Origin of the sequence: Pseudomonas sp. MRSN 12121, from assembly GCF_000931465.1 — a bacterium.
Classification (GTDB): Bacteria; Pseudomonadota; Gammaproteobacteria; order Pseudomonadales; family Pseudomonadaceae; genus Aquipseudomonas.
Map to the genome: position 1 here is coordinate 1020348 of NZ_CP010892.1, position 111647 is coordinate 1131994.

Consider the following 111647-nt stretch of genomic DNA (forward strand, 5'->3'; position numbering starts at 1 on the left):
CGATGCTGACAAGGGAGGAGATCGAGACTCCGGTGAGGTTGCGTTCCGCCTGGGACAGGAAGCTCGCGGTCAGGCCGGATTCGCTGGCAATCTGGCGCAGGGTTTTCTTGGCGGCGCGGCGATAGCGACGCAGGCGTTCGCCGATGCGATCTGCGGTCATTGGAGAGACTCTTATAGGAAAGGCGCAGTATACCCGGCGGACATCAATGACGTTCGCCGGGAGCAGTACCGAGGTCCGCGACTTTAGCCGTCACCGGCATGGTCGAACTCGCCTCCCCGGGCGGGCGCTCGGGGAAAGGGTGGCTAGCAAAAGCGCGGTAACCCGGTGGTGTGCTGGAGGTTACCGCCCTTTGGGGGAGAGGGAAAAGGTTACTGCATCAGTACTTCGATCGAGCCGTCGGCGGTCATGCTCACCTGGCTGGTGCCGGCTTCGACTTCCGGGGTCACCGGGGCGGCATCCATGGCGGCGGCTTTCATCATCGGTCCGCGCAGGTACGGCTGTGGATAACCGTTACTGTTGAGGTTCAGGTTGACGATCTTGTAGCCCTTGCCGCCCAGCGCCTCGGTGGTCAGCTGCGCACGCGCCTTGAAGGCCTCGACCGCTTCCTTGAGCAGTTTGTCTTCGCTGGCCTTGCGGGTCGGGTCGGCGATGGCGAAGTCCATGCCGCCCATTTTCAGGTCGGTCAGCAGTTCGCCGGTGAGTTTGGACAGCGCGGCGAAGTCCGAGCTTTCCAGGCGCAGTTCCGCGCGTTCACGCCAGCCGGTGATTTTCTGGCCCTTGGTGTCGTAGATCGGGTAGCTGTTGCGGCTGCCCTGGCGCAGGGTGATGTCCTTGACCTGGCGCGCCTGGCCCAGGGCCTTGTTCATGGTGCTGGTGATTTCCGCGGCGAGCTTGGCCGGGTCGGTGTTCTGCGATTCGCTGTAGAGGGTGACGATCATCAGGTCGCGAGCCACTTCCTGGCTGACTTCGGCGCGCAGGGAAACCTGGTTGTAATGCAGTTCATCGGCGGCCAGGGCCGGCAGGCTGGCGAGGGTGCCGAGGGCGAGAAGGGCGGCGCTGCGACTGAATGTATGCATGAAAACTCCTTGAGTACGATCCGCAGGTATTGGGTCCCAGCCTGCGTGAAACCATCAGACTCTAGCTTTTATTGTCTGGTTCGGCTCATTACAACTTCTATACATCTATCGGCCTGAGGCTCATCGCGGGCAAGCCTCGCTCCTACAGGTATGCGGATCTGTAGGAGCGAGGCTTGCCCGCGATTGGCCGTCGCAGAAAACTGTGGCGGTTTGCCGCAGTTTTGCCTGTGCGGGCCACTGCTTGGTTATACTCGTCGCGATCCGCCTGGAGCGCTCATCAGGAGAGCTCATGCTCGCCCCCGTACAACTGCTTTCCGCTACGCGTCAGAACCTCTGGCGCCTGACTTTCATCCGCATCCTGGTTCTGGCCGCGCAGGCCGGTTCGGTGGGGCTCGCCTACTGGCTCGAGCTGTTGCCGCTGCCCTGGCTGCAACTGTGGGTGACCCTCGGCCTGTCGCTGATTCTGTGCACCTTCACCGCCATCCGCCTGCGCACTTCGTGGCCGGTCACCGAGCTGGAATATGCCGTGCAGTTGGCCTGCGACCTGTTTATCCACAGTGCGCTGCTGTATTTCTCCGGCGGCTCGACCAACCCCTTCGTGTCCTATTACCTAGTGCCGCTGACGATCGCCGCGGTGACCCTGCCATGGCGCTACTCGGTGATCCTCTCCGGCATCGCGCTGACCATGTACACCCTGCTGCTGGCCCAGTTCTACCCGCTGCAGACCTTCCCCATCGCCCGGGAAAACCTGCAGATCTACGGGATGTGGCTGAGTTTCGCCCTCGCTGCGGCGGTGATCACCTTCTTCGCCGCGAGGATGGCCGAGGAGCTGCGGCGCCAGGAAGAACTGCGGGCGATCCGCCGTGAGGAGGGCTTGCGCGATCAGCAATTGCTGGCCGTCGCGACCCAGGCCGCAGGCGCCGCCCATGAACTGGGGACGCCGCTGGCGACCATGAGCGTGCTGCTCAAGGAAATGCGCCAGGATCACCTCGACCCGATGTTGCAGGACGATCTCGGGGTGCTCCAGGATCAGGTGAAACTGTGCAAGGAAACCTTGCAGCAGTTGGTGCGGGCCGCCGAAGCCAATCGGCGGATGGCGGTGGAGATGCAGGACGTCACCGTCTGGCTGGACGAAGCGCTGAACCGCTGGCACCTGATGCGTCCCGAAGCCAGCTACCGTTTCCAGTTGCTGGGCCAGGGCCCGATGCCACGGCTGGCGCCGCCGCCGGACCTGACCCAGGCCTTGCTCAACCTGCTGAACAATGCCGCCGACGCCTGTCCGGAAGGCCTGGAAGTCCAGCTGGACTGGGACGCCGAGACCCTGACCATCAGCATTCGCGACCACGGCGCGGGTGTGCCGCTGGCCATCGCCGAGCAGATCGGCAAGCCGTTTTTTACCACCAAGGGCAAAGGTTTCGGCCTGGGCCTGTTTTTGAGCAAAGCCAGCGTGACACGCGCCGGCGGCTCAGTGAAACTCTACAGTCATGAGGAAGGCGGCACGCTCACCGAGCTGCGCCTGCCCCACGGCGCCCGAGGAGACCAACATGAGTGACGAAATCCAAGTCGAAGGCGAAGAACTGCCGCATTTGTTGCTGGTAGATGACGACGCCACCTTCACCCGGGTCATGGCGCGGGCCATGAGCCGCCGCGGTTTTCGTGTCAGCACCGCGGGTTCCGCCGAGGAAGGCCTGGCGCTGGCCCAGCAGGACCTGCCGGACTTCGCCGCGCTGGACCTGAAAATGGACGGCGACTCCGGCCTGGTGCTGCTGCCCAAGCTGCTCGAACTCGATCCGGAAATGCGCGTGGTGATCCTCACCGGCTATTCGAGCATCGCCACCGCGGTCGAAGCGATCAAGCGCGGTGCCTGCAACTACCTGTGCAAGCCGGCCGATGCCGACGACGTACTGGCCGCGCTGCTGTCCGAGCATGCCGACCTCGACAGCCTGGTGCCGGAAAATCCGATGTCGGTGGACCGCCTGCAGTGGGAACACATCCAGCGGGTACTGACCGAACACGAAGGCAATATCTCCGCCACTGCCCGGGCCCTGGGCATGCACCGTCGAACGCTGCAGCGCAAGTTGCAGAAACGCCCGGTCCGTCGCTGAACCGCGACTGAACGAATGTCCTCGGGACCCGTGAAAAAACGAGCCGATCCTCTATGATCGGCTCGATGCTTGTCCCCATCCCAATCGAGCCTTGATGATGAATCAGAACGCTGAATATTCCGCGGTCAACGATACTGTGCGCGGGCAGTTTTTCCGTCGGGTCTGGGAAATGACCACGCCCTATTGGCGCAGCGAAGAGAAGGGCAAGGCCTGGTTGCTGCTGTTCGCAGTGGTGGCCCTGACCCTGTTCAGCGTGGCGATCTCGGTGTGGATCAACAGCTGGTACAAGGACTTCTACAACGCCCTGCAAAAGAAGGACGAAGCGGCGTTCTGGCAATTGATCCTGTATTTCTGCGGGATTGCCGCGGTGGCTATCCTGGCGGCGGTCTACCGGCTTTACCTGACCCAGATGCTGACCATCCGCTGGCGCGCCTGGCTCACGGAAAAACACTTCGCCCGCTGGCTGGGGCACAAGAATTACTACCAGCTGGAGCAGGGCGGCTACACCGATAACCCCGACCAGCGGATTTCCGAAGACCTCAACAGTTTCACCACCAACACCCTGGGGCTCGCCCTGGGCCTGCTGCGTACCATCGTCAGCCTGGTGTCGTTCTCGATCATCCTCTGGGGGGTATCGGGCAGCATCGAAGTCTTCGGCTACACCATTCCCGGCTACATGTTCTGGTGCGCACTGGTGTATGCCGCCGTCGGCAGCTGGCTCACGCACTTGATCGGGCGGCGCCTGATCGGCTTGAACAACAACCAGCAACGCTTCGAGGCGGACCTGCGTTTTTCCATGGTGCGGGTGCGTGAGAACGCCGAGAGCATTGCCCTCTACAACGGCGAACCGAACGAGAACAAGCGACTGAGCAGCCGTTTCGGCATGGTCTGGCACAACTTCTGGGACATCATGAAGGTGTCCAAGCGCCTGACCTTCTTCACTTCGGGCTATGGCCAGATCGCGATCATTTTCCCCTTCATCGTCGCCGCCCCGCGTTACCTCACGGGCAAGATCGAACTGGGCGAGCTGATGCAGATCAACTCGGCCTTCGGCAACGTGCAGGAGAACTTCAGCTGGTTCATCACGGCTTACTCCGACCTCGCGGCCTGGCGTGCCACTTGCGATCGTCTGTTGAGCTTTCGCCAGGCGATGAATGAAAACGAAGAGCGGCCGCCGGCCATCGACGTGCAAAACCAGGGCGAAACCCTGCAGGTGGAGGATCTTGGCCTGGACCTGCCGGATGGCCGGCATCTGCTGGCCGGTGCCCGGATGACCGTGAACCCGGGCGAGCGCCTGATGCTCAGCGGTCGTTCCGGCAGCGGCAAGAGCACCTTGCTGCGGGCGATGGGGCGGCTATGGCCGGCTGGCCACGGCAGCATCCGCATGCCCAACCAGCGATACCTGTTCCTGCCGCAGAAGCCTTACCTGCCCATTGGCAGCCTGCGCGAAGCCTTGAGTTATCCACAGTCGGGAGACACCTACCCGCAAGAGCGTTATGCACAGGTGCTGGAAACCTGTCGCCTGCCGCATCTGGTGGCGCGCCTGGACGAGAGCAACCACTGGCAGCGCATGCTGTCGCCGGGCGAGCAGCAGCGCCTGGCCTTTGCCCGGGCCCTGCTCTACGCGCCGCAATGGCTGTACATGGACGAGGCCACTTCGGCCATGGACGAAGAAGACGAGGCGACGCTCTACCAGGCCCTGATCGACCAGTTGCCGGGGCTGAGCATCGTCAGTGTCGGCCACCGCAGCAGCCTCAAGCGTTTCCACCCGCGGCATATCCGTATCGAGCGCGGGCACCTGGTCGACCAGGCGGTGACGGCATAGTCAACGGTGATCGTACAACTTGGCTGAGCTATGATGCGCGATCAGTTTTCGGAGAAAGACCTTCATCATGGACAACCAGAACACGGCGCCACGCCTTCCCCGCAAGCGCCGTAGCCTCGCCCAGGAGCTGGTGACCGTGCTGTCGGAGCAGATCCGCGATGGCCTGCTCAAGCGCGGCGACAAGTTGCCCACCGAGGCGGCGATCATGGAAGCCCATGGTGTCAGCCGCACCGTGGTGCGCGAAGCCATTTCCCGGTTGCAGGCCGCCGGCCAGGTGGAAACCCGCCATGGCATCGGCACTTTCGTGCTCGACACGCCAAGCCCCAGCGGTTTCAGGATCGATCCGGCGACGGTGGTGACCTTGCGCGATGTGCTGGCGATTCTCGAGTTGCGCATCAGCCTGGAAGTGGAGTCGGCCGGGCTGGCCGCGCAGCGGCGCAGCACCGAGCAATTGGCGGCGATGCGGGCGGCGCTGGACGCCCTCAACGAAAGCGCGGCCCATGACAGCGATGCGGTGGCCTCGGATTTCCAGTTCCACCTGCACATTGCCCTGGCCACGGGCAACCGCTATTTCACGGACATCATGACCCACCTGGGGACCAGCATCATTCCGCGCACCCGCCTGAACTCGGCGCGCCTGGCCCACGACGACCAGCAGCATTACATGGGCCGCCTGAGCCGCGAGCATGAAGAAATCTATGAAGCCATTGCCCGCCAGGACTCGGACGCGGCCCGGGCAGCGATGCGTCTGCACCTGACCAACAGTCGCGAACGGCTGCGCCATGCCCATGAAGAGGCAGAGGCACAGCGCGGGTAAAGGCAACAGGCGCCATGCCGGGGAGGCTTGGCGCCTGTGGTCGGGCTGTCGCGGGCAAGTCGGAATCGCCGTCCGCTCGCTCCTACAAAAAACACTGCGGTCTTCTGTAGAAGCGAAGCTTGCTCGCGATGCTTTAGCGGCCGTCGAGAATGGAACGGTCCACTCTCACGGCCAGTTGCCCGGCGCCGGGTTTCGCATCGAAAGCCACACGGCCTTGCTGGTCGACAGTCGCCCGGGCGATAGGCGTGCCGTTGCGCAGCAGTTCCAGTGGTGCCCCTTGCAGGGATTGGCCCGAGGCCAGTTGCACAGTCAGATTGATAGCCATGTCGGTGTCCTTGTCAGGCATTGCGGTCGATGTAGGTGGTGGCGGTCTTGTCGATCGAGGCGATCAATTCCGGCGAGCCGCCGCGGAACTGGCGGAAAATGTTGCGTCCGCTGGAACCGCTGCCGGTGTCTGTCGGTACGTTCAGCGTCGGCTGGAAACGCTCGCTCAGTTCGGCATAGGCGGACCACGGGCCGATGTACGACTCGTTCAAGCCATTGGTGTAGCTGAAGGCGTAGCGCACGGCATGGCCCGGCAGCCAGTTGGGCGCGCTGGGCGTCTGGCTCTGCCAGCCATCGGCCTGGAGGGTCGGGGCAAGCGTGGGTGCCTCCAGGTAACCCGCCGGTTTATTGGGTTTGTAATCCTTGAGCAGCAGGTAGGTGCTCCAGCCCCACCAGTTGTCGATGGTCTTGCTGTCGTTCAGGTTGTTCACGTCACTGCGCCGCAGCACCTTGTCGCCTTGCATGACGAACAGCGGGGAAAAGTTGCCGCTCTTGGCCGCTTCCAGGTCCGGCAGCAGCTTCAGCGCGGTGAAGTTGCCAGGCGCCGGCGCCGTGCCGCTGAGGTAGCTCTCGAAGATCTCGTCGGCCGAGCGCTGTACCGCCAGCTTGACCTGCTTGCGGTTGTGGCTGTCGACGGTGTCGAAATAGCGTTTGTCGCCATAGGCATGCCAGCGATCGCCCTGGGCATTGCTGACATTGAGGCCGAACTTGCTGTCTTCGTCGTGCATGAAGCGGGTAATCAACGAACCCAGGTCGCTCGGTGTGACTACCGCCGCCAGCTGCTTGCGCGGCACCCGCACATGGCCGGCGGAGAACAGGTCGGTGAGGAAGTGGTCGGCGAAGGCGTTCATGGCGTAGGCCAGTTCCAGCTGCTTTTCGTCCGCGCTCTTGTGGGCCTGTACTGCTTGCTGCAGGGCAGCGGTGTGCCCGGCGATGTAGGCCAGCAGCGCCCACTCGCCGAAATGGTCGGCGTTGTTGGCGGCCAGTTTCAGGTAGCGGCCCAGGGGGAACAGGGCCGAGACGAAGCTGCCGCCGCCGGTGATCTTGTTCCACTCCTCGGACAACGTATCTCCGAGCGCGTCATAGGCTTCGTGGGGTTGCCGGCCTTCCTTGATCGCCTGGTTGGCCGCGACGATTTCCTTCTGCATGACCGCGAGGATCTGCTTCGCCTCGTCCCGGGCCGCTGGCAATACGGCGAGCGAGTTGAACGCGGCGGTAAAACGCTGCAGGCGATCCGCTGGCGTGGCACCTTCGCAGATCGGCTGGTCGGGAATGCCGTAGAAATCGCCGCCCAGGGCCACCACCTGACCGTAGGTCAGGGCCAGGCCGTTGGGCAGGTGCAATTCGACCTGCCAGGCGGGAATGGCCGGGGCATCCTTGACGAAGCGCAGCAGGGTGGCATCGCCGATAGCGGTGTGCTCGCCACCTTCGAAACGCAGCTGGGGCAAGGCTTTAGGGTTTTTGCCCGGGGCCGTCGGGAGAATCCCGGGCTTGTGGTACTTGAGGGTGTGATGGCCGTCGGCGATCAGCAGCAGATGGTCGCCGTCTCCTGAAATGGCGATGCCACGCTCAGTGAAAAGGCTGTCCAGGTCGGCGACGATCTGGCCTTTGGTGTGCAGCTGTTCCCGCTGCGGAGTGGGTAGACCTGACATTTCTAGCTCCTTGATATGTCATGGGTGTTTCGAGAATTTAACTGTATGGATGTACAGCTAAATTCGAGAATAAAGCAAAATCCCGACTCGTCAAGCAGGGGTTTTTTGCAGGGCATTTTCCCGGCGGGGGACGAATTGCGATTGACGATTGTCATTTTAGTTGTACGATGACCTACAACTTCGGCCAGGGCTGAGGTGTCTTTCCATCACAAACGTGTGTCCAGGGTGTTCGAAGAATGAATCCACAAGAACTGAAGTCCATCCTTTCCTCCGGCCTGCTGTCTTTCCCGGTGACCGATTTCGATGCCCGGGGCGATTTTCATCGCGCGGGCTACATCAAGCGCCTGGAATGGCTGGCCCCGTACGGTGCCTCGGCGCTGTTCGCGGCAGGCGGCACCGGTGAGTTTTTCTCCCTGGCGGCCAGCGAATATTCGGAAATCATCAAGACCGCGGTCGACACTTGCGCCACCAGCGTGCCGATCCTGGCCGGCGTCGGCGGCGCCACCCGCCAGGCCATCGAGTACGCCCAGGAAGCCGAGCGCCTGGGCGCCAAGGGGTTGTTGCTGCTGCCGCACTACCTGACCGAGGCCAGCCAGGATGGCGTTGCCGCCCACGTGGAGGCGGTGTGCAAGTCGGTGAAGATCGGCGTGGTGGTCTACAACCGCAACGTCTGCCGCCTGACCGCGCCGTTGCTGGAGCGCCTGGCCGAGCGTTGCCCGAACCTGATCGGCTACAAGGACGGCCTGGGCGATATCGAGTTGATGGTGTCGATCCGCCGGCGCCTGGGCGACCGCTTCAGCTACCTCGGCGGCCTGCCGACCGCCGAAGTCTATGCCGCGGCCTACAAGGCCCTCGGGGTGCCGGTGTATTCGTCGGCGGTATTCAACTTCATCCCGAAAACCGCGATGGACTTCTACCGCGCCATTGCCCGGGAAGACCACGCCACGGTCGGCAAGATCATCGACGACTTCTTCCTGCCGTACCTGGACATCCGCAACCGCAAGGCCGGTTACGCCGTGAGCATCGTCAAGGCCGGGGCGCGCATCGTCGGCCATGACGCCGGCCCGGTGCGGGCGCCGCTGACCGATCTGCTGCCGGAGGAATATGAAGCGCTGGCGGCGTTGATCGACGCCCAGGGCGCGCAGTGATCGATTCCCGAGGCCGCTGAGCGATCAGCGGCCTTTTGCCAAGGTTTTTCTGTAAGGAGAGGGCGCGTGGCACAGCAGAAACGTTTCGATAACTATATCGGCGGCCAATGGGTCGCCGGTGCCGACTATTCGACCAATATCAACCCATCCGAGTTGTCCGATGTCATCGGCGAATACGCCAAGGCCGACCTGGCCCAGGTACATGCCGCCATCGACGCCGCCCGCGCGGCGTTCGCGGCCTGGTCGACCTCCGGTATCCAGGCGCGCAGCGATGCGCTGGACAAGGTGGGCAGCGAGATCCTCGCCCGCCGCGAAGAGCTCGGCACCCTGCTGGCCCGGGAAGAGGGCAAGACCCTGCCCGAAGCCATTGGCGAGGTGACCCGCGCCGGCAATATCTTCAAGTTCTTCGCCGGCGAATGCCTGCGCCTGTCGGGGGATTACCTGCCGTCGGTGCGGCCGGGGGTCAATGTCGAGGTGACTCGCGAAGCCCTGGGCGTGGTCGGCCTGATCACCCCGTGGAACTTCCCGATCGCGATCCCGGCGTGGAAGATCGCCCCGGCCCTGGCCTACGGCAACTGCGTGGTGCTCAAGCCCGCCGAGCTGGTGCCGGGCTGCGCCTGGGCCCTGGCGGAAATCATCTCCCGCGCCGGCTTCCCGGCCGGGGTGTTCAACCTGGTGATGGGCAGCGGCCGGCTGGTCGGCGATGCCCTGGTCAACAGCCCGAAAGTCGACGGCATCAGCTTCACAGGTTCAGTGGGCGTGGGCCGGCAGATCGCCGTCAGTTGCGTGTCGCGCCAGGCCAAGGTGCAGCTGGAGATGGGTGGCAAGAACCCGCAGGTGATCCTCGACGATGCCGACCTCAAACAGGCGGTGGAGCTGGCGGCGCAGAGCGCCTTCTATTCCACCGGGCAGCGCTGCACCGCCTCCAGCCGCTTGATCGTCACCGCGGGCATCCACGACCGCTTCGTCGAGGCGCTGGCCGAGCGCATGCGCTCGATCAAGGTGGGCCATGCGCTGAGGAGCGGTATCGATATCGGTCCGGTGGTGTCCCAGGCGCAATTGGAACAGGACTTGAAATACATCGATATCGGCCAGGCCGAAGGCGCGCGGCTGGTCAGCGGTGGTGGCCTGGTGACCTGTGACACCGAAGGCTATTTCCTGGCGCCCACGCTGTTCGCGGACAGCGAGGCCTCGATGCGCATCAGCCGCGAGGAGATTTTCGGCCCGGTGGCCAACGTGGTGCGGGTGGCGGACTACGAGGCGGCGCTGGCCATGGCCAATGACACCGAGTTCGGCCTGTCGGCAGGGATCGCCACCACCTCGCTGAAGTACGCCAACCACTTCAAGCGCCATTCCCAGGCGGGGATGGTCATGGTCAACCTGCCGACGGCCGGCGTCGATTACCACGTACCTTTTGGCGGGCGCAAAGGTTCATCCTATGGATCCCGCGAGCAGGGTCGCTACGCGCAGGAGTTCTACACCGTGGTGAAGACCTCCTACATCGGATCGTAAGCCCGCTGTACCCCCGCCGGCCTTTGCCCGAGGCCCGGCGGGGTCGGTGAAAACCCATGTTTTACCCGCATAAAAATAACTAGTGGGAGTACATCCAAATGCAAGCGACCCAGCCGACTCGCGTCCGCTACCTGATCCTGCTCATGCTGTTCCTGGTGACCACGATCAACTACGCCGACCGGGCGACCATCGCCATCGCGGGCTCCAGCCTGCAAAAAGACCTCGGCATCGACGCCGTCACCCTCGGTTACATCTTTTCCGCGTTCGGTTGGGCCTATGTGGCGGGGCAAATCCCCGGCGGATGGCTGCTCGACCGTTTCGGCTCGAAGAAAATCTACGCCCTGAGCATTTTCACCTGGTCGCTGTTCACCGTGCTGCAAGGTTATGTCGGTGAGTTCGGCGTCTCCACCGCGGTGGTGGCGCTGTTCATGCTGCGCTTCCTGGTGGGCCTGGCCGAAGCGCCGTCCTTTCCCGGCAACGCGCGCATCGTCGCGGCCTGGTTCCCGACCACCGAGCGCGGCACGGCCTCGGCGATCTTCAATTCGGCGCAGTACTTCGCCACGGTGCTGTTCGCGCCGCTGATGGGCTGGATCGTCTATCGCTTCGGCTGGCAGCACGTGTTCATCGTGATGGGTGTCATCGGTATCGTCTTTTCGCTGATCTGGCTGAAGGTTATCCACAGCCCGCGCCAGCACCCGTTGATCAACGAGGCCGAGTTCAAGCACATCGCCGACAACGGCGGCATGGTCGACATGGACCAGGAGGTCCAGGGCAAACGCAGCGACGGCCCGAAATGGGACTACCTGCGCCAGCTGCTGACCAACCGCATGATGCTCGGCGTCTACCTGGGCCAGTACTGCATCAACGGCATCACCTACTTCTTCCTGACCTGGTTCCCGGTGTACCTGGTGCAGGAGCGCGGCATGACGATTCTCAAGGCGGGGTTCATCGCCTCGTTACCGGCCATCTGCGGTTTTATCGGTGGGGTGCTCGGTGGGGTGATTTCCGACTATCTGTTGCGCAAGGGCCATTCCCTGACCTTCGCGCGCAAGGCGCCGATCATCGCCGGACTGTTGGTCTCCAGCAGCATCGTGGCCTGCAACTATGTGCAGATCGAGTGGATGGTGGTGGGCTTCATGGCGCTGGCGTTTTTCGGCAAAGGCGTTGGGGCGCTCGGCTGGGCGGTGGTTTCCGATACCTCGCCCAAGCAGATCGCCGGCCTCAGCGGTGGCCTGTTCAACACCTTCGGCAACCTGGCCTCGATCACCACGCCGATCGTCATCGGCTACATCATCAGTTCCACCGGTTCGTTCAAGTGGGCGCTGGTGTTCGTCGGCTGCAACGCCCTGCTGGCGGTGTTCAGCTACCTGGTGATTGTCGGCCCGATCAAGCGCGTGGTGCTCAAGGAGCCACCGAGCAACGGTCCCGAGCTGAGCCAACTTTCCCAAGCGCATTCCTGAAGGGGCGGCGACATGCAGTTGATTGAACATGCCGATTCACCGCGCTACATCCGCTTGCACGAGCGGGATAACGTGGTGGTCGTGGTGAATGACCAGGGTGTGCCGGCGGGTACGGCGTTCGCCGACGGGCTGGTGACCGTGGAGTTCGTGCCGCAGAGCCACAAGGTGTTGCTGGAGGATCTGGCCGCCGGCGAGCCGGTGATCCGCTATGGCCAGGTCATCGGCTATGCCTTGCAGCCGATCCGGCGCGGCAGTTGGGTCAAGGAAGACCTGCTGCGCATGCCGAGTGCGCCGGCGCTGGACAGCCTGCCGCTGTCCACCGAGGTGCCGGCCGTGCAGGCGCCCCTGCAAGGTTTCACCTTCGAGGGCTATCGCAATGCCGACGGCACGGTGGGTACGCGCAATATCCTGGGGATCACCACCACGGTGCAGTGCGTGGCCGGGGTGCTCGATCACGCGGTCAAGCGGATCAAGGATGAACTCTTGCCGCGCTATCCCCATGTCGACGACGTGGTGGCGCTGACCCACAGCTATGGCTGCGGGGTGGCGATCACTGCCACCGATGCCTATATCCCGATCCGCACCGTGCGCAACCTGGCGCGCAACCCGAACCTGGGAGGCGAGGCGCTGGTGATCAGCCTGGGCTGCGAGAAATTGCAGGCCGGGCAGGTGATGCACGAGGACGACCCTTCGGTGGACCTCGGCGAACCCTGGCTGTATCGCTTGCAGGACGCCAGCCACGGCTTTGGCGAGATGATCGAGCAGATCATGGAGCTGGCCGAGGTGCGGCTGAAGAAACTCGACCAGCGTCGCCGGGAAACCGTGCCGGCCTCGGAACTGGTGCTCGGCATGCAGTGCGGCGGCAGCGATGCCTTTTCCGGGATCACCGCCAACCCGGCCTTGGGCTATGCCTCGGACCTGTTGTTGCGGGCTGGCGCGACGGTGATGTTTTCCGAGGTCACCGAAGTGCGCGATGCCATCTATCTGTTGACCTCGCGCGCCGAAACCCCGGAGGTGGCCCGGGAGCTGGTGCGCGAAATGGACTGGTACGACCGCTACCTGGCCAAGGGCGAGGCCGATCGCAGCGCCAACACCACTCCGGGCAACAAGAAGGGCGGGTTGTCGAACATCGTCGAGAAGTCCCTGGGGTCGATCGTCAAGTCCGGCAGCAGCGCGATCAATGGTGTGCTGGGGCCGGGCGAACGTTTCAGCCGCAAGGGCCTGATCTTCTGCGCGACCCCGGCCAGCGATTTCGTCTGCGGCACCCTGCAACTGGCGGCCGGGATGAACCTGCATGTGTTCACCACTGGGCGCGGCACCCCTTACGGCCTGGCGATGGCGCCGGTGGTCAAGGTCTCGACCCGTTCCGAGCTGGCCCGGCGCTGGCCGGACCTGATCGACATCGATGCCGGGCGTATCGCCACGGGGCGGGCGAGCATCGAGGAACTGGGCTGGGAGCTGTTCCACTTCTATCTGGACGTGGCCAGCGGCAAGCGGCAGACCTGGGCCGAGCGGCACAAGCTGCACAACGACATCACCCTGTTCAATCCGGCGCCCATCACCTGACCCGGGGCGCTGCCGCGGGCTACGATCCGACTGCGAAGTGGGCGCCGTGCTTGAGAGGGCCGAGGTCCTGCGGACCTATCGCAGCCTCGCCAGGGCTCGGCAGCGGCTACATCGAGTGTGTCTGCCGAGCGTGTGGCGTACACCCTGTAGCCGCAGCCGAGCCGCGTGTGGCTGCGATCGGCGCGCAGCGCGGGCGTGGCTTTTGAGCGCGGCGCGCTTATCATTGGGCGCCTGACGACAGGCTCAAGGTTGACCCGGCATGCTGGCCATTTTTCTCGAAACGCTGAATATCACCGCGCCGGTCTTCGCCATGCTGTTCCTCGGGCTGCTGCTCAAGCGCATCGCCTGGATCAACGACGGTTTTATCCACACCGCGTCGGCCCTGGTGTTCAACGTCACCATGCCGGCGCTGTTGTTTCTCGGCATCCTCCACGCCGACTTGCATTCGGCGCTCAAGCCAGGGCTGCTGATCTACTTCACCGTGGCCACCCTGGCCAGTTTTGCCTTCGCCTGGGGCTGGGCGATCTGGCGCTGCCCGCGGGAAGACCGGGGCATCTATACCCAGGGCGCGTTTCGCGGCAACAACGGAATCATCGGCCTGGCGCTGGCGGCCAGCATGTATGGCGACTACGGGATCTCCCTCGGGGCGGTCCTCGCGGCGCTGGTGATCCTGTTCTACAACACCCTGTCGACCATCGTCCTGGCGGTGTACAGCCCGGTGATCAAGTCAGATCCATGGAGCATCTGCAAAAGCGTGATCAGCAACCCGCTGATCATCAGCGTCCTGGCGGCCACGCCCTTTGCCATGTTCCAGATCGGCCTGCCGGCCTGGCTGGAGACCTCGGGCCAGTACCTGGCGCAGATGACCCTGCCGCTGGCGTTGATCTGCATCGGCGGCACCTTGTCCCTGGCGGCGCTGCGCCAGAGCGGCGACCTGGCGTTGAGTTCGAGCCTGATGAAGATGGTCGGCCTGCCGCTCATGGCCACCTTCGGCGCCTGGCTCTGCGGGTTCCGCGGGGCGGAGCTGGGGATCCTGTTCCTGTATTTCGGCAGCCCCACCGCCGCGGCGAGCTTTGTCATGGCCCGGGCGGCCAATGGCAATCATGAACTGGCGGCGGCGATCATCGTCATCACCACACTGATGGCGGCGGTGACCACCAATATCGGGATCTTCCTGCTGCAGTGGGGCGGGTGGATCTGACCCGGTACATGTAGGAGCGAGGCTTGCCCGCGATAGCGTTTTGTCTGACACACCGCTATCGCGGGCAAGCCTCGCTCCTACAGGGAAATCATTCTGCCTTCTGGTAGCTGTCGATCACTTCCTGGGCAGCACGGAACGCGTCGATCGCCGCCGGTACGCCGGCGTACACCGCGCAATGCAACAGCGCCTCGCGGATCTCTTCCACCGTGCAGCCGTTGTTCAGCGCGCCGCGAACGTGGCCCTTGAGTTCCTGCGGGCACTTGAGCGCGGTCAGGGCGGCGAGGGTGATCAGGCTGCGGGTCTTCAGCGGCAGGCCTTCGCGATTCCAGACACTGCCCCAGGCATGCTCGTTGACGAAGTCCTGCAGCGGCTGGCTGAACGCGGTGGCGTTGCCCAGGGCGCGATCGACGAAGGCGTCGCCCATCACTTGGCGGCGTACTTCCACGCCCGGCTTTTTGTTCTCGGTCATTGCGCTTCCCCTTTCTTGTGTTGGCGGCGCCAGGCTCGCAGCGAACTGAACAGCAGGAACGCCACCAGCACTGGCAGGACGAAAAACAGCATCAAGTCTTCCAGCTTGCCGGCCAGCGGCATGCCGGTGGTGAAAGACACCACATGCAGCCCGTAGGCCAGGTACAGGCCGAGAAACAGCAGGCCTTCGGCCCGGGTGACCCGATAGCCCGAATAAAACACCGGCAGGCACAGCACGGCGACACCGAGCATCACCGGCAGGTCGAAGTCCACGGCGTTGGGCGATACCGACAGGGGCGTCGGCGCCACCAGGGCGGTAAAGCCCAGGACCCCGAGCAGGTTGAACAGGTTGCTGCCGATGATGTTGCCCACGGCGATGTCGCGCTGGCCGCGCAGCGCGGCGATCAGCGAGGTGGCCAGGGCCGGCAGGGAAGTGCCGACGGCGACTATGGTCAGGCCGATGATGCGCTCGGACAGCCCCAGGTCGGTGGCGACCTCCACCGCCGCCTCGACCAGCAGATGCCCGGCGAGCACCAGCAGGAGCAGGCCGGCGATCATCCACAGCAGGCTGCTCAGCCAGTGGCGGCGGGGCGTATCGGTTGGCGCGTGGGCATGCGGGCGCACCGAGTGCCGCGACTGGCGCAGCAGCAGGCCCAGGTACAGGACCAGGGCGCCCAGCAGCACCAGGCCGTCGACGGGAGTCAGCTCTTCGTTATAGGCCAGGACGAACACCAGCAGGCTGGCGAGGATCATCAACGGGATGTCCAGGCGCACCAGCTGGCGCGAGACCCGCAGGGGAATGATCAGGGCGGACAGCCCGAGGGTCACCAGGATGTTGAAGATGCTGCTGCCGATCACGCTGCCGACGGCGATGTCGGTGTTTTCGGCCAGGGTCGCCTGCAGGCTGACCGCCATCTGCGGCGCGCTGCTGCCGAAGGCGACGATGCTCAGGCCAATGATCAGCGCACGCACATGCAGGCGTGCGGCGAGGCGCACCGCACCGCGCACCAGCAGTTCGGCGCCGGCCACCAGCAGGAGCAGGCCACTGAACAACTGCAGGACGCTGAACAGCGGTAAATCGGCTAGTCCGAAAATGGTCAGGGCTCCGTGGGTCAGTCGCTGAGGGCTTGCACGCGCACCTTCGCGGTGCCGCTGCGGATCATACCCAACTGCTGCGCGGCGGCACGCGACAAATCGATCAGCCGGCCGCGGGTATGCGGGCCGCGGTCGTTGATCCGGACCACGACGCTCTTGTCGTTATTGAGGTTGGTGACCTTGACGCGGGTGCCGAAGGGCAGTTCGCGATGGGCGGCGGTCATGCCGTGCTGGTTGAAGGGTTCGCCACTGGCGGTACGTTTGCCGTGGTGCTTGGCGCCGTAAAAGGACGCGGTGCCGGTCTGGTCGTAGCCGCGCGGGTCGATGACATGGCTGGCGCAGCCGGCCAGGAATGAAAAGAGGACCAGACAGCCCAGTAAGCGTTTCATCGATCGGGACCCCGAAAACAAATGTAGGAGCGAGCTTGCTCGCGATGGCGTTTTGTCTGAGACAACGCGATCGCGAACAAGCTCGCTCCTACAGGGGCGGAATTTGCAAACTCCGCCATCAACACTGCAGTCAGCCTTCGAGCTTGCTTTTCAGCAGTTCGTTCACTTGCTGCGGGTTGGCCTTGCCTTTGGAGGCCTTCATCGCCTGGCCGACGAAGAAGCCGAACATCTTGCCGCGCTTGGCTTCATCGGCCGCGCGGTACTGCTCGACCTGCTCGGCGTTGGCCGCGAGCATTTCGTCCAGTACGGCGGAGATGGCGCCGGTATCGGTGACCTGCTTGAGGCCGCGCTTGTCGATGATCTCGTCGGCGCTGCCTTCGCCGTTGGCCATGGCCTCGAACACCGTCTTGGCGATCTTGCCGGAGATGGTGTTGTCCTTGATGCGCAGCAGCATGCCGCCCAGTTGCTCGGCCGAGACCGGCGCCTCGTCGATGTCCAGGCCCTGCTTGTTCAGCAGGCTGCCCAGTTCGACCATCACCCAGTTGGCCGCCAGCTTGGCGTCGCCGGCGATGCGCGCGACCTGCTCGAAGTAGTCCGCCTGTTCGCGGCTCGAGGCCAGCACGCTGGCGTCGTAGACCGACAGGCCGAACTGCTCCTGGAAGCGCTCGCGTTTCTGTGGCGGCAGTTCCGGCAGGGTGGCGCGCACCTGGTCGAGGAACGAGTCCTCGATGACCACCGGCAGCAGGTCCGGGTCGGGGAAGTAACGATAGTCGTTGGCTTCTTCCTTGCTGCGCATCGGACGGGTCTCGTCCTTGTTCGGATCGTACAGGCGGGTCTGCTGGATCACCTTGCCGCCGTCTTCGATCAGGTCGATCTGGCGCTGGATTTCCGAGTTGATGGCTTTTTCGATGAAGCGGAACGAGTTGACGTTCTTGATCTCGCAGCGCGTGCCGAACTCGGCCTGGCCTTTCGGGCGGACCGACACGTTGCAGTCGCAACGCAGGGAGCCTTCGGCCATGTTGCCGTCGCAGATCCCCAGGTAGCGCACCAGGGCGTGGATCGACTTGACGTAGGCCACGGCTTCCTTGGCGCTGCGCATGTCCGGCTCGGAGACGATTTCCAGCAGCGGGGTGCCGGCGCGGTTCAGGTCGATGCCGCTGGCGCCGCTGAATTCTTCGTGCAGGCTCTTGCCGGCGTCCTCTTCAAGGTGCGCGCGGGTGATGCCGACCCGCTTGACCGTGCCGTCTTCCAGCGGGATGTCCAGGTGGCCCTTGCCGACGATCGGCAGTTCCATCTGGCTGATCTGGTAGCCCTTGGGCAGGTCCGGGTAGAAGTAGTTCTTGCGGGCGAACACGTTGTGCTGGCCGATCTCGGCGTCGATGGCCAGGCCGAACATGACCGCCATGCGCACCGCTTCCTGGTTCAGCACCGGCAGTACGCCGGGCATGCCCAGGTCCACCAGGCTGGCCTGGGTGTTGGGCTCGGCGCCGAACGCGTTGGCGCTACCGGAGAAAATCTTCGATTTGGTGGTGAGCTGGGTGTGAATCTCCAGCCCGATCACGACTTCCCATTGCATGTGTTTCTCCTCAGAAGCCGGTTGGTGTGCGGGTGTGCCAGTCAGTGTTCAACTGATACTGGTGGGCAACGTTCAACAGACGGCCTTCCTGGAAATACGGGGCGAGCAGTTGCACGCCGACCGGCAAGCCATCGACGAAGCCCGCGGGCATGGACAAGCCCGGCAGGCCCGCGAGGTTGGCGGTGATGGTGTAGACGTCTTCCAGATACGCAGCGACCGGGTCGCTGCTCTTGTCGCCGATTTTCCAGGCCGGGTTCGGCGTGGTCGGGCCAAGGATGATGTCGACTTCATTAAAGGCAGCCATGAAGTCGTTCTTGATCAGGCGACGGATCTTCTGCGCCTTCAGGTAGTAGGCGTCGTAGTAGCCGGCCGACAGCGCATAGGCGCCGACCATGATCCGGCGCTGCACTTCAGTGCCGAAGCCCTCGCCACGGGAACGCTTGTACAGGTCGGTGAGGTTCTTCGGCTCTTCGCAGCGATAGCCAAAACGCACGCCATCGAAACGCGACAGGTTGGAGGAAGCCTCCGCCGGTGCGATCACGTAGTACGCCGGGATGGCGTGCTGCATGTTCGGCAGGCTGATTTCCTTGATCACGGCGCCGAGCTTTTCCAGCTCCTTGACGCTGTTGTGGATCAGCTCGGCGATACGCGGGTCGAGGCCGGCGCCGAAGTATTCCTTGGGCACGCCGATGCGCAGGCCCTGCAGCGAGCCGTTGAGGCTGGCGCTATAGTCCGGCACGGGCTCGTCGATGCTGGTGGAGTCGTTCGGGTCGAAACCGGCCATGCCTTGCAGCAGCAGCGCGCAGTCTTCGGCGGTGCGGGCCAGCGGGCCGCCCTGGTCGAGGCTGGAGGCGTAGGCGATCATGCCCCAGCGCGAAACGCGACCGTAGGTCGGTTTCAGGCCGGTGAGGTTGGTCAGCGCCGCCGGCTGGCGGATCGAGCCGCCGGTGTCGGTGCCGGTGGCGGCAGGCAGCAGGCGCGCGGCGACCGCGGCCGCGGAACCGCCGGACGAGCCGCCCGGAACGCGTTCCAGGTTCCAGGGGTTCTTCGCCGCGCCGTAGTAACTGGTCTCGTTGCCCGAGCCCATGGCGAATTCGTCCATGTTGGTCTTGCCCAGGGTCACGGTGCCGGCTGCGGCCAGCTTGGCGACCACGGTGGCGTCGTAGGGCGCCTTGAAGTTGTCGAGCATCTTCGAGCCGCAGCTGGTGCGGATGCCCTGGGTGCAGAACAGGTCCTTGTGGGCGATCGGCGCGCCGAGCAGGGCACCGTTCTCACCGTTCGCGCGCCGCTCGTCAGCGGCCTTGGCCTGCTGCAGCGCGAGATCTTCGGTGAGGCTGATGAAGCTGTTGAGCTGCGGGTCGAGCTGGGTGATGCGCGCCAGCAGGGTCTTGGTCAGTTCTTCGGAGGAAAACTTCTTGTCGGCGAGTCCGCGGGCGATCTCGGCCAGAGTCATATGATGCATTGCAGGCTCTTTCCCTATTAGTCGATGACTTTCGGAACCAGGTACAGGCCGTTCTCGACCGCCGGTGCGATGGACTGGTAGGCCTCGCGATGATTGGACTCGGTCACAACGTCTGCGCGCAGGCGCTGGCTGGCTTCCAGGGGGTGGGCCAGGGGCTCGATACCGTCGGTATCGACTGCCTGCATTTCATCCACCAGCCCGAGAATGCTGTTCAGGGCGGAGGTGATGTGTGGAAGATCGGCATCATTGAGGCCAAGGCTGGCCAGATGAGCGATTTTTTCCACGTCGGAGCGTTCAAGCGCCATGGGATTCTCCAGTGGAAAACAGAACGGACCTTGTCCGTGTGTTGGATTGTCGGAACACTACCGCCTTTCTACGGTCACATAGGCCGCGATCGTGGGGATTGGTGCACAGAAAAGCGGCCAATTTAACATATTGGCGCCTTGCCCAAAATCCCTGTCGTTGTTAGAGTTTGCCGCACTTTTTTACCCACGCGTTGCCTAGGGTCCCTTTCCCATGTTCAAGAAACTGCGTGGCATGTTTTCCAGCGATCTTTCCATTGACCTGGGCACTGCCAACACCCTTATTTACGTGCGCGAGCGCGGTATTGTCCTGAATGAGCCATCGGTCGTGGCCATCCGGACCCACGGTAATCAGAAAAGTGTCGTGGCTGTCGGTACCGAAGCCAAGCGCATGCTCGGTCGTACTCCGGGCAATATTGCTGCCATTCGTCCGATGAAAGACGGCGTGATCGCCGATTTCAGCGTCTGTGAAAAGATGCTGCAGTACTTCATCAACAAGGTTCACGAAAACAGTTTCCTGCAGCCCAGCCCTCGTGTGCTGATCTGCGTTCCATGCAAGTCCACCCAGGTCGAGCGTCGTGCCATCCGTGAATCGGCCCTCGGTGCCGGTGCCCGTGAAGTGTTCCTGATCGAAGAGCCGATGGCGGCTGCAATCGGTGCCGGCCTGCCGGTCGAGGAAGCCCGCGGCTCGATGGTCGTGGATATCGGTGGCGGTACCACCGAGATCGCCCTGATTTCCCTGAATGGCGTGGTGTATGCCGAGTCCGTGCGGGTTGGCGGCGACCGTTTCGACGAAGCCATCATTACCTACGTGCGTCGCAACTACGGCAGCCTGATCGGCGAATCCACCGCCGAGCGCATCAAGCAGGAAATCGGTACGGCCTACCCGGGCGGCGAAGTCCGTGAAGTCGACGTTCGTGGCCGCAACCTGGCCGAAGGCGTGCCGCGCGCATTCACCCTGAACTCCAATGAAGTGCTGGAAGCTCTGCAAGAGTCGCTGGCGACCATCGTTCAGGCGGTGAAAAGCGCGCTGGAGCAATCGCCTCCGGAACTGGCCTCGGACATCGCCGAGCGCGGTCTGGTGCTGACCGGCGGTGGCGCCCTGCTGCGTGACCTGGACAAGCTGCTGGCCCAGGAAACCGGTCTGCCGGTGATCGTCGCCGAGGACCCGCTGACCTGCGTAGCGCGTGGCGGTGGCCGTGCATTGGAAATGATGGACAAACACACCATGGATCTGCTCTCCAGCGAATAATCGCGCCGGATGCATCCATGTGTTCCGCTCGCAGGCAGCACTTTGCAGTGCTGCCTGTTGGCGTTTATCTTCTGTCATTCTGCTCCAGGCCGGTTTGAAGCCGTATGAATAAAGAGAACATTTGCCTGGGAGGAGCGGCTTATTAAACCGCTTTTCGCCAAAGGCCCCTCATTGGGCGTGCGCCTGTTGGTGCTGGTCGTGCTTTCGGTCGCGCTGATGGTCGTCGATGCCCGCTTCACACTGCTCAAGCCAGTGCGTAGCCAGATGTCGCTGGTGCTGATGCAGTCCTACTGGATCACCGACCTGCCGCAGCGGCTATGGCAGGGTGTGGTCAGCCAGTTCGGCAGCCTGACCGAGCTGGCCGCCGAGAACGAAAAACTCCAGACCGAAAACCTGTTGCTCCAGGGACGCCTGCAGAAGCTGGCCGCCCTGACCGAGCAGAACGTGCGCCTGCGCGAGTTGCTCAACTCTTCCGCGCTGGTCAACGAGAAGGTCGAAGTCGCCGAGCTGATCGGCATGGACCCCAACCCCTTCACCCATCGCATCATCATCAACAAGGGCGAGCGCGACGGCGTGGTGCTCGGGCAACCGGTGCTCGATGCCCGCGGCCTGATGGGGCAGGTGGTCGAACTGATGCCCTACACCTCGCGTGTGCTGCTGCTCACCGACACCACCCACAGCATTCCTGTGCAGGTCAATCGCAACGGCCTGCGGGCGATCGCCAGCGGCACCGGCAATCCGGAGCGCCTGGAGCTGCGGCATGTGGCCGATACCGCGGATATCAAGGAAGGCGACCTGCTGGTCAGCTCCGGCCTGGGCCAGCGTTTCCCGGCGGGTTACCCGGTGGCGACGGTGAAAGAAGTGATCCATGACTCCGGCCAGCCATTCGCCGTGGTGCGCGCGGTGCCGACGGCGGCCCTGAACCGTAGCCGTTATCTGTTGCTGGTGTTCAGCGATAACCGTACCGCCGAAGAACGCGCCAACGACGCCGCCCAGGCGCAAGAGGCCCAGGATCGACAGGGCGGTGCCGCCGCTCCGGTGGTGCCGGCGACCGTGCCCAAGCCTGCCGTGCCCGCCGCGGCCGCTCCCGTGACTTCTGCTCCCGCCGCGGCTCCAGCGGTTCCCGCTGCGCCGGCCGCCGCCACTCCGGCCAAGCCCGTGGCCCATCCGGCCCCGGTCAAGCCGGCGGCCACCAGACCCGCTGCGCCCAAGCCGCCCGCCGCGGCCCCGGCCTCCACGGGAGGAAGAGAATAATGTCCCGAAACGGCTGGATGGTCTGGTTGACCTTCATCATCGGCATGCTGCTCAGCGTGTCGCCGTTGCCGCAATTCATGGAAATCCTGCGCCCGCTCTGGCTGGCCCTGTTGCTGGCGTTCTGGGCCCTGGCCCTGCCGCACAAGGTCGGCATGGTCACGGCCTGGTGCCTGGGGCTGGCCGAGGACGTGCTGTACGGCACGCTGCTCGGTCAGAACGCGCTGATCCTGACCCTGATCACCTTCCTGGTGCTGTCGCTGCAGCAGCGCTTGCGCATGTTCCCGATGTGGCAGCAGAGCCTGGTGATCCTGGTGATATTCGGCCTGGCGCAACTGGTGCAACTGTGGCTCAGCGCCTTGACCGGCAACCGGCAACCGACGCTTGCCCTGGTCCTGCCGGCCCTGGTCAGTGCCTTGCTCTGGCCTTGGGTCAGCTTCGCTTTGCGCGGGTTGCGCCGACGTTTCAAAATCAACTGATTCGGTCAGGCATTTGCCCGTACCTCGACAGGGAGATGTCTTGATGAAACCGCTTTACCTCGCCTCAGGCTCGCCGCGTCGTCGTGAACTGCTCACGCAGATCGGCGTGCCTTTTACCGCCATCAGCGCGGATATCGATGAAACCCCGCTTGCCGATGAAAGCCCCGCCGCCTATGTCGAACGCCTGGCGCGCGGCAAGGCGGCGGCCGGGCGTGCGCTGCTCGGCAGCGACCAGGCGCAGGCCGCGGCCTGCGTGCTGGGGGCCGACACCGCCGTGGTCCTGGATGGGCGGGTCCTGGGCAAACCCACGGACCAGGCCGATGCGCGGTCGATGCTGATGGCCCTCGCGGGCCGCGAGCATGAAGTGCTGACGGCCATCGCCGTGCTCGACGGCCAGCGCTGCGAGTCGCGGGTGGTGCGCAGCCTCGTGCGCTTCCGGGCGATCGGCGAGGACGAGGCCGCGCGCTACTGGGCCAGCGGCGAGCCGCGGGACAAGGCCGGCGGTTATGGCATCCAGGGACTTGCGGCGGTATTCGTGGCAGGGCTCAATGGCAGTTACTCCGCCGTCGTCGGCTTGCCGGTCTGCGAAACCGCAGAACTGCTCGGCCATTTCGGCATACCCTGTTGGCAAAACCTTGCAGTGCGCTGAGCGCCGTCCCTGACCGATGCGGCCATCCCTAGTGAATATGCCTGAACGAGACCCAGCCATGAGTGAAGAGATTCTGATCAACATCACGCCGATGGAGTCGCGCGTGGCGGTGGTCGAAAACGGTGTGCTGCAAGAAGTCCATGTCGAGCGGACCCAGCGTCGCGGCATCGTCGGCAATATCTATAAAGGCAAGGTGGTGCGGGTCTTGCCGGGCATGCAGGCGGCATTCGTCGATATCGGCCTGGATCGTGCTGCGTTCATTCATGCTTCGGAAATCTCCCTGCGCGAAGGGCCGGCGGTGGAGAGCATCGGTGCCCTGGTCCATGAGGGGCAGAGCCTGGTGGTGCAGGTGACCAAGGACCCGATCGGCTCCAAGGGCGCGCGCCTGACCACCCAGCTGTCGATTCCTTCGCGTTACCTGGTGTACATGCCGCGTACCGCCCATGTCGGCATTTCCCTGAAGATCGAGGACGAAGCCGAGCGCGAGCGCCTCAAGCAGGTGGTCAGCGATTGCGTGGCCCAGGAAGGGATCAAGGAAGCCGGCGGATTCATCCTGCGCACCGCCGCCGAGGGCGCGGGCGCCGACGAAATCATGATGGACATCCGTTACCTGCGACGCCTGTGGGACCAGATCGGCGCGCAGATCAAGACCATCGGCGCGCCCAGCGTGATTTACGAAGACCTCGGCCTGGCCCTGCGCACCCTGCGTGACCTGGTCAGCCCGAAGATCGAGAAGATCCGCATCGACTCCCGGGAAACCTTCCAGAAAACCACGCAGTTCGTCGCCGAGCTGATGCCGGAAATCGCCGATCGCCTGGAGCATTACCCGGGCGAGCGGCCGATTTTCGACCTGTATGGCGTCGAGGATGAAATCCAGAAAGCCCTGGAGCGCAAGGTGCCGCTCAAGTCCGGGGGCTACCTGGTGGTCGACCCGGCGGAAGCCATGAGCACCATCGACGTCAACACCGGGGCGTTCGTCGGACACCGCAACCTCGAAGAAACCATTTTCAAGACCAATCTCGAGGCGGCGACCGCCATCGCTCGCCAGCTGCGCCTGCGCAACCTGGGCGGGATCATCATCATCGACTTCATCGACATGGAAGACGAGGAGCACCAGCGCCAGGTACTGCGGACCCTGGAAAAACAGCTGGAACGCGATCACGCCAAGACCAACATCATCGGCATCACCGAGCTGGGCCTGGTGCAGATGACCCGCAAGCGCACCCGGGAAAGCCTGGAACAGGTGTTGTGCGAACCCTGCAGCAGCTGCCAGGGACGGGGCAAGCTGAAAACCCCGGAAACCATTTGCTACGAAATCTTTCGCGAAATCCTGCGCGAGGCGCGGGCCTACCAGGCCGAGGGCTATCGCGTCCTGGCGAACCAGAAGGTCGTCGACCGGCTGCTCGACGAGGAGTCGGGCAACGTCGCGGAACTGGAGGCCTTTATCGGCCGGACCATACGTTTCCAGGTCGAAACCATGTATTCCCAGGAACAATACGACGTGGTGCTGCTCTGAGTCCGCGTACCCTACATTTACCGGATGCAGCTGGCCCGGGCCTGTGCATGACTGTTGCCACGGGAGCCAGCTGACATGGAGCGTCTGATGCGTTTTCTCGCTGCCCTGACCCGTTGGGGGCTGGGGCTTTGTGCGTTGTTGCTGGTGCTGACGGCGCTGTACGTCAGCCTGGGACGGGAGTTGACCCCGCTGGTGGCGGAATACCGGGCCGAGGTCCAGGACAAGGCCCGGGAAGCCTTGAGCATGCCGGTGCAGATCGGCCGCCTGGAAGGCAGCTGGAGCGGCTTCTCGCCCATTCTGCTGGCCCACGATGTGACCGTCGGCGAGGGCGCCAATGCCCTGCGCCTGGATCAGGTGCGCGTGGCGCCGGACCTGCCGGGCAGTGCGCTGGCGCGCCAGCTGCGGATCGGCCACCTGGAGTTCAGCGGCCTCAACCTGAGCCTCAAGGAAGGCGCGGACGGGCGCTGGGCGCTTGAAGGCCTGCCGGTGCAGGACGACCAGCCGCTGGACCCCGAACAGTTGCTCAACCGCCTGCAGATGGTCAGCGAACTCTCGCTGCTCGATAGCCAGGTGACGCTGCAGCCGCTTGATCATGCCGCGATTGCCTTGACCTACGTCGGCCTGAACCTGCGCACCGGCCCCGGCCAGCAGCGCCTCGACGCACGCCTGACGCTGCCGGACGGGCAGCCGCTGGCGTTCAGCCTGCGGGCCCGGATCCGCGCCAGCGCCTGGCGCGAAGGGCGGGCCGACGCTTACCTGAGCCTGCCGCAAAGCGACTGGGCGAAATGGTTGCCGGCGCGCCTGACCCAGCAATGGACTTTCTCCGAGCTCAAGGCCGGCGGCGAATTCTGGCTGAGCTGGGGCGACGGCGAGTTGCAGAACCTGGTGGCGCGCCTGAATGCGCCGCAGCTCAAGGGCGCCTATGACGGACGCAAGCCGATCACCGTGAAGAACCTGGCGCTCAATGCCTACTTCCAGCGCAGCGAAGAGGGTTTCAGCGTGCTCTTCGATTCGCTGGCGATGAACCTCGGCGAGACGCGCTGGGAATCGCATCTGCAACTGCAACAGAGCGGTGCCGTCAACAGCGCCGAGGAGCTCTGGCACCTGCAGGCCGACCGTCTCGACCTGACGCCGCTCACCCCGCTCCTGGAGGCCTGGGCGCCGCTGCCGGAAAACGTCGCGACCGTCGTCGACCACCTCAAGGTCACCGGCGCCTTGCGCAATGTCCTGTTCGACTTTCGACCGCAGGCCAGCGGCGATCAGCGCCTGAGCTTCGCCGCCAACCTGGAGCGGGTCGGGTTCGACGCCTATCACGGCGCCCCTGCCGCGCGTAACGTCAGCGGCAGCATCAGCGGTGACCTCGGGCAGGGCGAATTGCGCATGGACAGCAAGGACTTTTCCTTGCACCTGGACCCGATCTTCGCCAAGCCCTGGCAGTACCTGCAGGCCAATGCCCGGTTGACCTGGAAGCTCGACGAGCAGGGCTTCACCCTGATCGCGCCGTACCTCAAGGTGCTGGGCGAGGAGGGCAAGATCGCCGGCGATTTCCTGATCCGCCTGCATTTCGACCATAACCAGGAAGACTACATGGACCTGCGCGTCGGCCTGGTCGACGGCGACGGACGCTATACCGCCAAGTACCTGCCCGAAGTGCTCAGCCCGGCGCTGGACGAGTGGCTGCGCACGGCGATCCTCAAGGGGGCGGTGGACGAAGGCTTCTTCCAGTATCAGGGCTCGCTGAGCCACGGCGCGGCCGACGAGGCGCGCAGCATCAGCCTGTTCTTCAAGGTCCACGACGCCGAGCTGGCTTTCCAGCCGGGCTGGCCGCACATCGGCAAGGTCGACGGCGATGTGTTCATCGAGGACAGCGGGGTGCGCATCCTGGCCAGCCAGGGCCAGTTGCTCGACACCCGGGTGAAGGATGTCTACGTCAATATTCCCCACGTGCCCGCCGGGCAAAGCACGCACATGTTCATCGACGGCGCGTTCGCCGGTGGCCTGGGCGATGGCCTGAAGATCCTGCAAGAGGCACCGATCGGCACCGGCTCGACCTTTGCCGGCTGGCAGGGCGAGGGCGACCTGCAGGGCAGCCTGAAACTGGATATCCCGCTGGTCAAGGGCGAGGAGCCGAAGGTCCTGGTGGATTTCAAGACCAGCAAGGCGCGGCTCAAGTTGAGCGAGCCGGAACTGGAACTGAGCCAGCTCAAGGGCGATTTCCGCTTCGACAGCAGCAAGGGGCTGAGCGGCCAGGGCATCAGCGCCCAGGCCTTCGAGCGTCCGGTGACCGCGCAGATCTTCGCCGACGGCCGTCCCGGCAAGCTCGATACGCGGGTAGTCGCCAAGGGCCAGGTGTCGGTCAACAACCTCACGCAATGGCTGAAATACAACCAGCCGCTGCCGGTTTCCGGGGACATTCCCTACCAGTTGCAGCTCAACCTCGATGGCGCGGACAGCCAGTTGATGGTCAGCTCCAGTCTCAAGGGGGTCGCCGTCGACTTGCCCGCGCCTTTCGGCCTGACCGCCAGCCAGGGGCGTGACAGCGTATTTCGCATGACCTTGCAGGGCGCCGAGCGCCGTTACTGGTTCGACTATGGCGACCTGGCCAACTTCACCTTCGCTGCGCCGAGCGGCAACTTTGCCGATGGCCGTGGTGAGTTGTTCCTCGGCGAGGGCGATGCGCTGCTGCCGGGGGCCAAGGGCCTGCGTGTGCGTGGCGTGCTGTCGGAGCTGGATGTGGAACCGTGGAAGGCGTTGGTCGATCGTTATGCCGGGCAGGATGCCGGTGGCAGCGCCAAGCAGTTGCTCAGCGGTGCCGACTTCAGGGTCGGCAAGCTCAGCGGTTTCGGCACGACCCTGGACCAAGCCCGTGTGCAATTGACGCGCAAGCCGTCTGCCTGGGCCCTGCAACTCGACAGCCAGCAGGCCAGGGGCGATGTGGCGATCCCCGATGCCAAGGCGGCGCCGATGGCGATCGATCTGCAGTACGTGCGCCTGCCGGCCGCGGACCCGACGGTCCAGGCCGACGAGAATGCGCCGGATCCGCTGGCCTCGGTGGACCCGAAGAAAGTCCCGGCGCTGGATCTTTCGATCAAGCAGCTGTTCCAGGGCGACGATCTGATCGGCGCCTGGTCGCTGAAAGTCCGGCCGACCGCCAAGGGCATGGCTTTCAACAGTCTCGACCTGGGGCTCAAGGGCATGCTCCTGCAAGGTGCCGGCGGCTGGGAAGGCGAACCGGGCGCCAGCAGCAGTTGGTACAAGGGGCGCCTGGGGGGCAAGAACCTGGCCGACGTGCTCAAGGGCTGGGGGTTTGCGCCGACCGTGACCAGCGAAGAATTCCATATGGACGTGGACGGGCGCTGGCCCGGTTCGCCGGCCTGGGTCGGGCCCAAGCGCTTCTCGGGCAGCCTGGACGCGACCCTGCGCAAAGGCCAGTTCGTGGAGGTCGAGGGTGGGGCCCAGGCCCTGCGGGTCTTCGGCCTGCTGAACTTCAACTCCATTGGCCGGCGCCTGCGCCTGGACTTTTCCGACCTGTTCGGCAAAGGCCTGAGCTATGACCGGGTCAAGGGGCTGCTGGTGGCCAGCAACGGGGTCTACGTGACCCGCGAGCCCATCGCCCTGACCGGGCCTTCGAGCAATCTGGAGCTCAACGGCACCCTGGACCTGGTGGCCGACCAGGTCGATGCGAAGCTGCAAGTGACCCTGCCGGTGACCAACAACCTGCCGATCGCCGCCTTGATCGTCGGCGCTCCGGCTGTCGGTGGGGCGCTGTTCTTGATCGACAAGCTGATCGGTGACCGGGTCTCGCGTTTCGCCAGCGTCAACTACAACATCAAGGGGCCGTGGAAGGACCCGAAAATGACCTTCGACAAGCCTTTTTGAAGCAACCCGATCCAGGCCCATGGAGTAGCATGGCCCTCTATCCCACTTCGGAGTGCGCCATGTCTCTTGCGGTGATTCAAATGGTCAGCCAGAGCGACGTGCTGGCCAATCTACAGCAGGCCCGGCACCTGCTGGAGCGGGCCGCCGCCGGCGGCGCGCGGCTGGCCGTGCTGCCGGAGAACTTCGCCGCCATGGGGCGCCGCGACGCGGCGGCCATCGGCCTGGCCGAGGCTCGGGGCGAGGGTCCGATCCTGCCCTGGTTGAAACAGACCGCCCGCGACCTCAAGTTATGGATAGTGGCCGGCACCCTGCCGCTGCCTCCGGTGGACCAGCCGCAGGCCAAGGCCCGCGCCTGCTCGCTGTTGATCGATGAGCAGGGCGAGACAGTGGCGCGATACGACAAGCTGCATCTGTTCGATGTGGACGTGGCCGACAATCGCGGCCGGTATCGCGAGTCGGATGACTATGCTCATGGAGAGCAGGTGGTCGTGGCGGATACGCCAGTGGGCCGGATTGGCCTGACGGTGTGCTACGACCTGCGTTTTCCGGAGTTGTACAGTGAATTGCGGGCCGCCGGAGCGGAACTGATCAGCGCTCCTTCGGCCTTCACCGCCGTGACCGGCGCGGCCCATTGGGACGTGCTGATTCGCGCCCGCGCCATCGAAACCCAGTGTTACCTGCTGGCGGCGGCCCAGGGCGGCTTGCATCCGGGACCCCGGGAAACGTTCGGCCACGCGGCCATCGTCGACCCTTGGGGGCGGGTGCTGGCGCAGCAGGATCAGGGCGAGGCCGTGCTGCTGGCCGAACGCGACAGCAGCGAACAGGCGTCCATCCGGGCGCGCATGCCGGTGGCCAGCCACCGGCGCTTTTTCTCGCAAGGCGCGCAGCGACTTGCCTAAGAACGACGAATTGAAGGCGTAAAGCATATGAGCGGGTTGTTATCTTCAGTCAGTGAACACCTTCTGGCGCCCGGTGGCGTGACCCTCGAAAGCCTGCAGGGCGTGCTCGGCGATCTGGCCGGCCCGGGCATCGATGCCGCCGACCTGTATTTCCAGGGGCAGATTTCCGAGTCCTGGTCGCTGGAAGACGGCATCGTCAAGGAAGGCAGCTTCAATCTGGACCAGGGCGTTGGCGTGCGGGCGCAGTCGGGGGAAAAGACCGGTTTCGCCTACAGCAACGCCATCACCCATGAGGCCCTGGGCCAGGCGGCCCGCGCTGCGCGCTCGATTTCCCGGGCCGGGCAGAACGGCACCGTACAGGCGTTCAGCGCCCAGGACGTGGCTCAGCTGTATGCGCCGGACAACCCGCTGGAAGTCATCAGCCGGGCGGAGAAGGTCGAGCTGCTCAAGCGTGTCGACGCCGCGACCCGTGCCCTCGACCCGCGCATCCAGCAGGTCAGCGTGAGCATGGCCGGGGTCTGGGAGCGCATCCTCGTGGCGTCCACCGACGGCGGCCTGGCCGCGGACGTGCGTCCGCTGGTGCGCTTCAACGTCAGCGTGATCGTCGAGCAGAACGGCCGTCGCGAGCGGGGCGGCCATGGCGGCGGCGGGCGTACCGACTACCGTTATTTCCTCAGTGAAGACCGGGCCATGGGCTATGCCCGCGAGGCCTTGCGCCAGGCCCTGGTCAACCTGGAAGCCATCCCTGCGCCGGCCGGCACCTTGCCGGTGGTCCTGGGGTCGGGCTGGTCCGGCGTGCTGTTGCACGAGGCGGTGGGCCACGGCCTGGAAGGCGACTTCAACCGCAAGGGCAGCTCGGCCTACAGCGGCCGCATGGGCGAAATGGTCGCCTCGAAGCTGTGCACCATCGTCGACGACGGCACCCTGGCCGGGCGTCGCGGTTCGCTGAGCGTCGACGACGAAGGCACCCCGACCGAATGCACCACCCTGATCGAGAACGGCGTGCTCAAGGGCTACATGCAGGACAAGCTCAATGCCCGCCTGATGGGCGTGGCCCGCACCGGCAACGGTCGGCGCGAATCCTATGCGCACCTGCCGATGCCGCGCATGACCAACACTTACATGCTGGGCGGCGAAAGCGATCCGGCGGAAATCATCGCCTCGGTGAAGAAAGGCATCTACTGCGCCAATCTGGGTGGCGGCCAGGTGGATATCACCAGTGGCAAGTTCGTGTTCTCCACCAGCGAGGCTTATCTGATCGAGGACGGCAAGATCACTGCGCCGGTCAAGGGCGCGACCCTGATCGGCAACGGGCCGGAAGCCATGAGCCGGGTGTCGATGGTCGGTAACGACCTGGCGCTGGACAGCGGGGTGGGGACTTGCGGCAAGGACGGGCAGTCGGTGCCGGTGGGTGTCGGCCAGCCGACCCTGAAGATCGATGCGATCACCGTGGGTGGCACGGGCGCGTGAGGCATGACGCGACGGGTGGGCTGCGTGGCAACCCACCCGGGCCGAGGTTCAACGCAGGCCGCGTTGGGTCTCGTCCAGCTCGCGGATGTATTTGAAGATTTTACGGCTGGAGGCGGGCGGCTTGTTGTGCGCCACCTCATGCTGGGCCTGACGGACCAGGGAACGCAGTTGCTGGCGATCCGCTTCCGGATAGTCGGCGACGAACTTCTCCAGGACCGCGTCGTCGCCGGCGATCAGGCGGTCGCGCCAGCGTTCCAGGTTGTGGAAGCGTTCGTTGTACTGGCGGGTGGAGGCGTCGAGCTGGTCCAGCAGTACCAGGATCGCGCTGGTGTCCTGATCGCGCATCAGCTTGCCGATGAATTGCAGGTGGCGTTTGCGCGCGATGTGGGCGACATGCTTGGGCGCATCCGCCAGGGCCCGGCGCAAGGCGTCGGTCAACGGCAGTTTGTTCAGCAAGTCGGGCTTGAGTGTTGTAAGGCGCTCGCCGAGATCAACCAGAGCATGCAGCTCGCGTTTGACCTGGGATTTGCTTTTCTCCCCATCGAGGGAGTCGTCGTAAGAATCAACCATGGTGGCAGTCCGCAAAGAAACGCCGCCATGATAACCAGTCGGGGCCCGCTTGTCCGGCCCGGTCGCTCGAAGGCCTTGAGCGAAAGCAGAATTTGAGTGGAGAACACCATGAGTGCAGTAGAAAGCGTCGGCCCGCAGGCTTTGCCGGCACTGCAGGAACAAGTCGAGCAGATCATCGCTGAGGCCAAGCGCCAGGGGGCCAGCGCCTGCGAGGTAGCGGTTTCTCTGGAGCAGGGCCTGTCGACCTCGGTTCGCCAGCGAGAAGTGGAAACCGTCGAATTCAATCGCGACCAGGGATTTGGCATCACGCTGTATGTTGGCCAGCGCAAGGGTTCGGCCAGCACTTCGGCCAGTGGCCCCGAGGCGATTCGTGAAACTGTCGCCGCGGCCCTGGCTATCGCCAAGCACACCTCGGAAGACGAAAGCTCCGGCCTGGCCGATGCCGCGCTGATGGCTCGGGACGTGCCGGACTTCGATCTGTTCCATGCCTGGGACATCACCCCGGAGCAGGCCATCGAACGGGCGCTGGCCTGCGAAGCCGCGGCCTTCGCTGCCGACAGCCGGATCAAGAACGCCGACGGCACTACCCTGAGCACCCATCAGGGTTGCCGCGTGTACGGCAACAGCCATGGTTTCATCGGGGGTTATGCCTCGACCCGCCACAGCCTGAGCTGCGTGATGATCGCCGAGGCCGACGGCCAGATGCAGCGCGACTACTGGTATGACGTCAATCGCCAGGGCCAGTTGCTGGACGATCCGGTGACCATCGGCCAACGTGCCGCGCAACGGGCCGCGAGCCGCCTGGGCGCGCGACCGGTGCCGACCTGCGAAGTCCCGGTGCTGTTTTCCGCCGAGCTGGCCGGCGGCCTGTTCGGCAGCTTCCTGGGGGCGATCTCGGGCGGCAACCTGTATCGCAAGTCGTCGTTCCTCGAAGGTGCGCTGGGCCAGCGGCTGTTCCCCGAGTGGCTGACCATCGACGAGCGTCCGCACCTGATGCGCGCCCTCGGCAGTTCGGCTTTCGACGGCGATGGCCTGGCCACCTACGCCAAGCCGTTCGTCGAAAACGGCGAGCTGGTGTCCTATGTGCTCAGTACCTATTCCGGACGCAAGCTCGGCCTGCCCAGCACGGCCAACGCCGGAGGCGTGCACAACCTGTTCGTGACCCATGGCGAGGAGGACCAGGCGGCTCTGTTGCGGCGCATGGGCCGGGGCCTGTTGGTCACCGAGCTGATGGGCCATGGCCTGAACATGGTCACGGGGGATTACTCCCGGGGCGCGGCCGGTTTCTGGGTCGAAAACGGCGAGATCCAGTTCGCCGTCCAGGAAGTGACGATTGCCGGCAACATGCGCGACATGTTCAAGCAGATCGTTGCCGTGGGTGACGACCTGGAGCTGCGCAGCAACATCCGCACCGGCTCGGTGCTGATCGAGCGGATGACAGTCGCCGGCAGCTAAGCGGCGATTGTTTCCACAGAAGCGCGCGTCCCGCTCGGGACGCGCGCTTTTTTATTGCCTGGATGCTCACTCACGGGGGCGTGATCCTATCCTTGTTTTGATTCTCAATATCATATAATAATAAATCTCATTATCGAATGAGCCCAGGTCATGAGTTCTGCCTTGCACGAGCAGCCTTATCTCGAAAGCTGGCGCTGGATGAGTCGCCAGATCCGTTGTGCCCTCGATCCGGACGAACCGCGCCTGATCGAGCATTACCTGGCCGAAGGGCGCTACCTGGCGTGTTGCACCGCTACCTCGCCCTGGCTGATCGCCGAAACCTCATTCCGTCTGCTGCTCGACACCGCCACCGACACCGCGCTGCCGTGGCATTGGCGTAGCCAGTGCCTGGACCAGGCCTGGCGCCCGCTGCGCGACCTGGAACGCCTCTCTTTCTGCAAATGCCGGCTCAAGCGCTGGCAAAGCCATGCCTGGCAGCTGGCGACCTGCTCGTTGCTGCCTTCCATTCCCCTGATCGAACTGGTGCAAGGATTTCCCGATGAGTAATACCCGTATCGAACGCGACAGCATGGGCGAACTGCGTGTCCCGGAACAGGCGCTGTATGGCGCGCAGACCCAGCGCGCGGTGGATAACTTTCCCATCAGCCACCAGCGCATGCCGGCGCAGTTCATTCGTGCGCTGATCCTGGCCAAGGCGGCCGCGGCCAAGGCCAACGTCGAACTCAAGCAACTGAGCGAAGCCCAGGGCAAGGCCATCGTCGATGCTGCCCAGGGCCTGCTGGAAGGCGATTTCATGCAGCATTTTCCGGTGGATATCTTCCAGACCGGTTCCGGCACCAGTTCCAACATGAACGCCAACGAAGTCATCGCCACCCTGGCCAGCCGTTTGCTCGGCGAGCCGGTCAACCCCAACGACCATGTGAACTGCGGGCAGAGCAGCAACGACATCATCCCCACCACCATCCACGTCAGCGCCGCGCTGGGCCTGCACGAACAACTGCTGCCGGCGCTGGTGCACCTGGTGCAGGTGATCGAGCGCAAGGCGGTGGAGGTCCATCCGTTTATCAAGACCGGGCGTACTCACCTGATGGACGCGATGCCGGTGCGCATGAGCCAGGTGCTGGACGGCTGGGCGCAACAGCTCAAGGCCAATATCGGCCACCTGCAGGACCTGCTGCCGAGCCTGCAGTCGCTGGCCCAGGGCGGTACCGCGGTGGGTACCGGGATCAACGCCCACCCGCAGTTCGCCGCCGGTTTCAGCCGGCAACTGAGCAGCCTGACCCAGGTGCAGTTCACGCCAGGCAAGAACCTGTTCGCGCTGATCGGTTCCCAGGACACCGCGGTGGCGGTCTCCGGCCAGCTCAAGGCCATCGCCGTCACCCTGATGAAGATCGCCAACGACCTGCGCTGGATGAACTCCGGGCCCTTGGCCGGCCTCGGCGAGATCGAGCTGGAAGGCTTGCAGCCGGGCTCCTCGATCATGCCGGGCAAGGTCAATCCGGTGATTCCGGAGGCCACGGCCATGGTGGCGGCCCAGGTGATCGGCAACGACACGACCATCACGGTGGCGGGGCAGTCGGGCAACTTCGAGCTCAACGTCATGCTGCCGATCATTGCCCAGAACCTGTTGAGCAGCATCGAGCTGCTGGCCAACTCCAGCCGCCTGCTGGCGGACAAGGCGATTGCCAGCTTCCGGGTCAACGAGCCCAAGCTCAAGGAAGCGTTGTCGCGCAACCCGATCCTGGTCACGGCGCTCAACCCGATCATCGGGTACCAGAAGGCCGCGGAAATCGCCAAGACCGCCTACAAGCAAGGGCGCCCGGTGATAGACGTGGCCCTGGAGCACACCGACCTGTCACGCAGCCAGCTGGAAGTCCTGCTCGACCCGGAAAAACTCACCGCGGGCGGCGTGTAAATCCCGATATTGCTTTGGAGGTTCACCATGGAGCACTGGAAACGCACGATCGAAAGGGCTAACCGTTTCTTCATGCAGGGCGACCTGGTGGACGCCCGTGAGTACTACTTGCAGGCCCTGGCCCTGGCGCAAGTGCTGTTCGAGCGCTGGAGCGATGCCGACGAAGCGGTGGCGGCTTGTGTCATCTCCCATCACAACCTGGCGGATCTGCACCTGCGCCTGAACCAGCCGGAGGAGAGCGCGGAATATCTCTGCGCCATCCATCAGCGGCTGTTGCAGGCCATGCAGGACGGCCGCCTGGCGCCGGCGCTGCGCGAAGCCGCGTTGCGCCAGAGCAGCAAGACCTATGTCGAGTTGCTCAATTTCATCAGCGAGCACGGCGAGTACCCCCGCACCCATCGCCTGCTGGAGGGCACTGTCGCGCCATCGACCTCCGGCGTCGCCCCTCGCGATGTCCCTCACTACGGAGCCCACTGATATGTCCTATACCTTGCCTGCATTGCCCTACGCCTACGATGCCCTGGAACCGCATATCGATGCGCAGACCATGGAGATTCACTACACCAAGCACCACCAGACCTACATCAACAACCTCAATGCCGCCGTGGAAGGCACCGAATGGGCCGAGTGGCCGGTAGAGCGGCTGGTGGCCGGCGTGCAGCAACTGCCGGAGACGCTGCGGGCGGCGGTGATCAACCAGGGCGGCGGGCATGCCAACCACTCGTTGTTCTGGGCGGTAATGGCGCCGACAGGCGGAGGCAAGCCAGAGGGGGCGCTGGCTGAAGCAATCGAGGGGCAACTGGGGGGCTTCGACAGTTTCAAGGACGCCTTCACCAAGGCCGCGCTCACTCGCTTCGGCAGTGGCTGGGCCTGGCTCAGCGTGACCCCGCAAAAGACCCTGGTGGTCGAAAGCAGTGGCAACCAGGACAGCCCGCTGATGAAGGGCAATACGCCGATCCTTGGCTTGGACGTCTGGGAGCACGCCTATTACCTGCGATATCAGAACCGGCGGCCGGAATACATCAATGCGTTCTACAACGTGATCAATTGGCCCGAGGTTGCCCAGCGCTACCAGGCCGCGCTGGCTTGAGCCCCCTTCTATAAAAAGATCTAAGGCTGACTATGGGCACTGAAACACTGACGATCAGCAGCGGACGGATGTTCCGCTACGCATTCGGTTCGCTGTTGCTGTTGGCGGGTACCGCATTGCTGGTGGCACAGGGCCTGTCCTGGCTGAACCTGGAACCGCGCTTGTTGCGGGCCTTGCAGGGTGGGGCGGTGTGCGCCTTGGGAACCGCGCTGGGGGCGGTGCCGGTGTTGGTGATTCGCAAGATGCCGGTGGCGTTGAGCGACACCCTGCTGGGCTTCGGTGCCGGGGTGATGCTGGCGGCCACGGCCTTTTCGCTGATCGTGCCGGGGATCGCCGCGGCCGAGAACCTTGGCCTGTCGCCCTGGGCGTCGAGTGGCCTGATCAGCTTCGGCATCATGCTCGGTGCGCTGTTCCTGTTCCTGGCGGACCGCAAGGTGTCGGGCGGCAGCCCGGAGACATTCGTCGGCACCCTCGAACACCCGGTCATCCCGCCGCGCATCTGGCTGTTCGTGTTCGCCATCATTGCCCATAACATCCCCGAAGGCATGGCCGTGGGGGTTTCCGCAGGGGGTGGCATGCCGGAGGCCGACAGCCTGGCGATGGGTATTGCCTTGCAGGATGTGCCGGAAGGCCTGGTGATCGCCCTGGTGCTGGCGGGCGCCGGCATGTCCAGGGTCAGGGCATTCCTGATCGGTGCTGCGTCAGGCCTGGTGGAGCCGGTATTCGCGCTGCTCTGCGCATGGCTGGTGAGCCTGGCGGAAATGCTATTGCCCCTTGGGCTGGCTTTGGCGGCGGGGGCCATGCTGCTGGTGGTCACCCACGAAGTGATTCCCGAGTCACGCCGCAACGGTCATGAAAAGCTGGCCAGCCTGGGTTTGTGTATCGGCTTCTGCCTGATGATGGTGATGGATACGGCACTCGCCTGAGTGCCTGTCCGGCGGGCTTGCCCCGCCGGGCTCATTCGCCTTCGTCGAAGTAGTTATTGATCAGTGCCGCCAGCGCATCCAGCGCTTCCTGCTCCTGCTCGCCCTCGGTCTTCAGGTGAATCTTGGTGCCTTTGCCGGCGGCCAGCATCATCATCGCCATGATGCTCTTGCCGTCGACCATCGACTCTGGCGTCCTGCCGGCGCGGATCTGGCAGGGAAACTGGCCGGCCACACCGACGAATTTGGCCGAGGCACGGGCATGCAGGCCCAGTTTGTTGATGATTTCAATTTCCAGAGCAGGCATCGCGGGGTTGGATCCTTTCAGCTGAGGTCGCGGTGGCGAACCTGGACGTTCTTCAGGGACTTCTGCAGGACCTGGCCCAGGCGTTCGGTCAGGTAGACCGAACGGTGGTGACCGCCCGTGCAGCCGATGGCAATAGTGACATAGGCGCGGTTGCTGGCGGCAAAGCGCGGCAGCCATTTCAGCAGATAAGTGGAGATGTCCTGGAACATTTCCTCGACATCCGGCTGTGCGGCCAGGTATTCGGCAACCGGCTGGTCGAGCCCGGATTGGGCGCGCAGCTCGGGTTTCCAGTACGGGTTGGGCAGGCAGCGCACATCGAACACCAGGTCGGCGTCGACGGGCATGCCGCGCTTGAATCCGAAGGACTCCACCAGGAACGCCGTACCCGGTTCCGGCTGGTTCAACAGGCGCAACTTGATGGTGTCGCGCAGTTGATACAGGTTCAGGTTGGTGGTGTTGACCTTGAGGTCGGCGAGGTCGGCGATCGGGCCCAGCAGATGGCTTTCGTCTTCGATCGCCTCGGCCAGCGAGCGGTTGTTGTTGCTCAGGGGGTGGCGGCGACGGGTTTCCGAAAAACGCTTGAGCAGGGTTTCCTCGTCGGCGTCCAGATAGAGCACGTCGCACTGGATATGCCGGCTGCGTACTTCCTCCAGCAGTTCAGGGAAGCGTGACAGGTGGCTTGGCAGATTGCGTGCGTCGATCGAAACGGCGACCAGCGGTTGCGTCAGTTCGGTATGGATCAGCGCTCGCTCGGCCAGCTCGGGCAACAGGCCGGCCGGCAGGTTGTCGATGCAGTAATAGCCGTTGTCCTCGAGTACGTTGAGGGCGGTGCTTTTACCCGAGCCGGAACGGCCGCTGACGATGATCAAACGCATGGCTACTGACCGTTCTGTTCGTCCAGGACAACCTTGTACAAGGCTTCGTTGCTGGTGGCGCTGCGCAGTTTGTCGCGCACCTCTTTGCGGTCAAGCATGCTGGCAATCTGCCGAAGCAGTTCCAGATGGGCATCGGTGGCGGCTTCCGGGACCAGCAGCACGAACAGCAGGTCGACCGGTGCGCCGTCGATGGCGTCGAAATCGATGGGAGCGTCCAGGTGCATCAGGGCACTGATGGGCGACTCACAGCCTTTGAGGCGGCAGTGTGGAATGGCGATGCCGTTGCCAAAACCGGTAGAACCCAGTTTTTCACGGGCAATCAGGCTTTCGAAGACATCTTGCATCTCCAGATCCGGCACTTCGCGGCTGATCAGGTTGGCAATTTGTTCGAGGGCGCGTTTTTTACTGCCGCCCGGCACGTTCACCAGGGAACGGCCGGGGGTCAGGATGCTTTCAAGTCGGATCATGGGAGGGGAGTGTTAGCGACCCGTGCCTTGGAGAAGGTGGAGTTGCTTTTCCTTATGCTTTTTCAGTTGGCGGTCAAGCTTGTCCGTGAGCAAGTCGATTGCGGCATACATGTCGTCATGTTCTGCATTGGCGACGACTTCCCCACCGTGGATGTGCAGCGTGGCCTCGATTTTCTGCTTCAGCTTCTCGACGGCCAGCGTTACCTGCACATTCGTAATCTTGTCAAAGTGCCGCTCCAGTCGGTCGAGTTTTTCGCCGATGTAAGCGCGCAGAGGTTCGGTCACTTCCAGTTGGTGTCCACTGATGTTGACTTGCATACAGCTTCTCCTTCGTTGCCAGTGCATAAAGCGGCAGGTCGATTGACCTGCCACTGGAACGCTATGGCGAGCCCGCCGGTTACATCAACCGCTTCCGTTCGCTGGAAGGCGCAATCCCAAGGGATTCGCGGTACTTGGCGACGGTACGACGGGCTACCTGAATGCCTTGTGCCTCCAGTAAACCAGCGATCTTGCTGTCACTCAACGGCTTTTTCTGATTTTCCGCGGCGACCAGTTTCTTGATGATCGCGCGGATCGCCGTGGACGAGCATTCGCCGCCTTCGGAGGTACTTACGTGGCTGGAGAAAAAGTATTTCAGTTCATAAATGCCCCGTGGGGTATGCATGAATTTTTGCGTGGTCACTCGTGAAATCGTCGACTCGTGCATGCCGACGGCTTCGGCGATGTCATGCAGGACCAGCGGTTTCATCGCCTCGTCGCCGTACTCGAGAAAGCCGCGCTGATGCTCGACGATCTGGGTGGCGACTTTCATCAGGGTCTCGTTGCGGCTTTGCAGGCTCTTGATGAACCAGCGGGCTTCCTGCAGCTGGTTGCGCATGAAGGTGTTGTCGGCGCTGGTGTCGGCGCGCCGCACGAAGCCGGCGTACTGCGGATTGACGCGCAGGCGCGGCACGGATTCCTGGTTCAGTTCCACCAGCCAGCGTTCGTTGTCCTTGCGCACTATCACGTCGGGGACTACGTATTCGGCTTCGGTGGATTCGATTTGCGAGCCCGGACGGGGATTGAGGCTCTGTACCAGCTCGATGACCTGGCGCAGCTCGTCTTCCTTGAGCTTCATGCGGCGCATCAGCTGGCTGTAGTCGCGGCTGCCGAGCAGGTCGATGAAGTCGGTGACCAGGCGCTTGGCTTCGGTCAGCCAGGGAGTCTTGGCAGGCAGCTGGCGCAGTTGCAGCAGCAGGCATTCGCCGAGGTTGCGGGCGCCGATGCCGGCCGGCTCGAATTGCTGGATGCGGTGCAGGACGGCCTCGATCTCGTCGAGTTCGATATCCAGCTCCGGGTCGAAGGCCTCGAGGATCTCTTCGAGGGTTTCATCCAGGTAACCCTGGTTGTTGATGCAGTCGATCAGGGTGACGGCGATCAGGCGATCGGTGTCCGACATGGGGGCCAGGTTCAACTGCCAGAGCAGGTGGCTCTGCAGGCTTTCGCCGGCCGAGGTGCGGGTGGTGAAGTCCCACTCGTCGTCATCGTTGCTGGGCAGGCTGCTGGCGCTGGTCTGGTAGACATCTTCCCAGGCGGTGTCGACCGGCAGGTCGTTGGGAATGCGCTCGTTCCATTCACCGTCCTCGAGGTTGTCCACCGTCGGAGCGGTTTCCTGGTAGGAGGTTTCCTGGATATCGGTATTGGGTTTCTGTTCGGTGCTGTCGGCCAGCGGATCGGTGTTGTCGAAGTCGTCGCCTTCTTCCTGGCGCTCGAGCATCGGGTTGGACTCCAGGGCCTCCTGGATTTCCTGTTGCAGGTCCAGGGTCGACAATTGGAGCAGGCGGATGGCCTGTTGCAGCTGCGGGGTCATCGTCAGCTGCTGGCCCATTCTGAGGACTAGCGATGGTTTCATGGCAGGGGCTTAACACCTTATTAGCCGGCGCACATGCGCCATCCACTACAGGGCGCGTGAGCGCCAAACATAAGCAAATTATATGCCTGAAACTGAAGTGTTTGCCTAGAGCGCTGTAACAATAAAAACAGCAGGGTTTTATTGGGGCGGGCGCTCTGGCGACCAGCCAAACACCTCAGGGCTTACAGGCGGAACTCATGGCCCAGATACACTTCCTTGACCAGTTGGTTGGCCAGGATGGTTTCGGCGTCGCCTTCGGCGATCAATTGACCGTCGTTGACGATGTAGGCGGTTTCGCAGATGTCCAGGGTTTCGCGGACGTTGTGGTCGGTGATCAGTACGCCGATGCCCTTGGCCTTCAGGTGGTGGATGATCTGCTTGATGTCGCCCACCGAGATAGGGTCCACGCCGGCGAAAGGTTCGTCGAGCAGGATGAACTTGGGAGCGGTGGCCAGTGCGCGGGCGATTTCCACGCGGCGACGCTCACCACCGGAAAGGCTCATGCCGAGGTTGTCGCGAATATGGTTGATGTGGAATTCCTGCAGCAGGCTTTCCAGTTCCAGGCGGCGTCCGGCCTTGTCGAGTTCCTTGCGGGTCTCGAGGATGCCCATGATGTTGTCGGCTACCGAGAGCTTGCGGAAGATCGAGGCTTCCTGGGGCAGGTAGCCGATCCCGGCACGCGCGCGGCCGTGCATCGGCTGGTGGCTGACGTCCAGGTCGTCGATCAGGATGCGTCCCTGATCGGCCTGGACCAGGCCGACGATCATGTAGAAACAGGTGGTCTTGCCGGCGCCGTTGGGGCCGAGCAGGCCGACGATCTGGCCGCTGTCGATGGACAGGCTGACATCTCGCACGACCTGGCGGCTCTTGTAGCTCTTGGCCAGGTGCTGGGCTTTCAGAGTTGCCATTACTGGGCCTTCTCGTCGGTTTTCTTTTTCGGCTGGATGACCATGTCGATCCGTGGACGCGACTCGGTGACCTTGCTGCCGTTGGCGCGACCGGCGCTGGCCAGCTTCTTGTTCGTGTCGTAGACGATTTTCTCGCCCTGGGTGATGTTGCCGTCCTTGTCGATGACCTTGGCGCGGTCGATCAGTACGACACGGTTTTGCGCGGCGTGGTACTGGATGGTAACGCCATAGCCCTGGACAGGCTTGGTGTCGCCCTGGGTTTGCAGCTGTTCGAAGTAGGCCAGGTTGCCCACCGAAGTCACCACGTCGATATCGCCGGTCTGGGTACGGGTGATGGTCACGGTGTTGCCGGTGACCTTCATCGAGCCTTGGGTGATGATCACGTCGCCCCGGTAGGTGGCTACGCCATTCTTGTCGTCCAGTTGAGCGTCGTCGGCCTGGATGCGGATGGGTTGCTGGCTATCGTTCGGCAGAGCCCAGGCGCTCACGCTTCCCAGTGCTGCGCCCAGACTGAGCAAAATAGGGAGGGTTTTAACGAGCCTCATACTGTCCTCTTACGTTCGATAGCAGGTTCATCCTGCCGTCTTTCAAATACGCTTTCATTCCCTTGCCAGTCGTCACGCCGCCGGCTCCGTCGATTCTAACGTCTTGATCGGTCTGCGCATATTGCTTCTGCGGGAATACTGTCATGCGGGTCGTGGTGATCAACAGGTTGCGATTCTTCTCGTCGGTGCGGGCAACTCGTACCGAATCGATCAGCTCCACCTCGGTGCCGTCCGGGTTGACTTCGCCGCGCTCGCTCTGGACGTGCCAGGGAAAGGCGGTGCCCCGATACATGTGCAGGTCCGGGTTGGTCAGCAGCGTTACCTCGGTGGCCTTGAGGTGCTCGACCTTGTCGGAAGTCATTTCGTACTGCAGCTTGCCGTCGGGCAGGTACTGCACGCTGTGAGCGTTGATGGCGTAGTAGTCGATGGCGCTTTCGTCGACCTGCACGACCGGCTTGTCGAGGAAGCGTTCCGGGCTGATGTTCCAGTATCCCACCGCCAGGAACAGCGCGGTGATGATGCCGAAGATCAGTATGTTGCGAATCTTTTTGCTCAGCATGGGAGGCTCTATAGGTAGGCGGCGTGGGCCGCTTCAAGGCTGCCTTGGGCGCGCAGGATCAGTTCGCAGAACTCACGGGCGGCACCTTCGCCGCCGCGGGCCTGGGTGATGCCGTGGGCATGTTCGCGGACGAAGCTGGCGGCATTGGCCACGGCCATGCCCAGCCCCACCCGGCGGATCACCGGCAGGTCCGGCAGGTCGTCGCCCAGATAGGCGACCTGCTCATAGCTTAGGCCCAGTTGGGCGAGAAGCCCGTCCAGAACCACGAGTTTATCCTCGCGGCCCTGGAACAGGTGGGGGATCCCCAGGTTCTTCGCCCGGCGCTCGACCACCGGCGTCTTGCGTCCGCTGATGATCGCCGTCTGTACGCCCGCGGCCATCAGCATCTTGATGCCCTGGCCATCGAGGGTATTGAAGGTCTTGAACTCGCTGCCGTCTTCGAGGAAATACAGGCGACCGTCGGTCAGTACGCCGTCGACGTCGAATACCGCCAGCTTGATGTGCTTGCCGCGTTGCAGCAGATCCGTGCTCATTACATGACTCCCGCGCGCAGCAGGTCGGACAGGTTGAAGGCGCCGATCGGGCGATCTTCCTTGTCCACTACGACCAGCGCGTTGATTCGATTGTCTTCCATGATCTTCAGGGCCTCGGCCGCCAGCATTTCGGCGCGGGCCGTCTTGCCGTGAAGGGTCATGACTTCATCGATGGTGGTGTGATGGATATCGATGGTGCGATCCAGGGTGCGGCGCAGGTCGCCGTCCGTGAAAACCCCGGCCAGGCGGCCGTCGGCCTCGACGATGACGGTCATGCCCAGGCCCTTGCGGGTCATTTCCATCAGGGCGTCCTTGAGCAGCGTGCCGCGCTGGACCTGCGGCAACTGATCGCCGGCGTGCATCACGTTCTCGACCTTGAGCAGCAAGCGACGGCCCAGGGCGCCTCCCGGATGGGAGAAGGCGAAGTCTTCGGCGGTGAAGCCGCGGGCTTCCAGCAGCGCCACGGCCAGGGCATCGCCCATGACCAGGGCGGCGGTGGTCGAGGAGGTCGGGGCCAGGTTCAGCGGGCATGCTTCCTGCTTGATCTGGACGTTGAGGTTGACCTCGGCGGCCTTGGCCAGCGGCGAATCGGGGTTGCCGGTGATGCTGATCAGCTGGATGCCCAGGCGCTTGATCAACGGCAGCAGGGTCACGATTTCATTGGTCGAGCCGGAATTGGACAGGGCCAGGATCACGTCGTCCCGGGTAATCATGCCCATGTCGCCGTGGCTGGCTTCGGCCGGATGGACAAAAAATGCCGTGGTGCCGGTGCTGGCCAGGGTCGCGGCGATCTTGTTGCCGATATGCCCGGACTTGCCCATGCCGACCACCACTACGCGGCCTTTGCTGGCCAGAATCATCTCGCAAGCGCGTACGAAATCTGCGTCGATATGGGGCAGCAAGCCTTCTACTGCTTCTATCTCGAGGCGGATGGTGCGTTGTGCCGATTGAATCAGGTCGGTGGATTGGCTCATGTCAGAAATCGTATAGCCTGATGAAAAGGCGGCGATTATAGCGGTAATGATCGATTCCCTCACGCAAGTTCGTCAGCCTTTGTCTTTCCGGGAGTCGGAATTGCCGGGAATGTCCGTTTTAGCCTGTCGTGATCCTGAACGCGGATGGCTTCGGTCTTGGGGGCTCCGTATCAGCAGTGATATAGTTCGCCGCCAGTTCGGCCTGCCCCTGGGTGCCGGTACTCCCGGCAGGGAGCCAAGCGTCCGAGTGAGAGGCTGCATCGCAAGGAGTTTAGATGAGTGCCGATAACGCCTACGCGGTCGAGCTGAAGGGACTGTCCTTCAAGCGCGGTGCGCGCAGCATCTTCAATAATGTCGATATCCGTATTCCACGCGGCAAGGTCACCGGCATCATGGGACCTTCCGGTTGCGGCAAGACCACGCTCTTGCGGCTGATGGGCGCGCAATTGCGCCCCAGCAGCGGTGAGGTCTGGGTCAACGGGCAGAATCTGCCGGCGCTGTCGCGCGGCGATCTGTTCGATGCTCGCAAGCAGATGGGGGTGCTGTTCCAGAGCGGCGCGCTGTTCACCGATCTCGATGTCTTCGAGAACGTCGCCTTTCCATTGCGCGTCCATACCCAGCTGCCGGATGAAATGATCCGCGATATCGTCCTGCTCAAACTGCAGGCGGTCGGCTTGCGCGGCGCGATCGATCTGATGCCCGACGAGCTGTCCGGCGGCATGAAACGTCGTGTGGCACTGGCCCGGGCCATCGCCCTGGACCCGCAGATCCTTATGTACGACGAACCGTTCGTAGGCCAGGACCCCATTGCCATGGGCGTGCTGGTGCGCCTGATCCGCCTGCTCAACGACGCGCTGGGAATCACCAGCATCGTGGTTTCCCACGACCTGGCGGAAACCGCGAGCATCGCCGACTACATCTATGTCGTGGGTGATGGCCAGGTGCTGGGGCAGGGTACGCCCGACGAACTGATGGACTCCGATAACCCGCGGATCCGCCAGTTCATGAAAGGCGACCCAGACGGTCCGGTACCCTTTCACTTTCCAGCGCCGGACTACCGCGCAGATCTTCTGGGGAAGCGCTGATGCGCAAAGTATCTTTATTGGAGCGGATTCGCCTGTTCGGTCACTCGGGCATCGATGTGCTCGCGGTGCTCGGACGTTCGAGCCTGATGCTGTTTCATGTGCTGTTCGGCCGCAGCCAGGCCGGCGGCGGCTTTGGCCTGCTGGTCAAGCAGTTGCATTCGGTGGGCGTGATGTCCCTGGTGATCATCGTGGTCTCCGGGGTGTTCATCGGCATGGTGCTGGCGCTGCAGGGCTTCAACATCCTGTCCAGCTACGGTTCGGAGCAGGCGGTGGGGCAGATGGTCGCCCTGACCTTGCTGCGTGAACTGGGGCCGGTGGTCACGGCGCTGCTCTTCGCTGGTCGGGCCGGCTCGGCGCTGACCGCGGAAATCGGCAACATGAAGGCTACCGAGCAGCTCTCCAGCCTGGAGATGATCGGTGTCGACCCGCTCAAGTACATTGTCGCGCCACGCCTGTGGGCCGGCTTCATTTCCCTGCCGTTGCTGGCGATGATTTTCAGCGTGGTGGGTATCTGGGGCGGCTCGTGGGTGGCCGTCGACTGGCTGGGAGTCTATGACGGCTCCTACTGGTCGAACATGCAAAACAGCGTGACGTTCAGCGACGATGTGCTCAATGGCATCATCAAGAGCATCGTCTTCGCTTTTGTCGTGACCTGGATCGCCGTATTCCAAGGCTATGACTGCGAGCCCACTTCAGAGGGGATCAGTCGTGCCACTACCAAGACCGTTGTGTACGCCTCGTTGGCCGTACTCGGCCTGGACTTTATTCTGACCGCCTTGATGTTTGGAGATTTCTGATGCAAAACCGCACCCTGGAAATCGGTGTCGGCCTTTTCTTGCTGGCTGGCATCCTGGCTTTGTTGTTGCTCGCCTTGCGGGTCAGTGGCTTGTCCCCGACCTCGAACACCGACACTTATAAACTTTATGCCTACTTCGACAATATCGCCGGTTTGACTGTCAGAGCTAAGGTGACCATGGCCGGTGTGACCATCGGCAAGGTCACGGCTATCGATCTGGACCGCGACAGTTTCACCGGTCGGGTCACGCTGCAGCTGGAAAAGCGCGTAGATAATCTGCCGACTGACTCCACTGCATCTATCCTGACTGCTGGCCTGCTCGGCGAGAAATACATTGGTATCAGCGTCGGCGGGGAAGACTCGTTGCTCAAGGATGGTGGAACCATCCACGACACCCAGTCTTCACTGGTGCTTGAGGACCTGATCGGTAAGTTCCTGCTCAATACCGTTAGCAAAGACGCCAAATGAGGGCTTTTTCATGATCTCTACCTTGCGACGTAGCCTGCTGGTACTCCTGGCGGCGTTGCCGCTGATGGCTAACGCCGTGGCGGCGCCGTCCGCTCATGATCTGGTACAGGACACCACCAGCCGCTTGCTGGCCGACTTGTCTGCCAACAAAGAGAAATACAAGCAGGATCCGCAGGATTTCTATGCGGCGCTGAACAGCATCGTTGGCCCGGTCGTGGATGCCGAGGGCATTTCCAAGAGCATCATGACGGTCAAGTACTCGCGCAAGGCCACCCCGCAGCAAATGCGCACCTTTGAAGAGAACTTCAAGAGAGGCCTGTTCCAGTTCTATGGCAACGCCCTGCTGGAGTACAACAACCAGGGTATCGTCGTCGATCCTGCCCGAGACGAATCGGGCGATCGCACCAGTGTCGGCATGACCGTCAAGGGTAATAATGGCGCGGTCTATCCAGTGTCCTACACGCTGGAGAAGATCAATGGCGAGTGGAAACTGCGCAACGTGATCATCAATGGCATCAACATCGGCAAACTGTTCCGTGACCAGTTCGCCGACGCCATGCAGCGCAACGGCAACGACCTGGACAAGACCATCAACAACTGGGCCGGTGAAGTGGCCAAGGCGAAGGCCGCGACCGAAAACGCTTCAGAGAAGGCCGGGCAATGAGCGAGTCGGCTGTCCGTCTGGGGCAAACCGGCGAATTGTTGATCAGCGGTGTGCTGGATTACCGCACTGGCCCGGGCCTGCGCAAGCAGGGCCAGGCCCTGATCGCGTCCAGCAAGGCCGCCGCGCTGGTGCTTGACTGTTCGGCGGTAGAGAAGTCCAGCAGCGTCGGTTTGTCGTTGCTGCTGGCCTTCATGCGCGATGCCGCGGCAGCCGGCAAGGCGGTCAGCATCCGCGCATTGCCCGAAGACATGCGCGAAATCGCCGAGGTTTCCGGCCTGACCGAGCTGCTGGCGCATCCTTGACCGTTCATTGACAAGCAAGCCCCCCGTCAGAGTCCTGCTATTGCGGGGTTCGCAGGCGCGGGGCTTTTTTGTATGATGTCCGACCCGCGCGCACAGGGCGCCGATTGAGGTTGAGCATGCAGGCCAACGAAGTGAAGAGCTTCCTTGAGGGAAAGCTGTCCGAGACTCTTTCATCAGTTCAGGTAGAAGTTGAGGGCGAAGGCTGCAATTTCCAGCTGAATGTGATCAGTGACGAACTGGTGGCCTTGAGTCCGGTCAAGCGTCAGCAGAGCATCTATGCCCATTTGAACCCATGGATCGCCGATGGCAGCATCCATGCGGTCACTATGAAATTTTTCAGCAGCGCGGCCTGGGCCGAGCGCACCTGAGCCCAAGGGCGTCGAGATTCTTATGGATAAATTGATTATTACCGGCGGCGTTCGTCTTGATGGCGAAATCCGCATTTCCGGGGCGAAGAACTCTGCCCTGCCGATTCTGGCTGCCACCCTGCTGTGCGATGGCCCGGTCACCGTTGCCAACCTGCCGCACCTGCACGACATCACCACCATGATCGAGCTGTTCGGCCGCATGGGCATCGAGCCGGTGATCGACGAGAAGCTCAGCGTCGAAATCGACCCTCGCACCATCAAGACCCTGGTCGCGCCTTATGAGCTGGTCAAGACCATGCGCGCCTCGATCCTGGTCCTGGGCCCGATGGTCGCCCGTTTCGGCGAAGCCGAAGTGGCCTTGCCCGGCGGCTGTGCCATTGGCTCGCGTCCGGTCGACCTGCACATCCGTGGCCTGGAAGCCATGGGCGCGGTGATCGATGTGGAAGGCGGCTATATCAAGGCCAAGGCGCCCGAGGGCGGCTTGCGCGGTGCGCACTTCTTCTTCGATACCGTGAGTGTGACCGGTACCGAGAACATCATGATGGCCGCTGCCCTGGCCAAGGGCCGCAGCGTGCTGCAGAACGCCGCCCGCGAACCTGAAGTGGTCGACCTGGCGAACTTCCTCAACGCCATGGGCGCCAAGGTTTCCGGCGCCGGCACCGACACCATCACCATCGACGGTGTCGAGCGCCTGCATTCGGCGACCTACAAGGTCATGCCGGACCGTATCGAAACCGGTACCTACCTGGTCGCCGCTGCTGTCACCGGCGGTCGCGTGAAGGTCAAGGACACCGATCCGACCATCCTTGAAGCCGTCCTGGAGAAACTCAAGGAATCCGGCGCCGAAGTCATCACCGGCGAGGACTGGATCGAGCTGAACATGCATGGCAAGCGTCCGAAGGCGGTCAACGTGCGCACCGCGCCGTACCCGGCGTTCCCGACCGACATGCAGGCCCAGTTCATCTCCCTCAACGCTATTGCCGAAGGCACTGGCGCGGTGATCGAGACCATCTTCGAAAACCGCTTCATGCACGTGTACGAACTGCACCGCATGGGCGCCAAGATCCAGGTCGAAGGCAACACGGCCATCGTCACCGGCACCGAGAAGCTCAACAGCGCGCCGGTCATGGCGACCGACCTGCGGGCTTCGGCCAGCCTGGTGATTTCGGCGCTGGTTGCCGACGGCGACACCCTGATCGACCGCATCTACCACATCGACCGTGGTTACGAGTGCATCGAGGAAAAACTGCAGATGCTCGGCGCCAAGATCCGCCGCGTACCGGGCTAGTTTGCGGGATGGGCACAAGGAGGTGCCCCAAGGTTTCGTTCCAAGTCGAGCCTGGTTCAGGCTCGATGCGTGCCCGGCGCCGTTTGTGTCCGGGCATGAGTATCCTGATTAAGGACTTACGTTTCCCATGTTGACCATCGCACTGTCCAAGGGCCGCATCCTTGATGACACCCTGCCGCTTCTGGCTGAAGCCGGCATCGTGCCTACCGAGAATCCGGACAAGAGCCGCAAGCTGATCATCCCCACGACCCAGGCCGACGTGCGCTTGCTGATCGTGCGCGCCACCGACGTGCCGACCTATGTCGAACATGGGGCCGCCGACCTCGGCGTGGCGGGTAAAGATGTGCTGATGGAATACGGCGGCCAGGGGCTGTACGAGCCGCTGGACCTGCAGATCGCCCAGTGCAAGCTGATGACCGCTGGCGCCATCGGTGCGGCGGAGCCCAAGGGGCGGCTGCGTGTGGCCACCAAGTTCGTCAATGTGGCCAAGCGTTACTACGCCGAGCAGGGGCGCCAGGTCGACATCATCAAGCTGTACGGCTCCATGGAGCTGGCACCGCTGATCGGCCTGGCGGACAAGATCATCGACGTGGTCGATACCGGCAATACCCTGCGGGCCAACGGCCTGGAGCCCCAGGAGCTGATTTCCATGATCAGCTCCCGCCTGGTGGTCAACAAGGCCTCCATGAAAATGCAGCACGCCCGCATCCAGGCCCTGATCGACACCCTGCGCAAGGCAGTGGAGTCGCGACACCGCGGTTGACCCACTTGCGCGGCATCAGCCGCGCCCGTCTATCCGTGTCATAGCCAATTTTCTCAGGTGCCCGCGCGAATGGACTGGTAGCTTAGGGCGCCTGAGCATTAGCCATTCAATGAGGCCCTCGCTATGACCGCTCCCACTGCAATTCGCCGACTCAACGCTGCTGACCCGGATTTCGCGCATCATCTGGATCATCTGCTGAGCTGGGAAAGTGTGTCTGACGACTCGGTCAACCAGCGGGTGCTGGACATCATCAAGGCCGTGCGCGAGCGCGGCGACGCGGCGCTGGTGGAGTTCACCCAGCGTTTCGACGGCCTGCAAGTGGCGTCGATGGCGGACCTGATCCTGCCGCGCGAGCGCCTGGAGCTGGCCCTGACCCGGATTACCGTGGCCCAGCGCGAAGCCCTGGAAAAGGCCGCGGCGCGGGTGCGCAGCTATCACGAAAAACAGAAACAGGACTCCTGGAGCTACACCGAGGCCGACGGCACGGTGCTGGGCCAGAAAGTCACGCCGCTGGATCGCGCCGGCCTGTATGTGCCCGGTGGCAAGGCGTCCTATCCATCTTCGGTATTGATGAACGCCATCCCCGCGAAAGTGGCGGGTGTTGCCGAGGTGGTGATGGTCGTGCCGACCCCGCGTGGCGAAGTGAATGAGCTGGTGCTGGCCGCTGCCTGCATCGCCGGCGTCGACCGGGTGTTCACCATCGGTGGTGCCCAGGCCGTGGCCGCCCTGGCTTATGGCACCGAGAGCGTGCCGCAAGTGGACAAGGTGGTCGGCCCGGGCAACATCTATGTGGCGACCGCCAAGCGTCACGTGTTCGGCCAAGTGGGCATCGACATGATCGCCGGTCCTTCGGAGATCCTGGTGGTGTGCGACGGCCAGACCGACCCGGACTGGATCGCCATGGACCTGTTTTCCCAGGCCGAGCATGACGAAGACGCCCAGGCGATCCTGGTCAGCCCGGACGCCGCGTTCCTCGACCAGGTCGCGGCCAGCATCGCCAAGCTGCTGCCGACCATGGAGCGTGCGGAAATCATCAACACCTCGATCAATGGCCGCGGCGCCCTGATCCAGGTACGCGACATGCAGCAAGCCATCGAAGTGGCCAACCGCATCGCCCCGGAACACCTCGAGCTGTCGGTCGCCGATCCGCAGGCCTGGCTGCCGCAGATCCGCCATGCCGGCGCGATCTTCATGGGCCGCCACACCTCCGAGGCCCTGGGCGACTACTGCGCGGGGCCGAACCACGTATTGCCGACTTCCGGCACGGCGCGTTTCTCCTCGCCGCTGGGGGTGTATGACTTCCAGAAACGTTCGTCGATCATTTTCTGCTCGGAGCAGGGCGCTTCCGACCTGGGCAAGACCGCTTCGGTGCTGGCCCGGGGCGAGTCGCTGAGCGCCCACGCCCGCAGTGCTGAATACCGGATCATCGCTGACCAGGAACAGGGGCAATAAGCATGAGTAAATTCTGGAGTCCATTCGTCAAGGACCTGGTGCCCTACGTGCCGGGCGAACAGCCGAAGCTGACCAGGCTGGTCAAGCTCAACACCAACGAGAACCCCTACGGTCCGTCGCCCAAGGCCCTGGCCGCGATGCAGGCCGAGCTGAACGACAACCTGCGCCTGTATCCGGACCCCAACAGCGACCTGCTCAAGCAGGCGGTGGCCTCGTATTACGGGGTGCAGAGCAACCAGGTGTTCCTCGGCAACGGTTCCGACGAAGTGCTGGCGCATATCTTCCATGGCTTGCTGCAGCACGACCAGCCGCTGCTGTTCCCGGACATCAGCTACAGCTTCTACCCGGTCTATTGCGGCCTGTATGGCATTGACTTCGAAGCGGTGCCGCTGGACGCGCAGTTCCAGATCCGTCCGGCCGACTATGCCCGGCCGAATGGCGGGATCATCTTTCCCAACCCGAATGCGCCGACCGGTTGCCTGCTGGCCCTGGAGGCCGTCGAGCAGATCCTCGAGGCCAGCCCGGATTCGGTGGTGGTGGTCGACGAGGCGTACATCGACTTCGGCGGCCAGACCGCCATCAGCCTGGTGGATCGCTACCCGAACCTGCTGGTGACCCAGACCCTGTCCAAGTCCCGTTCGCTGGCCGGCCTGCGGGTCGGCCTGGCGGTGGGGCACCCGGACCTGATCGAGGCGTTGGAGCGGATCAAGAACAGCTTCAACTCCTATCCGCTGGATCGCCTGGCGATCGTCGGTGCGGCGGCTGCCTTTGAAGACCGCGAGTACTTCGAGAAGACGTGCCGGCTGGTGATCGACAGCCGTGAGAAGGTGATCGCGCAATTGACGGCCAAGGGCTTCGAGGTTTTGCCATCGGCCGCCAACTTCATCTTTGCCCGCCACCCGCAACATGACGCGGCGGGCCTGGCGGCCAAGCTGCGGGAGCAAGGGGTGATTGTCCGGCACTTCAAGCAGGAGCGGATTGCCCAGTTCCTGCGGATCAGCATCGGCACGCCGGAGCAGAACCAGGCCCTGATCGACGGCCTGGGCGAGCTGTAAGCTCCAGTGCGGGCCAGCCTGCTCCTACGGGAACAGGTTGGCCCGCGCTGCCGTTACTCTTCTTCCTTGACCGGCGCCGGTGGCGGGCGCAGGCCGATTTCGGCGGTGAGCTTGAGCTCCTTGCCGTTGCGCATCACCTGGATGCTGACCTTGTCGCTGGGTTTGATCCGCGCCACCTGGTTCATCGAGCGGCGACCATCGCCGGCCGGTTCGCCGTCGATGCTGAGAATCACATCACCCAACTGCATGCCGGCCTTCTGTGCCGGACCGTCGCGGAAAATCCCCGCGACCACGATGCCCGGGCGCCCGGACAAGCCGAACGACTCGGCCAGTTCCTGGGTCAGCGGCTGCACTTCGATGCCCAGCCAGCCACGAATCACCTGGCCGTGCTCGATGATCGACTTCATCACCTCCATGGCCAGTTTGATCGGGATGGCGAAACCGATGCCCTGGGAGCCGCCGGACTTGGAGAAGATCGCCGTGTTGATCCCGGTCAGGTTGCCGTTGGCATCCACCAGCGCGCCGCCGGAGTTGCCCGGGTTGATCGCCGCGTCGGTCTGGATGAAGTCTTCGTAGTTGTTCAGGCCCAGCTGGTTACGCCCGGTGGCGCTGATGATGCCCATGGTCACGGTCTGGCCGACGCCGAACGGGTTGCCGATGGCCAGGGTGACGTCGCCGATGCGGATATTGTCGGAGCGCCCGACGGTGATCGAGGGCAGGTTCTTCAGGTCGATCTTCAGCACCGCCAGATCGGTTTCCGGGTCGCTGCCGATCACGTGGGCCAGGGTCTCGCGGCCATCCTTGAGGGCCACCACTATCTGTTCGGCGCCGGAGGTCACGTGGTTGTTGGTCAGCAGGTAACCTTCGGGGCTCATGATCACCCCGGAGCCGAGGCTCGACTCCATGCGCTGCTGCTTGGGCAGGTTGTCGCCGAAGAAGCGGCGGAACTGCGGGTCTTCGAACAACGGGTGCGCCGGCTTGTTGATGACCTTGGTGGTGTACAGGTTGACCACCGCCGGTGCGGCGATCGCCACGGCATCGGCATAGGACACCGGCCCCTGGCGCAGTGCCGTGGTCTGTGGGGCTTGCTGCAGGTTGACGTCCAGGCTGGGCAGGCCGACCCATTGCGGGTAGCGCTGAATTATCAGCAACGCGACAAGCACACCGGCCAACAGCGGCCAGCCAAAAAAACGCAGAGCCTTGAGCATTGAGCAGATCCTGAGAGGTTGCAGGCCGTTCGGGACAGCCCATAATGTCGCGCATTATACGAGGCCGCGCGCGCCTCTGAACGGGATATTTAGGAGTCTTTTATGGCTGTTGCCCTGAGCACTCTGGTAGAGGAAGCGGACCGCTACCTGGGCAGTTCGCGAATCGCCGATTACTGCCCCAATGGCCTGCAGGTCGAAGGCCGGCCACAGGTGATGCGTATCGTCAGCGGCGTCACCGCCAGCCAGGCGCTGCTCGATGCCGCGGTGGAAGCCAATGCCGACCTGGTGCTGGTGCACCACGGCTATTTCTGGAAAGGCGAGAATCCCTGCATCACTGGCATGAAGCAGCGCCGGCTGAAAACCCTGCTCAAGCACGACATCAGCCTGCTGGCCTACCACCTGCCGCTGGACTTGCATGCGGATGTCGGCAACAACGTGCAACTGGCCCGGCAACTGGACATCACCGTGGAAGGCCCGCTGGACCCGGACAACCTGAAAATCGTCGGGCTGGTCGGTTCCCTGGCCGAGCCCATGACCGCCCGCGACTTTGCCCGCAAGGTCCAGGAGACGATGGGTCGCGAGCCCCTGGTCGTCGAAGGCAGCAAGATGATCCGGCGGGTTGGCTGGTGCACCGGCGGCGGCCAGGGCTACATCGACCAGGCGGTACAGGCCGGTGTCGACCTGTACCTGAGCGGCGAGGCCTCGGAGCAGACCTTCCACAGCGCCCGGGAAAACGACATCAGCTTCATCGCCGCGGGGCACCACGCCACCGAGCGTTACGGGGTGCAGGCTTTGGGGGATTACCTGGCCCGCCGCTTCGCCCTCGAGCATTTGTTCATCGACTGCCCGAACCCTATATAAAGCCTTGTCCAAACCCGCCGCCGCAGGGGGCGGCAGGGCTCGCCGGGCCTGCAGGTGCCTGCTTGCCGCGCGGTCGTTCGCAACCTGTGGCGGCGGCTGCAAAGGCCGCCTGAGGCAACGAACGGGCGGGTATATTCATATACCGTTTCGATCTAGCCGGCTTCCTGATTAGAAGGGGTCGCTGTGCTAGCATGCCCCGCTCGAACACGGCCCGCAGGCCGTCCATAAGAAAGCTTTCGTGAGTAGCCATGGTCGACAAACTGACGCATCTGAAACAGCTGGAGGCGGAAAGCATCCACATCATCCGCGAGGTGGCCGCCGAGTTCGACAACCCGGTGATGCTGTACTCCATCGGTAAAGACTCCGCCGTGATGCTGCACCTGGCGCGCAAGGCGTTCTTCCCCGGCAAGCTGCCGTTTCCGGTGATGCACGTCGACACCCAGTGGAAATTCCAGGAGATGTACAAGTTCCGTGATCGCATGGTCGAGGACCTGGGCCTGGAACTGATCACCCACGTCAATCCGGACGGCGTCGCGCAGGGCATCAACCCCTTCACCCACGGCAGTGCCAAGCACACCGACATCATGAAGACCGAGGGCCTCAAGCAGGCGCTGGACAAGCATGGTTTCGACGCGGCGTTCGGCGGTGCCCGGCGTGACGAAGAAAAGTCCCGCGCCAAGGAGCGCGTGTATTCCTTCCGCGACAGCAAGCATCGCTGGGATCCGAAGAACCAGCGCCCCGAGCTGTGGAACGTCTACAACGGCAAGGTCAACAAGGGCGAGTCGATTCGCGTCTTCCCGCTGTCGAACTGGACCGAGCTGGACATCTGGCAATACATCTACCTCGAAGGCATCCCGATCGTGCCGCTGTACTTCGCCGCCGAGCGTGAAGTGATCGAGAAGAACGGCACCCTGATCATGATCGACGACGAGCGCATCCTCGAGCACCTCTCCGACGAGGAGAAGGCACGCATCGTCAAGAAGAAAGTGCGTTTCCGTACCCTTGGCTGCTACCCGTTGACGGGCGCGGTGGAGTCCGAGGCCGAGAGCCTGACGGACATCATTCAGGAAATGCTCCTGACGCGAACTTCCGAGCGCCAGGGCCGGGTCATCGACCACGATGGCGCCGGTTCCATGGAAGACAAGAAACGCCAGGGCTATTTCTAAGTAGGGTCTAACATGTCGCATCAATCCGAATTGATCAGCGAGGACATCCTCGCCTACCTGGCCCAGCACGAACGCAAGGAACTGTTGCGCTTCCTGACCTGCGGTAACGTCGACGACGGCAAGAGCACCCTGATCGGGCGCCTGCTGCACGACTCGAAGATGATCTACGAAGACCATCTGGAAGCCATTACCCGCGACTCGAAAAAAGTCGGTACCACCGGCGACGATATCGACCTGGCATTGCTGGTCGACGGCCTGCAGGCCGAGCGCGAGCAGGGCATCACCATCGATGTCGCCTATCGCTACTTCTCCACCGCCAAGCGCAAATTCATCATTGCCGACACCCCCGGCCATGAGCAGTACACCCGCAACATGGCCACCGGCGCCTCCACCTGCGACCTGGCGATCATCCTGGTGGATGCCCGCTACGGCGTGCAGACCCAGACCCGTCGCCACAGCTTCATCGCCTCTCTGCTGGGCATCAAGCACATCGTCGTGGCCATCAACAAGATGGACCTCAAGGACTTCGACCAGGGCGTGTTCGAGTCGATCAAGGCCGACTACCTGAAGTTCGCCGAGGGTTTGAAGATGAAGCCTTCGAGCCTGCACTTCGTGCCGATGTCGGCCCTCAAGGGCGACAACGTGGTGAACAAGTCCGAGCGTTCGCCGTGGTACACCGGCCAGTCGCTGATGGAAATCCTCGAGACCGTGGAAGTGGCGGGCGACCGCAACTTCACCGACTTGCGCTTCCCGGTGCAGTACGTGAACCGTCCGAACCTCAACTTCCGTGGTTTTGCCGGCACCCTGGCCAGCGGCATCGTGCACAAGGGCGACGAAGTCGTGGTGCTGCCGTCGGGCAAGAGCAGCCGGGTGAAGTCCATCGTCACCTTCGAAGGCGAGCTGGAACACGCAGGCCCAGGCCAGGCCGTGACCCTGACCATGGAAGACGAGATCGACATCTCCCGCGGCGACCTGCTGGTGCATGCCGACAATGTGCCGCCGGTGACCGACAGCTTCGAAGCCATGCTGGTATGGATGGCCGAAGAGCCGATGCTGCCGGGCAAGAAATACGACATCAAGCGCGCCACCAGCTACGTGCCGGGCTCCATCGCCAGCATCGTGCACAAGGTCGATGTGAACACCCTCGAAGAAGGGGCGGCCAGTGCCTTGCAATTGAACGAGATCGGCAAGGTCAAGATCGCTCTCGACGCGCCGATCGCCCTCGACGGTTACGACAGCAACCGCACCACCGGTGCCTTCATCGTCATCGACCGGTTGACCAACGGCACCGTCGGCGCCGGCATGATCGTCGCGCAGCCTGTGGCCCATGGCAGCGCCACTCACCATGGCAAGCTGGCCCATGTCGCCACCGAGGAGCGTACCCAGCGCTTCGGCCAGCAACCGGCCACCGTGCTGTTCAGCGGCCTGTCCGGCGCCGGCAAGAGCACCCTGGCCTATGCGGTCGAACGCAAGCTGTTCGACATGGGCCGCGCGGTGTTCGTCCTGGACGGCCAGAACCTGCGTCACGACCTGAACAAGGGGCTGCCGCAGGATCGCGCCGGGCGTACCGAGAACTGGCGTCGTGCCGCGCACGTGGCGCGTCAGTTCAACGAAGCCGGCCTGCTGACCCTGGCGGCCTTCGTCGCCCCGAGCGCCGAAGGGCGCGAACAGGCCCGGGACCTGATCGGCAAGGAGCGTCTGTTGACGGTCTATGTCCAGGCGTCGCCGGCCGCCTGCGCCGAGCGCGATCCGCAAGGCCTGTACGCTGCCGGCGGGGATAACATCCCGGGCGAGTCCTTCCCGTACGACGTGCCGCTGGATGCCGATCTGGTGATCGATACCCAGTCCGTGTCGCTGGAGGAGGGCGTCAAGCAAGTGCTGGAACTGCTGCGCAAGCGCGGCGCGATCTAAGCCTTAGCGGTCCATGGAAAAGCCCGCCGTCGAGCGATCGACGGCGGGCTTTTTCGTGGCCTCCAGATTGTCATCGCGGGCAAGCCTCGCTCCTACAGAAAATACGTTTGCCTCTGTAGGAGCGAGGCTTGCCCGCGATGAGCGCTCCGCTATTGGCCGGGATACTCCCGATGCATCTGCTCCAGCAGCGCATCCTTGTTCTGCCACAACTGGTTGATCCAGCCCTGGAACGCCAGGCGGTATTCACCGTCCTGATCGTAGTTCTTGCCGATGAACGCCGGTGGAATCTTCAGCTCCTCGAAGTGCACCACCACGTCGCGCACCTTGCCACACAGCAAGTCCCAGAAGCCCGGACGCCCGGCCGGGTAGTGGATGGTCACGTTGACGATCGATTCCAGTTGCTCGCCCATTGCATCCAGCACGAACGCGATGCCGCCGGCCTTGGGCTTGAGCAGGTACTTGAATGGCGATTGCTGCTGGGCATGCTTGCCTTCGGTGAAGCGCGTACCTTCGACGAAGTTGAAAATGCCCACCGGGTTGTCGCGGAATTTCGCGCAGGTCTTGCGGGTGGTTTCCAGGTCCTTGCCTTTCTTTTCCGGGTGCTTTTCCAGGTACGCCTTGGAGTAGCGCTTCATGAACGGAAAGCCCAGCGCCCACCAGGCCAGGCCGATCACTGGCACCCAGATCAGCTCTTGCTTGAGGAAGAACTTCAAAGGCTGGATGCGTCGGTTGAGGACGTATTGCAGCACCAGGATGTCGACCCAGCTCTGGTGGTTGCTGGTGATCAGGTACGAATGTTGATAGTCCAGGCCTTGCAGGCCGCTGATGTGCCAGCGAGTGCGGCGCACCAGGTTCATCCAGCCCTTGTTGTTGCTGATCCAGGCTTCGTGGGTATGGCTCATCAGCCAGCCGGCAATGCGCTGGGTGAGGGCGAACGGCAAGGCCTTGACGAGCGCGACACAGAACAGGAACGAGCACAGCAGTATCGTGTTCAGCGCCAACAGCAGCGAGGCGATCACGCCTCGCAGTGGTGCGGGTAGAAAGTCCAGCATTTACAGATCCATGGGTCGGTTGGCGGCCTGAATGGCGGTCAGGGCGATGGTGTAGACGATGTCGTCGACTTGCGCGCCGCGCGGCAAATCGTTCACCGGTTTGCGCAGACCTTGCAGCATTGGCCCGAGGCTGACGCAATCGGCGCTGCGCTGTACGGCTTTGTGCGTGGTATTGCCGGTGTTCAGGTCGGGGAACACGAAGACCGTGGCCTTGCCCGCGACCTGGCTGTGGGGCGCCAGTTGCCGGGCCACCGTTTCGTTGGCCGCGGCGTCGTATTGCAGTGGCCCGTCGATCAGCAGCGAGCGCTGCGCCTCATGGGCCAGGAGCGTGGCTTCGCGGACTTTCTCCACTTCTTCGCCACTGGCCGATTCGCCGCTGGAATAGCTGATCATCGCCACCCGCGGCGTGATGCCGAACGCCGCGGCCGAGTCGGCGCTCTGCAGGGCGATCTCGGCCAGTTCGCTGGCGCTGGGGTGCGGGTTCATCACGCAGTCGCCGTAGACCAGCACCTGCTCGGGGAACAGCATGAAGAACACCGACGACACCAGGGTGCAGCCCGGTGCGGTCTTGATCAGTTGCAGGGCCGGACGAATGGTATTGGCGGTGGAGTGGATCAGGCCGGACACCAGGCCATCGACTTCGTCCAGGGCCAGCATCATGGTGCCGATCACCACCGGGTCTTCCAGCTGCTGTTCGGCCATCGGCGCGTTGAGGCTCTTGCTCTTGCGCAGCGCCACCATCGGCTCGACGTAGCGTTCGCGGATCTGGTCCGGGTCGATGACTTCCAGGCCGGGCGGCAACTCGATGCCCTGGGCCCGGGCGACCGCCTCGACGTCCGCCGGCTTGGCCAGCAGCACGCAGCGGGCAATGCCGCGGGCCTGGCAGATCGCCGCGGCCTGCACGGTCAACGGCTCGCTGCCTTCGGGCAGGACGATGCGCTTGTTGGCTTCCTGGGCGCGCTGGATCAACTGGTAGCGGAACACTGCCGGCGACAGGCGCATTTCCCGCGGCGTGCCGCAGCGCTGGTGCAGCCACTTGGCGTCCAGGTGGCTGGCGACGAAGTCGGTGATGATCTCCGCGCGCTCGCGGTCGTCGATGGGGATTTCCTTGTTGAGGCCGTTCAACTGGTTGGCGGTGTCGTAGGAACCCGTGCTCACCGAGAGGATCGGCAGGCCGGCATTCAGGGCGCCACGGCACAGTTCCATGATCCGTGGGTCGGGCAGGGTGCCGCTGGTCAGCAGCAGGCCGGCCAGGGGCACGCCGTTGATCGCCGCCAGGCTCACGGCGAGGATGATGTCGTCGCGATCGCCCGGGGTCACCACCAGCACGCCGGGCTTGAGCAGCTCCACGGTGTTACGCATGGTGCGCGCGCAGATGATGATCTTGGTCATGCGCCGGCTTTCGTAGTCGCCGGCGTTGAGCACCTCGGCGCCCATCAGGTCGGCCACGTCGCGAGTGCGCGGCGCGTTCAGCTCCGGCTGGAACGGGATACAGCCGAGCAGGCGGAAATCGCCGCTGCGCAGCAGGGGCGAATGCTCTTTCAGACGAGCGGAAAAGGCCTCCATGCTTTCGTCGGTGCGCACCTTGTTGAGGATCACCCCCAACACTTTCGGGTCGCGCGGGCCGCCGAACAGCTGCGCCTGCAACTCCACGCGGCCGGACAGTTCGGTGAGCACCTCATTTTCCGGGGCGGACACCAGGATCACCTCGGCATCGAGGCTTTTCGCCAGGTGCAGGTTGACTCGCGCGGCATAGCTGGCGCTGCGGGTCGGCACCATGCCTTCGACCACCAGCACGTCCTTGCCGACGGCCGCCTGCTGGTAGAGGGTGATGATTTCTTCCAGCAATTCGTCCAGCTGGCCATCGCCGAGCATTCGCTCGACATGAGCCAGGCCCAGTGGTTGCGGCGGTTTCAGACCGTGGGTACGGGCCACCAGCTCGGTCGAGCGTTCCGGACCGGTATCGCCGGGGTGGGGTTGAGCAATGGGCTTGAAGAAGCCGACCTTGAGGCCGGCGCGCTCCAGGGTTCGCACCAGCCCGAGGCTGATGGAGGTCAGACCCACACCAAAATCGGTGGGCGCGATAAAAAAAGTCTGCATGCGGATTCTCGAAGGGTGCATGGCAACGGTGACGCCTATGTCTGGCGCTCTACCGGAAATTCAGGCGTCAAGGTTATCGCTAACCGAGCCTTGAGCGCACCAACCGCAGGCGAAGGGACGACCTATTTTTTCCTCGCGCTGGCGTGGGTCCAGGACCCAGGCGCGGGATTGCCAGGGCGGCTGGTGACGCAGGTGCTGGGTATGGCCACATGACAGCTCGGCGACCCAGTGACCGTCTTCATCCTGATGGAAGCCGGTGATCGTCGAGCCGGGCGCGGGGTTCCGTTTGTCAGGGTTCCGTTCGCTTTCGGGCGATTGCTTCGCTAAACTTGGACGTTCTTCATTCTTATGCAAAAGGTCTCGCCCCATGCTGATCGCCGCCAATAAGGCTGTCTCCATCGACTATACCCTCACCAACGACGCTGGTGAGGTCATCGACAGCTCCGCCGGCGGCGCCCCGCTGGTCTACCTGCACGGCGCTGGGAACATCATCCCGGGCCTGGAAAAAGCCCTGGAAGGCAAGAACGTCGGCGACGAGCTGAGCGTTGCCGTCGAGCCGGAAGATGCCTACGGCGAATACGCCGCCGAACTGGTCAGCACCCTGAGCCGCAGCATGTTCGAAGGCGTCGACGAGCTGGAAGTGGGCATGCAGTTCCACGCTTCCGCTCCGGACGGCCAGATGCAAATCGTCACCATCCGCGACCTGGACGGTGACGACGTGACCGTCGACGGCAACCACCCGCTGGCCGGCCAGCGCCTGAACTTCAAGGTCAAGGTTGTCGATATCCGTGACGCCAGCCAGGAAGAAATCGCCCATGGTCACGTCCATGGCGAAGGTGGCCATCACCACTGATTTCTGCGCTAAGCTCAGATCTGACTGGAGAGGCGCCCCTGGGGCGCCTTTTTAGTCTGCGGCTTTTCTTGCCGGGTAACAGGCGGTACTGTCGAGTGGCTGTCTTCTGGAAGAACACGGGAATTTGGAGTTCGTCATGAGTGCTTTTCACGACCTTAAATTGAAAGCCCTGGATGGTCAGGAGCTACCGCTCGCGCCTTTCAAGGGGCATGTCGTGCTGGTGGTCAACGTCGCCTCCAAGTGTGGTCTGACACCACAATACGCGGCGCTGGAAAACCTCTACCAGCAGTACAAGGGCCAGGGTTTCAGCGTGCTGGGCCTGCCATGCAATCAGTTCGCCGGGCAGGAGCCGGGCTCCGAACAAGAGATCCGCGAGTTCTGCAGCCTCAACTATGGGGTGACCTTTCCTCTGAGCGCCAAACTGGACGTGAACGGTCCGGAGCGGCATCAGCTGTACCGCCTGCTGGCGGGCGAAGGGGCGGAATTTCCGGGCGATATCACCTGGAACTTCGAGAAATTCCTGCTGGGCAAGGACGGCCGTGTCCTGGCGCGTTTCTCTCCGCGTACCGCGCCTGATGATCCGACCGTGGTCCAGGCCATCGAAAAAGCCTTGAGCTGAATCTGCACGCCGGGCGTCGCCGCCCGGCCGGTTTTACCGCGCGTTCGCGCCTCCTGCGCTGTCCCTCGCTTTGGCACCTTGATCACCCTGATTGATAGTGCTGGGCGTTGCCTTGGGCGAAGAATATTATCATCATCATAAGCGCCGAGGCCCTCGCCCGATGCGCCGCTTCCCTGTGATCCCTCGCGATCAAGACTGTCAGCCCTGGAGTACGCCATGCCCGTTCAAGCCTTGTTCAAGCCCTTTCAACTGGGTGCCCTGGAGTTGTCGACCCGTGTGGTGATGGCACCGATGACCCGTTCGTTCTCCCCGGGTGGCGTACCCAACTCGAAAGTCATCGAGTACTACCGCCGTCGGGCCGCGGCCGGTGTCGGCCTGATCATCACCGAAGGCACCACGGTCGGGCACAAGGCCTCCAACGGCTATCCGAATGTCCCGCGCTTTTATGGCGAAGCGGCCCTGGCCGGCTGGAAGAAAGTGGTCGATGCGGTGCACGCCGAAGGTGGCAAGATCGTTCCGCAGTTGTGGCATGTGGGCAATGTGCGCCGCCTGGGCACCGAGCCGGATGCCAGCGTGCCGGGTTATGGCCCGTCGGAAAAAATCAAGGATGGCCAGGTCGTGGTCCACGGCATGACCCACGACGACATCCGCGAAGTAATCGCCGCCTTCGCCCAGGCCGCCCGGGATGCCCAGAGCATCGGCATGGACGGCGTGGAGATCCACGGGGCCCACGGCTACCTGGTCGACCAGTTCTTCTGGGAAGGCAGCAACCAGCGTACCGACGAGTACGGCGGCAACCTGGCCCAGCGCTCGCGCTTCGCCATCGAGCTGATCCAGGCCGTGCGCGCCGCGGTGGGGCCGGAGTTCCCGATCATCTTCCGTTTCTCGCAGTGGAAGCAGCAGGACTACAGTGCGCGCCTGGTGCAAACCCCCGAGGCCCTGGGCGAGTTCCTCAAGCCGCTGGCGGACGCCGGCGTGGATATCTTCCACTGCTCGACCCGGCGCTTCTGGGAGCCGGAGTTCGAGGGCTCCGAGCTGAACCTGGCTGGCTGGACCCGCCAGCTCACCGGCAAGCCGACCATCACGGTGGGCAGCGTCGGCCTGGATGGCGAGTTCCTGCAGTTCATGGTCAATACCGACAAGGTGGCGCAGCCGGCGAGCCTGGAAAAACTCCTGGAGCGCCTGAACAACGATGAGTTCGACCTGGTGGCGGTAGGCCGTGCCTTGCTGGTGGATCCGGACTGGGCGCAAAAGGTACGTGACGGTCGCGAGCAGGACATCCTGCCGTTCAGCCGTGAGGCGTTGATGACGCTGGTATAAGCGCCAATCCGGGAAGGCCATCGCGGGCAAGTCGGATCGCCGCCCGCTCGCTCCTACAGGATCACCGTCTGTGTAGGAGCGAGGCTTGCCCGCGATGCTTTTGCTTCTAGGGCAAAAGCCGCCCCTCAGCCACCAGCCCGGCTTCCTGGCAGGCCCCGCGCAACTGGCTTTCGAACTGCTCGATAATCGCCGCCCAACCCTGGCGGCTGGCGTGTTGCCGGGCATTGAGACGCACCCGGCGCAAGGTCTCGGGCTCCTCCAGCAGCCAGCTGGCGGCATCGCAGAAGGCGCACTCGTCCCCCGGCATCGCCAGCACGCCGTTGTAGCCATGGCGAATATGCTGGGCCGCCGCGGCCTGGTCGTATGCCACCACGGCGAGGCCCGAAGCCAGGGCTTCGAGGACCACGTTGCCGAAGGTTTCGGTCAGGCTGGGGAACAGGAACAGATCCCCCGACGCATAGTGGCTGGCCAGCGCCTCGCCACGCTGCGAGCCGCAGAACACTGCATCCGGCAGCTCCTTTTCCAGCACCGCGCGCTGCGGGCCGTCGCCGACCACGATCAGTTTCATGGGCTGCTGTGGGTAAGTCTGTTGCAACTGTGCAAAGCAGCGCTTGAGCAGGCCCAGGTTCTTCTCCGGCGCCAGGCGGCCGACATGGATCACCGCGATATCGTCGGCGCCCAGGCCCCAGCCCTGGCGCAGCTCGGTGAGGCGCTTGGCCGGATGGAACAGCTGGCTGTCGACCCCGCGCGCGAGCAGCGCCAGGCGTTCGAAATTGCGCCGCTCCAGCTCCAGGCGCTGGCTGGCGCTGGGCACCAGGGTCAGCTTGGAGCGGTTGTGGAACCAGCGCAGGTAGTGCGTCAGCAGGCGGGTCAGCAGCCCCAGGCCGTACTGGCTGGAGTACTGCTGGAAGTTGGTGTGGAACCCGCTGACCACGGAGATCCCCAGGCGCCGCGCCGCCCGCAGCGCGGACAGGCCCAGCGGGCCCTCGGTGGCGATATACAGCACGTCCGGACGATGACGCTTCCAGCGCCGTAGCAGCTTGTGCATCGACGACTGTCCCCACTGCAACCCCGGATAGCCCGGCAGCGGCCAGCCCCGACACAGCATCAGGCCGTCGTCGCTGGTCCGGCTCTGGTCGCTGCCCTGGCGCGGACGGATCAGCTCCACCTGATGGCCACGGGCCCGCAACCCGTCGCACAGGCGGCCAAGGGTATTGGCCACGCCGTTGATTTCCGGTGGGAAGGTTTCGGTGATCAGGGTGATATGCAGGGCTGTCGTCATGGCCTCAGTGTCAGTCGAGGCCATGTCGTCATTGTGACGTTGCGATGATGGATTTGTGACCCGTCAGCCTTGGTTGGTCACGCGATTTTCCAGGCCCCGTTCCCGCACCCAGAACAGCGTCGCACCCGCCACGGCGGCCGGCATCATCAGGATATTGACCAGCGGAATCAGCAGCGCCAGGTAGACGATGCCGCCGAAGCTCATGCTCTGCCAGCGCTTTTCACGCAGCCATGCGAGCATGTCCTGCCAGCTCATCTTGTGGTTGTCCGCCGGGTAGTCGATGTACTGGATCGCCATCATCCACACGCCGAACAGCAGCCACAGCGGGGCAGCGATCAGGTTGACCACGGGAATGAAGGACAGGATGAACAGGCCGATGGCCCGCGGCAGGAAATAGCCCAGCTTGCGCATTTCCCGGGCCAGGGTACGCGGGATCATGGCCAGCAGTTCGCCCCAGCTGAAGGGCGGGAAGTCGTCGGTGCCGCGGACCACCACCTCGACCTTCTCGGCGAGAAAACCGTTGAACGGCGCGGCGATCACGTTGGCGAGCATGGTGAAGGTAAAGAACACCATCAATAGCACCAGCACCACGAACAAGGGCCAGAGGATGTAGCTCAGGAAGCTCAGCCAGTCCGGCAGCGAAGGCATCAGGTTGTCGACCCAGAGGCTGAACTGATGGCCGGCGAAATAGATCAATCCGACGAACAGCACCAGGTTGATCGCCAGGGGAAGCAGGACGAACAGGCGCAGGCCGGGGCTGAGTACCAGCTTGAGGCCTTCGCGCAGGTATTGCGGGCCGGACAGGGCAGGGGCGGGCATAAGGAGCTCCGTACGAGGGGAAACGCGCCGACCTTACCGGCTTTGCCCCGGGGGCGAAAGCGTGGTTGCAGGATCGACATCAGCTGTAACAAAGGCGCCGGTAAAGTCGCCGGTACCGGATAGAGACCACCTATGAGCTGGATTGTTAAACCGTATTTCCTTAATCTTCGCCCCCTCTATACGCTGCATCCATTATTTTCTGGGCTGCGAACCCCAAGCCTTCCCCAAGTGCTTTCGCGGTCCTTTTTTATTCCAGCCGGCAATCCGGCGTTCCGCGCCAGGTGTCCGGGCCGGTCGATAGGAGTGAGTCATGTCTGATGTACGTCATTCGCGTGTGATTATTCTCGGTTCCGGCCCTGCCGGTTACAGCGCCGCGGTCTATGCCGCTCGTGCCAACCTGAAGCCGCTGCTGATCACCGGCATGCAGGCCGGCGGTCAGCTGACCACCACCACCGAAGTCGACAACTGGCCGGGCGACGTCCATGGCCTGACCGGCCCGGCGCTGATGGAGCGTATGCGTGAGCACGCCGAGCGTTTCGAAACCGAAATCGTCTTCGATCACATCAATGCCGTGGATTTCGCCGCCAAGCCCTACACCCTGACCGGCGACAGCGCGACCTACACCTGCGATGCGCTGATCATCGCCACCGGCGCCAGCGCCCGTTACCTGGGCCTGCCTTCGGAAGAAGCGTTCATGGGCAAGGGCGTGTCGGCCTGCGCGACCTGCGACGGTTTCTTCTATCGCAACAAGCCAGTGGCCGTGGTCGGTGGCGGCAACACCGCTGTCGAGGAAGCCCTGTACCTGGCCAACATCGCCAGCAAGGTCACCCTGATCCACCGTCGCGATACCTTCCGTGCCGAGAAGATCCTGATCGACAAGCTCAACGCCCGGGTTGCCGAAGGCAAGATCGAACTCAAGCTGAACGCCAACCTGGACGAAGTCCTGGGCGACAACATGGGCGTGACCGGTGCCCGCTTGAAGAACAACGACGGCAGCTTCGACGAGATCAAGGTCGACGGCGTGTTCATCGCCATCGGCCACACTCCGAACACCTCGCTGTTCGAAGGCCAACTGACCCTGAAAGACGGCTACCTCGTCGTGCAGGGCGGCCGTGAAGGCAACGCCACCGCGACCAGCGTCGAAGGCATCTTCGCCGCCGGCGACGTGGCCGACCACGTGTACCGCCAGGCCATCACCTCGGCCGGCGCCGGCTGCATGGCGGCCCTGGACACCGAGCGTTACCTGGACGGCCTGCAGAACGCTGCGTTCTGAGTGTCCTGAAATAAAAAAACCGGCTTCGGCCGGTTTTTTTATGTCTGCTGTTTCCTGCAGGATCAGCGGCGCTTGAGCGGCTGCTGTGCGAACTTCACGCCCGCCAGGCCATGGGCGATCAGCGCGCGGATATTGCCGTGGTCGCTGCCTTGCGGGGTGGCCAGCACCGAACGGTAATGTTCGCCGAACGCCAGCAGCGCCTCTTCGTCGCTCAAGCCTTCCAGCAGGGCAAGGCCCAGGGTCTTGCACGAACCTTCGTTCTGCCCGGCGGCGTTCGCCACGCCACCGTTGTCGAAGGCCTGCGGCTGGTAGTCGTAGCCGGCGGCGACGAAGGCCAGGGTATCGGCGAAGGCATGTTCGCCGCTCTTGAGGCTGGCGCGCAGGGTGTTCAGGTCAGTCATCTAATATGGTTCCTTCTTAACTGTTACTTGTGATATTCACGAGCGTATTCAAGTACTTATAGATAGTAACTTTTTTGAGGTCATTTCGAACCTCATGCAAGCCGGATATTTGCACGGACTTGACCATCCATTTGCATTCGAGCCGGCCAGGCAGTTGCGCTGCACTTAAGCGAGATGCATCGTAACCAAAACCAGTCGAAACCGGGCTGACTTGAACCGGTCAGGCCAGGCCGATGATTACCGTCGGGTGAGCATGCTTTCTCTGAAGCGAGGGATCCCCTATAGCAGCCTAGAGATGATGTCGCTAACCTATGGCAATACGTCTTTCGAGACTCACATGTAAAATGGAAGAATGCAAACCTTGGGGGAGTTAGCGCACTTGATACCCACATATATTAATACGTCAGATTTTGGTGGTTTTGCACCATGGTTGGCGTCATCAATAGATGATTGAAATTGGCCGCTTCCGTCGAAGCTGTGAATGGCTCTCTGTCGGTATTTCAGCTTCGGAGTTGGGGCTTGTTGGAATAACCGTTTCATGGAGTTTCAAATAAAGGTTGTCGTAAGATGGCCGATTTGCTCTCTGGGGGGAATAGGGAAATCATGGATAAAAGCACACACGAACCTCAGAAAACGTTGGCCCAATGTATCGCTGCTTGGCGAGAGGGGCGAGAAATACTCGTTATTGATGATGAAAATACACCAGAAGGCGTTGGGGATCGTCATTTTGTGGCTGGTGAGTTTACACAGGCGGCTACTAGCTACGGCCAGGTGCGGCGTCCCAACTCTGTTTGTAAAGCAAAATTTGGCTGGGTTGCTGCTATTACTGGGAATTTCGCAATTGCGAAAGGGTTGCTAACTAGTCGGAATTGCGGGGACTCTTCCGGAGAGCTCGCTATCCTAGCGTTGATTGAGGTTGGAGGATTCGGTGCACCTTTGCTGCACGGGACGGAGCAAGAAGCTCTATCGGCCGCTCAAAAATCCAAGCTTCTATCCAAAGTGACATCGTTATTGCAACTTTGCTTGCAGGAGTCTGAACCAGATTTTTTCGTTTTTTGTGTTTATAAGGACGTGTTCCCCTACTATCAGAGCGCCGCACTTCATCTCTCCGTCTCTGAACGTGGTTTGTCATTGTATCCAAATTATTATGTAATACGCCTCTGGCATGCTCGCGTAAGTCGATTGGCTAAAGTTTCTGATTTAACCGTGTTATCTGGTTTGCGAGAAAACACTCCATCTAAGTGGAATGGAGAGTATGCCGAAGAGGTTTACCGGACGGCGTACTATCTGCAAGACTATTCCTCAATAGACCAAATTTTGGAATCTGCAACTCGATGGGTCACGTCCGAGTGGATGGGGGCGCAGGTCAGTGTCGGATTGAATAAATTAGACCTGCTACACAGCTATCTGGATCTGAAGCGTATTCAACAAGGTGATAATACTACCTTGTCACGTGCCTGCACGAGATTGAATGACCTGGTCGAAGTCGCCATCCGTGATCGGTGTGTTATTACCGTCGAAAATGACGGGACCGTAGAGCAACGATTTACAGATGTGACGGTACTCGTACTCCGGCTAGCTTTAGCCTGCGAAAGCGGTGATGCCTCGCTAGTCATTACAATAGTCAATCTACTCATTTCTGTTCGTATGAAACCTGAAACAGGATCCGGATGCCCAGATTTATTTTCCGAGTTTCTTCTCGACAATCCACTGTCAATGGAATCACTCGATTTTGATCTTGAGCGTTATACAAAATTTATCGAGTCTTGCATTGGAGTTGATGCATTTAATAAATGGTCATTTATTAGAGCTGCTGAGTCTGTTGTGTTTGGCGATGAGCAGGCGAGTAATACAGAAACTTTAGTGGCATTTGCTCATGTATTTGATGCTCCTGGATTATTCACTTACATCTCGGATGTATGGCTAGGTAGTCTAGAGTCAGGTAATTCGTTGCATTTAATGCAGTTTTCCAATGCGTTGATTAATTATGTCAACTGGGTGAAGAAGGGGGATTCATCAGAGATTTATTATGGCTTTGAGCTTTCTGATGTTTCATTTAAAACCCTAAGTTTGCTGCTGGATAGTGTCCTTGAGCTTTTGAAGGCAGATAGATCAAATGTCGCTGAGTGGTTGGTGGGGCTTTTTGGGGCCGACCTCCTTAAGCATAAGTGTCACGCCAATCTTCTAGAGGTATGCGAGCTAATTCTTGAGCAATCAGAGTCAGAGGTTGCATTCTTCTATGCTGGTTATGTACACCAAGTTGAGGGGCTTTTGGAGGGCGCGCGTGAGCGCTACGAATCCGCTATAAAAGTCAATCCTGACCATACTTCAGCGCTTGGAAATCTCGCCATTGTATATCGCGATCTAGAACTTTTGCAGGAGCTTGAGAGCTTGGTTAGCTGTATTGCTGCAAAAGCAAAAGGTGGTTCAGATTCATGGCGTCGCGTGCTGGATATCGCTAATCGACAGCTCTCAGGTTTGATCGCGCAACGTACGAAGCATCAGGAACGGCAGCGGTTGGTATCTGCCAAAGGCTCATTTTCAACTTTGGTTTCTGACAGTCTGGAACCTGAAGATCTTTCTTTAATAGAAGCGGTTTACCTCGTAGCATTAGTGCGTGGCTGTGAGATGGACCATGTTAATTGGCAGCTTGCTCCATTTGGGAATACTGCTAAGCCAATGGATCCTACTGCGGGTTTACGCTACGCGATTATCGGATTATTAAAGAAAGGAATTCTGGGCATCGCTGATATCACACCGGATAGCGCTTTCGATGTGAGTACTGAGCATACGCGTTACTATTTGCACCGCATTATTTGGACGTTCAACTCGGTGACATTGGATCTCTATAAAAACATACGTAATCTTTCTCGGAATGAGTGGCCAGAGACTTGGAAGGCTCAGCTTTCTATTTTGGCTAGAGATTTCGCGGTTGAAGAATGTGTGCAGTTTTTGGAGTTTCAAGCCGAGGAGCGACAGATTGAACCGCCTCCTGTTGAAGATATGCGCTCAGTTTACCGTTTGCTTCTTGAGAGATGTTCAGTTAGCCGCTGCTGGTATTTTTCGTACTTAGCTGCGATGTCTGCAAACGATTATCGCACCAAGTATAAAGCTTCCGATCGCGCAGTGACGACGCGTCTTATCCGCCTGGTAGATCAAAAGGCGACAAGAGCTTTAGAAGAAGGATATGGTAAGGATTTTAATAGATCTTCTAGTAGCCCTCGATCTCAATTAAGCGAGGCGTTTCACGATGTACTGACCGGGTGGGAGGAAAAAGCATTTACCACTCTCCTACATGAGTTGGTGTTTTAAGTTGTTGCTGTGCGATTGTTTTGAGGCTCGCTGAGATTATATTTTTAAATAAGGTCTCGCTATGACTTATGTTTTATATCGCAACCGTTCTAGAGGGTGTTTTAGATTTCTATATAAGACTTTAGGGCGAAGTCGCCGTATGTCGGAGGTTTCGTCGTTTTGCTATTAGACTTTTTTGAGTTCATGTCTTTGATATGGGTATCAAAATATCGTGCTCTCTCAGAGGTTTTCTCTGATGCTCGCGCTCGGTTAGGATTGTGAGGTCAAATGGAATAGAAAGTTTATCGCTTAGTAATAGGAAGCTTTTACTTAATTCGGCATGTAGTCGTCCAAGGTCTATGCAGTCGTTACTGATGACGAGTAAAAGATCACAATCATTAGCGTCTTTTTTTCGAAAAAAAGAGCCGAATCCGTATACTTCTAATAGATCATGGTGTCTTGAATGGATATATAGGATTTCCTTCTTTATCTTTTTTATGGTAGGTCCAGAATTCATCTTTGAAAAGGGCTCCAGATAGCTCGCTAGAATTAAATAGTCCAATTTTATGGGATAAGCATAGGTTTTTCGCTTCGGGGACATATCCATTCCAATTACCGCCAACTGAAATGAAGTTCACAGACGGGAACTCTTGCATCACTCGTCGTGCAGCGGCTTCTCCAAGGGTATATTCATCAAGGCATATTATCACCAGAGGGCACCCTCTCTTTCGCGTTACTTTAATAATGATGTCGTCATGGCGCGAGATGCTAGCGACGTTATCGTGAGATTTAATGGCGTTTTCTAGCCAAGCAATTCGGCTATAAGAAACACCCCATGAGTTGGTACGATTGGTCATAATGAAAATATCTCCGAAAATTCATTTGGGAATAGTTGGTAAGAGTCCATTCGATGGTACACATGCTTCTCATAGGACTCTGCGTGTAGGCGGAATTTTTCTATAGCTTGAATTGCTGATATGTCATTAATAAGATCGATGTTTGTGTCGATAATTTTTAGAATTTTCTGATTGTTAGGAATGATTCGGTCAATGCGCCTCAGCTCCCACAATAAATAGGCGTTGGAGGTGGGGTCGGATTGTGCCGTGGCGCTATGAGGGCCATAAGTATCAAAAATGGATTTATTTGCAATTAGGAGGCGTGCTATTTCAATGCGAAGCTTATCATAGTTATCGTATTTGGACGTTTTGCCTGCGTTGCTAATAAGATCCTCATGCGTCTTCTTCCACTCGTGAAGTAATTCGACTGAGTATGTTCCTTCGGGAGCCTTATCAATATGAGTGTGGTGGGTGGGGCAAAGTAGTATTAGGTTGTCGTAAGTATCTTCTCCGCCTTCTGGTGTCCCTCGCGCAGCAGTAGGTTTGCTACCGATAACATGGGCCATTTCGCCAACAATATAACGCCCTGTTCCCACAAGTACTGTGAGATCCTCCCCGCAACCTGGTTTAGAGCACCGGCCACCAGCTCGTCCCCACAGTATTTTTGTATCTATTGTATTTATTGTCAAAAATGCTCCTCCTTGACTGATGTAGCCGTTGTTTTTGCTATTACCCTTTTGAGTAAAGTTTAGACTCTGTTCAGGCAAAAAGTAAAAACTCTTCCACTATTTATAGCGTGCTTCCAACCACGGTAGAAAGAGTCTATGACGGTTCTGGTCTGGTCAACGAAGGTTGCAAACCATTCGATCTAGCGTTGGAAGTGATTGTGAAGTGCCGCTTTGGGTCGATAGTTACCTGTCATCATCGGCAAAGAGCGGCACGGTAAGGCTCTACAAGCCTCGTTTTCCCATTAGCAAGACGGTGTTTGGGCTGCGTCCAATTGCAACCAAGGAGCGTCCTAATCATAGGCGGGTGCGGGTGTAAGTTGCCTAATTATTGGTTTTTCCTTTGGCGAACGCGGCTTGCTGCTCGGCGCTGGCTTCTTTCTGGTAGAGATTCTTCCACTCGGCGTAGGGCATGCCGTACACCACTTCACGGGCCTCATCGAGGCTGACGTCGATGCTGCGTTCGTCGGCCTCGGCCTTGTACCACTTGGACAGGCAGTTGCGGCAGAAGCCGGCGAGGTTCATCAGGTCGATGTTCTGCACGTCCTTGCGGCTGTCCAGGTGCGCGACCAGGCGGCGAAAGGCGGCGGCTTCGAGTTCCAGGCGTTGTTGCTCGGTCATGTTCGGCTCTGTGCGATCAAATGTGGCGCGGATGATATCAGCGGCTGGCCGCGAGGGTGATCGACACCGACTCGGCGAAACGCAGGGCGTGGGGTTTGTCGACTTCGACCTCGGCGTACAGCACCGAGGCGTTGGCCATGACCAGGTCGAGGATTTCCTGGGTCAGGCGCTCGAGCAGGGCAAAGCGGTTGCCCTCCACGTGGGCGATGATCGCCTTGGTGATGGTGCGGTAGTTCAGCGCATGGTCGATGTCGTTGTCGCGCACGGCTTCCTGCGCGGCATACAGGATGGTCAGGTTGATCAGCACATCCTGCTTGTTGAGGATCTCCTCCTCGTTGATTCCGATGAAGGTCCGCAGGCACAGGTCCTTGACCCGGATGCGAGCCATTCCTGGCTGAAGTTGTGGCATTGCTACTTGCTCCGTCCGATCAATTGCAGGAATTCCTGGCGGGTGGTGCTCGAGTCGCGAAAGGCGCCGAGCATCACCGAGGTGTGCATGGTCGAGTTCTGCTTCTCGACACCGCGCATCATCATGCACATGTGCCGGGCTTCGATGACCACCGCGACCCCCGCGGCCCGGGTCACCTGTTGCACCGCGTCGGCGATTTCCCGCGTGAGGTTCTCCTGGATCTGCAGGCGGCGGGCGAACATGTCGACGATCCGCGCGATCTTCGACAGGCCCAGCACCTTGCCGGTGGGAATATAAGCCACATGGGCCTTGCCGATGAAGGGCAGCAGGTGATGTTCGCACAGCGAATACAGCTCGATGTCGGCGACTATGACCATTTCGTCGTTGTCCGAGGCGAACAGCGCGCCGTTGACCACGTCCTCCACGGTCTGGCCGTAGCCATGACACAGGTACTGCATGGCCTTGGCCGCGCGTTGCGGGGTATCGAGCAGTCCTTCGCGCTCGGGGTCTTCACCGAGACCCTTGAGGATCTCGCGGTAATGCTGGGGCAGGGAAAGGTTCATGCAGCGTCCTCGCGCAGGGCTTACTTGACGTGCCGCCCGCCGTTGACGGTCAGGGTGGTGCCGGTGACATAGGGATTGTCGAGCAGGTAACGCAGGCTCTGGTAGATCACTTCGCTGCCGGGCTCGATGCCCAGGGCGGACTTGGCCAGGGCCTTGGCGCGGTAGGCCGCGTCGTCGTCGGGGTTGAACATCAGCAGGGCCGGGGCGATGCCGTTGACCTTGATCCGCGGCGCGTACTTGGCCGCGAAGGACAGGGTCAGGCTGTCGAGGCCGGCCTTGGTGGCGCAATAGGCGATGTGCTTGCTGCTGCCGCGGCGCGTGACATCGTCGCCGATGTGCACGATGTCGGCGGGGCTGGAGCGGTGCAGCAGGTCGGCGCAATGCAGGTTGATCAGGTAGGGCGCGAGCATGTGCACGCTGAACATGTCGGCGAAGGCCGCGCTTTCCTGGCCGGGCGTTTCTTCCAGCCATTGCGAGGCGTTGTGCACGATCGCCCGCAGGCTGTCGGTGTGGCTGTGCAGCTCGTCGATGAAGGCCAGGATCCCGGCCTCGCTGGAGAAGTCGGCGAACAGCGCCAGCGCGCCACGCTCGCGCAGGGTGGCGACGCCGGGGCGTTCGCTGCGGTAGCTGACAATCACCCGATGGCCGTCTTCCAGCAGCCGCAACGCGCAATGCAGGCCGACGCGCTGGCCGGCGCCGGTGATCAGGATCGGGGCGGTGGAAGTAGTCATGAATGGCTCGCGTCGCGGGTAGAGCCAAACTATAACAGCGCGCTGCCGGCTTCGCCCAAGGGGCTATAGGCGCGGCCGGTCGATGCTCGATTGCGCCGAGGGACGGCACCGCGGTCTGGCTGTCAGACCGGGTAACCGTTCATCGCCGGCAAGCCTGGCGCCTACACGTGGTTTTGCGCCGCCGGCAGCGGGCGGGACGGGGTGCCGTTGAGCCACCCGGACAGCAGATGGGTGGAGAGCGGAATGAACCAGTAGACCATCAGCGGCGTCAGGGCCAGGGTGCTGACGAGCACCCGCGGCGCCAGGCTCAGTTCGCCCAGCAGCGGGTTGAGGACGAAGTTGAAGATCAGCGACACCGGGAAAAACGCCAGCCAGATGGCCACCGCCTGCTTCCAGCGCGGCGGGCGTTGCCCCACGGCGCCGAACCAGCCGTCGATACCGCGGACCCGGTGTTCGTGGGGATGGGCGAACAGGTCGCTGCCGCGGGCCAGCCAGGCCGTGCGCGAGGCGGAGTGCTCCCAGGCGTGCAGGGTCTGCTCGTCGGCGAAGCGGAAGATGATCTGGAATTCGTCGTCATCGGGCGGCGGGGCGAGCACGCCGGAGCCCAGATAACCGGGAAAGTCGGTAGCCAGTTGTTCGCCTTCGCGCAGCCAGGCGATCAGGTCCTGGTAACGGCCAGCGGCGACGCGCCGGGCCACCATCAGGGTGACGGGTGAGGTAGACATTATGTATCTCCGTAAAGCCAATGCGTGGCCTGGGTAAGGCCGAACGCCGGACGCGGCACCGGGGTGTCGGGCAGCGCCTTGGAAGCAAGCAAGGATTATTCCCGATTGTGACAAATACACCAGCGACAGCCGTCGATTGGCCCTGTGTTGAAGAAGTGTCACCGATGGGGAGTAGAATGGCCGTCACTTTGCCCATCGGTGTTTGCCGCCCAGATGCCCGTCATTACTGAACTTGCCCGCCCGGCTCAGCCCCTCGACCAGCCTTCTCAGGACGATCTGTTTCCCATTCGGGAAGTTTCACGGCTTACGGGAATCAACCCGGTGACGCTGCGGGCCTGGGAGCGTCGCTACGGGTTGATCCAGCCGACACGCACCGAAAGTGGGCATCGCCTGTATTCGATGCACGATGTTGAGACAGTCCGCGAGATCCTCGGCTGGATCGACCGCGGCGTCGCCGTCAGCAAGGTCGGCAAGATTCTGACCAAGACCCGGGCCGCCCGCGAGCTGCCCCTGGCGCCGTCCGGCAGCAGCGAGCCGGGCGATTACCTGCAATGGCTGGGGCGCCTCAAGCGGGCGGTTGGCGAGTTCGACGAGCCGCAGTTGGAGCGGCTGTACGGGCAGATTTTCTCCAGCTATTCGCTGCCGGTGGTGTTCCAGGACATTCTCCTGCCGTTCTGGCGGCAACTGGCGCAGCATCAAGAGCCTTACGGCCATACCAGCGAATGGCTGTTCCTCGATCGCTTCCTGTGTTCGCGGGCCTCGCAGCGCCTGCTGTTGCAGCGCGGCCATGGAGCGCGCCCGGTGCTGGTGGCGGCGCTGGCCGAGCAGTGCCGCGAGCTGGAATTGCTGGTGGCGGCACTGATGCTGGGCGGCGCGGAAGTGGAGGTCCGGGTGCTGGCGCTGGGGCAGCCCTTCGACGAGCTGACCCTGGTCTGCGAAAAGATCAGGCCCCGGGCGCTGGTGCTGTTTTCCAATCACGCGCCGGCCGCAGAACTGCCACGACGGTTGAACCGCCTGGCGCTGACCCTGGCTTGTCCGTTGTTGCTGGCGGGGGACGTGGCGGACCTGGCCCAGGACAGCCTGAATGAATCGCCGGTGGGCTGCCTGGGCAGCGACGGGCGTTTGATGATGCAGCGCCTGCGGCAGTTTCTCAGCGGTACGCTCGATACCTGAAAGCCAAGCCTCAGACGTGCAGGCTGGGGTGTGCCAGGCGATGCTGCTGCAGGATGAACTGGCGCAGGCGCTCGGTTTCATCCTTGTCGCTCTGGTTCAGCCGATAGGCATAGAAGCCGGCATCGGTCTGGCGTTCGAGACGGCCACGCAGGGCGATGCGCTCGTAGCCCGAGGGGCTGAACCACTGGGCGAACTGCTTGGGTGGCTTGGTCCGGTTGCGAATCTCCAGCAACACACCGTTGAACGACACTTCATGGACCCACAACTGGGTCGGTTGCCCCTTGGTGTTTTCCAGGGCCACGGGCTCGTCCAGGGTCAGGCGCCAGGGGCGGATCCGCGGTCCATCCTCGAAAATGCTCGGCACGCCCAGGCGCAGATGCAGGGCGTGGAACTCGTCTTCGACCAGGTGCAGGGGGAAGGTGATCTGCTGGTTTTCAAAGTGCGCCTGGATGGTCACCTGCTCGTTGGCTGCCAGGCGGGTGAGCAGATCGCGGATCTGCGAGCCTCCATTGACCAGCAGGCTCGAGGTCGCATCCCGCATGTTGAGTTGCGGGTTGTGCTGCATGGTCTGGATGAAGTCCAGTTCGTCCTGGGTGAGGAGAGCGTCACGGCGCATGATGTTGCTCGAAAGAAAGGGTTACAAAATCATTGGTGATTAAGCGTACTGACAATTAATTCCGAATCTTGTTAGAGCCGCTCGTCGCCTGGAAAACAGCCAGCTGGGCGCGGGTTTCCGCCAGCTCCTTTTCCACTTGGGCCAGCCGCTGCTGGGCCTTGACCTGGACCGTCACATCCTTCTGCACGCCGACGAAATAGGTCAACTGGTCGCTTTCGTTGAACACCGGGGTGATCGACAGCTCGTTCCAGAAATGGCTGCCGTCCTTGCGGTAGTTGCGCAGCACCTGGCGGCACGGCTGGCCGCTGTCCAGGGCCTGGCGAATCAGCGGGATACCCGGCTGGTCGCGGTCGCCCGACTGGAGAAAGCGGCAGTCCTGATACAGCACCTCGTCGGCGCTGTAGCCGGTGAGCCGCTCGAACGCCGGGTTGACGTAAATGATGATGTTGTCTTCGCCTTCCTGTTCGGCGACGACGATCCCGTCGTTGGAGGCGTTGATCACCAGTTGCAGCAGGTGGGCGTTGATCATCAGGAAGGTATTCCGCAATCGCTCGGCAGGTGGCGGCAATTCTAAGACATGGCGCGGGGCTGTCCACTGGCCATTATCGGGAAATCATGGGACAAGGCTGGATTTTTTCGCGTAGCTGCTAATATCCCACTCTTTTACTCAGCTTCAGGACCAGATTGATGAAAGTCGCCATCCTTTCCGGCTCGGTGTACGGCACGGCCGAAGAAGTCGCCCGGCACGCCGCCAAGCTCCTCAATGCCGCAGGTTTCGAGGCCTGGCATAACCCCCGCGCCACCCTGGCGGATATCCAGGCGTTCGGCCCCGAGGCCTTCCTGGCCGTGACCTCGACCACCGGCATGGGCGAGCTGCCGGACAACCTGCAGCCGCTGTTCTCGGCCATCCGCGATCAACTGCCGGCCGCCTGGCGCGGCCTTCCCGGTGCGGTGATCGGCCTGGGCGATTCGAGTTATGGCGATACGTTCTGCGGCGGTGGCGAGCAGATGCGCGAGCTGTTCGCCGAGCTCGGGGTGCGCGAAGTGCAAGAAATGCTGCGCCTGGATGCCAGCGAAAGCGTGACCCCGGAAACCGACGCCGAGCCCTGGCTGGCCGAGTTGATCAGCGCCCTGCGCGGCTGACCGGGCGTTCGCGCAACAGCGCGAGCCAGGCTTGCGCGGCCTTGGACAGATAGGCGCCCTGGCGCCAGATGAACGCGATGTCCCAGCGCAGGTAGTCGGGGGCCTGCAGCGCCAGGCGCACCACGCCGGGCCGCACCAGGCCGCGCGCGACCACGCTGGGCAACAGCACCACGCCTTGCCCGGCGGCCACCAGGGCCGCGAGAAAGTCCGCCTGGCCGCTGCGCCCGCCTTCCTTGGGGGTGAACCCGGCCTGCTGACAGGCCTGCAACAAGCGGTCGTTGAGCACAAAACTGCGTTGATAGAGCAGGAACGGCGTGTCCGCCAGTTCTTCCAGGCGCACCCGGGTCTTGCTGGCCAGCGGGTGGCCGGCCGGTAGCAAGGCGTCCAGTGGTTCGTCGCAGAAGGGCTGGTAGGCGAAGGCCGGGTCCTTGGGCGTCAGGCTGCCGCCGATCTCCAGTTCGCCGTTGAGTACCGCCTGTTCGATATTCAGGCTGCCGCCTTCGAGCAGCTGCACGCTGATGTTCGGGTAGCGGCGGCGGTATTCGGCGAACAGGCTGGCGAACAGCGTATCGCTGCCCAGCAGCGGCAAGCCCAAGCGCAATTCGCCGCGGGCCAGTTGGCTCAAGTCGTCCAGTTCGCTGAGCAATTCGTTGCGCAGGCGCAGCATGCCTTCGGCGCGTTGCAGCACCACGCCGCCGGCGGCGGTGAGGTGGATATGCGAGCCCTGGCGATCCAGCAGCGGCGTACCGAGGCTCTGTTCCAGCTGGGCGACCTGCTTGCTCACCGCCGACTGGCTGATGTGCAGGGTCTTGGCGGCCTGGGTGAAGCCGCCCTGGTGAATCACTTCGACGAAGCTGCGCAGCTGTTTGAAGTCCATGTTGTCGCCCTCTGCTTTCAATTCCATTCTGGAATGGCTTCCAGTCTAACAATTCGCTTCGGTGATGGCAGGCGCTTGCTTAAAATGCAGCCCTGCGAGGACCGAATGCCATGAATGCTTCCATTTTCAAACGCCTGGGCCGCCTGTTATCCGAACTGGCGGTGTTGCTGGCTATTTATCTGTTCGGCTGCCAGTTGGCGGTGTGGCTGGCCTGGCCGATTCCCGGTGGCGTGCTGGGCCTGGCCCTGCTGTTGCTGGCGTTCGCCCTGGGCTGGGTCAAGCCCGCGACGCTGCAGACGGGTGCGGGCCTGCTCATGGCCGAGATGCTGCTGTTCTTCATTCCGGCGCTGATGAGCCTGCTGGACTATGGCGGCCTGCTGCGCCAGGACGGCTGGCGGATCCTGCTGGTGATTGGCGTCAGCACACTGATGGTGATGCTGGTCACCGCGTTCACCGTGGAGTGGGTGTGTCGCTGGAGAACCCGCCATGACGCTTGAACCCATGCCGATGTTCTGGCTGCTGCTGACCCTCGTCGCCTACCTGTTCAGCCGCTGGATCTACCGGCGCACCGGCCGCTACCTGCTGTCGCCGCTGATCCTGGTGCCGGCCCTGTTGCTGGCGGTCGCCGTGCCGCTGCATACCGCCTATGCCGAGTACTCCGCCAATACCCATTGGCTGATGCTGGTGCTGGGGCCGGTCACCGTGGCGTTCGCGGTGCCGATCTGGCAGCAGCGGCAGCTGTTGGCGCGGCATTGGTCGGCCTTGCTGCTGGGGATGCTGGCGGGCAGCGCGGCGTCGATCGCCAGCTCCTTCGGGCTGGCCCGGGTACTGGCCCTGGACAGCGCGGTGACGATGTCCCTGGTGCCGCGCTCGATCACCACGCCGTTCGCCATGCCGCTGGCCCACGACCTGGGCGGCGTGCCCGAACTGACGGCGGTGTTCGTGATGTTCACCGGGGTGTTCGGCGCCATGCTCGGCGGCATCCTGCTCAAGTGGCTGCCGCTGCGCAGTGCCCTGGCCCGGGGCGCGCTGTTCGGGGTCGGGGCCCATGGCGCGGGCGTCAGCCGTGCCCATGAAGTCGGTGGCGAAGAAGGCTCGGTGGCGGGGCTGGTGATGGTCCTTACCGGCTTGCTGAACCTGTTTGCCGCGCCTTTGTTGGCGTCGGTGCTTTGACGGTTGACCTGTGCCGATCGGAACTAAAATGAGCACTGACCCGCTCGGTCAGTAAGCTGGCTGCCAAGGCAACTACCTGAACCCGGACGGCTGACTAGACTGGGTTCCCACGCCTAAAAAAATAATAAAAATCTGCCGTCACTGAGGTCATTGCCGTGAGTCTATCCTCCGTTCAGTCGACATCGAGTGTGAAAGATCAGGTCAGCGCCGCCGAATGGCAGACCCGCGTCGACCTGGCCGCCTGCTACCGCCTGGTGGCGATGCATGGCTGGGACGACCTGATTTTCACCCACATCTCCGCCAAGGTCCCGGGCACCGAAGATTTCCTGATCAACCCGTTCGGCCTGATGTTCCACGAGATCACCGCCTCGAGCCTGGTGAAGGTCGACCTGGCCGGCAACAAGCTGATGGACAGCCCCTACGACATCAACCCGGCCGGCTACACCATTCACAGCGCCGTACATGAGGTACGGCACGATGTGGCCTGCGTGCTGCACACCCATACCGCGGCCGGGGTCGCGGTGTCCGCGCAGCAGCAGGGGGTGTTGCCCATCAGCCAGCAGTCGCTGTTCGTGTTGTCGAGCCTGGGGTATCACGCCTATGAAGGCGTGGCCCTGAACCATGAGGAGAAGGCCCGGCTGCAGGCCGACCTGGGCGAGGGTAATTTCCTGATGCTGCACAACCACGGCCTGCTGACCTGTGGCGGCACCATTGCCGATACCTTCCTGATGATGTTCACCTTCCAGCGCGCCTGCGAAATCCAGGTGCTGGCGCAGAACGGCGCGGCGCCGCTGATCAGCATCGAGCCGCAGATCCTCGCCGGGGCCAAGGCGATGATCGCCGGCGTCACCAAGAGCGCCCAGGGCATGGGCGGCGCGCTGGCCTGGCCGGCGCTGCTGCGCAAACTCGATAAACAAGACGCGGGTTACAGACTCTGATGCCTATCACCGAGATTCCTCTGTGCGTATGGCGCAAGCGCGGACACCGTTTCGAGTTTCGCGGCCAGGCCATTCGCTACTGGACGGCGGGGCAGGGCGAGCCGCTGCTGCTGATCCATGGTTTTCCCACCGCGGCCTGGGACTGGCACTACCTGTGGCAGCCCCTGGCCCAGCGCTACCGCGTGATTGCCTGCGACATGCTGGGCTTCGGCGACTCGGCCAAGCCGCGGGACCATGAGTACAGCCTGCTGGAGCAGGCGGACTTGCAGCAGGCCCTGCTCGAGCACCTCAAGGTCGAGGCGCCCGTGCATCTGCTGGCCCATGACTACGGCGACAGCGTCGCCCAGGAACTGCTTGCCCGGCACTGCGAGGCGCACCGCGAGATCGCCAGCTGTGTCTTTCTCAATGGCGGCCTGTTCCCGGAAACCCATCGCCCGGTACTGACCCAGAAGCTGCTGCTCAGCCCGCTGGGCTGGATGCTCGGCCGGGCGTTCAGCCGCGAAGGCCTGGCCAAGAGCTTCAGCCAGATCTTCGGCGCGCAGACCCGGCCCAGCGAAAGCGTGCTGGATGATTTCTGGAGCCTGGTGGAGGCCAATGGCGGTACGCGGATCCTGCACAAGCTGATCGCCTATATCCCCGAGCGCCGGGTCCAGCGCGATCGCTGGGTGACGGCCATGCAGCGGGGCGAAGTGCCGTTGCGGGCGATCGTCGGCGCGGTGGATCCGATTTCCGGGGAGCACATGGTCCAGCGTTACCGCGAACTGATCCCCGACCCGGACACGGTGCTGCTGGCCGGCATCGGCCATTACCCGCAGACCGAAGCGCCGGTCCAGGTGCTCCAGCATTACCTGGCCTTCCGGGAAAACCTGGCGTTGCCGCCGCGCAAGCTGGCCTGGTCCTGAGCCGCGCCTGACATCCTCCGGCCCTCGCGGAAGTTGGCCAGGCCGGCCGCGCGCCCTCGATCATCACCCTGCCTTATCGGGCACCATTCAGCCCCAGCCGTATTGATTGTGAGCCCCGGCCGCGTGCCCGACACTCCAGCCTATTGTCCATCTGCCTGTGGGAGTTCGGTATGAGTGAGTCTGTACGCTTCGAGAATAAAGTCGTGATCGTCACCGGTGCCGGCGGTGGTCTGGGGCAGGCTCACGCGTTGCTGTTCGCCAGGCACGGGGCGAAGGTGCTGGTCAACGACCTGGGCGGTTCGACCCAGGGCGAGGGCGCCAGCGCCTCGGCGGCCGACCGGGTGGTGGCGCAGATCCGCGAGGCCGGTGGCATTGCCGAGGCCAACCACGATTCGGTGACCGATGGCGACAAGATCGTGCAGAACGCCCTGGACGCCTTCGGCCGGGTGGATGTGGTGGTGAACAACGCCGGCATCCTGCGCGACAAGACCTTCCACAAGATGGAAGACGCCGATTGGGACCTGGTGTACCGCGTCCATGTCGAAGGCGCCTACAAGGTCACCCGCGCCGCCTGGCCGCATATGCGCGAGCAGGGGTATGGCCGGGTGATCTTCACGGCGTCCACTTCCGGCATCTACGGTAACTTCGGCCAGTCCAACTACGGCATGGCCAAGCTCGGCCTCTACGGCCTGACCCGGACCCTGGCCCTGGAAGGCCGTAAGAACAACATCCTGGTCAACGCCATCGCGCCCACCGGCGGCACGCGGATGACCGAGGGGCTGATCCCGCCGCAGGTATTCGAGCAGCTCAAGCCCGAACTGGTCAGCCCGCTGGTGGTGTACCTGGGCAGCGAAAACTGCCAGGAAACCTCCGGCCTGTTCGAGGTCGGCGGCGGCTGGATGGGCAAGGTGCGCTGGGAGCGCAGCCTGGGGCTGGGCTTCGACCCGCGCCAGGGGTTCTCGCCGGAAGACGTCGCCGCGCACTGGCAGCAGATCTGCGACTTCGAGGGCGCGGCGCATCCCAAGGACAACATCGAGGCCCTCAAGGAAATGATGCAGAACCTACAGAAATACGCGATCTGAAGCCGCCCGCCAGCGGCTCGCGCCACCCGTGCAACCGCGGTCCTCGCGGTTGTACTCCTTATGCGTTGGTCACTATCCTCGGTGCACACCGTTCTTGCCGAACGCCGACCGCATAAGGAAGCGCAGCCCATGTACGAATCCAAGACCCAGCCGCTGTTGTCGCGCCTGCAATTCCTGCGGCGCCTGTTCCTGCATGTGCTGGCGACCCTGGCGCTGATCGGGTTCTCGCTGCTGCTGGGGATCGCCGGGCATCTGTATTTCGAGCCGGGCGTCAATGGCTACGACGCGCTGTTCAACGCCGCGATGATGCTCGGCGGCATCGGCCCCGCGGCGATGCCGGCGACGGCGGGGGGCAAGTTGTTCTTCGCCAGCTACGGCCTGTACACCAACCTGGTGTTCGTCGCGGCCTTCGGCCTGATCCTCGCGCCGGTCGCCCATCGCCTGTTGCATCGCTTCCACTGCGAACCCGACGACCCCAACGCCTGAAGTCCCCTCACCTCCTACCGGAAAGCCGGGCATAAAAAAGGCCGCTGCAAGGCAGCGGCCGAAGTAAGACGTTAGATCAAGGAGCAACAAATCAACGTCAGTGAACACCCGGTGAAGATCTGAATATCGTTGCTTCAAACCTTCTGAATCCTTTGGCCCCGAGGTGGCGCGGTCACACCTCTGGACGACCCTGCATGGCGGCTTGCCGTGAGAGCGAGGTCAGAATAAGGGCTGGCCGGGCAATGAAAAATAGCGATTCGGGACAAGGACTGTTACAGCCTGGGCAACAGTGGTGCACAGCCCCCGCGGGCGCTCCGCAACGGTGCCATTGATCCACCTGATACCCGTTCATCCAGGCCGTCGATGCCTCGCGCAAAGGCCCGTCCGGCAAGGACATTCATCCTTTCGGGCGACAACACGAATACCTCCTTGGTGCGCTTATCGCTCCCGTGCGCGGGCAGTAGGGTGAAGCCTCCTGTCATTCACCGGGGAAGACGCATGACAAAAACAACAATGCGCGCCATCTTCAAACCGCAGGCCCTGGCCGTCGCGGTGGCCTTGGGCTGCTGCGCCCAGGCGCAGGCCGTGTCATTCAACATCGGGGAAATCGAGGGGCAGTTCGATTCTTCGCTGTCCATCGGCGCCAGCTGGGGCATGCGCGACGCCGACAAGGACCTGGTGGGGGTGGTCAACGGCGGCCGCGGCCAGTCGTCCACCGGTGACGATGGGCGCCTGAACTTCAAGAAAGGCGAGACCTTCTCGAAGATCTTCAAGGGCCTCCACGACCTGGAGTTGAAATACGGCGACACCGGCGTCTTCGTCCGGGGCAAGTACTGGTACGACTTCGAACTCAAGGATGAAGACCGCGAGTTCAAGCCCATCAGCGACCACAATCGCAAGGAGGGCGCCAAGTCTTCCGGCGGGCAGATCCTCGACGCTTTCATCTATCACAACTATTCCATCGCCGACCTGCCGGGCACCGTACGCGCCGGCAAGCAGGTGGTCAGCTGGGGCGAGAGCACCTTCATCGGCAACTCGATCAACAGCATCAACCCGATCGACGTCTCGGCGTTTCGCCGCCCTGGCGCCGAGATCAAGGAAGGCCTGATCCCGGTGAACATGCTGTTCGCCTCCCAGGGCCTGACCGACCGCCTGACCGTGGAAGGGTTCTACCAGCTGGAATGGGACCAGACCGTGGTCGACAACTGCGGCACCTTCTTCGGCAACGACGTGGTGGCGGACGGCTGCACCAGCGGCTACACCGTCGGCAGCCCGGCGATCCGGCCGCTGCAACCGATTGCCGCGGCGTTCGGCCAGGGTTTCACCGTGGCGCCCGAAGGCGTGGTCATCGGCCGCGCCGGCGATCGCGACGCCCGCGACTCCGGGCAGTGGGGCACGGCCTTGCGCTGGATGGGCGACGACACCGAGTACGGCCTGTACTTCATGAACTACCACGCCCGCACCCCGACGGTCGGCACCATCACCGCCGGGAGCAGCACCCTGGCGAGCATTCCGGGGATCGTCAGCACCGCCAACAGGATCGCCCCGGGCACCGGTGCGGCCCTGGCCCAGAGCGTGATGCTCGGGCGCGGCCAGTACTACCTCGAATACCCGGAAGACATCCGCCTGTACGGCGCCAGCTTCTCCACCACGCTGCCCACCGGCACCGCCTGGACCGGCGAGATCAGCTATCGGCCCAACGCCCCGGTGCAGATCAACACCAACGACCTGACCCTGGCGCTGGTCAACCCGATCGCCGGTGGCCTGGCGTCGCCGGTACGGACGTCTCCGGGCGCCGACAACACCGGTTACCGGCGCAAGGAAATCACCCAGTTGCAGAGCACCCTGACCCAGTTCTTCGACCAGGTGCTGGGCGCCGACCGCCTGACCCTGGTGGGCGAGGCGGCGATCGTGCATGTCGGCGGCCTGGAGTCGAAAAGCCAGCTGCGCTACGGCCGCGACTCGGTCTACGGCCAGTACGGCTTCGGCGGCGATACCGATGGGTTCGTCACGGCCACCTCCTGGGGTTACCGCGCCCGGGCGATCCTCGACTACAACAACCTGATCGGCGGGGTGAACATCAAGCCCAACCTGTCCTGGTCCCACGACGTCAACGGCTACGGGCCCAACGGCCTGTTCAACGAAGGCGCCAAGGCGGTGAGCCTCGGGGTCGATGCCGACTACCGCAACACCTACACCGCCAGCCTCAGCTACACCGACTTTTTCGGTGGCGACTACAACACCCTCAAAGACCGCGATTTCCTCGCATTGAGCTTCGGCGTGAACTTCTGACCCGACCCAGGAAGGACAATTTTATGCGCAAGACGATTTTGCAATGCGGTGCCCTGGCCCTGACCCTGTTGGCGGCCAACGTGATGGCGGCGGTCAGCCCGCAGGAAGCGGACCGGCTCGGCACCAGCCTGACCCCGGTCGGCGCCGAGAAGGGCGGCAATGCCGACGGCTCGATCCCGGCCTGGACCGGCGGCATCGGCAAGAACGCCGGCGCGGTGGATGCCAAGGGCTTCCTCGCCGACCCGTTCGCCAACGAGAAGCCGCTGTTCACCATCACCGCGGCCACGGTCGACAAATACAAGGACAAGCTGTCCGACGGCCAGGTGGCGATGTTCAAGCGCTACCCGGAAACCTACAAGATCCCGGTCTACCCGACCCATCGCACGGTGGGCCTGCCGCCCGACATCTACGAGTCGGCGAAGCGCAGCGCCTTGAACGTTACCTCGATCAACGAGGGCAACGGCCTGGCCAATTTCACCGGCAACCGCTACTACGCCTTCCCGATTCCGAAGAGCGGCGTGGAAGTGCTGTGGAACCACATCACCCGTTATCACGGCGGCAATCTGCGGCGCATCATCACCCAGGCCACCCCGCAGACCAACGGCAGCTTCACGCCGATCCGCTTCGAAGAGGAAGTGGCGGTGCCGCAGCAGATTCCGGACATGGACCCGCAAAAGAGCGCCAACGTGCTGAGCTACTTCAAGCAGGCGGTGACCGCCCCGGCCCGCCTGGCCGGCAACGTGCTGCTGGTGCACGAGACCCTCGACCAGGTGAAGGAGCCGCGCCTGGCGTGGATCTACAACGCCGGCCAGCGCCGAGTGCGCCGCGCCCCGCAAGTGGCCTACGACGGGCCGGGCACCGCCGCCGACGGCCTGCGCACCTCGGACAACTTCGACATGTTCTCCGGCGCGCCGGACCGTTATGACTGGAAGCTGGTGGGCAAGAAGGAGATGTACATTCCCTACAACGCCTACAAGCTCGATTCGACGAGCCTCAAGTACGACGACATCATCAAGGCCGGGCACATCAACCAGGACCTGACCCGCTACGAGCTGCACCGGGTCTGGGAAGTGATCGGCACGGTCAAGCCCGGCGAGCGGCATATCTACGCCAAGCGCCATATGTATATCGACGAGGACAGCTGGCAGGTGGCGCTGGTGGACCACTACGACGGTCGCGGCCAGTTGTGGCGGGTGGCCGAAGGGCATACGCAGTTCTATTACAACGCCCAGGTGCCGGCCTATACCCTCGAAGCGCTGTACGACCTCATCGCCGGGCGCTACATCGCCCTGGGGATGAAGAACGAGGAGAAGCACGGCTACGAGTTCGGCTTCGCCGCCAAGGCCGCCGACTACACCCCGGCCGCCCTGCGTGCAAGCGGTGTGCGTTAAGGCCCTGGAGGCATACGCTGGCAAAAGGCGACCGACCGGTCGCCTTTTTTATGGGCGCGGATCAGCGTGCTGAATACTTCTCAACAAGCACCGGCGACAGGGCTAGGGTGAGGGCACGCAGGCTAAAACTATAAAAAAGGCACGCCGCAATGACCGCCATGCTCTCCTGTCCCGGATTCCTGCCTCGCCTTTCGTCCCATCATTTGTCCCGCAGCCGCCTGAGTACCCCGCTCCTGGCATCGTCCGCCCGGGTGAAACTGCTCTGCGCGCCCGCCGGCAGCGGCAAGACCGCGCTGTTGGTCGAATGCCTGCTGCGGGCACCGGCCGGGCACCGGGTGTGCTGGCTGCCCCAGGCGGGGGCGGCGCGCACCCCGCAGCAGCTGTGCGCCGAACTGGCCCGGGGGCTGGGCCTGGCGACTGCGGACGAGGCCAGCGTGTTGGGCCACCTGGCGCAGGTGCAGACCCCTACCTGGCTGTTTCTCGACGACTATTGCCGGGCCGCGGCGCCGCCGCTGGACGGGCTGCTCGACCGCCTGCTGGCAATCAGCAACCCGGCGCTGACCTGGTGGCTGGGGGCCCGGCGTCGACCGCAATGCAACTGGCCGCGGTTGCTGCTCGACGACGAACTCTACGAATGCACGGGCCCCGAGCTGGGCTTTACCCAGGCGGATATCGAGCAGTTGCTGGCGCAATTGCCGCAGCCGCTGTCGACGCACACCGCGGGCCGGATCCTGGAGCGCAGCGGCGGCTGGTGCGCCGGCGTGCGCATCGCCCTGCTCGAAGGCAGCGACCTGGCCGCCGCGCCGTGCAAGCCGGGGCGTCCCAATACCCTGCGCGAATACCTGGAGCACGAACTGTTCAGCGTGTTGCCGGCGGAGCTGGCCGAAGCCTGGCACGTGCTGGCGCACTTGCCGCGTTTCAACGCATCGTTGTGCGAGCATCTGTTCGGCTCCGGGGAGGGCGCCCAGCACCTGCGGGCGTTGCAGGAACTGGGATGCTTCATCGAACCCTTGGAGGAGGCGCCCGAGTGGCTGCAAGTGTTCGCTCCCCTGGCCCGGCTGATGCGCGACGAACCCTGGCCGGCGGGGCGCTCCTGGCACCGTCGGGCCTGCCAGTGGTTCGCCGCGCAGGAAGACTGGCAGGCGGCGTTCGAGCAAGCGCTGCTGGCACAGGAATACGAAGTCGCGGTCAGCCTGTTGCAACACTTCAGTTTCGAGCACCTGTTCGAGCGGCAGAACGTGGTGTTGCTGCTGCGCCTGCATGAACGGCAGGGCGACGAACTGCTGCTCGGCAGCCCGCAGCTGGTTGGCCTGCTGACGGCGGCCCTGCTGTTCGCCGGACGTTTCGACCAGGCCCGGGACTGCGTGGCGCAGATGGCCCGCTTCGCGCCGCAGCCAACGGCCTCCGGGCAGCGGCAACTGGTGGCGCGCTGGCAGGCGCAGCAGGGCTGGCTGTTGCACCTGCAAGGGTTGATGGAGCCAGCGCGGCTGCACTTTCTCGAAGCGCTCACCGAGTTGGCCGCCACGGCCTGGCCGACGCGCCTGCTGTGCCTGTCGGGCCTGACGCAGCAGGCCTTGCTACGGGGCGAACTGGAGCTGGCGCAGGCCCTCAACCGCGAAGCGCTGTGCCTGGCCCGGGCCGAGGGTTCGGTGGTGTTCGAGGCCTTGCTGGAACTGGACCATGCGCAGTTGCTGGAGCAGCGCGGGGCGCCGCATCGGGCGGAAAGCCTGCTCGACGCCATGCAGCACTTATTGAGTGACCAGGCCCGTCGGGCCGAGCCCTTGCTCGGACGCATCGCCCTGCGCCGTGGACGCCTGGCGTTGCGCCAGGGCTATGTGGAACAGGCGGGCGAGCATTTTCAACATGGCCTCGAACTGTGTCTGCCGAACCAGGACAAATACGTGCTGGACGGCTTTCTCGGGCAGGCGCTGCTGGCCGCCTACCGCAGCGACTATGCCCAGGCCTTCGTGACCCTGCGCGATGCCGAGCGGCTGATGCAGCAGCGGCAGATCCCCGATGGGCTGTACCGCGCGGTGCTGCTGCACGTCAGCAGCCTGGTCTGGTTGCAGCAGGGGCGGGCGGAGCTGGCCCATGAAGCCCTGCGGCGCGTCTTGCGTTACTACCGCGGCCCCGAGGCGCGGCAGGCACCGCCGACCACCCTCGAACTGATCCCGCGCCTTGAATGCCTGCTGGTGCTGGCCGAGGTTTACCTGCGGTGCGCCCAGGCTCCCGTCGCGGCCTTGCAGGCATTGCTGGCGCAGGCCCGGCAGCGGGGCATGCTGGGCCTGGAGGCCGAGTTGCAACTGGCCATGGCCGAGGTTGCCTACCTGCTGGGAGACTCGGCGCTGGCCGGGCAGGCGCTGAAGGACGGGCTGGCGCTCGCGGCGCGCTGCCAGTTGCATCAGGCGCAGCAGGCCCTGCGCCTGCGCCAGCCGGGCATCTTTGAGCTGGAGACGACGCCGGCCGAGGCGGCGCCGGCGTTCGAGGACAGCCCGCTGAGCCAGCGCGAGCTGGAGGTGCTGCAACTGATCGCCCTGGGCAGCTCCAACCAGCAGATCGCCGAGCAGCTGTTCATTTCCCTGCATACGGTCAAGACCCACGCCCGCCGCATTCACAGCAAGCTCGGGGTGGAGCGCCGGACCCAGGCGGTGGCCAGGGCCAAGGCGCTGGGGTTGATGTGAGCGTCGCCAGGGTCCGCACGAAAAGGCGGACAGCCAGCGCCTAGGGCTGGTAGCCCATGCGCCAGCTGACGGCGTGGGCCGCGGCCAGCAGGCGCTGCGCCGCCGGGCCGTGTTCATCGGCGTGGAACAGCGAGGTCGGGCCGACCACCGTCAGTACCGCGGCGATCTTGCCGGTGGCGTCGAACACCGGTGCCGACAAGGCATCCACGCCTGGCATCAGCAGGCCGTGCACATGGTGCAGGCCCTGCTCGCGGATCTGTTGGCACAGCGCGGCATAGGCCGGTTCGTCCGCCAGGGCGTGGGGCGCATGGGCCTTGAGTTCCTGCTCGCGCAGGTCGACGGTCTCGCGGTGCGGCAGGTAGGCGCCGAACACCAGTCCGGTGGATGAGCTGAGCAGCGGCAGCACCGAACCCAGTTGCGTCACCACCGTCACCGCACGCACCGCGGGTTCGATGTGCACCACGGTCGCGCCCTGGTTGCCCCATACCGCGAGAAAGCAGGTCTCGTTCAATTCATCCCGCAGCTCGGCCAGGGGCAGGGCGGCGATCTTCAACACGTCCAGGCTGCCCAGCGCGGCCATGCCGACCCGCAAGGCCTCGCGGCCCAGGCCGTAGTGGTTGGTGGCGGTGTTCTGTTCGGCGAAACCGCTGGCGATCAGCGCTTGCAGGTAGCGATGCACCTTGCTCGCGGGCATCTGCACATGTTCGGCCAGGCGCGACAGCGAGGTGGCCGGAGACAGCTCGGCCAGGGCCTTGAGGATGTCGGTGCCGACCTCGGCCGAGCGGACTTTCTGTTTGCCGTTGCTGTCGCTGGTGCTGCGCGGTTTTTCCATGGAGGCGGTGTGATCCCGGGACGAATGGGCGTCTTTATAGCTTGACGGTCAATACCAATCAAATTACGTTATCCGTAATTCAATTACGATAAAAATAACGCAAGCGTGCCCAGAGCTCTTCCCATGGAGTCGCAGGCCGTTGCCAACTCCATCCCCGGGAGGCTCCATGAACCTCGATTCCACGGCGTCCGGACTGGCCTACCAGTCGGGTTTCGGCAACCAGTTTTCCTCCGAGGCCCTGCCCGGCGCCTTGCCCATCGGCCAGAACTCTCCGCAAAAAGCCCCCTACGGCCTGTACACCGAACTCTTCTCCGGCACGGCCTTCACCATGGTCCGCAGCGAAGCGCGGCGCACCTGGATGTACCGCATCCAGCCCTCGGCCAACCATCCGGCCTTCGTCAAGCTGGGGCGGCAACTGGCCGGCGGGCCGCTGGGCGAGATCACCCCCAACCGGCTGCGCTGGAACCCGCTGGAAATCCCCGCCGAGCCGACCGACTTCATCGACGGCCTGGTGAACATGGTCGCCAACTCGGCGGCGCAGAAACCCGCCGGGATCAGCATCTATACCTACCGCGCCAACCGTTCCATGGAGCGGGTGTTCTTCAATGCCGACGGCGAGCTGCTGCTGGTGCCCGAGCAGGGCCGCCTGCGCATCGCCACCGAGCTTGGGGTCATGGAGGTCGAGCCGCTGGAAATCGCCGTGCTGCCCCGTGGCCTGAAATTCCGCGTGGAACTGCTGGACGCCCAGGCCCGCGGCTACATCGCCGAGAACCATGGCGCGCCGCTGCGCCTGCCCGACCTGGGGCCGATCGGCAGCAACGGCCTGGCCAACCCGCGGGACTTCCTGACCCCGGTGGCCCATTACGAAGACCTCAAGCAGCCGACTACCCTGGTACAGAAATTCCTCGGCGAACTGTGGGGCTGCGAGCTGGATCATTCGCCGCTGAACGTCGTGGCCTGGCATGGCAACAACGTGCCGTACAAATACGACCTGCGCCGCTTCAACACCATCGGCACCGTCAGCTTCGATCACCCGGACCCGTCGATCTTCACCGTGCTGACTTCGCCCACCAGCGTGCACGGGCTGGCCAACCTCGACTTCGTGATCTTCCCGCCGCGCTGGATGGTGGCCGAGAACACCTTCCGTCCGCCGTGGTTCCACCGCAACCTGATGAACGAATACATGGGCCTGATCCAGGGCGCCTACGACGCCAAGGCCGAAGGCTTCGTGCCCGGCGGCGCGTCGCTGCACAGCTGCATGAGCGCCCACGGCCCGGATGGCGAGAGCTGCACCAAGGCGATCAACGCCGAGCTGCAGCCGTCGAAGATCGACAACACCATGGCCTTCATGTTCGAGACCAGCCAGGTGCTGCGCCCGAGCCAGTTCGCCCTGGAATGCCCGCAATTGCAGAACGACTATGACGCTTGCTGGGCCTCGCTGCCCGCCACCTTCAACCCGAATCGGAAATAACCCATGAATCAGCCAACCATTACCCGCAGCTGGGTGGCCTCCGCCAACGAACACCCCGACTTCCCGCTGCAGAACCTGCCGCTGGGTGTGTTCAGCGTCGCAGGTGGGGCGCCGCGCAGTGGCGTGGCCATCGGCGAGCACATCCTCGACCTGGAAGCGGCGCTCGACGCCGGGCTGTTCGAGGGCCCGGCCAAGGCGGCGGTGCAAGCCACCCGCGGCGGCCAGTTGAATGCCTTCTTCAGCCTGGGACGTGCGGCCCGGGTCGCCCTGCGCGAGCGCCTGCTGGAACTGCTCGGCGAAGGCAGCAGCCAACGTGGCCAGATCGAAGCCCTGGGGGCGAAACTGTTGCCCCTGGCCGCCGATTGCCAGATGCACCTGCCGGCGAAAATCACCGACTACACCGACTTCTATGTCGGCATCGAGCACGCGCAGAACGTCGGCAAGCTGTTCCGTCCGGACAACCCGCTGCTGCCGAACTACAAGTACGTGCCGATCGGCTACCACGGCCGCGCCTCGACTATCCGCCCATCCGGTGCCGACGTGCGCCGGCCCAAGGGCCAGACCCTGCCCGCCGGGCAGAGCGAGCCGACCTTCGGCCCCTGTGCCCGGCTGGACTACGAGCTGGAACTGGGGATCTGGATCGGCCAGGGCAACGAGCTGGGCGAGCCGATCGCCATTGGCGATGCCGCCGAGCACATCGCCGGTTTCTGCCTGCTCAACGACTGGTCGGCCCGCGATATCCAGGCCTGGGAATACCAGCCGCTGGGGCCGTTCCTGTCGAAGAGCTTCATCACCAGCGTCTCGCCCTGGGTGGTGACCGCCGAGGCCCTGGAGCCGTTCCGCCGCGCCCAGGCACCGCGTCCCGAGGGCGACCCGCAACCGCTGCCTTACCTGCTGGACAACCGCGACCAGGCCGCTGGCGGCCTGGACATCGAGCTGGAAGTGCTGCTGCTCACCGCGGCGATGCGCGAGCAAGGCCTGCCGGCCCAGCGCCTGACCCTGAGCAACACCCAGTACATGTACTGGACCGTGGCGCAGATGGTCGCCCACCACAGCGTCAACGGCTGCCAGTTGCAGGCCGGCGACCTGTTCGGCTCGGGCACCTTGTCGGGGCCGCAGAGCCATCAGTTCGGCAGCCTGCTGGAAATCACCGAAGGCGGTAAGAAACCGATCGAACTGGCATCCGGCGAAGTGCGCAAGTTCCTCGAGGACGGTGACGAGATCATCCTGCGCGGCCGCTGCCGCCGCGAGGGTTTCGCCTCCATCGGTTTCGGCGAATGCCGCGGCACCGTCCTGCCTGCCCGCTAAGAGGTGCCTGTCATGGAGCTCTATACCTACTACCGCTCGACCGCCTCCTACCGGGTGCGTATCGCGCTGGCGCTCAAGGGGCTGGATTACCAGGCGCTGCCGGTCAACCTGCTGGTCCCCGCCGGCGGCGCCAACCGCCAGCCGCAATACCTGGAGATCAACCCGCAGGGCCGGGTGCCGGCCCTGCGTACCGACGACGGCGAGCTGCTGATCCAGTCGCTCGCGATCATCGAGTACCTCGAGGAGCGTTATCCACAGGTGCCGCTGCTCTCCAGGGAACTGGCGGCCCGCGCCCACGAGCGCGCGGTGGCGATGCTGGTGTGCTGCGATATCCATCCGCTGCACAACTCCAGCACGCAGAATCTGCTGCGCCAGTGGGGCTACGACGAGGCCCGGTTGCTGGAGTGGATCGGCCACTGGATCGGCAACGGCCTGGCGGCGATCGAACAGCTGATCGGCGAGCAGGGCTATTGCTTCGGTGAACAGCCGGGGCTGGCCGACACCTGCCTGATTCCCCAGCTGTACGCCGCCGAGCGCTTCAAGGTGCCGCTGGACGCCTACCCACGGATTCGCCGGGTCGCGGCCCTGGCGGCGGAACACCCGGCGTTCCAGAAAGCCCATCCGGCCAACCAGCCCGATACACCTGCGTAGGAGCGAACGGGCGGCGATCCGACTTGCCCGCGATAAGGGCACCGCGGTGTACCTGTGACACCGCGTCATCGTTCATCGCGGGCAATACGGATCGCCGCCCGCTCGCTCCTACAACACCGATCATTGCCGCCCAGAGCAATGACGGTCTGCCGGCACCCCATAACGATAAAAAACCAACAGGTACCTTGCGATGCATAATCAGATTGCCAGTTTCCGGGCGGCGCTCGACGCCCGTCCGGTGTCGCGTTATCAGTGGTTGCTGCTCCTGCTCCTGGCCCTGTTGCTGGTCACCGACGGCTACGACGCCCAGGTGCTGGGGTATGTGGTGCCGGCCCTGGCCCAGGACTGGGGGCTGGAGAAAGCCGCGTTCGGTCCGGTGTTCAGCGCCAACCTCCTGGGCCTGACCCTGGGCTCGCTGGCCGTGACCCCGTTGGCGGACCGTTTCGGCGTGCGGCGCATTCTCCTGGCTTGTGTGCTGATCTATGCCAGCCTCACGGTGCTGATGGTGTTCGCCAATTCGTTGAACAGCCTGATGGCCGCGCGTTTTATCTGCGGCATCGGCATGGGCGGGGCGATGCCCAGCGCCATGGCGCTGATGTCGGAATACTCGCCGCCACGCCTGCGCACCCTGATGGTGACCCTGGCCGCCTGCGGTTTTTCCTTTGGTGGTGCGGCCGGTGGGTTCGTCGCCGCGGGCTTCATCGACCGCTTCGGCTGGCAGGCGGTGTTCCTCGCCGGCGGCGTCACGCCGTTGCTGCTGTTCCCGTTCCTGGCCTGGTTCCTTCCCGAATCGCTGCCGCGCCTGCTGCGCGACCAGCCGCCTTATGCACGCCTGCGCAAAGTCACCGCGCGCATGTTGCCGGACTGGCAGCCACCGGCCGCCTCGGCCGCGCAGAACCAAGCCGAGCAGGGCAGCACGCTCACGGTGATCGAGCTGTTCCGCCACGGTTATGCGCGGCCGACGCTGCTGATCTGGTCGACCTTTTTCGTCAGCCTGATCCTGCTGTATTTCATGATCAGCTGGTTGCCTTCATTGCTGCTGGAGAGCGGCCTGGGGTTGAACGAGGCGAACCTGGTGACCTCGATGTTCCTGTTCGCCGGCACCCTCGGCGCGATCTGCATGGCCTGGTTCGCCGACCGCCTGAAACGCAAGGTCCGGTTGCTCTCGGCGGTGCTGGCCGGGGCGGCGCTATGCACCGTGCTGCTGGGCCTGAACCACGACAATCCGCGCTATCTGGTGGCCTTCGTGTTCGCCGCCGGCTTCTGCATCATCGGCGGCCAATTGACCCTGAATGCGTTCGCCAGCAACTTCTACCCGGCCCAGGTGCGCGCCACCGGCACCGGCTGGGCCCTGGGCGTCGGTCGTTTCGGCTCGATCCTCGGGCCGCTGTTCGGCAGCCTGCTGCTGGCGATGCACATCCCGGTGCAGCAGATCTTTTTCTTCTGTGCGATTCCGGCGGTGGTGGCGGCATTGCTGATCATCCAGGTGCGCTCGCCCGAAGCGGGTTCGATCGCGACACCTGAACAGCAGGATGCGCTGGCGGCGAAGTTCGCTCGCGAGCAGCGCTGAGGTTCTGTAGGAGCGAAGCTTGCTCGCGATGGCGTCGGGGCTGGCCCACCGTGTCGTCTTCATCGCCGGCAAGCCTGGCTCCTACGGGCGTGGAAGCGGTTCAGTGGACGATGCTGTTGGGCGGCAGGTGGCCCAGGCGTTCGGTCAGGCGCAGGCGCTGGATCGGGTCTTCGCTGAGCAACAGGGCGTGCTCCAGGTCGAAGCGTTCGGCGTTGGGGCAGTCCAGGCGCTGGTAGAGGCTGGCGCGGGCCAGGTAGTCGGCGGCGCTGCCGTCGCCCAGTTCCAGTACGCGTTCGGCGTCGATCAGCGCATTGAGGTGGTCGTCGTGGCTCAGGTGCAGCTGGCGCAGGTTGCGCGACAGGCGCTGGAGCATCTGCCGTGGGGTGGCGATGGCCAGGTGTTCGGCGCTGAGCTTGAGGTTCGGCCCGTACTGGCGCTCCAGCAGTTCGCGGCAATCGTGGGGGTACAGGCGCCGGCCGCCGCAGGGGTCGAGCAGATGGTCGGCGCCGGGGACGCGCAATAGAAAGTGCCCGGGGAAATTGACCCCGACCATGGGGATCTCCAGGCGCCGCGCCAGTTCCAGGGCGACCAGCCCCAGCGCCAGCGGCTGCCCGCGCCGGCTGTCCAGCACCTTGTCCAGCAGCGCGGCCTGGGGGCGCAAGGGCAGGAAGTCGTCCTGCTGGAAGCCCAGGTCGTTCATGCGCCGCAGCAGCGGCTGGCCCAGTTCGCTGGCCGGCAGCGGCGGCAGGCCGGCGTTGATCTGCCGTTGCAGCTCCTTGAAGTCCTGCAGCAACTGCTCCGGCGAGACCTGGGCATTGTGTTCGGCCGCAATCCACAGCGCCGCCTCGAAAAGCGCGGGCGGGGACTGTTGCAGGCAGGCGAAGAAAGCTTGACGCGGGTTCATCTGAATCTCCGGCGGATGCCTCGTTTTAGCGCCGTCGCAAGCGTTCGTCCAGTGCCGTACACAGGCGGTAGCAGGTTATTTCCCAAAGCCAGAATAGCCCGGGGGCTTATTCCCGCGCGCTCCAGCAATTTTCGGGCGCAAGCCTATACTGGCGTCTACAAGAAGTGATTCGGGAGCCCGGTTCATGTTCGCTCTCATGCAAAGCACTCGCCTTGAATCGCTGCACCTGAGCGTTGATCCGGTCACCGGGTTGAAGGCGGTGATTGCCATTCATAACAGCCGCCTGGGGCCCGCCCTCGGGGGCTGTCGCTACCTTGCCTACCCCGACGACGAAAGTGCCGTGGTCGACGCCGTGCACCTGGCCCAAGGCATGAGCTACAAGGCCGCCCTGGCCGGCTTGCCCCAGGGCGGCGGCAAGGCCGTGATCATCCGCGCGCCGCATGTCGAAAGCCGCGCTGCGCTGTTCGAGGCCTTCGGGCGCTGTATCGAGCAACTCGATGGGCGCTTCATCACTGCGATCGACAGTGGCACCTCGGTCGCCGACATGGATTGCATCGCCCAACAGACCCGGCACGTCACCAGCACCAGTGCGGCCGGCGATCCTTCGCCGCATGCCGCCATGGGGGTGTTCACCGGTATCCGCGCCACCGCCATGGCGCGCTTGGGCAGCGACAACCTCGAGGGGCTGCGGGTGGCGGTCCAGGGCCTGGGCAATGTCGGCTACGCCCTTGCCGAGCAACTGCATGCGGCGGGCGCCGAGCTGCTGGTCAGCGATATCGACCCCGGCAAGGTGCAACTGGCCATGGAGCAACTGGGCGCCCACCCGGTCGCCAACGAAGCCTTGCTCAGCACCCCGTGCGACATCCTCGCGCCCTGCGGGCTGGGCGGCGTGCTCAACAGCCACAGCGTGGCGCAACTGCGCTGTGCGGCGGTGGCCGGTTCGGCCAACAACCAGCTGACCAACCTGCAGGTCGCCGACCAGCTGGAGAACCGCGGCATCCTCTACGCGCCGGACTATGTGATCAACGCCGGCGGGCTGATCTACGTCTCGCTCAGGCACCGTGGCGCGGAACTGCCGACCATCACCGCCCATCTGTCGAAAATCAGCCAGCGCCTCACCGAAGTCTTCGCGCACGCCCAGGCGGAAAAACGTTCGCCGGCGCGGGTGGCCGACGACTTGGCGGAGCGCGTGCTGTACCGCTAGGCGAAGGCCTTACCCGGCCGTCTCGCCCTGTAGCCCCGCGTCACAAGCGCGGGGCGCAACGACCGCACGCTGACCCGGCGTGCCAGGAGCCCTGTGATGCCGCACAAGGTTGCGCTTCCCTATACCCGTCATTTATCTGCGGACGGCCAGTTGCTCGGCGACCTGCCGGCCTGGGCCGACGACTTCAACCTGTTGACCCGCCTCTACCGACAGATGGTGCTGACCCGCCTGTTCGATCAGAAAGCCGTGGCCCTGCAACGCACCGGACGCATCGGCACCTACGCGCCGACCCTCGGCCAGGAAGCCATTGGCGTGGCCATCGGCAGCCTGATGCGACCCGAAGACGTGCTGGTGCCGTATTACCGCGACACCGCCGTGCAACTGATGCGCGGGGTGCGCATGGAGGAAATCCTGCTGTACTGGGGCGGCGACGAGCGCGGCAGCGATTTCGCCGACCCGGCGGTGGCCGAGGACTTTCCGATCTGCGTGCCGATCGCTACCCAGGCCCTGCATGCCTGCGGCGTCGCCAGTGCGTTCAAGATTCGTGGCGAACACCGGGTGGCGGTGACCACTTGTGGCGACGGCGCCACCAGCAAGGGGGATTTTCTCGAAGCCCTCAACGTGGCGGGCGCCTGGCAGTTGCCGGTGGTTTTCGTGGTCAACAACAACCAGTGGGCGATCTCGGTGCCACGGCGCATCCAGTGCGGCGCGCCGACCCTGGCGCAGAAAGCCGTCGGCGCCGGTTTCCATGGCGAGCAGGTGGATGGCAACGACATGCTCGCGGTATACGACCGGATGCGGGCCGCCCTGGAGCGGGCCCGGCAGGGCAAGGGCCCGGTGTTGCTGGAATGCCTGAGCTATCGCCTGGGCGACCACACCACGGCCGACGATGCCACCCGCTACCGCGCCGCCGACGAGGTCAGGCAGGCCTGGCTGGAAGAGCCGGTCAAGCGCTTGCAACGCTTCATGGCCGGGCAGGGCGTGTGGGACGAGAACCGCGAGCAGGCGCTGATCGCCGAATGCCAGGCGTTGGTGCAGCGCGCTGTGGATAACTTCGAGGCCGCGGGCACCCAGGCGCCGGAATCGGTGCTGGAGCATGTCTACGCCCAATGGCCGGCGGCCCTGGCCGAGCAGCGCGAGTGGCTCCTCGAACGGCTGGCGCGGCGCGAGGGAGGGGCAGGCCATGAGTAACGGCACCTGCAGTCTGCTGGAAGCGGTGAACCTGGCCTTGCACCGGGCCATGGCCGAGGACGAGAACGTGATCGTCCTCGGTGAGGACGTCGGGGTGAACGGCGGGGTGTTCCGCGCGACCCAGGGGCTGCGTGACAGTTTCGGTTTCAAGCGGGTGATCGACTCGCCGCTGGCGGAAACCATGCTCGGCGGGCTGGTGGTGGGCATGGCCGCCCAGGGCCTGAAACCGGTGCTGGAAATCCAGTTCATGGGCTTCATCTACGCCAGCATGGAGCACCTGGTGTCCCATGCCAGCCGCATGCGCAATCGCACTCGGGGGCGCATCACCTGCCCGATGGTGCTGCGCACGCCCATGGGCGCGGGCATTCGCGCGCCGGAGCATCACAGCGAGAGCACCGAGGCGCTGTTCGCTCATATCCCGGGCTTGCGGGTGCTGGTGCCGTCTTCGCCGGCGCGGGCCTACGGCCTGCTGCTGGCGGCCATCGACGATCCCGACCCGGTGCTGTTCCTCGAGCCGACCCGGCTCTACCGCATGAACCCGCAACCGCTGGTGGACGACGGCAGGCGCTTGCCGCTGGACAGCTGCTTCACCCTGCGCGAAGGCAGCGACATCACCCTGGTCAGCTGGGGCGCGAGCATCGTCGAGACCTTGCAGGCCGCCGCCGTGCTGGCCGAGCAGGGGGTGTCGGCGGAAGTGATCGACGTCGCCTGCATCAAGCCGCTGGACCTCGACACCCTGGAGGCCTCGGTGCGCAAGACCGGGCGTTGTGTGATCGTGCACGAGGCACCGCGCACCTGCGGCGTCGGCGCGGAAATCGCCGCCAGCCTGTATGAGCGGGTCCTGCTGGAGTTGCAGGCGCCGATCCTGCGGGTCACCGCGCCCGACATCCCGCCGCCGCTGTATCGCCTGGAGTCGCTGTACATCCCCGGCGTCGAGGACATTCTTCACGCCTGCGACAGCGCCCTGAACTTCGCCTGAGGAGGCCGCGATGAAATATTTCAAACTGCCCGACCTGGGCGAGGGCCTGCAGGAAGCGGAAATCGTCGAATGGCACGTCAGGGCTGGCGACGAGGTCAAGGCCGACCAGTTGCTGGTGTCGGTGGAAACCGCCAAGGCCCTGGTGGATATTCCGGCGCCTTATGCCGGTGTGGTGGCGAAAACCTTCGGTGCTGCGGGCGACATCCTGCATGTCGGCGAGTCTTTGCTCGGCTACGAAGGCGAGGCGGATGCCGGCACCGTGGTCGGGCGCCTCGAAGGTGGCGGGGCCAGCCAGGAGGACCGCTTCTTTATCGGTGCCGCGCCTTCGACCCGCGAGCACCTGGCGGTCCGCGCCACGCCCGCGGTGCGGCAACTGGCCCGGCAACTGGGGGTGGATGTGAATGCCTTGAGCGGTTCGACCCAGGACGGGTTGATCACCCGTGGCGATGTGGAACGCGCCGCGCAGCAGGAGCGCGAGCGCTTTGGCGGCGACCGCCTGCGCGGGGTGCGCCGCAGCATGGCGCTGAACATGGCGCGCTCCCATGCCGAAGTGGTGCCGGTAACGATTTTCGGCGATGCCGACCTGCACCGCTGGGGCCGGGCCCGCGACCCGCTGATCCGCCTGGCCAAGGCGCTGGCGGCGGCCTGCGCGGTGGAGCCGGTGCTCAACAGCGCGTTCGACGGCAAGACCCTGTCGCTCAAGCAGCACCGGCAGCTCGACCTCGGCATCGCCGTGGACACCCCCGATGGCCTGTTCGTGCCGGTGCTGCGCAATGTCGGCCAGCGTGACACCGAGGACCTCAAGGCCGGGGTGACGCGGCTGCGTGCGGACGTCCAGGCGCGCTCCATTCCACCCGGGGAAATGATGGGCGCCACCCTCACCCTGTCCAATTTCGGCACCCTGTTCGGGCGTTATGCCAACCCGGTGGTGGTGCCGCCGCAAGTGGCGATCCTCGCCGCCGGGGCGATCCGCGACGAGCCGGTGGCGGTGAACGGCGCAGTGGCCGTGCATCCGCTGCTGCCGCTATCGCTGACGTTCGACCACCGGGTGGTGACCGGCGGCGAGGCGGCGCGATTCTTCAAGGCATTGGTGGAGGCGCTGGAGCGACCGGAGGCCTAGTTTTCCACAGGCATGAAAAAGGCCCCGGGCGCACAACCCGGGGCCTTTTCATTTTTGACCGGCTTACTGCTTGGCGGCCTTGCTCGCCTTGGCAGGCTTGGCCGCAGCCTCGGCGGCCGCGGGCTCGGGCTGTGCCGCCGGAGCCGCTGGCGCCTCGACCGGGGCGCTGAGCAGTTCGGACAGGGCGTCCGGCTGGCTCTTGAAGGCCTTGGCGAACACGTCGCGGTTCTTCGCCATGTAGATCCCGGCTTCTTCCACCTGCTGCTCGGTCAGGGACGGCACGGCGTTTTGCAACACTTGCGCCAGCACTTCAGCCAGTTCGAGCATCTTGTCATGACGGTCAGCTTCGGCTTTATCCATGAACAAACGCTCCAGATCTCGGCTGCTGCGGTATACCACTTCGACGGCCATTCACCACCTCACATGCCTTCACGATAATGGGTTTTTGCTACTACTGTATTTATATACAGCGCGAAGGATAAGCGAATCCCTTCGCCTTGAATAGTGGCTTTTCAATGTAGCTGGGTTTCGATCTTTGTCGCCGCTTCGGCGGCGATCCCGATCGCGGGCAAATCGGATCGCCGCCCGCTCGCTCCTACAGAGAATGCGATCTGTAGGAGCGAGGCTTGCCCGCGATGAGGCCCTTGAGAGCCCCCCGGAAGTGTCCAGCCGCCCCCGATTGCCATCTCACTCCCCGACGCTGGCCTTTTTTCTGCATGCAGAACAACCGTCACGTCCTACCCGCATCATCCGGTCGAACCGACCTAAGGAAAAACCATCGTGAAAATCAATTGGGCCGAAAAACTGCGGCAGAACGTCCATCAGCTGGCCGAGTCCCTGGGCAACCTGTTCGTCGAGTCGTTCCACTACCTGGCGCTGTTCGCCATTGGCGCGGTGACGGCCTGGGCGGCGGTGATGGAGTTCCTCGGGATGCTCGAAGTCGGTCATATCAAGATCGATGACATTCTCCTGCTGTTCATCTACCTCGAGCTGGGCGCCATGGTCGGCATCTACTTCAAGACCAACCACATGCCGGTGCGCTTCCTGATCTACGTGGCGATCACCGCGCTGACCCGCCTGCTGATCTCCAACGTGTCGCACCACAACCCGCCGGACATGGGCATCATCTACCTGTGTGGCGGCATCCTGCTGCTGGCCTTCTCCATCCTGGTGGTGCGCTACGCCTCGTCGCAGTTTCCGTCGGTGAAGATCGAGTACCCGCAACGCAAGGTGGGTGCCGGCTCCGGCGAGCACCCGGAAGTCGAGAAGGGCGAGCTCTAGATCGCCACGCTCAGCGGCGGTGGCCGATTGCCGCGCCGGCCCTCGACGGACGACAGCGGCAGCTTGAAGCTGTCGCTGTTGGTCATGGCTTCGAGGATGGCCATGGCGCTGTGGCCCTGTTCGATGGCGATGCCGAACTGAATGCTCTGCACCAGGCGTTTGAGCCGCTGCGGATCGTTGCGCTGTTCGGCGCTGATCATGCGTTTGGCGACCACCCTGCCGGCCTTGGACAGGGTCAGCATGATGCTGCCGTCCAGGCCCTGGATGCTCAGGTTGACCCGGTATTCCGGGGTGAAGGCATCGGTAATCAGCTGAAAGGGATTGTCCATGTGCGTCACCGCTTGATTGGATCGTGCTGACATTGACCGGCGTGGATCGGGATTGGTTCGCATTTCCTGACCACTGGCAGGTCGCTCGTCGAGGTTTGATAACGTCCGTATTCCTCGGTCCCTGCGAAGCAAGGGGCATGCCGGGAAATGCGCCGGCCAGCAAAACCGGGGGCGAAAAAAAACGGACCAGACGGTCCGTTTTTCTTTGGCTGCCCGTTTCAGGGCATGACCGAATAAATGATCGCCGACAGTGCAATCAGGCCCACCAACACCACGAACACGTTCGACAGCTGGCCCGAATACTGGCGCAGAGATGGCACGCGCCGGATCGCGTACATCGGCATCAGGAACAGCAGGCACGCGATGACCGGCCCGCCCAGGGTCTCGATCATGCCGAGGATGCTCGGGTTGAAGGTGGCCACGGCCCAGCAGGCGAGGACCATGAACAGCGCGGTGCAACGTTCCAGCCAGCGCGCCGACATGGCCCGGCCGCGGCCGCGCAGGCTTTTCACGATCAGCCCCTGGAAGCCCTCGCTGGCGCCGATGTAGTGACCGAGGAAAGACTTGGTGATGGCCACCAGGGCGATCAGCGGCGCCGCGTAGGCGATCACCGGCGTCTGGAAGTGGTTGGCCAGGTACGACAGGATCGAGATGTTCTGCGCCTTGGCCGCGGCCAGGTCGGCGGGCGACAGGGCCAGCACGCAGCTGAAGCAGAAGAACATCACCGTCAGCACCATCATGCTGTGGGCCACGGCGAGGATGCCGCTGCTCTTGCGTTCGGCCTGGGCGCCGTACTGGCGTTTCTGGTCGACGGCGAACGCCGAGATGATCGGCGAATGGTTGAACGAGAACACCATCACCGGGATCGCCAGCCACAGGGTCTTGAGGAACAGCGGCATGGACATGCCGTCATTGGCCGAGGCGAAGAAGGCGCCGTTCCAGTTCGGGATCAGGCTCACGGCCAGCAGCAACAGGGCGGCGACGAAGGGATAGACCAGCATGCTCATGGCCCGGACGATGGTGCCCTGGCCGCAGCGCACGATGGCCATCAGGCCGAGGATCAGCACCAGCGACAGCACCGCGCGCGGTGGCGGGGTCATGTGCAGCTGGTGCTCCATGAAGCTGCCCAGGGTGTTGGTCAGCGCCACGCTGTACACCAGCAGGATCGGGAAGATGGCGAAGAAGTAGAGCAGGGTGATCAGCTTGCCGGCGCCGACGCCGAAGTGCTCTTCCACCACCTCGGTGATGTCGCCGGAACGTCCGGACAGCACGAAGCGGGTCAGCCCGCGGTGGGCGAAGAAGGTCATCGGGAAGGCCAGCAGCGCCAGCACGATCAGCGGCCAGAAGCCGCCGACCCCGGCATTGATCGGCAGGAACAGGGTGCCGGCGCCGATGGCGGTGCCATACAGGCCGAGCATCCAGGTGGTGTCGTGTTTGCTCCAGCCTTTGCCAGCGGTTGCGGTGTCGCGGGCAGTCTCTACAGCAGGGGTTTCGGCAGCGGGTGTTCGTGCATCGGTCATCGGTATTGCCTCGTTATTATTTTTGCTCGGGCTCACGTGGGGCGGGCGGTCAGTCAGTAGGTGCTCCTCAGCACTCCACCCAGCTCACGGCCAGGCCGCCCCGTGAAGTTTCTTTGTATTTGTCGTGCATGTCGGCGCCGGTATCGCGCATGGTGCGGATCACCCGGTCCAGGGAAATGAAGTGTTTGCCGTCGCCGCGCAGGGCCATCTGGGTGGCGTTGATCGCTTTCACCGCGGCGATCGCGTTGCGCTCGATGCAGGGCACCTGCACCAGGCCGCCGACCGGGTCGCAGGTCAGGCCGAGGTTATGTTCCAGGCCGATTTCGGCGGCGTTTTCCAGCTGTTCCGGGGTCGCCCCCAGCACCTCGGCCAGGCCCGCGGCGGCCATTGCGCAGGCCGAGCCGACCTCGCCCTGGCAGCCGACTTCGGCGCCGGAGATCGAGGCGTTTTTCTTGCACAGGATGCCTACCGCGGCGGCACCGAGGAAAAAGTCGATGACGTCGTCGTCCGACGCCTCGGGATTGAACTTCATGTAGTAATGCAGCACCGCCGGAATGATCCCCGCCGCGCCGTTGGTCGGGGCGGTGACCATGCGCCCGCCGGCGGCGTTTTCCTCGTTCACCGCCAGGGCGTAGAGGTTGACCCACTCCATGGCCGACAGGGTCGAGCTGATGACGTTCGGCTTGCCGATCTCCAGCAGGTTGCGGTGCAGTTTCGCCGCGCGGCGCGGTACATCCAGGCCGCCGGGCAAGGTGCCTTCGTGGCGCAGGCCGTGCTCGACGCATTCGCGCATCACCGCCCAGATATGCAGCAGGCCGCTGCGGATCTCGGCGTCGCTGCGCCAGGCCCGTTCGTTGGCCATCATCAGTTCGGAAACGCGCAACTGGTGCCGTTGGCACAGGGCCAGGAGTTCCGCGGCGCTGTTGAAGTCATAGGGCAATTCGACGCCGGCCGCCGCCGGGGCGCCTTCGCTGACTTCGGCGGCCTCGACGATAAAACCGCCGCCCACCGAGTAATAGGTCTGCTGCCACAGCACGCCGTCCGCGCCGAAGGCCGACAGCGTCATGGCGTTGGGGTGGTAGGGCAGGCTTTCGTCGAGCAGCAGCAGGTCGCGCCGCCAGTCGAAGGCGATGGTCGAGCGCCCGCCGAGGTTCAGCTCGCCGCTCTCGCGCAGTTGCTGGATGCGCGGGCCGATGCTGGTCGGGTCGATGCTGTCGGGCCATTCGCCCATCAGGCCCATGACGCAGGCGCGGTCGGTGGCATGGCCGACGCCGGTGGCGGACAGCGAGCCATACAGGCGGATTTCCACCCGCTGCACCTGCGCCTGCACACCCTGCTCGAACAGCCCCTGGACGAAGGTCGCGGCGGCACGCATCGGGCCGACGGTGTGGGAGCTGGAGGGGCCGATACCGACTTTGAAGAGATCGAAAACACTGATAGCCATGCTAAAGCCTTACAAGCAATGGAAGAAAAATCGCTGCCATTTTTTGTAGGCCGAGCGTTAGGTCGGCGATACTGCCTAGCTCGGTCAACACTGACCAACGAATTTTCCTAAGAAAGCCTTTAGCAGGACTAAACGATGAGCCGTCAGTTTCATGCCCAGACCTACGTCTGGCTGCATGTGTTTTCCTGTGCCGCGCGGCACTTGTCGTTCACCCGTTGCGCGGAAGAGCTGCACATCACCCCGGGGGCGGTCAGCCAGCAGATCCGCCTGCTGGAAGAACGGCTCGGCTTTCGCCTGTTTCACCGCCGCGCCCGGGGTGTGGAACTGAGCGCCGAGGGGCAGCGGCTGGCAATCACGGTGAACGAGGCCTATGGCAGCATCGACGCCGAATTGCGGCGGCTCGATGCGGGGATGATCAGCGGCACCTTGCGCCTGCGTTCGATCCCGTCGTTTCTCGGCAAGTGGCTGACCCCGCGCCTGCCCCGGCTACAACAGCGCTTTCCGGACATTCAACTGCGGCTGGTGGCCGAGGACAGCAGCGTGGCCCTGCATGAAGGCGATTTCGACCTGGCCATCGACCTCAACGACGGCAGCTATCCGGGCTTGTTGTCCACTGCCCTGCTGGACGAGCAGATCTTTCCGGTCTGCGCCCCCAGCCTGTTGCGCGGACGGCCGCCGCTGCACGGGCCGGCGGATCTGGTGCACTTTCCCTTGCTGCACGACATCACGGCCTGGCGCGGCAGTTATGAATATGCCGAGTGGGAGTTCTACCTCAATGCCATAGGTTTCCAGGGCGCGGACGTGCGGCGCGGGCACACCTTCAACCGCAACCACCTGACCATCGAGGCGGCGATCGCCGGCATGGGCGTGGCGATTGCCCGGCGGACCCTGCTCAACGACGAACTGGAGCGCGGCACCCTGATCGTGCCGTTCGGCCTAGCGGTGCCCAATCACAAACGTTATGTCCTGTTGTACGCGCCGGGCGCGCTGAGCCATCCGGGCGTGCGTGCGGTGCATGACTGGCTGGTGGAAGAAGCGGGGATCTTTCGCGGTCTGCACCCGCTGGGGGAGGGCCAGGCGTGAGTGGAAAAGACGGGGTCGAGGGGCGACCCAATTCCCGACCTTAACAGTGCTTTTGCGCTTTGTCCGGCTTTATTTGCGAATAAATATTTATCTTTTTCAGGGCTTGAATTGTTCTTCGCGGTGCCTAATTGTGTAATCAAGAGGTCACGAAATGCAGGTTCCAGCGCATGGGTCTGACCTCTTACGAGCAAGCTGAAATAAGGGAAGAACTATGCAAATCCAAGTCCATAGCGATAACCATATTCAAAGCAGCCTTCGGATGGAGGAGTGGGTGCGCAGCACCATTGAAAGCACGCTCGAACGCTACGAGGAGGACCTGACCCGCGTGGTGGTCCACCTGCGGGACGAGAACGGCGACAAGCCCGGTCCCCACGACCTGCGCTGCCAGCTGGAGGCGCGGCCAAAAGGCCATCAACCAGTCTCCGTGACCCACAAGGCCGATACCCTGGAGCAGGCCATCGACGGCGCCGCGGTCAAACTGGAAAGCGCCCTGGAGCACATGTTCGGCAAATTGCGTGGCAAACGCGCAACCGTGGTGCCGATCCGCGATGGAGCCAAGGCCGACGCCTTGCTCGAAGAAGAATTCCTGGAGAACCAACAGGCCGCGCTCAATAGCTGACGGCGAAGCACTCCTTCAACAATCCGCGCCTGTATAACCGAGGACAGGCCGCCAAAGGCAGACCTCCCTATTGTGGAGGAGCGATCAAAAGGCCATCGCCACGCGATGGCCTTTTTTATGGGTTCCCCGGCGGTGGAGTCAGATCGCCTCCTGTAAATGCCGTACTTCGATGATCAATGTTTCTGCGGCTTTCTGATTCAGGATATGGCCGACCAGTATCTTGTTCTGGATGTCCAGATTGGCATCCCATTCGTCCAGCAGGATGAGCGGGGCCTTTTGTTCCAATACATGCAGCAGCTGTTTGACCTGGCTTTCTCCCGTGGAAAGCGGACCTTCTGCTTCATGAAAACCCGTGTGATTGGGCAGTAGGATCGACTCGGTGAACTCCGACTTGAGCAACTTCAGCAAGGATGACTTTCCAGCACCGTTCTTGCCTGATATCAGAAGTCTTCCTGTCAGGCGGCTAGCACTACGAATATCGTCGAACAACTGATCGATGGCGATGACCTGACCGTCCTGGGTATTGCGAATCGACAACTGCGCGCGTGCCACTTGTTGATCGAGGTTCAACGATTCCAGGGTACTGGTGAAGTCCAACAGATTGCTAATGCGTTGGCGAAAGTACAGGTACTTGCTGTTGTACAGACTCATCGAGTGCACGTTGCCGAATACCTGCAGGGAGCGCGGTAAAGTCGCGACGATCATTCCCCACGGGACAGCCTGGTTCAGAGGCAGCCCTTGCAGATAGACCAGGATCAGCGCGACGGCCATGCAGATGGGCAGGCACGCGGCCAGTTGCTCGAGCCTGACGTAATACAGGGAGGTTGCAAGGAAGTCTGCGATCAGGGACCTGGACGACGTTTCGCGCTGCTCGATCATCGATGAGTTGGCATTCAGGTAGTAATCCCAGAGCGAACTGGCGCGTTTGACGACCTCAAGTCTCTTCTGTTGGATCTGCGTGGCGCAAAGGTTGATTCTGCTTTTCATCGCCTTCATCAGGAAATATGAAAGCAGGATCGACGTGGCCATGACGACAGCAATATCAATCCCGAGCACCCAGTAAAATACATAGATCGTGGCGATGATATTGCTGTACACGGAGGTCATGCCGAAATACAGGTTGACGGTGCCATCCAAGGTCGTCGGCACTTCGCTGCCCAGCCAGCCCTGGACATTCTTGCGGTTCGCTTCGGATGAAAGAGCCTGGTTATGGCGAAGGTGTTCGTACACGGAAAATATGTATTTTTCCCACAGGTCAACTTTAAGCCTGGCTGAAATGAACTCTACGGCGGAACTGATCACATACCCCAGCAGGGCAAACGAGAAGAACAGGATGATGCGCGTCTTCAACAGCGGATAGTCTTGCAATGAAAGCGCTGCGCCCGCCATGGCGATGTAATAGGTGGAGATGGCCAAGGCTAGTTGTTGCGCGATGATCAGCACGATGCCGGAGATGAAATACCTATTGGAGGTGAACATGTGCTGCTCCTGCAAGAGCGACCGTAATAGCACCGACGACGATAAAGAGCAGCGCCACTCGGAAAACCCAAGTTGAGGTGTGTCCGTGAGATCGACGTACCTGGAAAGGATGGGCATCACGGGACGGATGACTGCCTACGATTCATCGACATTGCTATGTGCAACCCGCGACGGATTTTTATAGGGGCGATGGGTTAAAGGTTGGCGGCGGGTGACAGGCAGGCGTTGGGCAGGGGAGACGCTTACTGATATTTCGGGCGAAACGCAGTGAGAGGGTGGCGCGGTTCTATCGGCCTGGATGTCAGGGCGGGCCGCTGGCTCCCGCGGGAGCCAGCGTGTTGAGGGTCTTGCCTCAGAACGCCACGGACGTCTGCACGTACAGGGTCCGGGGTTCGCCCACGTACTTGCCCTTGTTGTTGTCGTCGAACGAGCGGGTGAAGTACTGGTGGTTGAAGAGGTTCTTCACCCCGACCGCGACGTTCAGGTCCGCCAGTTGCGGACCGAAGTCGTAGGCGGCGCGGCTGCTGAACAGCATGTAGCCGGGGATCCGCCCGGTGCTGCCGTCGGCGCTTTCGGCGGAGGTGTTGGCGTTGTCGGCGAACTGGCTGCTCTGGTAGCTGCTGTCGAAATTCAGCTTCCACGGGCCTTCGGTATAGCCGATGCCGAGGGTGCCTTTGTGTTTGGACGAGAACGGCACGCGGTTGCCCTTGTTCGGCCCGTCTTCGCGAATGGTTGCGTCGACGTAGGCATAGGTGGCGTAGACATCGAAACCGGCCAGCGCCGGGCTCAGGCCGTCCAGGGCATAGTTGACGCTGGTCTCGATGCCCTGGTGGCGGGTCTCGCCGCGGGCGATCACCGAGTCGTTGGTCTGGTTGCTGTCGTACTGATTGTCGAAGTTGATCAGGAACGCACCGATCTCTGCGCGCAGGGCGCCGTCGTCATAGCGGGTGCCCACTTCCCAGGTGCGGGCTTTCTCCGGTTTCACTTCGCCGCTGCTCACGCGGTTGGGCATCTGGCTGTACTGCACGCTGCCGAAGGAACCTTCGGTGTTGGCGTAGAGGTTCCAGCTGTCGGTCAGGTGGTACATCAGGTTCAGCGCCGGCAGGGCGGTGTTGTAGTCGCCCTTGTACTTGACGTTGGTCAGGTTGTTGCTCTGCTGGGACTCGATCATCTCGTAGCGGATGCCCGGGGTGATGGTCCATTTGCCGATATCGATGCGGTCGTCGACGAAGAACGCATTGGCCTCGGTGCCGCCGCGGGTATCGCGGTCATTGCGGCTGCCGGTATTCGGCAGTTGCTGGTTGGCGGTGATCGGCGTGCGGTAGCGCAGCTCGTGGCCGGCCTCGTTGATGTAGCGGTAGCCGATGCCCACCTCGTGGCTGCTCGGCCCGAGGTCGAAACCCTGGGCCAGGCGGGTCTCGATGCCACGCACCCAGTACTCGCGCGGCGACAGCGAAAGGAAGCTGCCCTGGTCCAGGTAGCCGCTGCGCAGGGTCTTGGTGAAGAAGCTGTTGACGGTGAATTCGCGGCGGTCCTGCTGATAGCGATAGCCGACGTTGAACAGGGTCCGGCGGCCCCAGAACTTGTCGTACGGACGGGTCGACTGGTACGGGTCGGCCTTGTAGTCGGCGACGTTCAGGCCGCCGGGCATGTCGGCCTCGCCCTCGTAGTACTGGGCCATGGCGTTGAAGCTGTTGGCGTCGTCGAGCTGGTAGTGGCCCTTGAGGATCAGGTCGTCGATTTGCGTGTCGCTGTGTTCGCGCCAGTCGCCGCCGCGGGTGCCGGAGTACAGCAGGGCGCCGCCCAGGCCGTTGTCGGCGGTGCCGCCGGCCAGCAGGTTGCCGGTGGTCTTGAAGCCGTCGTGGCTGGAGGACGGGCTGGTTTCGGTCTGGAAGCCACCCTTGAGCGTCGGGGCGTCGGGGATGGCGCGGGTCACGAAGTTGACGATGCCGCCGACGTTCTGCGGGCCGTAGCGCACGGCTCCGCCGCCGCGCACCACATCCACGGCGTCCATGTTGCCCATGCTGACCGGAGCGAAAGACAGCTGCGGCTGGCCATAGGGAGCGAAGGGCACCGGGATGCCGTCCATCAGCACCGTGGAGCGTGAGGCCAGGCGTGGGTTGAGCCCGCGAATGCCGAAGTTCAGCGCCATGTCGTGGCTGCCGGTGCCGTTGTTTTCCGGGGCGTTGACCCCGGGGATGCGGTTGAGCACGTCGCGGGCCTGGGTCGCGCCCTGGCGCTCGAATTCTTCGCGGCGGATCACATCGCGTGCGCCCGGGTGCTCGAAGACGTTGGCCTGCGCAGCGTCGCCCAGCCAGTCGCCGACCACACTGGAGGTGCCGAGCTCCAGGGTGGCGGGGGCGTTCTCGGGGGCGGCCGGTTGCAGGCTGAAGGCATTGCCGCCTTCGGCGCGGGCTTGCAGGCCGGTGCCCTTGAGCAAGGCATTCAAGCCTTCTTCGGCGCTGTAGTTGCCTTCCAGCCCCTGGCTCTGCATGCCATGGGTGACCTGGGAGCC

Annotated in this window: 108 protein-coding genes and 1 pseudogene (2 of these 109 cut by a window edge); 63 read left to right on the top strand and 46 right to left on the bottom strand. The window is 63.1% G+C overall.

The window, feature by feature from the left end; all coding sequences use genetic code 11:
- Both TO66_RS04515 and TO66_RS04520 read right to left on the bottom strand, forming a co-directional pair.
- A protein-coding gene (locus TO66_RS04515) for a cupin domain-containing protein (RefSeq protein ID WP_044461198.1) crosses the window boundary here: on the bottom strand, positions 1-160 show its beginning. It extends 404 nt beyond the left edge of the window; 160 of the gene's 564 nt are visible here — the first part of the coding sequence; the start codon lies at positions 158-160; its stop codon lies off the left edge, out of view.
- A gap of 209 nt (positions 161-369) precedes the next feature.
- Positions 370-1077, bottom strand: coding sequence for an SIMPL domain-containing protein (locus TO66_RS04520; RefSeq protein ID WP_044461199.1), 708 nt, complete (start codon positions 1075-1077; stop codon positions 370-372).
- A 289-nt stretch (positions 1078-1366) separates the two neighbouring features.
- Between TO66_RS04520 and TO66_RS04525 the strand changes: the two genes are divergently transcribed.
- The 4 genes from TO66_RS04525 (at position 1367) to TO66_RS04540 (ending at position 5824) form a co-directional block, all read left to right on the top strand.
- Positions 1367-2629, top strand: a complete 1263-nt coding sequence (locus TO66_RS04525; protein WP_044461200.1) for an ATP-binding protein — start codon at positions 1367-1369, stop codon at positions 2627-2629.
- A complete protein-coding gene (locus tag TO66_RS04530) occupies positions 2622-3182 on the top strand; it encodes a response regulator transcription factor (protein ID WP_044461201.1) in 561 nt (186 codons plus the stop codon). The genes TO66_RS04525 and TO66_RS04530 overlap by 8 nt, the downstream gene beginning before the upstream one ends.
- Before the next feature lie 97 nt (positions 3183-3279).
- A complete protein-coding gene (locus TO66_RS04535; RefSeq protein WP_044461202.1) occupies positions 3280-5007 on the top strand; it encodes an ABC transporter ATP-binding protein/permease in 1728 nt (575 codons plus the stop codon).
- Positions 5008-5074: 67 nt separating this feature from the next.
- Positions 5075-5824, top strand: a complete 750-nt coding sequence (locus TO66_RS04540; RefSeq protein ID WP_044461203.1) for a FadR/GntR family transcriptional regulator — start codon at positions 5075-5077, stop codon at positions 5822-5824.
- A 133-nt stretch (positions 5825-5957) separates the two neighbouring features.
- On the opposite strand, the gene TO66_RS04545 is transcribed toward TO66_RS04540, so the two are convergent.
- Both TO66_RS04545 and TO66_RS04550 read right to left on the bottom strand, forming a co-directional pair.
- Entirely contained in the window at positions 5958-6149 is a 192-nt protein-coding gene (locus TO66_RS04545; protein WP_044465947.1) for a hypothetical protein, read from the bottom strand.
- A gap of 13 nt (positions 6150-6162) precedes the next feature.
- Positions 6163-7800 (bottom strand): hypothetical protein, encoded by a 1638-nt coding sequence (locus TO66_RS04550; protein ID WP_044461204.1) that lies wholly within the window; start codon positions 7798-7800, stop codon positions 6163-6165.
- Positions 7801-8036: 236 nt separating this feature from the next.
- Between TO66_RS04550 and kdgD the strand changes: the two genes are divergently transcribed.
- The 5 genes from kdgD to TO66_RS04575 all read left to right on the top strand — a co-directional run bounded on the left by kdgD (position 8037) and on the right by TO66_RS04575 (position 14687).
- Complete coding sequence (gene kdgD, locus TO66_RS04555; RefSeq protein WP_044461205.1) at positions 8037-8948, top strand: 5-dehydro-4-deoxyglucarate dehydratase; 912 nt, start codon at positions 8037-8039, stop codon at positions 8946-8948.
- Between the two features lie 66 nt (positions 8949-9014).
- A complete protein-coding gene (locus tag TO66_RS04560; protein WP_044461206.1) occupies positions 9015-10460 on the top strand; it encodes an aldehyde dehydrogenase family protein in 1446 nt (481 codons plus the stop codon).
- A gap of 98 nt (positions 10461-10558) precedes the next feature.
- Positions 10559-11920, top strand: a complete 1362-nt coding sequence (locus TO66_RS04565; protein ID WP_044461207.1) for an MFS transporter — start codon at positions 10559-10561, stop codon at positions 11918-11920.
- 12 nt (positions 11921-11932) lie between these two features.
- The gene (gene garD / locus TO66_RS04570) at positions 11933-13486 is read left to right on the top strand and encodes a galactarate dehydratase (RefSeq protein ID WP_044461208.1); all 1554 of its coding nucleotides are present in this window, start codon (positions 11933-11935) and stop codon (positions 13484-13486) included.
- A gap of 259 nt (positions 13487-13745) precedes the next feature.
- Positions 13746-14687, top strand: a complete 942-nt coding sequence (locus TO66_RS04575) for an AEC family transporter (RefSeq protein WP_044461209.1) — start codon at positions 13746-13748, stop codon at positions 14685-14687.
- 88 nt (positions 14688-14775) lie between these two features.
- Here the strand turns inward: TO66_RS04575 and TO66_RS04580 are convergent, their stop codons facing one another.
- The 6 genes from TO66_RS04580 to gatC form a co-directional block, all read right to left on the bottom strand.
- A complete protein-coding gene (locus tag TO66_RS04580) occupies positions 14776-15156 on the bottom strand; it encodes a carboxymuconolactone decarboxylase family protein (protein ID WP_044461210.1) in 381 nt (126 codons plus the stop codon).
- A complete protein-coding gene (locus TO66_RS04585) occupies positions 15153-16208 on the bottom strand; it encodes a calcium/sodium antiporter (protein ID WP_044461211.1) in 1056 nt (351 codons plus the stop codon). The genes TO66_RS04580 and TO66_RS04585 overlap by 4 nt, the downstream gene beginning before the upstream one ends.
- A gap of 59 nt (positions 16209-16267) precedes the next feature.
- The gene (locus TO66_RS04590; protein ID WP_044461212.1) at positions 16268-16639 is read right to left on the bottom strand and encodes a septal ring lytic transglycosylase RlpA family protein; all 372 of its coding nucleotides are present in this window, start codon (positions 16637-16639) and stop codon (positions 16268-16270) included.
- Between the two features lie 130 nt (positions 16640-16769).
- A complete protein-coding gene (gene gatB, locus TO66_RS04595; protein WP_044461213.1) occupies positions 16770-18215 on the bottom strand; it encodes an Asp-tRNA(Asn)/Glu-tRNA(Gln) amidotransferase subunit GatB in 1446 nt (481 codons plus the stop codon).
- A gap of 10 nt (positions 18216-18225) precedes the next feature.
- Positions 18226-19677, bottom strand: coding sequence for an Asp-tRNA(Asn)/Glu-tRNA(Gln) amidotransferase subunit GatA (gene gatA, locus TO66_RS04600; RefSeq protein ID WP_044461214.1), 1452 nt, complete (start codon positions 19675-19677; stop codon positions 18226-18228).
- A 17-nt stretch (positions 19678-19694) separates the two neighbouring features.
- Positions 19695-19982, bottom strand: coding sequence for an Asp-tRNA(Asn)/Glu-tRNA(Gln) amidotransferase subunit GatC (gatC, locus tag TO66_RS04605; protein ID WP_044461215.1), 288 nt, complete (start codon positions 19980-19982; stop codon positions 19695-19697).
- A 211-nt stretch (positions 19983-20193) separates the two neighbouring features.
- Between gatC and mreB the strand changes: the two genes are divergently transcribed.
- From mreB to tldD, 8 genes are all read left to right on the top strand, one after another.
- A complete protein-coding gene (gene mreB / locus TO66_RS04610; protein ID WP_002555108.1) occupies positions 20194-21231 on the top strand; it encodes a rod shape-determining protein MreB in 1038 nt (345 codons plus the stop codon).
- 141 nt (positions 21232-21372) lie between these two features.
- A complete protein-coding gene (mreC, locus tag TO66_RS04615) occupies positions 21373-22485 on the top strand; it encodes a rod shape-determining protein MreC (protein WP_082061040.1) in 1113 nt (370 codons plus the stop codon).
- Positions 22485-22961, top strand: coding sequence for a rod shape-determining protein MreD (gene mreD, locus TO66_RS04620; protein WP_044461216.1), 477 nt, complete (start codon positions 22485-22487; stop codon positions 22959-22961). Before mreC ends, mreD begins: the two co-directional genes overlap by 1 nt.
- A gap of 43 nt (positions 22962-23004) precedes the next feature.
- Positions 23005-23610, top strand: coding sequence for a nucleoside triphosphate pyrophosphatase (locus TO66_RS04625; RefSeq protein WP_044461217.1), 606 nt, complete (start codon positions 23005-23007; stop codon positions 23608-23610).
- A 58-nt stretch (positions 23611-23668) separates the two neighbouring features.
- On the top strand, positions 23669-25126 hold the full coding sequence (rng, locus tag TO66_RS04630) for a ribonuclease G (RefSeq protein WP_007929907.1): 1458 nt from the start codon (positions 23669-23671) through the stop codon (positions 25124-25126).
- Between the two features lie 75 nt (positions 25127-25201).
- A complete protein-coding gene (locus TO66_RS04635; RefSeq protein ID WP_044461218.1) occupies positions 25202-29005 on the top strand; it encodes a YhdP family protein in 3804 nt (1267 codons plus the stop codon).
- A gap of 59 nt (positions 29006-29064) precedes the next feature.
- Positions 29065-29904 carry a carbon-nitrogen hydrolase family protein gene (locus TO66_RS04640; protein WP_044461219.1) on the top strand — a complete coding sequence of 280 codons (840 nt, stop codon included), beginning with the start codon at positions 29065-29067 and terminating at the stop codon, positions 29902-29904.
- A 27-nt stretch (positions 29905-29931) separates the two neighbouring features.
- On the top strand, positions 29932-31374 hold the full coding sequence (gene tldD, locus TO66_RS04645; RefSeq protein WP_044461220.1) for a metalloprotease TldD: 1443 nt from the start codon (positions 29932-29934) through the stop codon (positions 31372-31374).
- 48 nt (positions 31375-31422) lie between these two features.
- Here tldD and yjgA read toward each other — a convergent pair whose 3' ends face one another.
- Positions 31423-31944, bottom strand: a complete 522-nt coding sequence (gene yjgA, locus TO66_RS04650; protein ID WP_044461221.1) for a ribosome biogenesis factor YjgA — start codon at positions 31942-31944, stop codon at positions 31423-31425.
- A gap of 108 nt (positions 31945-32052) precedes the next feature.
- Here yjgA and pmbA point away from each other — a divergent pair, with 108 nt between their 5' ends.
- The 6 genes from pmbA to TO66_RS04680 all read left to right on the top strand — a co-directional run bounded on the left by pmbA (position 32053) and on the right by TO66_RS04680 (position 37330).
- Positions 32053-33399, top strand: a complete 1347-nt coding sequence (gene pmbA, locus TO66_RS04655; protein ID WP_044461222.1) for a metalloprotease PmbA — start codon at positions 32053-32055, stop codon at positions 33397-33399.
- Between the two features lie 150 nt (positions 33400-33549).
- Positions 33550-33945, top strand: a complete 396-nt coding sequence (locus TO66_RS04660; protein WP_007929895.1) for a hypothetical protein — start codon at positions 33550-33552, stop codon at positions 33943-33945.
- On the top strand, positions 33938-35314 hold the full coding sequence (locus TO66_RS04665) for an aspartate ammonia-lyase (protein ID WP_044461223.1): 1377 nt from the start codon (positions 33938-33940) through the stop codon (positions 35312-35314). Before TO66_RS04660 ends, TO66_RS04665 begins: the two co-directional genes overlap by 8 nt.
- Positions 35315-35341: 27 nt before the next feature.
- A complete protein-coding gene (locus TO66_RS04670; protein ID WP_044461224.1) occupies positions 35342-35791 on the top strand; it encodes a hypothetical protein in 450 nt (149 codons plus the stop codon).
- A gap of 1 nt (position 35792) precedes the next feature.
- Positions 35793-36404 (top strand): superoxide dismutase, encoded by a 612-nt coding sequence (locus TO66_RS04675; protein ID WP_044461225.1) that lies wholly within the window; start codon positions 35793-35795, stop codon positions 36402-36404.
- Positions 36405-36436: 32 nt separating this feature from the next.
- Positions 36437-37330: a ZIP family metal transporter gene (locus TO66_RS04680; protein ID WP_044461226.1), complete on the top strand. Its 894-nt coding sequence runs from the start codon at positions 36437-36439 to the stop codon at positions 37328-37330.
- A gap of 31 nt (positions 37331-37361) precedes the next feature.
- On the opposite strand, the gene TO66_RS04685 is transcribed toward TO66_RS04680, so the two are convergent.
- From TO66_RS04685 to TO66_RS04730, 10 genes are all read right to left on the bottom strand, one after another.
- Positions 37362-37634: an HPr family phosphocarrier protein gene (locus TO66_RS04685; RefSeq protein ID WP_044461227.1), complete on the bottom strand. Its 273-nt coding sequence runs from the start codon at positions 37632-37634 to the stop codon at positions 37362-37364.
- A 17-nt stretch (positions 37635-37651) separates the two neighbouring features.
- Positions 37652-38509 (bottom strand): RNase adapter RapZ, encoded by an 858-nt coding sequence (gene rapZ, locus TO66_RS04690; protein WP_044461228.1) that lies wholly within the window; start codon positions 38507-38509, stop codon positions 37652-37654.
- A 2-nt stretch (positions 38510-38511) separates the two neighbouring features.
- Positions 38512-38976, bottom strand: coding sequence for a PTS IIA-like nitrogen regulatory protein PtsN (gene ptsN, locus TO66_RS04695; RefSeq protein ID WP_007929873.1), 465 nt, complete (start codon positions 38974-38976; stop codon positions 38512-38514).
- 12 nt (positions 38977-38988) lie between these two features.
- Positions 38989-39294: a ribosome hibernation-promoting factor, HPF/YfiA family gene (hpf, locus tag TO66_RS04700; RefSeq protein ID WP_007929872.1), complete on the bottom strand. Its 306-nt coding sequence runs from the start codon at positions 39292-39294 to the stop codon at positions 38989-38991.
- 79 nt (positions 39295-39373) lie between these two features.
- Positions 39374-40867: an RNA polymerase factor sigma-54 gene (locus TO66_RS04705; protein ID WP_044461229.1), complete on the bottom strand. Its 1494-nt coding sequence runs from the start codon at positions 40865-40867 to the stop codon at positions 39374-39376.
- Positions 40868-41049: 182 nt separating this feature from the next.
- Positions 41050-41775 carry an LPS export ABC transporter ATP-binding protein gene (gene lptB / locus TO66_RS04710; protein WP_044461230.1) on the bottom strand — a complete coding sequence of 242 codons (726 nt, stop codon included), beginning with the start codon at positions 41773-41775 and terminating at the stop codon, positions 41050-41052.
- Positions 41775-42320, bottom strand: coding sequence for a lipopolysaccharide transport periplasmic protein LptA (gene lptA / locus TO66_RS04715; protein ID WP_044461231.1), 546 nt, complete (start codon positions 42318-42320; stop codon positions 41775-41777). Before lptA ends, lptB begins: the two co-directional genes overlap by 1 nt.
- A complete protein-coding gene (lptC, locus tag TO66_RS04720) occupies positions 42307-42879 on the bottom strand; it encodes an LPS export ABC transporter periplasmic protein LptC (RefSeq protein WP_044461232.1) in 573 nt (190 codons plus the stop codon). The genes lptA and lptC overlap by 14 nt, the downstream gene beginning before the upstream one ends.
- 8 nt (positions 42880-42887) lie before the next feature.
- A complete protein-coding gene (locus tag TO66_RS04725) occupies positions 42888-43412 on the bottom strand; it encodes an HAD family hydrolase (protein ID WP_044461233.1) in 525 nt (174 codons plus the stop codon).
- Positions 43412-44386: a KpsF/GutQ family sugar-phosphate isomerase gene (locus TO66_RS04730; protein WP_044461234.1), complete on the bottom strand. Its 975-nt coding sequence runs from the start codon at positions 44384-44386 to the stop codon at positions 43412-43414. The genes TO66_RS04725 and TO66_RS04730 overlap by 1 nt, the downstream gene beginning before the upstream one ends.
- Positions 44387-44661: 275 nt before the next feature.
- Between TO66_RS04730 and TO66_RS04735 the strand changes: the two genes are divergently transcribed.
- The 10 genes from TO66_RS04735 to hisC all read left to right on the top strand — a co-directional run bounded on the left by TO66_RS04735 (position 44662) and on the right by hisC (position 52627).
- Entirely contained in the window at positions 44662-45471 is an 810-nt protein-coding gene (locus tag TO66_RS04735; RefSeq protein ID WP_044461235.1) for an ATP-binding cassette domain-containing protein, read from the top strand.
- Entirely contained in the window at positions 45471-46268 is a 798-nt protein-coding gene (mlaE, locus tag TO66_RS04740) for a lipid asymmetry maintenance ABC transporter permease subunit MlaE (protein ID WP_044461236.1), read from the top strand. The genes TO66_RS04735 and mlaE overlap by 1 nt, the downstream gene beginning before the upstream one ends.
- Positions 46268-46735, top strand: a complete 468-nt coding sequence (mlaD, locus tag TO66_RS04745; protein ID WP_044461237.1) for an outer membrane lipid asymmetry maintenance protein MlaD — start codon at positions 46268-46270, stop codon at positions 46733-46735. The genes mlaE and mlaD overlap by 1 nt, the downstream gene beginning before the upstream one ends.
- Positions 46736-46745: 10 nt before the next feature.
- Entirely contained in the window at positions 46746-47399 is a 654-nt protein-coding gene (locus TO66_RS04750; protein WP_044461238.1) for a phospholipid-binding protein MlaC, read from the top strand.
- Positions 47396-47701: a lipid asymmetry maintenance protein MlaB gene (locus tag TO66_RS04755; protein ID WP_044461239.1), complete on the top strand. Its 306-nt coding sequence runs from the start codon at positions 47396-47398 to the stop codon at positions 47699-47701. The genes TO66_RS04750 and TO66_RS04755 overlap by 4 nt, the downstream gene beginning before the upstream one ends.
- 116 nt (positions 47702-47817) lie before the next feature.
- Positions 47818-48069 carry a BolA family protein gene (locus TO66_RS04760; RefSeq protein ID WP_007929860.1) on the top strand — a complete coding sequence of 84 codons (252 nt, stop codon included), beginning with the start codon at positions 47818-47820 and terminating at the stop codon, positions 48067-48069.
- Positions 48070-48091: 22 nt separating this feature from the next.
- Positions 48092-49357, top strand: a complete 1266-nt coding sequence (murA, locus tag TO66_RS04765; protein WP_044461240.1) for a UDP-N-acetylglucosamine 1-carboxyvinyltransferase — start codon at positions 48092-48094, stop codon at positions 49355-49357.
- Positions 49358-49484: 127 nt separating this feature from the next.
- Positions 49485-50120, top strand: a complete 636-nt coding sequence (gene hisG, locus TO66_RS04770; protein ID WP_025806433.1) for an ATP phosphoribosyltransferase — start codon at positions 49485-49487, stop codon at positions 50118-50120.
- A gap of 123 nt (positions 50121-50243) precedes the next feature.
- Entirely contained in the window at positions 50244-51572 is a 1329-nt protein-coding gene (gene hisD / locus TO66_RS04775) for a histidinol dehydrogenase (RefSeq protein ID WP_044461241.1), read from the top strand.
- Positions 51573-51574: 2 nt separating this feature from the next.
- Positions 51575-52627: a histidinol-phosphate transaminase gene (hisC, locus tag TO66_RS04780; RefSeq protein WP_044461242.1), complete on the top strand. Its 1053-nt coding sequence runs from the start codon at positions 51575-51577 to the stop codon at positions 52625-52627.
- Positions 52628-52680: 53 nt separating this feature from the next.
- On the opposite strand, the gene algW is transcribed toward hisC, so the two are convergent.
- Positions 52681-53835 carry a Do family serine endopeptidase AlgW gene (gene algW, locus TO66_RS04785; protein WP_044461243.1) on the bottom strand — a complete coding sequence of 385 codons (1155 nt, stop codon included), beginning with the start codon at positions 53833-53835 and terminating at the stop codon, positions 52681-52683.
- A 102-nt stretch (positions 53836-53937) separates the two neighbouring features.
- Between algW and TO66_RS04790 the strand changes: the two genes are divergently transcribed.
- The 3 genes from TO66_RS04790 to cysN all read left to right on the top strand — a co-directional run bounded on the left by TO66_RS04790 (position 53938) and on the right by cysN (position 57773).
- Positions 53938-54696, top strand: coding sequence for a Nif3-like dinuclear metal center hexameric protein (locus TO66_RS04790; RefSeq protein ID WP_044461244.1), 759 nt, complete (start codon positions 53938-53940; stop codon positions 54694-54696).
- A 248-nt stretch (positions 54697-54944) separates the two neighbouring features.
- Positions 54945-55862, top strand: coding sequence for a sulfate adenylyltransferase subunit CysD (gene cysD / locus TO66_RS04795; RefSeq protein ID WP_044461245.1), 918 nt, complete (start codon positions 54945-54947; stop codon positions 55860-55862).
- A 12-nt stretch (positions 55863-55874) separates the two neighbouring features.
- Positions 55875-57773 (top strand): sulfate adenylyltransferase subunit CysN, encoded by a 1899-nt coding sequence (gene cysN, locus TO66_RS04800; RefSeq protein ID WP_044461246.1) that lies wholly within the window; start codon positions 55875-55877, stop codon positions 57771-57773.
- A gap of 149 nt (positions 57774-57922) precedes the next feature.
- On the opposite strand, the gene TO66_RS04805 is transcribed toward cysN, so the two are convergent.
- The 3 genes from TO66_RS04805 to TO66_RS32290 are packed head-to-tail and all read right to left on the bottom strand — an operon-like array spanning position 57923 to position 61324.
- Positions 57923-58825, bottom strand: coding sequence for an acyltransferase (locus TO66_RS04805; RefSeq protein WP_044461247.1), 903 nt, complete (start codon positions 58823-58825; stop codon positions 57923-57925).
- Positions 58826-60925 (bottom strand): phosphate acetyltransferase, encoded by a 2100-nt coding sequence (gene pta, locus TO66_RS04810; RefSeq protein ID WP_044461248.1) that lies wholly within the window; start codon positions 60923-60925, stop codon positions 58826-58828.
- Between the two features lie 60 nt (positions 60926-60985).
- The gene (locus tag TO66_RS32290; protein WP_082061042.1) at positions 60986-61324 is read right to left on the bottom strand and encodes a DUF3565 domain-containing protein; all 339 of its coding nucleotides are present in this window, start codon (positions 61322-61324) and stop codon (positions 60986-60988) included.
- Between TO66_RS32290 and TO66_RS04815 the strand changes: the two genes are divergently transcribed.
- The 3 genes from TO66_RS04815 to TO66_RS04825 all read left to right on the top strand — a co-directional run bounded on the left by TO66_RS04815 (position 61293) and on the right by TO66_RS04825 (position 63717).
- Positions 61293-61778, top strand: a complete 486-nt coding sequence (locus tag TO66_RS04815) for a peptidylprolyl isomerase (protein ID WP_007929845.1) — start codon at positions 61293-61295, stop codon at positions 61776-61778. The genes TO66_RS32290 and TO66_RS04815 overlap by 32 nt on opposite strands.
- A 136-nt stretch (positions 61779-61914) precedes the next feature.
- The gene (locus TO66_RS04820; RefSeq protein WP_044461249.1) at positions 61915-62397 is read left to right on the top strand and encodes a glutathione peroxidase; all 483 of its coding nucleotides are present in this window, start codon (positions 61915-61917) and stop codon (positions 62395-62397) included.
- A gap of 216 nt (positions 62398-62613) precedes the next feature.
- Positions 62614-63717, top strand: coding sequence for an NADH:flavin oxidoreductase (locus TO66_RS04825; RefSeq protein ID WP_044461250.1), 1104 nt, complete (start codon positions 62614-62616; stop codon positions 63715-63717).
- 106 nt (positions 63718-63823) lie between these two features.
- Here TO66_RS04825 and TO66_RS04830 read toward each other — a convergent pair whose 3' ends face one another.
- On the bottom strand, positions 63824-65023 hold the full coding sequence (locus TO66_RS04830; protein WP_044461251.1) for a glycosyltransferase family 1 protein: 1200 nt from the start codon (positions 65021-65023) through the stop codon (positions 63824-63826).
- Positions 65024-65062: 39 nt separating this feature from the next.
- On the bottom strand, positions 65063-65818 hold the full coding sequence (cysZ, locus tag TO66_RS04835) for a sulfate transporter CysZ (protein ID WP_044461252.1): 756 nt from the start codon (positions 65816-65818) through the stop codon (positions 65063-65065).
- A gap of 310 nt (positions 65819-66128) precedes the next feature.
- On the opposite strand from cysZ, the gene trxB reads away from it, so the two are divergent.
- Positions 66129-67091: a thioredoxin-disulfide reductase gene (gene trxB, locus TO66_RS04840; protein WP_044461253.1), complete on the top strand. Its 963-nt coding sequence runs from the start codon at positions 66129-66131 to the stop codon at positions 67089-67091.
- 62 nt (positions 67092-67153) lie between these two features.
- On the opposite strand, the gene TO66_RS04845 is transcribed toward trxB, so the two are convergent.
- Positions 67154-67492: a HopJ type III effector protein gene (locus tag TO66_RS04845; RefSeq protein ID WP_044461254.1), complete on the bottom strand. Its 339-nt coding sequence runs from the start codon at positions 67490-67492 to the stop codon at positions 67154-67156.
- Between the two features lie 567 nt (positions 67493-68059).
- Between TO66_RS04845 and TO66_RS33185 the strand changes: the two genes are divergently transcribed.
- On the top strand, positions 68060-70804 hold the full coding sequence (locus TO66_RS33185) for a M48 family metallopeptidase (RefSeq protein WP_156162037.1): 2745 nt from the start codon (positions 68060-68062) through the stop codon (positions 70802-70804).
- Positions 70805-71232: 428 nt separating this feature from the next.
- Here TO66_RS33185 and TO66_RS33190 read toward each other — a convergent pair whose 3' ends face one another.
- From TO66_RS33190 to TO66_RS04880, 7 genes are all read right to left on the bottom strand, one after another.
- Positions 71233-71640: a hypothetical protein gene (locus tag TO66_RS33190; RefSeq protein WP_156162038.1), complete on the bottom strand. Its 408-nt coding sequence runs from the start codon at positions 71638-71640 to the stop codon at positions 71233-71235.
- Positions 71637-72386, bottom strand: a complete 750-nt coding sequence (locus TO66_RS04855) for an HNH endonuclease (RefSeq protein ID WP_256242601.1) — start codon at positions 72384-72386, stop codon at positions 71637-71639. The genes TO66_RS33190 and TO66_RS04855 overlap by 4 nt, the downstream gene beginning before the upstream one ends.
- Before the next feature lie 282 nt (positions 72387-72668).
- Positions 72669-72965 (bottom strand): DUF1244 domain-containing protein, encoded by a 297-nt coding sequence (locus TO66_RS04860; RefSeq protein WP_044461256.1) that lies wholly within the window; start codon positions 72963-72965, stop codon positions 72669-72671.
- A 37-nt stretch (positions 72966-73002) separates the two neighbouring features.
- Positions 73003-73374: a dihydroneopterin triphosphate 2'-epimerase gene (folX, locus tag TO66_RS04865; protein ID WP_044461257.1), complete on the bottom strand. Its 372-nt coding sequence runs from the start codon at positions 73372-73374 to the stop codon at positions 73003-73005.
- Between the two features lie 2 nt (positions 73375-73376).
- The gene (gene folE, locus TO66_RS04870) at positions 73377-73937 is read right to left on the bottom strand and encodes a GTP cyclohydrolase I FolE (RefSeq protein ID WP_044461258.1); all 561 of its coding nucleotides are present in this window, start codon (positions 73935-73937) and stop codon (positions 73377-73379) included.
- 20 nt (positions 73938-73957) lie between these two features.
- Positions 73958-74668 (bottom strand): dihydromonapterin reductase, encoded by a 711-nt coding sequence (gene folM, locus TO66_RS04875; protein ID WP_044461259.1) that lies wholly within the window; start codon positions 74666-74668, stop codon positions 73958-73960.
- A gap of 161 nt (positions 74669-74829) precedes the next feature.
- Complete coding sequence (locus TO66_RS04880) at positions 74830-75393, bottom strand: antibiotic biosynthesis monooxygenase (RefSeq protein ID WP_044461260.1); 564 nt, start codon at positions 75391-75393, stop codon at positions 74830-74832.
- 213 nt (positions 75394-75606) lie between these two features.
- Here TO66_RS04880 and TO66_RS04885 point away from each other — a divergent pair, with 213 nt between their 5' ends.
- Entirely contained in the window at positions 75607-76566 is a 960-nt protein-coding gene (locus TO66_RS04885) for a MerR family transcriptional regulator (protein ID WP_044465950.1), read from the top strand.
- 10 nt (positions 76567-76576) lie between these two features.
- On the opposite strand, the gene TO66_RS04890 is transcribed toward TO66_RS04885, so the two are convergent.
- Positions 76577-77182: a hypothetical protein gene (locus tag TO66_RS04890; protein WP_044461261.1), complete on the bottom strand. Its 606-nt coding sequence runs from the start codon at positions 77180-77182 to the stop codon at positions 76577-76579.
- A gap of 55 nt (positions 77183-77237) precedes the next feature.
- Positions 77238-77711 (bottom strand): PAS domain-containing protein, encoded by a 474-nt coding sequence (locus tag TO66_RS04895; RefSeq protein ID WP_044461262.1) that lies wholly within the window; start codon positions 77709-77711, stop codon positions 77238-77240.
- A gap of 158 nt (positions 77712-77869) precedes the next feature.
- On the opposite strand from TO66_RS04895, the gene TO66_RS04900 reads away from it, so the two are divergent.
- Positions 77870-78325 carry a flavodoxin gene (locus TO66_RS04900; RefSeq protein ID WP_044461263.1) on the top strand — a complete coding sequence of 152 codons (456 nt, stop codon included), beginning with the start codon at positions 77870-77872 and terminating at the stop codon, positions 78323-78325.
- On the opposite strand, the gene TO66_RS04905 is transcribed toward TO66_RS04900, so the two are convergent.
- Positions 78306-79202 carry a LysR family transcriptional regulator gene (locus TO66_RS04905; protein WP_044465951.1) on the bottom strand — a complete coding sequence of 299 codons (897 nt, stop codon included), beginning with the start codon at positions 79200-79202 and terminating at the stop codon, positions 78306-78308. The two genes, TO66_RS04900 and TO66_RS04905, sit on opposite strands and share 20 nt — an antisense overlap.
- 110 nt (positions 79203-79312) lie before the next feature.
- Here TO66_RS04905 and TO66_RS04910 point away from each other — a divergent pair, with 110 nt between their 5' ends.
- From TO66_RS04910 to TO66_RS04950, 9 genes are all read left to right on the top strand, one after another.
- On the top strand, positions 79313-79699 hold the full coding sequence (locus TO66_RS04910; protein WP_044461264.1) for a CidA/LrgA family protein: 387 nt from the start codon (positions 79313-79315) through the stop codon (positions 79697-79699).
- Positions 79689-80375, top strand: a complete 687-nt coding sequence (locus TO66_RS04915) for an LrgB family protein (RefSeq protein WP_044461265.1) — start codon at positions 79689-79691, stop codon at positions 80373-80375. Before TO66_RS04910 ends, TO66_RS04915 begins: the two co-directional genes overlap by 11 nt.
- Before the next feature lie 155 nt (positions 80376-80530).
- Positions 80531-81313 (top strand): class II aldolase/adducin family protein, encoded by a 783-nt coding sequence (locus TO66_RS04920; protein WP_044461266.1) that lies wholly within the window; start codon positions 80531-80533, stop codon positions 81311-81313.
- Positions 81313-82215 carry an alpha/beta fold hydrolase gene (locus TO66_RS04925; RefSeq protein ID WP_044461267.1) on the top strand — a complete coding sequence of 301 codons (903 nt, stop codon included), beginning with the start codon at positions 81313-81315 and terminating at the stop codon, positions 82213-82215. The genes TO66_RS04920 and TO66_RS04925 overlap by 1 nt, the downstream gene beginning before the upstream one ends.
- 170 nt (positions 82216-82385) lie before the next feature.
- Positions 82386-83297, top strand: a complete 912-nt coding sequence (locus tag TO66_RS04930) for an SDR family oxidoreductase (RefSeq protein WP_044461268.1) — start codon at positions 82386-82388, stop codon at positions 83295-83297.
- A gap of 129 nt (positions 83298-83426) precedes the next feature.
- The gene (locus TO66_RS04935) at positions 83427-83783 is read left to right on the top strand and encodes a hypothetical protein (RefSeq protein ID WP_044461269.1); all 357 of its coding nucleotides are present in this window, start codon (positions 83427-83429) and stop codon (positions 83781-83783) included.
- Between the two features lie 498 nt (positions 83784-84281).
- Positions 84282-86075 (top strand): DUF1302 domain-containing protein, encoded by a 1794-nt coding sequence (locus TO66_RS04940; protein WP_044461270.1) that lies wholly within the window; start codon positions 84282-84284, stop codon positions 86073-86075.
- A gap of 23 nt (positions 86076-86098) precedes the next feature.
- On the top strand, positions 86099-87466 hold the full coding sequence (locus TO66_RS04945) for a DUF1329 domain-containing protein (RefSeq protein WP_044461271.1): 1368 nt from the start codon (positions 86099-86101) through the stop codon (positions 87464-87466).
- A gap of 149 nt (positions 87467-87615) precedes the next feature.
- The gene (locus TO66_RS04950; protein WP_044461272.1) at positions 87616-90147 is read left to right on the top strand and encodes a LuxR C-terminal-related transcriptional regulator; all 2532 of its coding nucleotides are present in this window, start codon (positions 87616-87618) and stop codon (positions 90145-90147) included.
- A 40-nt stretch (positions 90148-90187) separates the two neighbouring features.
- Here TO66_RS04950 and TO66_RS04955 read toward each other — a convergent pair whose 3' ends face one another.
- Positions 90188-90979 (bottom strand): IclR family transcriptional regulator, encoded by a 792-nt coding sequence (locus TO66_RS04955; protein WP_044461273.1) that lies wholly within the window; start codon positions 90977-90979, stop codon positions 90188-90190.
- A 166-nt stretch (positions 90980-91145) separates the two neighbouring features.
- Here TO66_RS04955 and hmgA point away from each other — a divergent pair, with 166 nt between their 5' ends.
- The 4 genes from hmgA to TO66_RS04975 all read left to right on the top strand — a co-directional run bounded on the left by hmgA (position 91146) and on the right by TO66_RS04975 (position 95979).
- Positions 91146-92450 carry a homogentisate 1,2-dioxygenase gene (gene hmgA, locus TO66_RS04960; protein WP_044461274.1) on the top strand — a complete coding sequence of 435 codons (1305 nt, stop codon included), beginning with the start codon at positions 91146-91148 and terminating at the stop codon, positions 92448-92450.
- Positions 92451-92453: 3 nt separating this feature from the next.
- Entirely contained in the window at positions 92454-93758 is a 1305-nt protein-coding gene (fahA, locus tag TO66_RS04965; protein ID WP_044461275.1) for a fumarylacetoacetase, read from the top strand.
- Positions 93759-93770: 12 nt separating this feature from the next.
- Positions 93771-94409: a maleylacetoacetate isomerase gene (maiA, locus tag TO66_RS04970; protein ID WP_044461276.1), complete on the top strand. Its 639-nt coding sequence runs from the start codon at positions 93771-93773 to the stop codon at positions 94407-94409.
- Between the two features lie 190 nt (positions 94410-94599).
- Complete coding sequence (locus tag TO66_RS04975) at positions 94600-95979, top strand: aromatic acid/H+ symport family MFS transporter (RefSeq protein WP_044461277.1); 1380 nt, start codon at positions 94600-94602, stop codon at positions 95977-95979.
- Between the two features lie 100 nt (positions 95980-96079).
- Here the strand turns inward: TO66_RS04975 and TO66_RS04980 are convergent, their stop codons facing one another.
- Positions 96080-96883, bottom strand: a complete 804-nt coding sequence (locus TO66_RS04980; protein ID WP_044461278.1) for a SirB1 family protein — start codon at positions 96881-96883, stop codon at positions 96080-96082.
- Positions 96884-97067: 184 nt separating this feature from the next.
- Here TO66_RS04980 and TO66_RS04985 point away from each other — a divergent pair, with 184 nt between their 5' ends.
- The 4 genes from TO66_RS04985 (at position 97068) to TO66_RS05000 (ending at position 101377) form a co-directional block, all read left to right on the top strand.
- Complete coding sequence (locus TO66_RS04985) at positions 97068-98087, top strand: Glu/Leu/Phe/Val dehydrogenase dimerization domain-containing protein (protein WP_044461279.1); 1020 nt, start codon at positions 97068-97070, stop codon at positions 98085-98087.
- A 96-nt stretch (positions 98088-98183) separates the two neighbouring features.
- Positions 98184-99278, top strand: coding sequence for a pyruvate dehydrogenase (acetyl-transferring) E1 component subunit alpha (pdhA, locus tag TO66_RS04990; protein WP_044461280.1), 1095 nt, complete (start codon positions 98184-98186; stop codon positions 99276-99278).
- Positions 99271-100257 (top strand): alpha-ketoacid dehydrogenase subunit beta, encoded by a 987-nt coding sequence (locus TO66_RS04995; protein WP_044461281.1) that lies wholly within the window; start codon positions 99271-99273, stop codon positions 100255-100257. Before pdhA ends, TO66_RS04995 begins: the two co-directional genes overlap by 8 nt.
- 10 nt (positions 100258-100267) lie before the next feature.
- Positions 100268-101377 (top strand): dihydrolipoamide acetyltransferase family protein, encoded by a 1110-nt coding sequence (locus TO66_RS05000; RefSeq protein WP_044461282.1) that lies wholly within the window; start codon positions 100268-100270, stop codon positions 101375-101377.
- Between the two features lie 171 nt (positions 101378-101548).
- Here TO66_RS05000 and TO66_RS05005 read toward each other — a convergent pair.
- Positions 101549-101788 (bottom strand): annotated as a pseudogene (locus TO66_RS05005) (YebG family protein); the annotation flags it as partial.
- Between the two features lie 369 nt (positions 101789-102157).
- Between TO66_RS05005 and TO66_RS05010 the strand changes: the two are divergent.
- Positions 102158-102658: a phosphate-starvation-inducible protein PsiE gene (locus TO66_RS05010; protein ID WP_044461284.1), complete on the top strand. Its 501-nt coding sequence runs from the start codon at positions 102158-102160 to the stop codon at positions 102656-102658.
- Here TO66_RS05010 and TO66_RS05015 read toward each other — a convergent pair.
- From TO66_RS05015 to TO66_RS05025, 3 genes are all read right to left on the bottom strand, one after another.
- Complete coding sequence (locus tag TO66_RS05015; RefSeq protein ID WP_044461285.1) at positions 102655-102987, bottom strand: DUF3509 domain-containing protein; 333 nt, start codon at positions 102985-102987, stop codon at positions 102655-102657. The two genes, TO66_RS05010 and TO66_RS05015, sit on opposite strands and share 4 nt — an antisense overlap.
- Before the next feature lie 218 nt (positions 102988-103205).
- A complete protein-coding gene (locus tag TO66_RS05020; protein ID WP_044461286.1) occupies positions 103206-104507 on the bottom strand; it encodes a serine/threonine transporter in 1302 nt (433 codons plus the stop codon).
- 67 nt (positions 104508-104574) lie between these two features.
- Positions 104575-105951, bottom strand: coding sequence for an L-serine ammonia-lyase (locus tag TO66_RS05025; RefSeq protein WP_044461287.1), 1377 nt, complete (start codon positions 105949-105951; stop codon positions 104575-104577).
- 135 nt (positions 105952-106086) lie between these two features.
- Between TO66_RS05025 and TO66_RS05030 the strand changes: the two genes are divergently transcribed.
- Both TO66_RS05030 and TO66_RS05035 read left to right on the top strand, forming a co-directional pair.
- Positions 106087-107034 carry a LysR substrate-binding domain-containing protein gene (locus tag TO66_RS05030; RefSeq protein ID WP_044461288.1) on the top strand — a complete coding sequence of 316 codons (948 nt, stop codon included), beginning with the start codon at positions 106087-106089 and terminating at the stop codon, positions 107032-107034.
- 211 nt (positions 107035-107245) lie between these two features.
- On the top strand, positions 107246-107653 hold the full coding sequence (locus tag TO66_RS05035; RefSeq protein ID WP_044461289.1) for an HPF/RaiA family ribosome-associated protein: 408 nt from the start codon (positions 107246-107248) through the stop codon (positions 107651-107653).
- A gap of 138 nt (positions 107654-107791) precedes the next feature.
- On the opposite strand, the gene TO66_RS05040 is transcribed toward TO66_RS05035, so the two are convergent.
- Both TO66_RS05040 and fecA read right to left on the bottom strand, forming a co-directional pair.
- Complete coding sequence (locus TO66_RS05040) at positions 107792-109132, bottom strand: hypothetical protein (RefSeq protein ID WP_044461290.1); 1341 nt, start codon at positions 109130-109132, stop codon at positions 107792-107794.
- A 352-nt stretch (positions 109133-109484) separates the two neighbouring features.
- A protein-coding gene (gene fecA, locus TO66_RS05045) for a TonB-dependent Fe(3+) dicitrate receptor FecA (RefSeq protein ID WP_044461291.1) crosses the window boundary here: on the bottom strand, positions 109485-111647 show its 3' portion. It continues 198 nt past the right edge of the window; only the last 2163 of its 2361 coding nucleotides appear in the window; its start codon lies beyond the right edge, outside the window; the stop codon is at positions 109485-109487.

What these genes read in the sequence shown, in the direction of transcription:
- TO66_RS04930 (WP_044461268.1), top strand. Translation starts at nt 82,386, where the DNA reads ATGAGTGAGTCTGTACGCTTCGAGAATAAAGTCGTGATCGTCACCGGT.
- TO66_RS05020 (WP_044461286.1), bottom strand. Translation starts at nt 104,507, where the DNA reads ATGACCGATGCACGAACACCCGCTGCCGAAACCCCTGCTGTAGAGACT.
- TO66_RS04535 (WP_044461202.1), top strand. Translation starts at nt 3,280, where the DNA reads ATGAATCAGAACGCTGAATATTCCGCGGTCAACGATACTGTGCGCGGG.
- TO66_RS32290 (WP_082061042.1), bottom strand. Translation starts at nt 61,324, where the DNA reads ATGGAGACAGCCTTATTGGCGGCGATCAGCATGGGGCGAGACCTTTTG.
- murA (WP_044461240.1), top strand. Translation starts at nt 48,092, where the DNA reads ATGGATAAATTGATTATTACCGGCGGCGTTCGTCTTGATGGCGAAATC.
- mlaD (WP_044461237.1), top strand. Translation starts at nt 46,268, where the DNA reads ATGCAAAACCGCACCCTGGAAATCGGTGTCGGCCTTTTCTTGCTGGCT.
- TO66_RS04685 (WP_044461227.1), bottom strand. Translation starts at nt 37,634, where the DNA reads ATGCCTGCTCTGGAAATTGAAATCATCAACAAACTGGGCCTGCATGCC.
- TO66_RS05015 (WP_044461285.1), bottom strand. Translation starts at nt 102,987, where the DNA reads ATGGACAATCCCTTTCAGCTGATTACCGATGCCTTCACCCCGGAATAC.
- TO66_RS04735 (WP_044461235.1), top strand. Translation starts at nt 44,662, where the DNA reads ATGAGTGCCGATAACGCCTACGCGGTCGAGCTGAAGGGACTGTCCTTC.
- TO66_RS04525 (WP_044461200.1), top strand. Translation starts at nt 1,367, where the DNA reads ATGCTCGCCCCCGTACAACTGCTTTCCGCTACGCGTCAGAACCTCTGG.
- lptB (WP_044461230.1), bottom strand. Translation starts at nt 41,775, where the DNA reads ATGGCAACTCTGAAAGCCCAGCACCTGGCCAAGAGCTACAAGAGCCGC.
- TO66_RS04900 (WP_044461263.1), top strand. Translation starts at nt 77,870, where the DNA reads ATGAAAGTCGCCATCCTTTCCGGCTCGGTGTACGGCACGGCCGAAGAA.
- TO66_RS04730 (WP_044461234.1), bottom strand. Translation starts at nt 44,386, where the DNA reads ATGAGCCAATCCACCGACCTGATTCAATCGGCACAACGCACCATCCGC.
- TO66_RS33185 (WP_156162037.1), top strand. Translation starts at nt 68,060, where the DNA reads ATGGCCGATTTGCTCTCTGGGGGGAATAGGGAAATCATGGATAAAAGC.
- ptsN (WP_007929873.1), bottom strand. Translation starts at nt 38,976, where the DNA reads ATGATCCGACTTGAAAGCATCCTGACCCCCGGCCGTTCCCTGGTGAAC.
- hisC (WP_044461242.1), top strand. Translation starts at nt 51,575, where the DNA reads ATGAGTAAATTCTGGAGTCCATTCGTCAAGGACCTGGTGCCCTACGTG.
- TO66_RS04750 (WP_044461238.1), top strand. Translation starts at nt 46,746, where the DNA reads ATGATCTCTACCTTGCGACGTAGCCTGCTGGTACTCCTGGCGGCGTTG.
- gatA (WP_044461214.1), bottom strand. Translation starts at nt 19,677, where the DNA reads ATGCATCATATGACTCTGGCCGAGATCGCCCGCGGACTCGCCGACAAG.
- pmbA (WP_044461222.1), top strand. Translation starts at nt 32,053, where the DNA reads ATGAGTGCAGTAGAAAGCGTCGGCCCGCAGGCTTTGCCGGCACTGCAG.
- TO66_RS04825 (WP_044461250.1), top strand. Translation starts at nt 62,614, where the DNA reads ATGCCCGTTCAAGCCTTGTTCAAGCCCTTTCAACTGGGTGCCCTGGAG.
- TO66_RS04670 (WP_044461224.1), top strand. Translation starts at nt 35,342, where the DNA reads ATGGAGCACTGGAAACGCACGATCGAAAGGGCTAACCGTTTCTTCATG.
- hmgA (WP_044461274.1), top strand. Translation starts at nt 91,146, where the DNA reads ATGAACCTCGATTCCACGGCGTCCGGACTGGCCTACCAGTCGGGTTTC.
- TO66_RS04705 (WP_044461229.1), bottom strand. Translation starts at nt 40,867, where the DNA reads ATGAAACCATCGCTAGTCCTCAGAATGGGCCAGCAGCTGACGATGACC.
- folX (WP_044461257.1), bottom strand. Translation starts at nt 73,374, where the DNA reads ATGCCACAACTTCAGCCAGGAATGGCTCGCATCCGGGTCAAGGACCTG.
- TO66_RS04805 (WP_044461247.1), bottom strand. Translation starts at nt 58,825, where the DNA reads ATGCTGGACTTTCTACCCGCACCACTGCGAGGCGTGATCGCCTCGCTG.
- TO66_RS05040 (WP_044461290.1), bottom strand. Translation starts at nt 109,132, where the DNA reads ATGTTCACCTCCAATAGGTATTTCATCTCCGGCATCGTGCTGATCATC.
- pdhA (WP_044461280.1), top strand. Translation starts at nt 98,184, where the DNA reads ATGCCGCACAAGGTTGCGCTTCCCTATACCCGTCATTTATCTGCGGAC.
- TO66_RS04660 (WP_007929895.1), top strand. Translation starts at nt 33,550, where the DNA reads ATGAGTTCTGCCTTGCACGAGCAGCCTTATCTCGAAAGCTGGCGCTGG.
- yjgA (WP_044461221.1), bottom strand. Translation starts at nt 31,944, where the DNA reads ATGGTTGATTCTTACGACGACTCCCTCGATGGGGAGAAAAGCAAATCC.
- tldD (WP_044461220.1), top strand. Translation starts at nt 29,932, where the DNA reads ATGAGCGGGTTGTTATCTTCAGTCAGTGAACACCTTCTGGCGCCCGGT.
- lptA (WP_044461231.1), bottom strand. Translation starts at nt 42,320, where the DNA reads ATGAGGCTCGTTAAAACCCTCCCTATTTTGCTCAGTCTGGGCGCAGCA.
- TO66_RS05000 (WP_044461282.1), top strand. Translation starts at nt 100,268, where the DNA reads ATGAAATATTTCAAACTGCCCGACCTGGGCGAGGGCCTGCAGGAAGCG.
- TO66_RS04945 (WP_044461271.1), top strand. Translation starts at nt 86,099, where the DNA reads ATGCGCAAGACGATTTTGCAATGCGGTGCCCTGGCCCTGACCCTGTTG.
- TO66_RS04905 (WP_044465951.1), bottom strand. Translation starts at nt 79,202, where the DNA reads ATGGACTTCAAACAGCTGCGCAGCTTCGTCGAAGTGATTCACCAGGGC.
- mreD (WP_044461216.1), top strand. Translation starts at nt 22,485, where the DNA reads ATGTCCCGAAACGGCTGGATGGTCTGGTTGACCTTCATCATCGGCATG.
- gatC (WP_044461215.1), bottom strand. Translation starts at nt 19,982, where the DNA reads ATGGCGCTTGAACGCTCCGACGTGGAAAAAATCGCTCATCTGGCCAGC.
- TO66_RS04975 (WP_044461277.1), top strand. Translation starts at nt 94,600, where the DNA reads ATGCATAATCAGATTGCCAGTTTCCGGGCGGCGCTCGACGCCCGTCCG.
- TO66_RS04545 (WP_044465947.1), bottom strand. Translation starts at nt 6,149, where the DNA reads ATGGCTATCAATCTGACTGTGCAACTGGCCTCGGGCCAATCCCTGCAA.
- fahA (WP_044461275.1), top strand. Translation starts at nt 92,454, where the DNA reads ATGAATCAGCCAACCATTACCCGCAGCTGGGTGGCCTCCGCCAACGAA.
- TO66_RS04540 (WP_044461203.1), top strand. Translation starts at nt 5,075, where the DNA reads ATGGACAACCAGAACACGGCGCCACGCCTTCCCCGCAAGCGCCGTAGC.
- lptC (WP_044461232.1), bottom strand. Translation starts at nt 42,879, where the DNA reads ATGCTGAGCAAAAAGATTCGCAACATACTGATCTTCGGCATCATCACC.
- hisD (WP_044461241.1), top strand. Translation starts at nt 50,244, where the DNA reads ATGACCGCTCCCACTGCAATTCGCCGACTCAACGCTGCTGACCCGGAT.
- TO66_RS04955 (WP_044461273.1), bottom strand. Translation starts at nt 90,979, where the DNA reads ATGGAAAAACCGCGCAGCACCAGCGACAGCAACGGCAAACAGAAAGTC.
- garD (WP_044461208.1), top strand. Translation starts at nt 11,933, where the DNA reads ATGCAGTTGATTGAACATGCCGATTCACCGCGCTACATCCGCTTGCAC.
- TO66_RS04995 (WP_044461281.1), top strand. Translation starts at nt 99,271, where the DNA reads ATGAGTAACGGCACCTGCAGTCTGCTGGAAGCGGTGAACCTGGCCTTG.
- cysD (WP_044461245.1), top strand. Translation starts at nt 54,945, where the DNA reads ATGGTCGACAAACTGACGCATCTGAAACAGCTGGAGGCGGAAAGCATC.
- TO66_RS04890 (WP_044461261.1), bottom strand. Translation starts at nt 77,182, where the DNA reads ATGCGCCGTGACGCTCTCCTCACCCAGGACGAACTGGACTTCATCCAG.
- TO66_RS04755 (WP_044461239.1), top strand. Translation starts at nt 47,396, where the DNA reads ATGAGCGAGTCGGCTGTCCGTCTGGGGCAAACCGGCGAATTGTTGATC.
- hisG (WP_025806433.1), top strand. Translation starts at nt 49,485, where the DNA reads ATGTTGACCATCGCACTGTCCAAGGGCCGCATCCTTGATGACACCCTG.
- TO66_RS04915 (WP_044461265.1), top strand. Translation starts at nt 79,689, where the DNA reads ATGACGCTTGAACCCATGCCGATGTTCTGGCTGCTGCTGACCCTCGTC.
- TO66_RS04635 (WP_044461218.1), top strand. Translation starts at nt 25,202, where the DNA reads ATGGAGCGTCTGATGCGTTTTCTCGCTGCCCTGACCCGTTGGGGGCTG.
- TO66_RS04910 (WP_044461264.1), top strand. Translation starts at nt 79,313, where the DNA reads ATGAATGCTTCCATTTTCAAACGCCTGGGCCGCCTGTTATCCGAACTG.
- cysZ (WP_044461252.1), bottom strand. Translation starts at nt 65,818, where the DNA reads ATGCCCGCCCCTGCCCTGTCCGGCCCGCAATACCTGCGCGAAGGCCTC.
- TO66_RS04580 (WP_044461210.1), bottom strand. Translation starts at nt 15,156, where the DNA reads ATGACCGAGAACAAAAAGCCGGGCGTGGAAGTACGCCGCCAAGTGATG.
- folE (WP_044461258.1), bottom strand. Translation starts at nt 73,937, where the DNA reads ATGAACCTTTCCCTGCCCCAGCATTACCGCGAGATCCTCAAGGGTCTC.
- TO66_RS04885 (WP_044465950.1), top strand. Translation starts at nt 75,607, where the DNA reads ATGCCCGTCATTACTGAACTTGCCCGCCCGGCTCAGCCCCTCGACCAG.
- TO66_RS04760 (WP_007929860.1), top strand. Translation starts at nt 47,818, where the DNA reads ATGCAGGCCAACGAAGTGAAGAGCTTCCTTGAGGGAAAGCTGTCCGAG.
- TO66_RS04860 (WP_044461256.1), bottom strand. Translation starts at nt 72,965, where the DNA reads ATGACCGAGCAACAACGCCTGGAACTCGAAGCCGCCGCCTTTCGCCGC.
- trxB (WP_044461253.1), top strand. Translation starts at nt 66,129, where the DNA reads ATGTCTGATGTACGTCATTCGCGTGTGATTATTCTCGGTTCCGGCCCT.
- TO66_RS04820 (WP_044461249.1), top strand. Translation starts at nt 61,915, where the DNA reads ATGAGTGCTTTTCACGACCTTAAATTGAAAGCCCTGGATGGTCAGGAG.
- TO66_RS04665 (WP_044461223.1), top strand. Translation starts at nt 33,938, where the DNA reads ATGAGTAATACCCGTATCGAACGCGACAGCATGGGCGAACTGCGTGTC.
- TO66_RS04845 (WP_044461254.1), bottom strand. Translation starts at nt 67,492, where the DNA reads ATGACTGACCTGAACACCCTGCGCGCCAGCCTCAAGAGCGGCGAACAT.
- pta (WP_044461248.1), bottom strand. Translation starts at nt 60,925, where the DNA reads ATGCAGACTTTTTTTATCGCGCCCACCGATTTTGGTGTGGGTCTGACC.
- rng (WP_007929907.1), top strand. Translation starts at nt 23,669, where the DNA reads ATGAGTGAAGAGATTCTGATCAACATCACGCCGATGGAGTCGCGCGTG.
- TO66_RS04925 (WP_044461267.1), top strand. Translation starts at nt 81,313, where the DNA reads ATGCCTATCACCGAGATTCCTCTGTGCGTATGGCGCAAGCGCGGACAC.
- hpf (WP_007929872.1), bottom strand. Translation starts at nt 39,294, where the DNA reads ATGCAAGTCAACATCAGTGGACACCAACTGGAAGTGACCGAACCTCTG.
- TO66_RS04590 (WP_044461212.1), bottom strand. Translation starts at nt 16,639, where the DNA reads ATGAAACGCTTACTGGGCTGTCTGGTCCTCTTTTCATTCCTGGCCGGC.
- TO66_RS04575 (WP_044461209.1), top strand. Translation starts at nt 13,746, where the DNA reads ATGCTGGCCATTTTTCTCGAAACGCTGAATATCACCGCGCCGGTCTTC.
- TO66_RS04980 (WP_044461278.1), bottom strand. Translation starts at nt 96,883, where the DNA reads ATGAACCCGCGTCAAGCTTTCTTCGCCTGCCTGCAACAGTCCCCGCCC.
- TO66_RS04675 (WP_044461225.1), top strand. Translation starts at nt 35,793, where the DNA reads ATGTCCTATACCTTGCCTGCATTGCCCTACGCCTACGATGCCCTGGAA.
- cysN (WP_044461246.1), top strand. Translation starts at nt 55,875, where the DNA reads ATGTCGCATCAATCCGAATTGATCAGCGAGGACATCCTCGCCTACCTG.
- algW (WP_044461243.1), bottom strand. Translation starts at nt 53,835, where the DNA reads ATGCTCAAGGCTCTGCGTTTTTTTGGCTGGCCGCTGTTGGCCGGTGTG.
- mreB (WP_002555108.1), top strand. Translation starts at nt 20,194, where the DNA reads ATGTTCAAGAAACTGCGTGGCATGTTTTCCAGCGATCTTTCCATTGAC.
- mlaE (WP_044461236.1), top strand. Translation starts at nt 45,471, where the DNA reads ATGCGCAAAGTATCTTTATTGGAGCGGATTCGCCTGTTCGGTCACTCG.
- TO66_RS33190 (WP_156162038.1), bottom strand. Translation starts at nt 71,640, where the DNA reads ATGACCAATCGTACCAACTCATGGGGTGTTTCTTATAGCCGAATTGCT.
- TO66_RS04935 (WP_044461269.1), top strand. Translation starts at nt 83,427, where the DNA reads ATGTACGAATCCAAGACCCAGCCGCTGTTGTCGCGCCTGCAATTCCTG.
- TO66_RS04565 (WP_044461207.1), top strand. Translation starts at nt 10,559, where the DNA reads ATGCAAGCGACCCAGCCGACTCGCGTCCGCTACCTGATCCTGCTCATG.
- rapZ (WP_044461228.1), bottom strand. Translation starts at nt 38,509, where the DNA reads ATGCGTTTGATCATCGTCAGCGGCCGTTCCGGCTCGGGTAAAAGCACC.
- TO66_RS05035 (WP_044461289.1), top strand. Translation starts at nt 107,246, where the DNA reads ATGCAAATCCAAGTCCATAGCGATAACCATATTCAAAGCAGCCTTCGG.
- TO66_RS04830 (WP_044461251.1), bottom strand. Translation starts at nt 65,023, where the DNA reads ATGGCCTCGACTGACACTGAGGCCATGACGACAGCCCTGCATATCACC.
- TO66_RS04895 (WP_044461262.1), bottom strand. Translation starts at nt 77,711, where the DNA reads ATGATCAACGCCCACCTGCTGCAACTGGTGATCAACGCCTCCAACGAC.
- TO66_RS04940 (WP_044461270.1), top strand. Translation starts at nt 84,282, where the DNA reads ATGACAAAAACAACAATGCGCGCCATCTTCAAACCGCAGGCCCTGGCC.
- TO66_RS04625 (WP_044461217.1), top strand. Translation starts at nt 23,005, where the DNA reads ATGAAACCGCTTTACCTCGCCTCAGGCTCGCCGCGTCGTCGTGAACTG.
- TO66_RS04520 (WP_044461199.1), bottom strand. Translation starts at nt 1,077, where the DNA reads ATGCATACATTCAGTCGCAGCGCCGCCCTTCTCGCCCTCGGCACCCTC.
- TO66_RS04880 (WP_044461260.1), bottom strand. Translation starts at nt 75,393, where the DNA reads ATGTCTACCTCACCCGTCACCCTGATGGTGGCCCGGCGCGTCGCCGCT.
- folM (WP_044461259.1), bottom strand. Translation starts at nt 74,668, where the DNA reads ATGACTACTTCCACCGCCCCGATCCTGATCACCGGCGCCGGCCAGCGC.
- TO66_RS04950 (WP_044461272.1), top strand. Translation starts at nt 87,616, where the DNA reads ATGACCGCCATGCTCTCCTGTCCCGGATTCCTGCCTCGCCTTTCGTCC.
- TO66_RS04680 (WP_044461226.1), top strand. Translation starts at nt 36,437, where the DNA reads ATGGGCACTGAAACACTGACGATCAGCAGCGGACGGATGTTCCGCTAC.
- TO66_RS05030 (WP_044461288.1), top strand. Translation starts at nt 106,087, where the DNA reads ATGAGCCGTCAGTTTCATGCCCAGACCTACGTCTGGCTGCATGTGTTT.
- maiA (WP_044461276.1), top strand. Translation starts at nt 93,771, where the DNA reads ATGGAGCTCTATACCTACTACCGCTCGACCGCCTCCTACCGGGTGCGT.
- TO66_RS04530 (WP_044461201.1), top strand. Translation starts at nt 2,622, where the DNA reads ATGAGTGACGAAATCCAAGTCGAAGGCGAAGAACTGCCGCATTTGTTG.
- TO66_RS04985 (WP_044461279.1), top strand. Translation starts at nt 97,068, where the DNA reads ATGTTCGCTCTCATGCAAAGCACTCGCCTTGAATCGCTGCACCTGAGC.
- gatB (WP_044461213.1), bottom strand. Translation starts at nt 18,215, where the DNA reads ATGCAATGGGAAGTCGTGATCGGGCTGGAGATTCACACCCAGCTCACC.
- TO66_RS04640 (WP_044461219.1), top strand. Translation starts at nt 29,065, where the DNA reads ATGTCTCTTGCGGTGATTCAAATGGTCAGCCAGAGCGACGTGCTGGCC.
- kdgD (WP_044461205.1), top strand. Translation starts at nt 8,037, where the DNA reads ATGAATCCACAAGAACTGAAGTCCATCCTTTCCTCCGGCCTGCTGTCT.
- TO66_RS04550 (WP_044461204.1), bottom strand. Translation starts at nt 7,800, where the DNA reads ATGTCAGGTCTACCCACTCCGCAGCGGGAACAGCTGCACACCAAAGGC.
- TO66_RS04790 (WP_044461244.1), top strand. Translation starts at nt 53,938, where the DNA reads ATGGCTGTTGCCCTGAGCACTCTGGTAGAGGAAGCGGACCGCTACCTG.
- TO66_RS04815 (WP_007929845.1), top strand. Translation starts at nt 61,293, where the DNA reads ATGCTGATCGCCGCCAATAAGGCTGTCTCCATCGACTATACCCTCACC.
- TO66_RS04725 (WP_044461233.1), bottom strand. Translation starts at nt 43,412, where the DNA reads ATGAGCACGGATCTGCTGCAACGCGGCAAGCACATCAAGCTGGCGGTA.
- TO66_RS05025 (WP_044461287.1), bottom strand. Translation starts at nt 105,951, where the DNA reads ATGGCTATCAGTGTTTTCGATCTCTTCAAAGTCGGTATCGGCCCCTCC.